The 81,704-nt window shown below is 43.2% G+C and carries 73 protein-coding genes; 56 read left to right on the plus strand and 17 right to left on the minus strand.

What is annotated here, in order from left to right; translation table 11 throughout:
- The first annotated feature begins 229 nt into the window (after positions 1–229).
- The 7 genes from L1070_RS15605 to L1070_RS15635 all read left to right on the plus strand — a co-directional run bounded on the left by L1070_RS15605 (position 230) and on the right by L1070_RS15635 (position 4,843).
- Complete coding sequence (locus L1070_RS15605) at positions 230–565, plus strand: zinc ribbon domain-containing protein YjdM (RefSeq protein WP_237126246.1); 336 nt, start codon at positions 230–232, stop codon at positions 563–565.
- A 220-nt stretch (positions 566–785) separates the two neighbouring features.
- Positions 786–1,079 (plus strand): antibiotic biosynthesis monooxygenase, encoded by a 294-nt coding sequence (locus L1070_RS15610; protein ID WP_237126247.1) that lies wholly within the window; start codon positions 786–788, stop codon positions 1,077–1,079.
- 306 nt (positions 1,080–1,385) lie between these two features.
- Complete coding sequence (locus tag L1070_RS15615) at positions 1,386–2,732, plus strand: S8 family serine peptidase (RefSeq protein WP_237126248.1); 1,347 nt, start codon at positions 1,386–1,388, stop codon at positions 2,730–2,732.
- Between the two features lie 216 nt (positions 2,733–2,948).
- Positions 2,949–3,488 (plus strand): manganese efflux pump MntP family protein, encoded by a 540-nt coding sequence (locus L1070_RS15620; protein ID WP_237126249.1) that lies wholly within the window; start codon positions 2,949–2,951, stop codon positions 3,486–3,488.
- 120 nt (positions 3,489–3,608) lie between these two features.
- Positions 3,609–3,788 (plus strand): hypothetical protein, encoded by a 180-nt coding sequence (locus L1070_RS15625; RefSeq protein WP_237126250.1) that lies wholly within the window; start codon positions 3,609–3,611, stop codon positions 3,786–3,788.
- A 207-nt stretch (positions 3,789–3,995) separates the two neighbouring features.
- Positions 3,996–4,379, plus strand: a complete 384-nt coding sequence (locus L1070_RS15630; RefSeq protein ID WP_237126251.1) for a rhodanese-like domain-containing protein — start codon at positions 3,996–3,998, stop codon at positions 4,377–4,379.
- Positions 4,380–4,588: 209 nt separating this feature from the next.
- Positions 4,589–4,843: a hypothetical protein gene (locus L1070_RS15635; protein ID WP_070985563.1), complete on the plus strand. Its 255-nt coding sequence runs from the start codon at positions 4,589–4,591 to the stop codon at positions 4,841–4,843.
- Positions 4,844–4,947: 104 nt separating this feature from the next.
- Here L1070_RS15635 and L1070_RS15640 read toward each other — a convergent pair whose 3' ends face one another.
- The 6 genes from L1070_RS15640 to L1070_RS15665 are packed head-to-tail and all read right to left on the minus strand — an operon-like array spanning position 4,948 to position 12,148.
- Positions 4,948–5,196, minus strand: a complete 249-nt coding sequence (locus L1070_RS15640; RefSeq protein WP_070985562.1) for a DUF3862 domain-containing protein — start codon at positions 5,194–5,196, stop codon at positions 4,948–4,950.
- 14 nt (positions 5,197–5,210) lie between these two features.
- The gene (locus L1070_RS15645) at positions 5,211–6,053 is read right to left on the minus strand and encodes a CsiV family protein (protein WP_237126252.1); all 843 of its coding nucleotides are present in this window, start codon (positions 6,051–6,053) and stop codon (positions 5,211–5,213) included.
- Positions 6,050–9,532 carry a transcription-repair coupling factor gene (gene mfd, locus L1070_RS15650; protein WP_237126253.1) on the minus strand — a complete coding sequence of 1,161 codons (3,483 nt, stop codon included), beginning with the start codon at positions 9,530–9,532 and terminating at the stop codon, positions 6,050–6,052. The genes L1070_RS15645 and mfd overlap by 4 nt, the downstream gene beginning before the upstream one ends.
- A gap of 24 nt (positions 9,533–9,556) precedes the next feature.
- On the minus strand, positions 9,557–10,447 hold the full coding sequence (locus tag L1070_RS15655) for a carbon-nitrogen hydrolase (protein WP_237126254.1): 891 nt from the start codon (positions 10,445–10,447) through the stop codon (positions 9,557–9,559).
- 9 nt (positions 10,448–10,456) lie between these two features.
- Positions 10,457–11,494 carry an agmatine deiminase family protein gene (locus L1070_RS15660; RefSeq protein ID WP_237126255.1) on the minus strand — a complete coding sequence of 346 codons (1,038 nt, stop codon included), beginning with the start codon at positions 11,492–11,494 and terminating at the stop codon, positions 10,457–10,459.
- Positions 11,495–11,548: 54 nt separating this feature from the next.
- Positions 11,549–12,148 carry a PilZ domain-containing protein gene (locus L1070_RS15665; protein WP_237126256.1) on the minus strand — a complete coding sequence of 200 codons (600 nt, stop codon included), beginning with the start codon at positions 12,146–12,148 and terminating at the stop codon, positions 11,549–11,551.
- Between the two features lie 179 nt (positions 12,149–12,327).
- Here L1070_RS15665 and L1070_RS15670 point away from each other — a divergent pair, with 179 nt between their 5' ends.
- Positions 12,328–12,936 (plus strand): GNAT family N-acetyltransferase, encoded by a 609-nt coding sequence (locus L1070_RS15670; RefSeq protein ID WP_237126257.1) that lies wholly within the window; start codon positions 12,328–12,330, stop codon positions 12,934–12,936.
- Between the two features lie 267 nt (positions 12,937–13,203).
- Here L1070_RS15670 and L1070_RS15675 read toward each other — a convergent pair whose 3' ends face one another.
- Positions 13,204–16,377 (minus strand): multidrug efflux RND transporter permease subunit, encoded by a 3,174-nt coding sequence (locus tag L1070_RS15675; protein WP_237126258.1) that lies wholly within the window; start codon positions 16,375–16,377, stop codon positions 13,204–13,206.
- A 3-nt stretch (positions 16,378–16,380) separates the two neighbouring features.
- Complete coding sequence (locus tag L1070_RS15680) at positions 16,381–17,556, minus strand: efflux RND transporter periplasmic adaptor subunit (RefSeq protein ID WP_237126259.1); 1,176 nt, start codon at positions 17,554–17,556, stop codon at positions 16,381–16,383.
- 291 nt (positions 17,557–17,847) lie between these two features.
- Between L1070_RS15680 and L1070_RS15685 the strand changes: the two genes are divergently transcribed.
- Positions 17,848–18,450, plus strand: a complete 603-nt coding sequence (locus L1070_RS15685; RefSeq protein ID WP_070985553.1) for a TetR/AcrR family transcriptional regulator — start codon at positions 17,848–17,850, stop codon at positions 18,448–18,450.
- On the opposite strand, the gene L1070_RS15690 is transcribed toward L1070_RS15685, so the two are convergent.
- The 6 genes from L1070_RS15690 to L1070_RS15715 form a co-directional block, all read right to left on the minus strand.
- Positions 18,434–20,278: an ABC transporter ATP-binding protein gene (locus tag L1070_RS15690; RefSeq protein ID WP_237126260.1), complete on the minus strand. Its 1,845-nt coding sequence runs from the start codon at positions 20,276–20,278 to the stop codon at positions 18,434–18,436. The genes L1070_RS15685 and L1070_RS15690 overlap by 17 nt on opposite strands.
- A gap of 150 nt (positions 20,279–20,428) precedes the next feature.
- Positions 20,429–20,875, minus strand: a complete 447-nt coding sequence (fur, locus tag L1070_RS15695; RefSeq protein ID WP_070985551.1) for a ferric iron uptake transcriptional regulator — start codon at positions 20,873–20,875, stop codon at positions 20,429–20,431.
- 110 nt (positions 20,876–20,985) lie between these two features.
- The gene (fldA, locus tag L1070_RS15700) at positions 20,986–21,513 is read right to left on the minus strand and encodes a flavodoxin FldA (RefSeq protein WP_070985550.1); all 528 of its coding nucleotides are present in this window, start codon (positions 21,511–21,513) and stop codon (positions 20,986–20,988) included.
- A gap of 14 nt (positions 21,514–21,527) precedes the next feature.
- Positions 21,528–21,806 (minus strand): LexA regulated protein, encoded by a 279-nt coding sequence (ybfE, locus tag L1070_RS15705; protein WP_070985549.1) that lies wholly within the window; start codon positions 21,804–21,806, stop codon positions 21,528–21,530.
- 2 nt (positions 21,807–21,808) lie between these two features.
- Positions 21,809–22,030 carry a DUF2788 domain-containing protein gene (locus L1070_RS15710; RefSeq protein ID WP_070985548.1) on the minus strand — a complete coding sequence of 74 codons (222 nt, stop codon included), beginning with the start codon at positions 22,028–22,030 and terminating at the stop codon, positions 21,809–21,811.
- An 82-nt stretch (positions 22,031–22,112) separates the two neighbouring features.
- Positions 22,113–22,889: an alpha/beta fold hydrolase gene (locus L1070_RS15715; protein ID WP_237126261.1), complete on the minus strand. Its 777-nt coding sequence runs from the start codon at positions 22,887–22,889 to the stop codon at positions 22,113–22,115.
- A 127-nt stretch (positions 22,890–23,016) separates the two neighbouring features.
- Here L1070_RS15715 and seqA point away from each other — a divergent pair, with 127 nt between their 5' ends.
- From seqA to L1070_RS15750, 7 genes are all read left to right on the plus strand, one after another.
- Positions 23,017–23,565, plus strand: coding sequence for a replication initiation negative regulator SeqA (gene seqA / locus L1070_RS15720; RefSeq protein ID WP_070985546.1), 549 nt, complete (start codon positions 23,017–23,019; stop codon positions 23,563–23,565).
- A gap of 9 nt (positions 23,566–23,574) precedes the next feature.
- Complete coding sequence (gene pgm, locus L1070_RS15725; protein WP_237126262.1) at positions 23,575–25,212, plus strand: phosphoglucomutase (alpha-D-glucose-1,6-bisphosphate-dependent); 1,638 nt, start codon at positions 23,575–23,577, stop codon at positions 25,210–25,212.
- Positions 25,213–25,308: 96 nt separating this feature from the next.
- Complete coding sequence (gene astE, locus L1070_RS15730) at positions 25,309–26,343, plus strand: succinylglutamate desuccinylase (protein WP_237126263.1); 1,035 nt, start codon at positions 25,309–25,311, stop codon at positions 26,341–26,343.
- A gap of 287 nt (positions 26,344–26,630) precedes the next feature.
- Positions 26,631–27,848, plus strand: a complete 1,218-nt coding sequence (locus tag L1070_RS15735) for a thiamine pyrophosphate-dependent dehydrogenase E1 component subunit alpha (protein ID WP_070985543.1) — start codon at positions 26,631–26,633, stop codon at positions 27,846–27,848.
- Complete coding sequence (locus L1070_RS15740; protein WP_070985542.1) at positions 27,848–28,825, plus strand: transketolase C-terminal domain-containing protein; 978 nt, start codon at positions 27,848–27,850, stop codon at positions 28,823–28,825. Before L1070_RS15735 ends, L1070_RS15740 begins: the two co-directional genes overlap by 1 nt.
- Before the next feature lie 9 nt (positions 28,826–28,834).
- On the plus strand, positions 28,835–30,388 hold the full coding sequence (locus tag L1070_RS15745; protein ID WP_237126264.1) for a dihydrolipoyllysine-residue acetyltransferase: 1,554 nt from the start codon (positions 28,835–28,837) through the stop codon (positions 30,386–30,388).
- Between the two features lie 680 nt (positions 30,389–31,068).
- Entirely contained in the window at positions 31,069–31,719 is a 651-nt protein-coding gene (locus L1070_RS15750) for a sigma-70 family RNA polymerase sigma factor (protein ID WP_237126265.1), read from the plus strand.
- 6 nt (positions 31,720–31,725) lie between these two features.
- Here L1070_RS15750 and L1070_RS15755 read toward each other — a convergent pair whose 3' ends face one another.
- Positions 31,726–32,034, minus strand: coding sequence for a hypothetical protein (locus L1070_RS15755; RefSeq protein ID WP_237126266.1), 309 nt, complete (start codon positions 32,032–32,034; stop codon positions 31,726–31,728).
- Positions 32,035–32,129: 95 nt separating this feature from the next.
- Here L1070_RS15755 and L1070_RS15760 point away from each other — a divergent pair, with 95 nt between their 5' ends.
- From L1070_RS15760 to fliP, 26 genes are all read left to right on the plus strand, one after another.
- The gene (locus L1070_RS15760; protein ID WP_237126267.1) at positions 32,130–32,618 is read left to right on the plus strand and encodes a hypothetical protein; all 489 of its coding nucleotides are present in this window, start codon (positions 32,130–32,132) and stop codon (positions 32,616–32,618) included.
- Positions 32,619–32,741: 123 nt separating this feature from the next.
- Entirely contained in the window at positions 32,742–33,884 is a 1,143-nt protein-coding gene (locus L1070_RS15765; RefSeq protein WP_237126268.1) for a tetratricopeptide repeat protein, read from the plus strand.
- Positions 33,874–34,137, plus strand: coding sequence for a flagellar biosynthetic protein FliQ (locus tag L1070_RS15770; protein ID WP_343221760.1), 264 nt, complete (start codon positions 33,874–33,876; stop codon positions 34,135–34,137). The genes L1070_RS15765 and L1070_RS15770 overlap by 11 nt, the downstream gene beginning before the upstream one ends.
- A 27-nt stretch (positions 34,138–34,164) precedes the next feature.
- A complete protein-coding gene (locus L1070_RS15775; RefSeq protein ID WP_237126269.1) occupies positions 34,165–34,911 on the plus strand; it encodes a flagellar biosynthetic protein FliR in 747 nt (248 codons plus the stop codon).
- Positions 34,853–35,965: an EscU/YscU/HrcU family type III secretion system export apparatus switch protein gene (locus L1070_RS15780; RefSeq protein WP_237126270.1), complete on the plus strand. Its 1,113-nt coding sequence runs from the start codon at positions 34,853–34,855 to the stop codon at positions 35,963–35,965. The genes L1070_RS15775 and L1070_RS15780 overlap by 59 nt, the downstream gene beginning before the upstream one ends.
- Complete coding sequence (gene flhA, locus L1070_RS15785) at positions 35,966–38,044, plus strand: flagellar biosynthesis protein FlhA (RefSeq protein WP_237126271.1); 2,079 nt, start codon at positions 35,966–35,968, stop codon at positions 38,042–38,044. It begins immediately after the preceding gene.
- 2 nt (positions 38,045–38,046) lie between these two features.
- The gene (locus tag L1070_RS15790) at positions 38,047–38,718 is read left to right on the plus strand and encodes a flagellar basal body rod C-terminal domain-containing protein (RefSeq protein WP_237126272.1); all 672 of its coding nucleotides are present in this window, start codon (positions 38,047–38,049) and stop codon (positions 38,716–38,718) included.
- A gap of 2 nt (positions 38,719–38,720) precedes the next feature.
- Entirely contained in the window at positions 38,721–39,488 is a 768-nt protein-coding gene (flgG, locus tag L1070_RS15795) for a flagellar basal-body rod protein FlgG (protein ID WP_237126273.1), read from the plus strand.
- A gap of 52 nt (positions 39,489–39,540) precedes the next feature.
- Complete coding sequence (gene flgA / locus L1070_RS15800; protein ID WP_237126274.1) at positions 39,541–40,446, plus strand: flagellar basal body P-ring formation chaperone FlgA; 906 nt, start codon at positions 39,541–39,543, stop codon at positions 40,444–40,446.
- A complete protein-coding gene (locus L1070_RS15805; RefSeq protein WP_237126275.1) occupies positions 40,433–40,999 on the plus strand; it encodes a flagellar basal body L-ring protein FlgH in 567 nt (188 codons plus the stop codon). Before flgA ends, L1070_RS15805 begins: the two co-directional genes overlap by 14 nt.
- Before the next feature lie 2 nt (positions 41,000–41,001).
- Positions 41,002–42,123 carry a flagellar basal body P-ring protein FlgI gene (locus L1070_RS15810; protein WP_237126276.1) on the plus strand — a complete coding sequence of 374 codons (1,122 nt, stop codon included), beginning with the start codon at positions 41,002–41,004 and terminating at the stop codon, positions 42,121–42,123.
- A 9-nt stretch (positions 42,124–42,132) separates the two neighbouring features.
- The gene (locus L1070_RS15815) at positions 42,133–42,504 is read left to right on the plus strand and encodes a hypothetical protein (RefSeq protein WP_237126277.1); all 372 of its coding nucleotides are present in this window, start codon (positions 42,133–42,135) and stop codon (positions 42,502–42,504) included.
- Entirely contained in the window at positions 42,504–42,905 is a 402-nt protein-coding gene (locus L1070_RS15820) for a flagellar basal body rod C-terminal domain-containing protein (protein ID WP_237126278.1), read from the plus strand. The genes L1070_RS15815 and L1070_RS15820 overlap by 1 nt, the downstream gene beginning before the upstream one ends.
- 1 nt (position 42,906) lies before the next feature.
- Complete coding sequence (gene fliE / locus L1070_RS15825) at positions 42,907–43,206, plus strand: flagellar hook-basal body complex protein FliE (RefSeq protein ID WP_237126279.1); 300 nt, start codon at positions 42,907–42,909, stop codon at positions 43,204–43,206.
- A gap of 13 nt (positions 43,207–43,219) precedes the next feature.
- Positions 43,220–44,590: a flagellar M-ring protein FliF C-terminal domain-containing protein gene (locus L1070_RS15830; RefSeq protein WP_237126280.1), complete on the plus strand. Its 1,371-nt coding sequence runs from the start codon at positions 43,220–43,222 to the stop codon at positions 44,588–44,590.
- Positions 44,580–44,942 (plus strand): hypothetical protein, encoded by a 363-nt coding sequence (locus tag L1070_RS15835; RefSeq protein WP_237126281.1) that lies wholly within the window; start codon positions 44,580–44,582, stop codon positions 44,940–44,942. The genes L1070_RS15830 and L1070_RS15835 overlap by 11 nt, the downstream gene beginning before the upstream one ends.
- On the plus strand, positions 44,939–45,664 hold the full coding sequence (locus tag L1070_RS15840) for a FliH/SctL family protein (RefSeq protein ID WP_237126282.1): 726 nt from the start codon (positions 44,939–44,941) through the stop codon (positions 45,662–45,664). The genes L1070_RS15835 and L1070_RS15840 overlap by 4 nt, the downstream gene beginning before the upstream one ends.
- Complete coding sequence (locus tag L1070_RS15845) at positions 45,654–46,982, plus strand: FliI/YscN family ATPase (RefSeq protein ID WP_343221761.1); 1,329 nt, start codon at positions 45,654–45,656, stop codon at positions 46,980–46,982. The genes L1070_RS15840 and L1070_RS15845 overlap by 11 nt, the downstream gene beginning before the upstream one ends.
- Positions 46,972–47,421 (plus strand): hypothetical protein, encoded by a 450-nt coding sequence (locus L1070_RS15850; RefSeq protein ID WP_237126284.1) that lies wholly within the window; start codon positions 46,972–46,974, stop codon positions 47,419–47,421. The genes L1070_RS15845 and L1070_RS15850 overlap by 11 nt, the downstream gene beginning before the upstream one ends.
- Positions 47,414–48,346 carry a hypothetical protein gene (locus L1070_RS15855; protein WP_237126285.1) on the plus strand — a complete coding sequence of 311 codons (933 nt, stop codon included), beginning with the start codon at positions 47,414–47,416 and terminating at the stop codon, positions 48,344–48,346. The genes L1070_RS15850 and L1070_RS15855 overlap by 8 nt, the downstream gene beginning before the upstream one ends.
- The gene (locus L1070_RS15860) at positions 48,347–48,763 is read left to right on the plus strand and encodes a flagellar hook capping FlgD N-terminal domain-containing protein (protein ID WP_237126286.1); all 417 of its coding nucleotides are present in this window, start codon (positions 48,347–48,349) and stop codon (positions 48,761–48,763) included.
- A 12-nt stretch (positions 48,764–48,775) separates the two neighbouring features.
- A complete protein-coding gene (gene flgF / locus L1070_RS15865; RefSeq protein WP_237126287.1) occupies positions 48,776–49,954 on the plus strand; it encodes a flagellar basal-body rod protein FlgF in 1,179 nt (392 codons plus the stop codon).
- Entirely contained in the window at positions 49,954–50,679 is a 726-nt protein-coding gene (locus L1070_RS15870) for a FliM/FliN family flagellar motor switch protein (RefSeq protein ID WP_237126288.1), read from the plus strand. The genes flgF and L1070_RS15870 overlap by 1 nt, the downstream gene beginning before the upstream one ends.
- Positions 50,680–50,997 (plus strand): FliM/FliN family flagellar motor switch protein, encoded by a 318-nt coding sequence (locus tag L1070_RS15875; RefSeq protein ID WP_237126289.1) that lies wholly within the window; start codon positions 50,680–50,682, stop codon positions 50,995–50,997.
- Positions 50,990–51,283, plus strand: a complete 294-nt coding sequence (locus tag L1070_RS15880) for a hypothetical protein (RefSeq protein WP_237126290.1) — start codon at positions 50,990–50,992, stop codon at positions 51,281–51,283. The genes L1070_RS15875 and L1070_RS15880 overlap by 8 nt, the downstream gene beginning before the upstream one ends.
- A complete protein-coding gene (gene fliP, locus L1070_RS15885) occupies positions 51,276–52,019 on the plus strand; it encodes a flagellar type III secretion system pore protein FliP (RefSeq protein ID WP_237126291.1) in 744 nt (247 codons plus the stop codon). The genes L1070_RS15880 and fliP overlap by 8 nt, the downstream gene beginning before the upstream one ends.
- A 50-nt stretch (positions 52,020–52,069) precedes the next feature.
- On the opposite strand, the gene L1070_RS15890 is transcribed toward fliP, so the two are convergent.
- Positions 52,070–52,648, minus strand: coding sequence for a hypothetical protein (locus L1070_RS15890; protein WP_237126292.1), 579 nt, complete (start codon positions 52,646–52,648; stop codon positions 52,070–52,072).
- 241 nt (positions 52,649–52,889) lie between these two features.
- Here L1070_RS15890 and L1070_RS15895 point away from each other — a divergent pair, with 241 nt between their 5' ends.
- The gene (locus L1070_RS15895) at positions 52,890–70,262 is read left to right on the plus strand and encodes a putative Ig domain-containing protein (RefSeq protein WP_237126293.1); all 17,373 of its coding nucleotides are present in this window, start codon (positions 52,890–52,892) and stop codon (positions 70,260–70,262) included.
- 11 nt (positions 70,263–70,273) lie between these two features.
- On the plus strand, positions 70,274–70,582 hold the full coding sequence (locus tag L1070_RS15900) for a hypothetical protein (RefSeq protein ID WP_237126294.1): 309 nt from the start codon (positions 70,274–70,276) through the stop codon (positions 70,580–70,582).
- Between the two features lie 76 nt (positions 70,583–70,658).
- Here L1070_RS15900 and L1070_RS15905 read toward each other — a convergent pair whose 3' ends face one another.
- On the minus strand, positions 70,659–71,057 hold the full coding sequence (locus tag L1070_RS15905; protein WP_237126295.1) for a helix-turn-helix transcriptional regulator: 399 nt from the start codon (positions 71,055–71,057) through the stop codon (positions 70,659–70,661).
- 311 nt (positions 71,058–71,368) lie between these two features.
- Here L1070_RS15905 and L1070_RS15910 point away from each other — a divergent pair, with 311 nt between their 5' ends.
- The 12 genes from L1070_RS15910 to L1070_RS15965 all read left to right on the plus strand — a co-directional run bounded on the left by L1070_RS15910 (position 71,369) and on the right by L1070_RS15965 (position 81,327).
- Positions 71,369–72,343, plus strand: coding sequence for a transposase (locus tag L1070_RS15910; protein ID WP_237126296.1), 975 nt, complete (start codon positions 71,369–71,371; stop codon positions 72,341–72,343).
- Between the two features lie 233 nt (positions 72,344–72,576).
- The gene (locus tag L1070_RS20365) at positions 72,577–72,897 is read left to right on the plus strand and encodes a tyrosine-type recombinase/integrase (RefSeq protein ID WP_343221762.1); all 321 of its coding nucleotides are present in this window, start codon (positions 72,577–72,579) and stop codon (positions 72,895–72,897) included.
- A 75-nt stretch (positions 72,898–72,972) separates the two neighbouring features.
- Positions 72,973–73,236, plus strand: a complete 264-nt coding sequence (locus L1070_RS15920) for a ribbon-helix-helix protein, CopG family (RefSeq protein ID WP_237126297.1) — start codon at positions 72,973–72,975, stop codon at positions 73,234–73,236.
- Positions 73,221–73,511 (plus strand): type II toxin-antitoxin system RelE/ParE family toxin, encoded by a 291-nt coding sequence (locus tag L1070_RS15925; protein ID WP_237126298.1) that lies wholly within the window; start codon positions 73,221–73,223, stop codon positions 73,509–73,511. The genes L1070_RS15920 and L1070_RS15925 overlap by 16 nt, the downstream gene beginning before the upstream one ends.
- Positions 73,512–73,952: 441 nt before the next feature.
- The gene (locus L1070_RS15930) at positions 73,953–74,120 is read left to right on the plus strand and encodes a hypothetical protein (RefSeq protein WP_237126299.1); all 168 of its coding nucleotides are present in this window, start codon (positions 73,953–73,955) and stop codon (positions 74,118–74,120) included.
- 252 nt (positions 74,121–74,372) lie between these two features.
- The gene (locus L1070_RS15935) at positions 74,373–75,749 is read left to right on the plus strand and encodes a hypothetical protein (protein ID WP_237126300.1); all 1,377 of its coding nucleotides are present in this window, start codon (positions 74,373–74,375) and stop codon (positions 75,747–75,749) included.
- Positions 75,743–76,177, plus strand: coding sequence for a hypothetical protein (locus L1070_RS15940; protein ID WP_237126301.1), 435 nt, complete (start codon positions 75,743–75,745; stop codon positions 76,175–76,177). The genes L1070_RS15935 and L1070_RS15940 overlap by 7 nt, the downstream gene beginning before the upstream one ends.
- Positions 76,178–76,253: 76 nt before the next feature.
- Positions 76,254–77,411, plus strand: a complete 1,158-nt coding sequence (locus L1070_RS15945) for a hypothetical protein (protein WP_237126302.1) — start codon at positions 76,254–76,256, stop codon at positions 77,409–77,411.
- A 47-nt stretch (positions 77,412–77,458) separates the two neighbouring features.
- Positions 77,459–77,884: a hypothetical protein gene (locus tag L1070_RS15950; protein WP_237126303.1), complete on the plus strand. Its 426-nt coding sequence runs from the start codon at positions 77,459–77,461 to the stop codon at positions 77,882–77,884.
- 58 nt (positions 77,885–77,942) lie between these two features.
- Complete coding sequence (locus L1070_RS15955; RefSeq protein WP_237126304.1) at positions 77,943–79,376, plus strand: hypothetical protein; 1,434 nt, start codon at positions 77,943–77,945, stop codon at positions 79,374–79,376.
- Between the two features lie 44 nt (positions 79,377–79,420).
- Positions 79,421–80,020, plus strand: a complete 600-nt coding sequence (locus tag L1070_RS15960) for a hypothetical protein (RefSeq protein ID WP_237126305.1) — start codon at positions 79,421–79,423, stop codon at positions 80,018–80,020.
- Between the two features lie 20 nt (positions 80,021–80,040).
- A complete protein-coding gene (locus L1070_RS15965) occupies positions 80,041–81,327 on the plus strand; it encodes a hypothetical protein (RefSeq protein ID WP_237126306.1) in 1,287 nt (428 codons plus the stop codon).
- The last annotated feature ends 377 nt before the right edge of the window (positions 81,328–81,704 follow it).

An 81,704-nucleotide genomic window follows, 5' to 3' on the forward strand; every position in this document is an offset into this window, starting at 1 on the left:
ATTGTTGTTACAAGCGCAGCAGTTTATCACAAAAAACAGGGGGCCAAAGGAGTTTATGAGAAAGTTGTGGTTTTTAGCATTATGATTGCGTGTTTGAATAATTGAGTGCTAATAACTCATGATGGACGCGCTATTAGTTAGGTATGGATAAAGTTACCCTAATTATTGGTACCAACAGCAAGTGCGCGGTATTATATGTTGATAATTAACAATATAAAGAAGTAGAAATATGTCATTTCCACCTTGTCCAAAATGTCAATCCGAGTTTGTATACCAAGATCAAAGTAACCTTGTTTGTCCAGAGTGTGCTTATGAATGGAACCCAAATGAAATCGATGAACAGAGCATCATCAAGGTAAAAGATGCAAACGGCGCTTTGCTTAATGATGGTGATAAAGTTACAGTGATCAAGGATTTAAAGATAAAAGGAAGCTCACAAGTTATTAAAATCGGCACCAAAGCTTTGGTAAGACGCGTGTTAGATAAGAAAGATCATGAACTCGATTGCAAAGTTGATGGGGTGGGGGAGATGATGGTAACAGCTAAGTTTGTCAAAAAAGCTTAGTTTCTTTCAGTGCCAATGGACTCAACCCATAAATTTACAGCGACACAACTAAGCGGCACATAAGTGCTGCTATTGTTGCTCAGCTGCTATTTAACGCTAGCCTGATGAGCACTAGTGTGAGGTTATTGGGCTTAAAACCATTTAAATAAACTCAATAGAGTGGGCTTATTTAAATGGTCTGATTATCTTTTTTGATAAAAGAAATATAAAGGAGTGATTGATGTTTGCGGTAATCTTTAAGGCAAAAACTGGGCGTCAAGATGAGCATTATTCTCAGACAGTTGAATTAATGCGCACCCTAGCGTTTGAAAAATATAACTGTCAGGATTTTATTGCCGTGACAGAAGGCCAACAGGAAGTCACAATATCTTATTGGCTATCACAAGAAGATATAAAAAACTGGCATGCGGACAGCCAACATCGTGTTGCTCAGCAGCTGGGGCGTGATACATGGTACGACTCTTACGTGGTAGAAGTGGTTGAGATCCTAAGAAAGTATAGTTTTGGTGAGTAGTAATTTAACTCGATAGCAGCTCACTAAAAAAACATATAATGTATGGTGCTTTTGGTTCTTCCAAAAAAGGAATGTAATATCGAAAGCACTTATCCATTCAATATAGTACCGTTAAGGGGCTATTCAGTATGAAACTCATTGATATTATGGCAGTATTGCTGTCCGCATAAACCGTGCCTACCGTTTATACATCTTGGTTATACGCATGTAACAATTCAGCCTAGCAATATTCCATCCTTTATTTGTACATTGTGATTTTCTAAATAATACTAAAGTTGATGTACGTAAAATGTTAAGTAGTCAATTATGAAAACCTCAACATTGTCGATGATGCTGGTGGGTGTGGGTTTGCCACTTGTAGCTGCTGCCAATGTCCAATATAGATCCTCAGAAATTGTTGTAGCAGGACCTGTGACAGATTCAAGCCTAAATGTACTTAGTTATTACCCTAAATCCAACCTGAGTATAGTGTCGGTTGCTAAAGGGAAAGAGCTGGATAAAGCGAAGAAGATGCGTTTAAAGGGAAGTCGTGCTCATGTGAATGTGCTCGTTAATAAGTTCGCTATGCCAAATGACCCCTATTTAAGCTATCAGTGGAACTGGCAAAATATTGGAGCCTATGGTGGATGGGATATCAGCACTGGCGGAACGAGTACAGTTGCTGTTTTAGATACTGGGTTAGCCAGTGGTGGTTCAGATGGAGTTGGCTGCGTTGTTGCGCCTTACAATGTGTATGACCCAATGAATTACCCAGAAGATGGTGATGGCCATGGCACGCATGTATCGGGCACCATTGCGCAAAGTACCAATAATGGTATTGGTGTGGCCGGTTTGGCGTATGGCGCATGTATTATGCCGGTGAAAGTACTGGATGACAGTGGTAGCGGCAGTATGGCGGCAATTGCAGAAGGGATATATCACGCAGTAGACAGCGGTGCTGATGTGATAAACCTTAGTTTAGGTGTGAGTGCAAGGTATCGTATTACTTCAGATCCAATTTTAGACCCAGCACTTGAATATGCTGCGTCAAATAACGTTATCGTGATTGGCGCATCAGGTAATGATGGTAGTCGCAAAAATATTAGTTATCCTGCAAGCCACAGTAGTGTGATTGCAGTAGGTGCAACAGATGCTAATGATCAGGTAACACGTTACTCGAACCGAGGTGATATGCTTGATTTGGTCGCTCCCGGTGGGGATACCAGCGTTGATAGTAATGGTGATGGATATGCCGATGGTATTTTGCAAGAAACAAAGATTGGCGGAAGTTGGGGTTATTATTTCTTTCAAGGTACTTCGATGGCGACTCCACACGTAGCGGCTTTGTCTGCAATGCTGATAAGTAATGGTACTGCCAGTACGCCTGTTGATGTTAAAGCTGCTATGCAGCAAACCGCTGTTGATTTATATGACACAGGTTGGGATAAGACATCTGGAGCGGGACTGATAAATGTGCCTGCAGCTCTCAATTGGCAACCGGGTATTGTGAATCCCCCTCCTATGTGTACCGATGCTGATAATGACGGTGTGTGTGTTGAGGAGGGAGATTGTGATGATAACAATGCCTCCGTATACCCCGATGCAAACGATACGCGAGGTAAAAAGGGTAGAGACGGAATTGATAATGACTGCAATGGTATTATTGATGGTTAATTGGTCATTTAAATCGCATACATTATAAGGTGAGATGCGCGATTGTTGAGTGTAACGTTATACTCGAAACTCCAACAATCGCGCGTTAATCGCTTCCACTTATCGCATATTTCATTGTGTCGTTCGCAATATGTTATAGCGCCTTTATTGGCTTCTGATAAGCTTCCACTTAAGAATCTTGGCTCTTTTTAGCCGCTTTTGAATAGTGAGTGATAGATGTTTGAAGTGATGGTGCTGGCAATTGCATTAAGTATGGACGCATTTGCAGTATCAATTGGCTTGGGCGCAAAAAAGGCTATGCAGACATCCGCCCTGGCATTTAAGTCTGCAATGTATTTTGGTGTATTTCAGGCGCTAATGCCGATGGCAGGATACCTAGGAGGTAAGGGAGTGCTCGGGTGGGTGCAAAACTATGCACACTGGGTCGCTTTTGTGTTGTTGTTACTTATTGGCATAAAAATGCTCTATGAAGCGATGTCAGAAGGAATAGAAGAGGATATTGCTCAGATCACGCATAGAGTCATGCTGATGCTGGCGCTAGCCACCAGTATAGATGCCATGGCAGCCGGTTTTACCTTAACATTATTGCAAGTGGAACCCTTTTTTGCGTGCGCGCTAATAGGTATCACCACATTTATATTTAGCTGGATAGGGGTTGTCGTCGGTAAACGTAGCGGTACATGGTTGGAAAGTAAAGCGGAGTGTTTGGGAGGGGTGATACTTATTTTAATGGCATTTAAAACACTCTTGTTTTGATATAGGTGAAATCGTTATTTTATAAATAGTTACGATATAAATAGAGGCATGATTAAGCTTATGTAAACCCATCAGCTAGTACTATTAAAAGCAATGGTTTAAAGAACAAAGGCTTAAGAAATGAAAATCACTATCGGTTTATTGTGTGTAATGATTTTTCTCGGTGGTTGCAAACTCACTCGTGTTGAAGGTGAAGTAGAAGACGTTGAAGTGAAAATAGGCAATAAATACAGTCACAGTACGTCTAGCAACAAACATTGTCCTCCTGGTCTTGCTAAACAAGGGAGATGCAAAAATTAAAATTTATGTGTACATAAATGTAAAAGGTAAATGAATCTGCGAGCGTGAAAATGCTCGCAGATTCATTTCAACAATACAAAAATGCGATATAAATTCGTATCTTTCACCAGCTTAAGCGCGGGAAATGACGAGTATTCTAGTCTACTATTTATGTTCCTAATGTATTCTGATCACTCAAGTTAACCCTATAAACTAGGAGGCATAGATATGATTGAGTTTATCAAAACAATAACAGTACTGTTATCGCTCTATTCCTGCCAAATATTCGCGCAATCGGATATCACGCAAAACCAACTACTTATTAACCAGATGTCTGATAAATCCCATGTCATTATTGACGTTCGTAGCGCGGAAGAATATGAGCAGGGACATATTAAAGGCGCGATTAATATTCCATTCAATCAGATTGAGCGACATATGAGTTTGCTGGAGCAACATAAGCAATCACACTTAGTTGTTTATTGCCGCTCAGGAAGAAGGGCGACTATTTTTATCGATGCACTGACACCCGAAGGATTTAACCTTTTGCACCTAGAAGGTGATATGAATGCATGGCTCAAAGCAAAGTTACCTGTAGTGACCAAACAGTAGTTTAATATCGTTCCGTAAAGTCTAGATCCTAAGAACGATATTCTTACTCATACTGAATTTCGTTTTTTATATATAAATAAATTATATATATATGAAAGTATATGTTTGCGGGACAGCCACTTTATGTGCTTTGATGTATTTGTTGTTCATAATATAGAAATATAACAACAAGTGAAGATGAAGTAATAACGCATAAAAAGGAAAGGAAGATGAAAATATCAGTAATAATGGCGGTGCTTAGTGTATTGTTTTTGGCTGGGTGTAAATCTAATGATGCGTCTGATGGTGCTACAGCGCAGACAAAGAAAAAGGCGTATCACTGCGAACAGGCTACCAAACTGGGTTCTATGATATCAAGAACGCGTTGTATCACACACGCTGACAAAGAACGTGAAGAGCAAAAGAGTAAAGAAGCATTTAGAGATTCAAGAGCTAAGGCTCCGAGAATCCATAGTGGTGGTTGAATAACGGATTAACTGAATTAGTTCAGATTAAAGATGCATTACATACTTGCTTTTAGCGTAGCAAGTATGGAAAAGGGAAAGTGTAATACTTTCCCTTTTGGTGATTATTCCAAACCTTTTTTGGTGTAAAGCGTGACCTTATCAGAAACTAGCGTAATTTTGATGTGCTTATCTTCACCGCCCCAAGTACAGTTGGTATGCAGGGTTTTTTCTTCACATTCATCGGCAGAGCCTAAAATCGCTTCAACTTCAGCCTTATCCATGCCTACTTTTACTTTATTATAGTTTTCTAAATTAACTTTAGAACATCCAACTAAAGTTAAAATAGCGGCGCTGATCAATAGTTTTTTCATAGATTTACCCGTTCTTAGTGTTTGTATTTTCTTATTTGAAAGATAATCCCCAATTTGGGATGATCTAAATAATGTATGTCTCCGCTGTATACACGTGTAAACTGCGACATTCGAGCTTTCTGTGTGTCTCCATCATCCATCAAATAACGTATATCAAGATTGCTGGTGACATAAAGATAATGCTTTACATGGATCTTTATTAAGCCTTCTAGTTGCCAGTGATCCTCATCAGCTTCGGTTTGAATGTTAAAGCGTTTATCTAGCAGACCAAGGTAGCCGTTTTGCTCGATGGTATCGAGAAGTCTTTGGCTGACAGGCGACTTAAATCTTTTCCCTGCAAAGATTTTCATGAATGGTGCTTTCCGTTGGCTTTGTTCAGGAAAGCGCCAGCCAGTGTGAAGAATTGGTTTTAAACCTCGGCGTTGCAACTTTTTAAGCACATCTTCAAACTTTAGCTGCTGCTTAGACAAAAGGTAGATATTATCCATATGCTCTTGCGAGTCCGCGTAGGGAGACACAGGGAGCGTATCGTATCGCGCGATGTAGTCATGGCTGGCATCGCACCCCCAAGAGTTACCTGCGTTACTCATTTGTTGAATAAACGGGCGAGGGTCGAAATCTGGATCACCTTCTAAACACCGTTGTTGACCTTGTGTATTAAATCCTTCACTTAGCAGGTCCAATTGCCTTTTCCCTTCAATAGGTGGGTGAACTAGACTAAAGTCTTCTCTGAGTGAATCGGTAGGCTGTTGTTCAAAAGCTATCATTTCAACTTCAAACCAGCGCTCTGCATTCGCGTTTAGAGAGAGTGTTGATAGCCAAAATGTCAGCGTCAGATTTGTTATTAACTGCTTCATGCAACTGCCTTTTTGTGAAAGTCTTCAATCATAGCATTGATTAATTTCAAACGCTCTTGACCATTTTTTTCTTCTATCGCAAAGCGTAATTTATTTGCGCCTTCCATTTTGTAGACACGCGGATTGCTTTGTATCAAAGCAATGATGAACGTTGGGTTAACTTTGGTTGTTGCGTTGAACTCAAAATAGCCACCTTTGGCATTTGCTTCTATCTTGCTGACCCCAATTTCGCTTGCTTGGACTTTAAGCTCCTGTACTTTGAATAGGTTTTTCGCAGCGTCGGGTAGTAGCCCAAATCGGTCAATAAGCTCTACCTGTAGCTCGTCCAATTCTTGATTGCTTTTGGTACTGGCAATGCGTTTATACATGCTCAAGCGCATATTCACATCAGGAATATAATCATCGGGTAATAATGCCGGAATTTTTAGATCAACGTCGGTATGTTGCTGCAATAGATTGTCTAATGTGGGTTCTTTGCCATCTTTGAGTGCCTGTACAGCCTGTTCAAGCATTTCCATGTACAAAGTAAAACCAACCGTTTGTATTTGCCCGCTTTGATCATCACCAAGCAATTCCCCAGCGCCTCGAATTTCAAGGTCGTGTGTTGCAAGCGCAAAACCCGCGCCGAGATCTTCAAGAGATTCGATAGCCTGTAGACGTTTAACAGCATCCTTGGTCAAAGTTTGGCTGTTCCTAGTGAGCAAGTATGCATACGCTTGGTGGTGGCTGCGACCAACACGTCCTCGCAGTTGGTGCATTTGCGCAAGCCCCAATTTGTCAGCTCTATCCATAATGATGGTATTGGCAGTGGGAATATCTATGCCGGTCTCAATGATAGTGGTACATACTAAAACATTATATTTTTGATGGTAAAACTCACTCATCAAATGTTCTAGTTCACGTTCTCGCATTTGTCCATGAGCAATGGCAACACCGGCTTCAGGTACAAGTGCTGCAATATCGCTGGCGGTTTTGTCTATGGTTTCTACATTGTTATGTAAAAAATATACCTGACCACCGCGCTTGATTTCACGTAATATCGCTTCGCGGATCAGCTCATCATTTCGCTCTTTCACAAAAGTTTTCACTGCCAAACGTTTTGCTGGGGGCGTTGCAATAATAGATAGGTCGCGCATACCGCTCATGGCCATGTTAAGCGTACGTGGTATGGGCGTTGCCGTCAGGGTTAAGATATCTACATCAGCGCGAAGCTGTTTGATTTTTTCTTTTTGGCGAACACCAAAACGATGTTCCTCATCCACAATTAACAGGCCTAAATCTTTAAACTTAATGTTTTCTTGAATAAGCTTGTGGGTGCCAATAACAATGTCTATCTGGCCACTTTCAAGTTTATCTAGCGTATCCTTTTGTTCTTTAGCGCTGTTAAAACGTGATAGAACACCGACTTGGACAGGTAAATCTGCAAAGCGATCTTTGAAGTTTTCGTAATGTTGCTGGGCGAGCAACGTGGTCGGCACCAACACGGCAACTTGTTTATTATCGTTAATGGCTGCAAATGCACCACGCATAGCCACTTCAGTTTTACCAAATCCAACATCACCACATACTAGACGGTCCATTGCTTGGTTTGACTGCATATCAGCTAACACGGCCTCGATGGCGTTGCGTTGATCGTCAGTTTCTTCAAACGGAAAACTATTTGCGAAGTCACGATATAGGGCCCCATCTAGCTTAAACGCGTAGCCTGGTTTACTTTGACGCTTTGCATAAATATCAAGTAATTCAGCGGCAACATCTCTGACTTTTTCGGCAGCTCTACGCTTGGCTTTTTCCCATACATCGGAGCCAAGCTTATGCAGCGGGGCTGTGGCTTCTTCACCACCAGAATAACGACTGAGCATGTGTAGGGCTGAAACTGGCACGTAGAGCTTGGCATCATTGGCGTAAGTAATCGTAACGAACTCTGTTGTAACACCAGCTGCATCAATAGTTTGCAAACCTAAGTAGCGACCAACACCATGATCCAGATGAACAATCGGTTGACCTTCTTTTAGTTCGGCAAGATTGCGTATCAGCGCATCTTGGCCTTGCTCGTATTTGTGTTTTCTGCGTCGGCGCTGAGATACCTTAACGCCCAACAGCTCTTGCTCAGTGATAATGCTCAGCGCAGGCTTGCTATCTTTACCTGAGAGAAACACGCTCTGTTCGAGTGGGCTTACGATTAGACCCACGTCTGTATTGCTTGTCATGAAGTCAGCAAAGCTCTCAAACTCTTTGAGTTTAAGGGCGGTCGGTTTGAGGAGGGTCAGTAGAGACTCTCGACGACCATCTGACTCTACACTAAAAATGATGCGTGCTTTTTGCTTTTTTTGCTCGGCAACATAACTAAGAATTTTGCTGTAAGGGTCGCTCTGCTTATGATCGATACGAATATCGAGCAACTCATTTGCTGATAGGTTGGTGTGGCCCGCTTTGGTACCTAATTTAGCTTGGCTCAGTCGAATGCGACCATAGCGATTAAACTGACTATATAATTCTTCAATAGGTTGATAGAGTTTTACTGGCTCCAACAGCGGCCTTAAAGGGTCGACACGTCTATTTTCATAACGCTTTTCAACGTCTTGCCAAAAGCTTTGTGCAGCGTGTTCGATATCTCCAAGATGCATTATCGTGGTGTTATCTGGAAGGTAGTCGAAGATGGTTGCCAATTGCTCGTAAAATAGCGGTAAGTAATACTCGATACCAGCGGGCCAATTGCCTTTGGTCACTTGCATGTAAATAGAGTCTTTTTCGGCACTGGCGCCAAATGCCTCTCTATAACCCACGCGAAACCGTTCTATATCCGCGTCATTGGTTGGAAATTCATGCGCGGGAAGCAAGTCAATTTCATCAACTTTATCACTAGAGCGTTGTGTTTCAATATCAAACAAACGAATGCTGTCGAGCTCATCGTCAAAAAAGTCAAATCGATAGGGGTGTTCGCTGCCCATGGGGTATAAATCAACAATAGACCCCCTTACTGCAAATTCACCGTGCTCCATCACTTGTTGTACATGTCGATAGCCAGATTCGCTCAAAGCAGACTTGAGTTGTTGTGCATCTATCACATCACCGACTTTGTACTTTAAGGCACTTCCATAGATGAATGCTGGCGGTGCTGTGCGAAGCATCAACGTGGATACGGGCACTATCAAGACACTGTTATTCTGTTGTTTTAGTGCATTGAGTGTCGCCAGACGCTGGGAAATAATGTCTTGGTGTGGTGAGAAGTGATCATATGGTAATGTTTCCCAATCGGGAAAAATCATCACAGAGCGCTTGGGTAGTAAATACCCAAGCTCAGTTTCTAAGCGCAGTGCACAAGGGGTATCTGGAGTAACGATCACAACCAGCTCTGGGTGCTTTGAAATGCCTTCGCTAAGCGCGACGCTCAAACCACTGCCGCTAAGCTGGCCCCAATGGATTTTATCTGTGGTGTTTTTTACCCAAGGTAATTCGCTCCAATGCGCAAACGACATTGATCACTCCTGTTTCGTTATTATTTAGTCTCGATAGATTTTGCAAAGGTCTTGATACTGGTCAATACGGCGATCTCTTAGATACGGCCAAATACGACGAACCGATTCACTGCGGCCCTGATCAATCTCAACTACCAGTGTTTGTTCCTGTGTTTCACTACCATGAACCAGCATTTCACCTTGTGGGCCTGCAACGAATGAGTTGCCCCAAAATTGAATGCCTTCGCTTTGTGTGCTCGGGTCTTGTTCATGACCTACGCGGTTTACACTAATGACAGGTACTCCATTGGCGACAGCGTGGGCGCGTTGAGAAATGATCCAAGCGTCGAGCTGGCGAATTTGTTCGTCCTGTTCATCTCTAGGATCCCAACCGATTGCGGTAGGGTAGATAAGTAGCTCAGCACCTGCCATGGCCATCAGTCTTGCAGCTTCAGGGAACCATTGATCCCAACATACTAAAACACCTAATTTACCGACCGAAGTTTGAATGGGCGTAAAGCCTAAGTCACCTGGCGTAAAATAGAACTTTTCGTAAAATCCAGGATCGTCCGGAATATGCATCTTTCGGTATTTACCTGCAATTGTTCCATCACGCTCTAACACCACTGCGGTGTTGTGATACAAGCCAGTTGCGCGCTTTTCAAACAATGAAGTGACGATAACAATATCGAGCTCTTTGGCCAGTGCGCCATACATATCTGTACTCGGGCCAGGGACTGTTTCGGCCAAGTCAAATAAGTCGGTGTCTTCGGTTTGGCAAAAGTACAAGCTACGATGCAGCTCTTGTAGCACTACCAGTTTTGCGCCTTGTTTAGCTGCGTCGCGAATGCCTTGCACGGTTTTATCGGTGTTTTGCTCTAGGCTATTGCTGTTGGCGTGTTGTACCAAACCAACTTTAAGTAATTGTGAACTCATGGCTTCGTCCTATTTTAAAAAACCACGTGGTAACTGCATTGTAATGCAATGCAAGCTGCCGAATTGATGAATAATAGGCAAACAATTAATGCCAATAACGGTGTGCTGTGGATAGGCCTTTTGTATCTGAGCCAAGGCTAACGCATCGTGAGCATCATCATACACAGGTACTAACACTGTTGAATTAATGATCAGGTAATTCGCATAAGTTGCTGGTAACCTGTCGCCATCGTCGTCAAACACGGCTTTTGGCCATGGTAAAGCTATCAACTTGTATGCGTCACCCTCAGGTGTTCTAAAACTTTGTAACTGCTTTTCCATCAAATCAAGCGACTTACAATGCTCGTCATTCTGGTCGTCACATTTTACGTAGACTAAAGTATTGTTCGGTGCAAAACGAACCAAGGTATCGATATGGCTATCGGTATCGTCACCGGCTAGGTAGCCATGATCAACCCATAAAAAATCACGTGCGCCAAGTTGCTCCATGAGTAGCGACTCAATGCTTTGTTTATCGTGTTGTGGGTTTCGGTTTGGGTTTAGAAGGCACTCAGACGTTGTTAGCAAAGTGCCGTGCTCGTTAATTTCAACGCCACCACCTTCTAGTACAAAGTCAATTGCTTGGTATTGATTACTAGAGTCTGCCAATTCGTTGACCAACTTGGCATTGATAGCGTTATCTAGCTGCGCCTCAAACTTATTGCCCCAGCCATTAAAGATAAAGTCATTAATACACAATCGCCCTAGTTCATCGGAGCAGGTGAGGGGGCCGTGATCTCTTGCCCATGTGTCGTTACATGGGGTAACAACAAATCGTACTTTGGATAACTCGACATCCGCTTCGCTCAGTAGCGAGCTAATGTGTGTTTTTAACTGCTCATCGTGGGCAACGATCACAACATATTGTAACTGAGTAATGTGTTGACAAAGAGTAACATACACAGGTTCAACATCTGCGAGTATGCTCGCCCAGTCGGTATCTTTGTGTGGCCAAGTGAGCATCACAGCATCTTGTGGGGCCCATTCAGGTAGAAGTCTAAAGCTCATGATTAAACACTAATAAATAACTAAGCCGTTAGTTTATCATTGTGTCGTGAGCTGTCAGCTATTTTGTTCTTTATTCTGCTCTGATTGACGCTTTTTTAGCTGTCGAGTTTGGGCATGCAGACTTGCGCGTACCAGCAACTCCTGATCTTCTTCACGGATTTTGGTAAACGCTATGGTGTGCTGGTGCTTGTCATCTTTGCTACTTTTTACATCGATAACTTCACAATAACAGTAGATAGCTGCGGCTTCTTGTCGTAAAAACAGTTTTGTTCTTAGTGCTGTGCCAACGGGGTATGTAACTTGAGATGTAAAGCGCAGCCCGCCGCCGCCATATGAATCACAGTAGATATTATCTTCATCGGGTTGTTCTGTGGCGAGAATATGACTCATTATGAGGTCAATTTTGCGAGATTGGGCCTGTAAAAACGCTGCCAGATCGGTCGCAATATCGCCTAAATTACGAAGTGGGCTGAGCATTTTGTGGTCAAGCTCTTTCATCTCGTTGGCAAGTTTAAACAATGCAGGAATTTTTGCCTCAAGTTCACCTAAGGTGCTGGGTACTTCATCAAGGTTTACCTCTTTGAGATTGACCTGATTGGCATCGTCTACCTGAAAGTACTGTTCAAAGTTTTCGAGAAGTTGTTGCTTATTCATAACACGACCATAGTGGTGTTTTATTTAATATTAACGGCTTAGCGCTAAAAACACCATAGTATCGGCATGACAAGACTAAAAAGTGCTTCTAAAACTGCAAAAATATTTGTATAAATACAGGTTTGTAATAATAATGTATTAAATTGTTGCTTAATGATTAATTTTTATAGGTGAGTTATATGGACATAATAGAAACAGATCCGAAGGCACTGACTGCCGCCTTATCCTTACCAGAGAACCTAAAAATAAGAAATGCCACGGTCGCAGATGTAGCAGAAATGGCTCGGGTCACTCAAGCCAGTTGGCAGCTAGCGTTTAAGCCATTTTTACCTCAGGATGTGCTAGACAGAGGTACGCAGGAATTCTTTCAGAAAATCTGGACATCCATTGTGAACAAGCCAAAAGATAATACCGCGCTGGTGATAAGCAACGGGCGTCATATAGTTGCTTGTGGTGCAAGTGGTAAGTATCGCACCGCTCATAACCCTGTTAGTAGGCGCGTGTGTAAATTAAAGGCTGGTGAGCTTTATCGTGGTTATGTGCTACCCGATCATCAAAATAAAGGCTTGGGTCAAGCATTGCTCAAAGCGCGTCTTCTTAAACTATATGAACAAGGGTATCAGCGAGCTTATACATGGATTTACGCCAAGAACACTCAAGCTCGCGCTTTTTATGAAAAGCACGGCGCGGTTAGCTTAGACAGTGCGTTAGGTTTGACGATGAATCGGTATCCATTTGAAGAAGTGTGTTATGGAATTGAAGTGAATAGTGTTTTTAATGACCTGTAATGAGGCGTGAGAAGAGCGGGGTGGAACGTCAATGTGAAGTTTATTTGTGTTGTGTTAGGAGTAAGATACTTCTTAGCGTAAGGAAGGAGTTTCGATAATTACGCTAAAACTGATGAAGTAGTATATAAGCTTCCATAGTATATAAAGGTACTGAGTGTCTTGGTACGGTCAACTGGGACCCATATCTCACAGTATTAGAACAATAAGATAGAACAAACATAGTTTGCATATTAAGGCGGCCATTGTGAAGTGGCCGCCTTTTTAGTTTTACGCTAATCCTTCTTTAGTATCTACTTGCTCTTTTTTGTGTTGTTCAGCGATTTCATCAGCCAGCTCCTGCCTAGAGCGTTTTTCTGTCAGTTGACGGTTAGTCAGCCAGAAAAAGAATAAAGGCACGAAGAACACTGCAAGGAATGTGGCAGCCATCATACCACCCATAACACCTGTGCCTACGCTATGTCTCGCGCCAGCGCCAGCGCCTGAACTGAGCACAAGTGGTACAACGCCAAGGATAAATGCCAGTGAAGTCATAATAATAGGTCTGAACCTTAGTCGTGCCGCTTCTAATGCAGCTGCGCTGGTGCTCCAGCCTTGCTGATGTTTCATGAGCGCATATTCGACAATCAAAATGGCATTTTTACTGGCAAGTCCTAACAGGGTCACCAAACCAATTTGGAAATACACGTCGTTCGTTAATCCGGCAATCCATACCGATATTAATGCGCCAAATGTACCAAAGGGTAGGGCAAGTAACACTGAAAATGGTAATGACCAGCGTTCATAAAGTGCCGCTAGAATTAAAAAGACCATAATCACAGCCAGCCCCAAAGCAAGCCCCGTTGTGCCCGAGCTTTGCTTTTCCTGATAAGCAGAACCTGTCCAGTCATAACTCATGTCAGGCGGTAATACGCTACGAGCGATCCGCTCCATCTCCGCAATTGCTTGGCCAGAGCTGTATCCTGGTGCTGCTTCACCAAGCAGTTTAACTGCTGACAAGTTATTGTAACGTTCGAGGCTTTCGGGACCGCGACTGTATTCAATGTCAGTAAACGCTGAGATAGGTACCATATCGCCTTGATTGTTCTTCACATAGATACGGCCTACGTCCTCAGGTGTCATTCTAAATTCAGCTTCAGCGGAAAGTAGTACCTGCCAAGCTCGGCCAAATTTATTGAAGTCATTTACGTAATAAGTACCTAGGTTGGCAGCCAATGCATTGAAAGCACTGTTGATGTTGACACCCATTGCTCTTGCTTGCTCTCGGTCCATATGAACTTTTAGCTGTGGTGCATCGGGGCGCCATAGCGTTTGTAAACTGGCAAGCACGGGGCTTTTTTGTGCTTCGTTCATCAACAACTGCATACCTTGTTTTAGCTTTTCAGGCCCGCCGGCTCCTTTATTTTGTAGGTAAACCTCAAAACCACCCGTGTTTCCGAGGCCAAAAATTGGAGGTGGGTTGAATGCAAGTACCAGTGCTTCGTTGATATGCGCGGTTTTCATGTAAAGCTCACCAACTAAAGATTTTGCCTCTACTTCACGCTCATCCCAATGTTTTTGCGTAACAAACAACGTAGCAGCACTGTTTTTGTAGCCATTACCAATGAAGTCGAAACCAGTGAAAGCAACAACGTTCTCATTGGCAGGGTTTGACTGAATTGCGGTGATGACTTCATCAACCACTTCAGCGGTGCGCTCTAAAGATGAACCATCGGGTAAGAAGATAGCCGAAATATAGAAGCCCTGATCTTCATCTGGAACCAAGGAGCTCGGGGTGCTTTTCCACAAGATGCCAGTGACGCTTATCATGGTTGCAACAAGAATAAAGCCGAGCAAACCGCGTCTAACCATAAAACTAACCGCACTGACATAGCGACCTGTGATCTTGGCAAAGAACTCGTTGAACCAGACAAAGAATCCTGCGGTTTGTTTGTGTTCATGCTTTAAAATGAGAACACACAGTGCAGGGGTCATAGTGAGTGCGACTACACCCGACAAGCTCACTGAAATAGAAATGGTGATTGCAAATTGTCTAAATAGCTCGCCAGTGAGGCCACCCAGAAAGGCAATCGGTACAAACACCGAGCAAAGTACTAGAACGATCGCAACTACAGGGCCGCTGACTTCTTGCATCGCTTGAATGGCCGCTTCACGCGCACTGACATGTTTTTCATGCATGATACGTTCGACATTTTCCAAGACAACAATTGCATCATCGACCACGATACCGATTGATAATACCATTCCAAACAAGGTCAGAGTATTAATAGAGTAACCTAGCATATACATACCAGCGAACGTGCCGAGTAAGGATACAGGAACCGCCAAGGTTGGGATCAAAGTGGCGCGCCAGTTTTGCAAAAATAGATAAACGACTAAAAACACCAAAACCATTGCTTCGACAAGAGTTATCAGTACCTCTCGGATGGAAACCTCAACAAAGCGAGTGGTGTCATAGGCATTTAGGTGCGATAGCCCAATTGGAAACTGGGTTTTGAGTTCTTCAATGGTTTGGTTAACTTGTGCGGCGACATCCAGCGCGTTAGCACCTGGCTGTAAAAAGATACCGAGTAACACCGCTTGCTTACCGTTGATGGTACCAGCAAAGTTGTAATCTTTAGAGCCTAGTTCTACACGGGCGATGTCTTTCAAACGTAGATTAGAACCATCAGGGTTTACGCGGATCAAGATATCTTCAAACTCTTCAGCACTCGATAAGCGCCCTTGTGCGGTGACACTGTATACTAATTCCTGTGCATGCTTTGAGGTAGGCGTTGCACCTATTTGGCCCGCTGCATATTGAGAGTTTTGTTCCCTTATTGCGCCACTCACTTCTTCAACGGTAACGCCCAACTGGCTCATAATATCTGGACGTAGCCAGATACGCATAGCATAGTCTTTGGCACCAAAAATTTGCACGTTTGTTGTGCCTGGGATGCGCTTTATTTTATCCAATACGTTCATGGTGACATAGTTAGAAGTCCATAAACTGGTCCGCGAGTTGTCAGGCGAGTAAAAGGCATGTACTTGTAAAAAGCTAGAAGAACCTTTGGCTACAACCACGCCTTGTCTGCGAGTCTCTTCTGGCAATCTTGCTTCAACTTGCTTAACGCGATTATTAACGTTAACAGCGGCTTGGTCCACATCTGTGCCAATCTCAAATGTTACCATGATGGTGGTAACGCCTGAACTGGTACTGGTGGAACTCATGTACATCATACCTTCAACGCCTGTGATGGCGTTTTCGATAGGTGCAGCTACCGTTTGTTCTAATACCTCAGCAGATGCCCCCGGATAGACGGCGGTCACTTGTACAACAGGAGGGGCGATTTCAGGATATTGAGCGACAGGTAGGCTTCGCATCGCCGCCAAACCCGCCAAAACAATGACGATAGATATGACAAAGGCAAAGATTGGCCTGTCTATAAAAAAGCGAGAAAACATACGTTATTTTTCTCCCTGTTCTACGACTTGTACTGGCATTCCAGGGAAGAAAATACGCGCCATACCTTCAACGATTACCGATTGTTGTGGTTGAAGACCGCTGCGAATTATCCAATAGTTATTTTCATCTATTCTGACCCATTCACCTACTTCAACAGGAGCGGGTAAGGCAACCAGTGTGCCTTGCTCGTTTTTTGTTGCAACGTAAACGAACTTACCAGTACCGTTATCAAGTACCGCGCGTTGAGGTAGTAATACAACATTGTGACGTACCGCACCTTTTAGTCTTACTCGTACAAATTGGCCGGGTCTAAGCTGTGATTGTGGATTGGCTACTTTGGCTTGTAATTCACTTGTGCCAGTGTAGCGGTTGACTCTTACGTCGGAGAAGTTTACTTTGCCTGTTTGCTCATAGATACTGCTATCTTGTAGCACAATTTCAACGTCGAATTCATTGTTCTCTGGTAATGTTAATCCGCCTGTTTCAACATCTTGACGCATCTTCAATTGTTCGCGCTCAGAAAAGCCAAAGCGCACGCGCATAGTGTGAGTGTCAGTAAGTTCTGTTAATAACACTTCAGGGCCTGAGACATAACTGCCTTCAGAAACAAGCTCACGTCCAATAATACCTGAGACGGGGGCTTTTACTTGCGCGTAATTCAAATTGAGCTTGGCTTCATTAAGGGCCACTCTCGCTGACTCCAAATTTGCTAGAGCGATGTCGTAGCTGGATGCCGCGTTATCAAAGTCACGTTTGGACAATGAACGCTCATTGGTAAGTGTTTCAAAGCGATCGCGTTCTCGTTTCGTCTGGATAACCGCAGCCTCTGCTGCATGAAGTTTCGCTTTGGCTGTTTCAAGCTCAAGTTTAAATGGTTCAAGATCGAGCGTAAAAAGTGATTGGCCCTCTGTTACGGTTTGGCCTTCTTCAAAATTTCTTGATTCAACAATGCCAGACACACGGGCGCGTATTTCTACTTCCTTGTTACCTGCCAGTGTAGCGGGTAGTTCAATGGTAATTGGTACATTGGTTTTTGTAACAGGGAGTATGCTAACCGCAGCAGGCGGCATGGCGTGAGGCGCTGATTGTGAATTATCTTCTTGGCAGGCAGTAAGTAATAAAAGCGTGCTTGCCATAAGTACGACTGATTTTACACAGCTAGTGAAGTGTGGATACATGTTTACTCCAATTCCTGTAGATGCATTGTAACTCTAACGTTGCAGATAATAATGCTTACTATCTCTGAACTGGCTGTGTTGTGAGTCCACTAGACATGCTCAGAGAAGCGACCTTGCTTTTGCCCACTGACTATACAATATATACCCATAGTAAAGATAAGTGAACGAACTTTTAGAAAGTAAACGATAGTGTATACTTTCTTGATTTGTAGGTAAACGGTTTAGTTTACTTTTTATTTGCCCAGTTTTTCATTAAAATACAGTTAACAGCTCTTATAACAAGAATATTAGATGACGCAATATTCAGCAAAACAGCAAGATATTCTGAGCGCGGCAATTCAGTTGTTTGCTCAACAAGGTTTATCGGCGACTACAATGGAGCAAGTTTGTAACTCTGCTCAAGTTTCAAAACGTACGTTATACAAACACTTTGCTAACAAAGACGCGCTTTTTGACGCCGTTGTTGACTTATTGATAAAACGCATCGTACCGCTCACTTCAATTCAGTTTATCCCAAACTATGACTTTGCCACGCAACTTAAGCATTTAGCGAGAAGTGCGGTGTCGCTACTTAGCGATGACGATTACCTTACTTTGTCACGTATTGTTATCATTGAATCCATGCGCTCAAAAGAACAGGCTCACAACCTAAATATGCGTTTGATGGATTGTGAAAAAGCCATGTTAATATGGTTCGAAGATGCAGCTAATGCACACTGTTTAGGTAACTTTAACGCTGAATTTGCTGCCGCCTTTTTCTGGGGCGGGTTAAAAAAACTGACGTTTTGGGAGCAAGTGATCAAATGGCAAGCGCCACTAGATGAGGCAGCGCTTGACAAGTTGATTGAGCAGGTGTGCTTGTTATTTTGCTCAGGTGTTACTCCACGCCAATAAACCCACCTGTTTGGTGGGCCCACAGCTTGGCATAAATACCGCCCAGTGCAAGTAGTTCACTATGGGTGCCGTGCTCAACGATCTGCCCTTGTTCCATCACGATAAGTTTGTCCATTTGGGCAATCGTTGACAATCTGTGTGCAATAGCAATAACAGTCTTGCCAGCCATGAGTGTATCTAGGCTATCTTGAATGGCAGCCTCAACCTCAGAATCGAGAGCGGAAGTCGCTTCATCCAAAATCAGGATAGGGGCATTTTTTAGCAACACTCGCGCAATCGCAATACGTTGACGCTGGCCACCAGAGAGTTTAACGCCTCGCTCACCCACCTGAGCATCAAAGCCTTTGTGACCTTTACTGTCTTCTAGGTCCTGAATAAAGTCATAGGCTTGTGCCTGCTTCGCGGCACTAATTAGCTCTTCTTCAGTAGCACTGGGACGTCCATACAAAATATTGTCACGCACGCTTCTATGTAGCAACGAAGTATCTTGAGTGACCATAGCAATATATTGGCGAAGGCTTTCTTGCTTTACTTTAGAAATATCCTGTCCATCAATACATATACAGCCGCTGTCAATATCGTAAAATCTTAGCAGCAAGTTCACTAATGTTGACTTGCCAGCGCCTGAACGCCCAACCACGCCAACCTTTTCTCCGGGCTTAATTGATAAGGAGAGGTTATCAATCACATTGGCTTGGGTATTTTTATCAAGGCGTTTGTAGGCAAAGCAGATATCTTTAAACTCTATCGCACCGGCGCTAAATTCCAAAGTACGTGCCTGTGGCTCATCTTGTATATCAATTGGTTTAGACAACGTGGTAATGCCATCAGACACAGTGCCGATATTTTCGAATAATCCACTTATCTCCCACATTATCCATTGTGACATTCCATTTAGTCGCAAAGCTAAGCTTACGGTAATGGCAATGGCACCTACTGTAATCGCACTAAGTGACCATAAATATAAAGATAAAGCAGCAACGGAGAATACCAATAGGTAATTTAGCGTTTGCACGCTCACATTGAGACCAGTGGCTAATCTCATTTGCTTGTATACAGGCTGAATAAATACATCCATGCTGTCTTTGGCGTATTGTTCTTCACGTTGTGTATATGAAAAAAGTTTAACGGTAGAAATATTGGCATAACTGTCAACAATACGGCCAGTCATCTCGGAGCGAGCATCAGCTTGAGCGCTAGACACGCGTTTGAGTTTTGGCACAAAGTAAACCTGTACGCCAATATATAAAGCAAACCATACCAGCATGGGTAGCATGAGCCTAATATCCGCCTGTGCAACCAGCGCCATCATCGCAGTAAAGTAGACCATCACATAGACTAGGACATCTAGCAGCTTCATTACACTTTCGCGAACTGCAAGTGCGGTCTGCATAACCTTGGTCGCTATGCGGCCTGCAAATTCATCTTGGTAGAAGCTCATACTTTGCTTTAACAAGTAGCGGTGAGCTTGCCAACGTATTGACATAGGATAGTTACCCAGCAGGCTTTGGTGCAGAATTGCTGAGTGAAAGAGCACTAAAAGCGGTAACGCAACCACTGTGACTAGCGTCATACTCAAAAGCTCTGAGCTTTTTTGTGCAAACAACTCTGTTGGCGTGTAATTTGATAGCCAATCGACCAAGTCACCCATAAACCCAAATAACATAACCTCAAGAACTGCCAATAAAGCCGCACTCAATGACATTAATACAAGTGGCCACTCCATGCCTTTGGTATAAAAACGGCAAAAAGCATACAGTGAATTAGGAGGCTGGCTGACAAGTGTTTCAGGAAATGGGTTGGTGAAGCGTTCAAAAATCTTGTACATCTGTTCTATCCCTCGTATGTAAGATCCTCATTCTACCAATTACTGGGTAAATATCCAGTATCTATATTTCTTTTTAATCAACGTCCATTCAAGTCAAGGTTTTAGCCATAAAAAAACCGGCCTAGGCCGGTTACAAACAAATACGAATAATTAGTTGCCGTTTTCTTCAGCGTACTTCTTACAAGCTTCTTTGTCTTCACATTCACCGTATAAATAAAGTGAATGGTTTGTCAGCTTAATGCCATTTTGCTTTGCAATCTCATCTTGACGAGTTTCAATGACATCATCTTCAAACTCAACCACTTTGCCACATTTTAAGCAAACAAGGTGGTCATGGTGTGTGGAGCCAGACAGTTCAAATACAGACTTGCCACCTTCGAAATGGTGACGGGTTACTATGCCCGCGTCATCAAACTGGTTTAATACACGGTAAACCGTCGCCAGACCAATTTCTTCTCCTAAATCCAACAGGATTTTGTAAACATCCTCAGCGCTGATATGTTGATTGTCTGGTGATTGTAAGATCTCAAGGATTTTGATCCTCGGAAGGGTTACCTTTAAACCGGCTTTTTTTAACTCTAAGTTGTGATCAGTCATTAAATCTGTCTCAATCTATTTATGTGTATTTATCTTAAGTCATTCGCACGACGCCGCTTAAACTTAAGAATAACTTGCTATGCACCTAAGTGCAAAGCTTGCAATAATTATTAGTCCTCAAGCTCAGCCAAGCACATTTCATCATATACTTGAGCGCACCAAGCTTTAACACGTTGTTCAGTTAACTCTGGCTGGCGGTCTTCATCAATACCTAAACCCACAAAGTGAGAGTCATCTACTAGTGCTTTTGATGCTTCAAATTCATAACTTTCAGTAGACCAGTGACCCACAACAATAGCACCTCTTTGTGTAACGATATCGTTAATCATACCCATCGCATCTAAAAAGTACTCTGCATAATCTTCTTGGTCACCACAACCGAAAATAGCTACCAGTTTGCCTTCGAAGTCAACTTCTTCAAGTTCAGGGAAGAAGTCATCCCAGTCACATTGAGCTTCACCGTAATACCATGTAGGAATGCCGAATAAGATCAGATCAAATTCTGCGATTTCTTCTTTACTACTTTTTGCAATGTCTTTGACGTCTACAAGCTTTTTACCTAGCTCTTTTTGTATCATCTTAGCAACATGTTCAGTGTTGCCTGTGTCACTGCCAAAAAATATACCTACGCTTGCCATTTAATGCTTACCTTCTATCTGTTATTCGCTAATTTCTCTTGCAAGATGGTTTCTATTAACGCGCTACGGCTGATATTTTGTTCATCTGCCATGTCACTCAAAGCTTGGTAAAGCTCTGATGAAACTTTAAATTCTACGCGTTTTAATCCTCTTGCACGATCACGTTTAATCTGATTACGCTTGTTGACCTTTAATTGCACTTCTCTTGGAAGTGGGTTGGTTTTAGGCCTGCCGGGGCGTTTTTCATTATCAAATAAGTCAATCGTGGTTCTATCTGTTTCAGATTTTGCCATGTCTAACCAACACCTGCACCTTGCCAAAATACCTGAATTAAGCCTTTAGCAATAAAACCTGAACAGCCCAGAAACAACACTAACCAAACGGTGTATCTACCAAACTTTGGCACATCACCTTTTTTTAGAACATCTTGGATAGCCATTCCTATAAAAAAGAAGATACCCGCTAACGCGAAATACAGCCCTAAGGTTTCAAATTCGTTTATAAACTGACTGACCATGTGCGCTCTACTAAAATCTCAAACGGCGCGTACTATAACATAATCATTTGAGATAAATTAAGTTCGCAACGTAAAAACAACATTATAATTGAAGAAAATCAATTATAGATCTATTTACTGATTGCGGTTTTTCTGCATGGAGCCAGTGACCAGCACCATGGATAACCTTTGCTTTGGCGTTGCTAAAGCTTTGGGTAATGGCATCTTTATGCTCCGGCAGTATATAGTCTGAGTTGTTTCCTTTGATAAATAGAGTATCACACAAACAAGAATGAGTTGCATTTATATTTGCGGTTACTTTGCTGTAATTTTTACAGATCGACGCTAAATTAAAACGCCACGCAAGCTTGGAATGTTCATTTTTAGCTAAGCTTTTTAGTAAGAACTGTCTAACACCTAATTCTTCAATGTATTGTGCCATGATTTTATCGGCCTCGCTGCGGCTTTGTATTTTGGCATGTGTAAGGGCGTCTTCAACCGCTTGTAAGCCGGCAATGATACTATCATGTCTTGAATGATAGGCTACGGGCGCAATATCTAGAATGGCTAAACGTTCAACACGTCGTTGGTCTATCATGGCTACTTGCATTGCGACTTTTCCACCCATTGAATGGCCAACTAGGTGAGCTTTTTCAATTTGTAGGTGATCCATCAAAGCAATCACATCACTGGCCATTGTCGGATAATCCATCACTTCATGGTGAAATGATAGCCCGTGGTTTCTTAAATCTACATTCGTTACTGTAAAATGTTCAGCTAAGGCTTTAGCAACAATGTTTAGGTTATCTAATGAACCAAATAGACCATGCATAAGGATAACATGGGGCCCTGAGCCTGTTTGGGTGTAGTTAAGTAGCATGTATTCTCCTAAATTTGAGGCATAATTGTGCCAGCGTTAGGCAAAAATGCAAAGCCGTAGAGTAATGAGTGAAATCAGGATATAATCACGCACAGATGCACTAAATTTCAGTAATGACAGGAAAAGCATGAAGAAAATAGAAATAGATGACGAACTTTATCAATACATCGCAAGCAATACCCAAAGTATTGGCGAAAGTGCCTCTCAAATTTTGCGTCGTTTATTAAATCTCTCTGTTGATAGCACTGAGCCTTCAACGCCTATGCCAAGCAGCGAACCTGCCACACAACTAGAACAAAGCGAACAACTACCAGAGGCCGAAGAGCCTGCTCAATCACATGAAAATGTGTTTAATATTTTAAATAAAGAAGAACTTGCGATGCAAAAAGGTGTTGTAGGTCGATTTTTATTTATTCTTTGTGCGCTGCATCGCACTCATAAGAAAAGCTTTCATAAAGTGCTCGACATAAAAGGGCGTGACCGTATTTATTTTGCAAAAAGCAAAGAAGCGTTACTTGAAAGTGGTAGTAGTATGAACCCAAAAAATATTCTCGATAGCGAATATTGGGTGATGACCAACTCAAATACGACTCGTAAGAAAATGATGCTTCATGAAGTGGCGTTGAGCTTAGGCTACACTGAAGCGCAAGCTGAAACTATCCGAGACTACCTATAAGGACATCGTATGGCAATCCACCCAGGCGCTGGCAAACCCGCAGCGCAGTCGCAATTAGCTGATATTCCTAAACTGGTATCCGCTTATTATTTAAATGAGCCTGATTTAGAGCAACACCCAGAGCAATGCGTAGCTTTTGGCACCTCAGGGCATCGAGGCTGTTCATACAACGTGAAGTTTAACGAATCTCATATTTTGGCAATTACTCAAGCGATTTGTGATTATCGTAAAGCTAATGACATTTTCGGTCCGCTGTTTTTAGGTAAAGATACGCACGCATTATCGGAAGCTGCCTTTAACTCTGCAATAGAGGTGTTGGTTGCCAATGAAGTACAAGTCATCACACAAGAAAATGATGACTACACGCCAACGCCAGTAATTAGCCACGCAATAGTATGTCATAACAAAAATAATCCTAATGAATTAGCGGATGGTATTGTTGTTACGCCATCACACAATCCGCCTGAAGATGGTGGTTTTAAATATAATCCGCCCAATGGTGGGCCTGCTGACACCGACGTAACGAATTGGATTGAGAATCGAGCAAATCAGTTGCTGCTTGAAGATCTTGTAGAGGTTGAGCTATTTCCGTTTGCTAAAGCAAGACGTTCGGGTTTTATTAAATATCAAGATCTGATCACCCCTTATGTAGATGACTTAGCAAATATTGTTGATATGCAAGCGATCGCAAAAGCGGGTGTTAAAATAGGTGTCGATCCGCTAGGCGGGTCCGGCATTAACTTTTGGCCTGTGATTAGTCAAAAGTATCAGTTAGATCTCACGGTTGTTAACAACCAAGTTGACCCGCGCTTTGCGTTTATGCCGTTAGATAAAGATGGCAAAATTCGCATGGATTGTTCGTCACCGTACGCGATGGCTAATTTGATCGCGCTAAAGGATGACTATGACATTGGTATTGGTAATGACCCTGATTATGACCGCCATGGCATAGTGACCAAAGATGGTTTGATGAACCCGAACCACTTCTTAGCCGTAGCGATAGATTATTTGCTGAATCATAGAAGTTGGCCAAACGATGTAAAAATCGGTAAGACATTAGTCTCGTCAGCCATGATTGATAAAGTTGTTGCTGCAAACAATCATGCAGTTTATGAGGTACCAGTAGGCTTTAAATGGTTTGTTAAAGGTTTGAATAAACAATGGTTAGCGTTTGGTGGTGAAGAAAGCGCAGGGGCGTCATTTTTACGCATGAATGGTGATGTATGGAACACAGACAAAGACGGCTTCATTCTTGGATTACTGGCCGCTGAAATTTTGGCCGTAACTGGCAAAACACCATCTGAGCGATATCAGGAACTCGAGCAACAGTTTGGCTCGCCTTTATACAAGCGCATTGATGCGCCAGCATCGGTTGAGCAAAAAGACCGCTTAAAAGCGCTAAGTCCCGCGGATGTAACCGCTGATCAGCTCGCTGGCGACAAAATTACTCAGATATTAACAAATGCACCGGGTAATGATGCCGCAATAGGTGGCTTAAAAGTTGTTACCGAAAATGGCTGGTTTGCAGCGCGCCCATCTGGCACAGAAGATATTTACAAAATATATCTTGAGTCATTCAAAGGAGAAGCCCACTTGCAGCAGCTGGAACAAGAGGCTAAAGCACTTGTTGACTCAGTAATTCGTTAAGTTTTACATCATTAAAAGCCATGCTATTGCATGGCTTTTTTGTACCTTTTGAGCAAAGATAATCACTCTCACATAATAACCAGATCAGGTGACCGTATGTACCTAGAAGAATTAAAACGCACCGGGGACTTTTTAACCCTAACAAGAAACAATGAATTTCATTTGCCAGCACAGCAATTTACGTTGTCCAATGGCACCCAAGTGGATGTGATAGATACAGGTGTGATCCAATTTACACCCGCTCAATATGGTCTTAAGGATATCGTGTTATCTAGCGCGATTCATGGTAATGAAACTGCACCAATTGAGATTTGTGATGAGTTAATCCAGAGCATCATCAAAGAGCAGCTAACGCTTAAACATAGAGTGCTGTTTATATTTGGTAATCCGAAGTCTATCAACATCGGTGAGCGCTTCGTTGAAGAGAACTTAAACAGGTTGTTTAATGGCACGCATGCACAAGGTGACATTGAGAATGAAGAACGTAAGCGCGCTGCGAATTTAGAGCGTTATGTTACGGCCTTTTTTACATCCGTCGAAGCGGGGCGTTATCGCTGTCACTATGACTTACACACAGCTATCCGTGGGTCTAAAAATGAGAAGTTTGCAGTTTATCCGTTTTTACACGGGGAACCTTGGAAAAAGTCGCAACTGCAGTTTTTATTAGCCTGTGGTGTAAACACCGTACTGATGATGCGCTCAGCTGCAACTACATTTAGCTATTTCTCATCTCGACAGTTTGGCGCTGATGCATTTACTGTGGAATTAGGTCAAGTTAAACCATTTGGCCAAAACGATATGAGCCGATTTGCCAAAACCAAAGAAACTTTAACTGCATTAATTAGTCAGAATGATATCAACTTCGGAAAATTTAATTCTGGCGATTATGAACTGTTCCAAGTCCATAGAACGATCAATAGAACGCAAGAAGACTTTACGTTTCCGTTTGCTGATAGTGCCGAAAACTTCACGGGTTTTGCCAAAGGTGAACTACTGGCTACTGACGGAGAAACTAGGTATCTTGCGGAAGTTGAAGGTGAAGCCATTATTTTCCCAAATGCTAACGTAGCACTAGGACAGCGCGCTTTATTAACGGTAATTCCTATGGAAGTAGATGAGAGGTTTGTTTAATTAGTTGTTTTCAATGTAGTTATCCTTCCGTATCAAAATCTTTCCAAGCATAATTATGCAAATTATGGGTTATTCATCTAGGATTAGTTGAATAACCCTTTACGTTAACGTAAAGTGACACTAGTTTTTATTTAATCGATTTGCAAAAGTTGAACGGATTATTCATACAAAATAAAGCCAATCTATAATTAAAAAATTCATTGTGATTGGTGCCGTTCAGAGTCCGCCTGTGCTTGCACATGCCGCTTTACTTGCAAATGTGTTATGACAACAAGAGAAGGTAGGTTATGACTAACCCCAATAACATATCGTTAAATATCAGCCATGAGTTGAAGTTTATTGATAGCCATGCCCTGGATATTCCAACTTTATCCATATTAGGTGATGACGGTGAAGTACTTCCTGGTGCAACAGCGCCAGATATCGACAAAGAAACTGCGCAACGCCTTTACTCTACAATGCGTTTTATTCGCTTGTTGGATGAGCGTATGCAAGCGGCACAGCGTCAAGGGCGTGTTAGTTTTTACATGCAGTGTTTGGGCGAAGAAGCAGCGATTACAGCCAGTACTGCGGCGCTGAAGCAAGATGATATGATCATGGCTCAGTATCGTGAGCAAGCAGCAATTGCATATCGCGGATTTACCCTTGAGCAGTTCATGAACCAATTGTTCTCAAATGAAAAAGACTTAGGCAAGGGACGTCAAATGCCTGTGCACTACGGGTCTAAAGAGTTGCACTACCTAACGATTTCATCGCCACTAGGCACTCAGATCCCACAAGCGACAGGTTACGCGTACGGTCAGAAACTAAAGCATATCGACAAAGAGACCGGTAAGCTGGCATCAGAAATCGACAACATTACCATTTGTTACTTTGGCGAAGGTGCTGCTTCGGAAGGTGACTTCCACGCTGGCTTAAACATGGCTGCGGTGCACGAAGCCCCCGTTATTTTCTTTGCCCGTAACAATGGTTACGCAATTTCGACACCCGCTGATGAGCAGTTTAAAGGGGATGGTATTGCATCTCGTGGTGTGGGTTATGGCATGAAAACCATCCGTGTTGATGGTGCCGATGCTCTAGCTGTTTACGCGGCTACGCAAGAAGCTCGTAGAATAGCTGTACAGCAAGGTGAACCGGTTTTAGTTGAGTCAATCGCATATCGTTTAGGCGCACACTCAACGTCAGATGACCCGTCGGGCTATCGTAGTAAAGAAGAAGAAGCAGCGTTCAAAGCCAATTGCCCAATCGAACGTTTTAAAAAGTGGCTGTTAAAACAAGGCTGGCTTGACGAAAAAGAAGACGAAGCACAGAAAGAAAAAATCCGTGAAGATATTTTAGCCGCGGTTAAGGTTGCAGAAAAAGTACAAAAACCCGCGCTTGAAGAACTTGTTTCGGATGTTTACGACACGCCAATTCCTTCACTACAAAAGCAGTATGAAGAATTGAAAGAACATATAAAACAGCACCCAGATGCCTATCCAGTGACAGCAGGGAGAATTAAATAATGGCTAAAATGAACATGTTACACGCCATTAACTCGGCGCTTGATATCACCATGAATGAGCACCCGCAAGCGTGTATTTTTGGTGAAGATGTAGGTTATTTTGGTGGTGTATTTCGTGCAACATCAGGCTTGCAAGAAAAATATGGTAAGCATCGTGTATTTAATACGCCACTAACGGAGCAGGGCATCTTAGGTTTCGCCAATGGCTTGGCAGCGTTTGGTGCGCCAGCACTAGCAGAAATCCAATTTGCTGATTATATCTTCCCTGCGTTTGACCAAATCGTGAACGAGTCAGCAAAATTCCGTTATCGCAGTGGTAACGAGTTTAATGTTGGCAACTTAACAATTCGTACCCCATACGGTGGTGGTATTGCAGGTGGTTTGTATCATTCTCAATCACCTGAAGCATATTTTGCTCACACCCCAGGTTTGAAGCTGGTTGTACCGCGTAACCCATATCAGGCTAAAGGTTTGTTGCGCGCGTGTATTAAAGACGATAACCCAGTTATCTTCTTCGAGCCCAAGCGTTTATACCGTGCCTCTGTAGGTGAAGTGCCTGAAGAAGATTACACCATCGAAATCGGCAAAGCCGAAGTGGTTAAAGAAGGTAGCGATGTAACCTTACTTGCGTGGGGTGCGCAAATGGAGATCATTGAACAGGCTGCTGGAAAAGCCGAAGAAGCGGGAATTAGCTGTGAAATCATAGATTTACGCAGTATTTTACCGTGGGATGTTGAAACGATTGCAAAATCAGTGGTTAAAACGGGTCGTCTGATCATCAGCCACGAAGCGCCTATCACAAATGGTTTTGGTGCTGAAATAGCAGCGACAATTCAACAAGAATGTTTCTTACACTTAGAGTCGCCAATTGCGCGTGTGTGTGGCCTAGATACGCCTTATCCACTTGCGCTAGAAAAAGAATACGTACCAGATGCACTGAAAGTATTCGCTGCGATTAAAAAGTCTGTAGAGTTTTAAGGATTAGTCATGGCTAAAGAATTTATCTTACCAGATATTGGCGAAGGCATTGTTGAGTGTGAAATTGTCGAGTGGTTAGTTGCAGTAGGCGATGAAGTAAAAGAAGATCAGCCGATTTGTGATGTAATGACCGATAAAGCATTAGTGCAAATTCCTGCGGTACATGATGGTGTGATCACCACATTGCATTATGAAAAAGGTGAAATCGCCAAAGTGCATGAGCCTTTGTTTGCAATGGAAGTTGCGGGCGCTGTGCCTGCTAACGACAGCAACGAAAGTGATAGCAAGGTTGAGCCTGCACAGACTGGTTCATCACAACTTGATGACTTCATTTTGCCTGATATAGGTGAAGGTATTGTTGAGTGTGAAATTGTTGAGTGGCTAGTTGCAGAAGGTGACGAAATTAAAGAAGACCAAGCTGTTTGTGATGTGATGACAGACAAAGCTTTGGTTCAGATCCCAGCAAAACACGATGGCATAGTTGAAAAACTTTACTATCAAAAAGGTGAAATAGCGAAAGTACACAGTCCGTTATTCCAAATGCGTTTAGCGGGTATGAATGACGCGCCTGTTGAGGCAAAAGTAGAAGTGAAAGCGGCGGCACAAACCGTAAAAGCAACACAACAAAAAAGTGCACCGAAAACACAATTGCCAGCCAATGGAAAAGCGATAGCTTCACCTGCTGTGCGTCGTATGGCTCGTGAACAAGACGTTGATATTAACCAAGTACCAGGGTCAGGTAAAAATGGCCGAGTTTACAAAGAAGATATCAAACGCTTTGTGGAAGGCGGTGCTCAAATCGAAGCGCCATCGTCACAAGCTACAACAGCCACACGCCCAGCACAAGTGGCAAGTGGTGGTACGCGTGTTGAGCCAATCCGTGGCATGAAAGCCGCGATGGCAAAGCAAATGGTGGCGTCTGTTTCTACCATCCCGCACTTTACATTTAGTGATGAGATTGATCTGACTGAGATCATCGCACTGCGTAAAGAGCTTAAGGAGCAATACGCAAAAGAGGGCATTAAACTAACGATGATGCCTTTCTTTATCAAAGCACTGTCTTTAGCTATCAAAGAGTTCCCAATTGTGAACTCTCAGGTCAATGATGAGTGTACAGAAATCACTTACTTTGATGATCACAATATTGGTATGGCGGTTGACTCAAAACTAGGTTTGCTTGTACCAAACATCAAGAGTTGCCAAGCTAAGTCAATTGTAGAAGTCGCTCAAGAGGTTACCCGTTTAACTGATGCAGCAAGGGAAGGGCGTGTATCACCAGATGACTTAAAGGGTGGCACAATCTCAATCTCTAACATTGGTGCAATAGGTGGTACAACTGCAACACCTATCATTAATAAGCCAGAGGTTGCTATTGTTGCACTTGGCAAGCTTCAGCATTTACCGCGTTTTGATGATAAAGGCAATGTGGTTTCACGTGCCATTATGCAAGTAAGCTGGTCAGGCGATCACCGAGTGATTGATGGTGGCACCATAGCTAGATTTAACAATCTATGGAAAGCCTACCTTGAGAATCCAGCAAAAATGATGATGGCGATGAGCTAACCTCGTACGGTTTACCATCCAAGCATTTATAAACAAAGGGAGCTATTTTTAGCTCCCTTAGTTGTTTAAAGTTGATATAAAAAATTACCAGCCAAATGATAGCCATCGCTAAGTTATTTTCGGACCTTTACCCCAAGCTCATAAGGTTACTTACATCGGTCACGAGAGTATTTTTACAAACTTAAATAAAAGCGATGAAGCTGTATATTCTTTGCAAGTGGAATGCTTGATATTATTGCTATTATATTAATTTATCACACTTGTGTGTCTAATGTTGCTGTCTTATTGCATACCACCATATCAACCCTATTCTTGGTTGTTGTGTCACTTACTTGTTGTACTTAAACAAAGTTAGGCTGGTGTGCTAGCGAATATTCTCAGTACTAAAAATGTTCATAGGATAAAAATATTATTCATATAAATCATAGATATGCCTTTAAATTTATTGTGCTTGTGTCAATTGTTTGTTTCCACTTTGGTGCATTTGTGTTACTTTTGGATACGCGTTGACGAAGGCTTGGGCAAAAGGTGACGTAAAGTAAAAGTCATAAAAGTAGAAGTCATAGAAAGTTGCCGTAATCGGGAAATTCAACTCGTTTATCGGTTTAATCAGTTTACAAGTTTTCTTAAATACAAAACCTAATTGTTATATAAATCTAATGGACGAACAAGAAGTTACAATGTGGTCACAGTGGAAAGCTGATCGATGCGAGAGTGCTAAGCACTTTTTGTATGAAAAGTATCAGCAATGGGCTGAGGTTGAAGCGTCCTGTTGGCAAAAACGTTTGTGCAATGTGAGTGCAGATAGAGAAGACTTTTATCAGTATGCTCAGGTCGGCTTATTAGAAGCGATGAACAGTTTCGAGCTAGATAAAGGCGTAATGTTTAAAAGTTATGCTCAATATAGAATTAGAGGATCAATTTTCAACAATGTCTTTAGGTTCTCGGATAACTGTGCCTATAAAAATAAGCTTTACTATAAATCTAATGAAGGCATGGATATTGATAGCTTAATTGACTCTAAAGGGTTGGTTGGGGCAATTGAAGAATTGGCGCTTGAGTATTTATTGGAAAGTGACTTGGAAGAGGCTAGGCAACATAGTCTGTCTGGTTGTTATTACTCATCAGATGAAATGTTTAGGCTGAAGCGCAGTTGTATGTCTGCCTTATCACGTCTTGAAGAACCACAAGGTACAATATTATCTTTACACTATCGATTTGAGAAAAACCTAACGGAAATCGCAGAAATTCTAGGGTTGTCATTGGGACGCGTTAGTCAATTGCGAAAACTTGCAATTAATGAGTTAACACAAATGTTAGAGCAAAAATAATTGCTGCTACTTCTTATTTTCAATAAGTCGATTAAGCATTTCTTGAAGCTGGGTGGAATCTGTAATTGAAGGCTCAAGTTGATTGCAAATTGTGTCGACCATTTTTATAAATTCCGGCTCAGACTCCATGTGGTTTCCAAACTTACGCTTGAGCGTACTAAAAACGAGTTGTCTAATTTTACCTTTTAAAGGCTTTGAATCATTGCTTGGTAAATCAGATGAGGATGATTTTTGGACATCGCGAGTCGTTTTAACTTTCGATGGCTTTGTGATTCGCCCCAAATTGCTTTTGTTATGATTGATAGGTGGAAGCATATGGTTACCTCAATTCGTATGCTAAGTCATTATACGGTTAAGTGGCGTGTATTGCACGGAATTACAGATATTGAACCACATTGTGGAGGACATGTATGCTTGTGGTAAAGGATTTTGATAAACAAAATGTCGTAACGGATGAGCAGATAAAAGCGGCTATTGCAAAGGTACCCGTTCTCCATTTACAAGGTTTAGAATACATTGTTTACGACCCATCACGTTTTTTTCAGCGCAGCTATGTTGCCCCCAAACCAATAAATTATAAGGTTGTTGGTCAATACAATCAGATCCCGAAAAAATTTATCTGTATCCATAGAATTTCCCATGTAAATGAGTTTAATCATGTGCTGTATCATGAAATTGGGCACCACGTTTTTAATCAAATTTTACCGAGTCAGCTGCGTGTGGCTTGGGTAAATGACATATACCCTCATAGTAGCCATTTTGTTTCAGAATATGCATCCAAAAATGCGCAAGAGGATTTTTGTGAAAGCTACTCGTGTTTTTATACCAAGTTCAATGAACTCGCAAAGGACAGCAGAAAACTTGCTTTTATACGTAATTGCATGAGATGTCAGATCTAGGAACATATAGTTTACATTTATTCACTAATTTGTAGTGAAATTTAGGCTTTTTCTATTGATATCAGCCCTAAATCTGGTACATTTCGCACCCTTGCTCACTAAATACAAAAACTCAGGTAAAGCATGAGTACATCTAAGACAGAAAAGTTAATATCATTTTGGCGTTATGATAAAACTAATAAAACACTTCTTGGCGATATGCTATCAAGTCTTTTACATCAAAAAGAGTACCCGCTGTTTGCTGAGATCTATCCTGATATCCCATTTTCGAGCATCGATGCCAGTGCTCTCCATGCTCAAACTGTTGAGCTCTTAATCGCTGGCGGACAAAAAGATTTAGCAACAAAACACTTATCTGAGTACCAAATTGAGTTGGGCGTTTGGCATGACTATTTCAATGCGTTGCTAAAGTTTAAAGAAGCTGATTACGCGCAATGCATCGAGATTTTTAAAAACAGTAAGACCGAGCTATCCGCGATGAGCTACCCACTTTTTGCAAGGGCTTATTACATCAGCGGTCAAGTGGAACGAGCAATTCAAGTTTTAGAAAAGCATTTGTCAGCGCAAGCAACGCCAGAAGGACTGGGGTTGTATGCCATGTGTTTGCTAGATACAGGTGACAGAGATAAGGCAGAGCATTTTGCTGTGTTAGTGTTGCAACAATCTCCAGCTCAACTAGATGCGTTATTGGCTCTGACGTCGTGTCAAGTTGCCAAACATGACTTTGCTAATGCACATAACAGTGTCAGAAAATGTTTGGAAATAAACCCCCAGATTGGCAGAACTTGGTCCTTAGCAGGTCAAATAGAGTTATATAACGGCCAATATGAACAAGCGGTTGATGCATTTCAAAAGGCGGTGACGTTAATGCCTGATCATATTGGTACGCATCACCTGTTCGCTTGGACGTATCTCATACTCAATGAGGTAGATAAGGCGTCAGAGCAATTCGAGTGCGCGTTGGCGCTGAACCCGAACTTTGCAGACTCACACGCAGGTCTAGCCATCATTGCTCTAAACAAAGAGCAGTTAGAGCTTGCACAAACTCTGACTAAAAAGGCACTGAGATTAGACCCAAATAGTTTCACAGCAAATTATGCGCAATCACTATTAGCTGCACATGCAGGGGATGAAGCGGCTGCGTCGCAACAGATTGTAAAAATCCTTGATACACAGAGCGATGTAGGTGAAATGACTTATAAGCAGCTGGTTGAGCAAGCCATGGCTGCAATGAATGCTCAAATAGGTAATCCACGTGAGCACTGATATTGTTGTTGGCTACTTGGGGGGAATGTTTCAAATTGCGTTGCAAATTGCAATGCCCTTACTGGTAGCTACTTTAGCGGTTGGTCTGTTAATCAGTGTGTTTCAAGTCGTGACTCAAATCCAAGAAATGACTTTGACGTTTGTACCAAAGATTGTTGTGTCAATTGCGGTGCTCGCAATAGCAGGGCCTTGGATGCTGAATGTGTTGGTTGAGTTTGCGATTCAAACAATTTCCTCAATTAAACATTTTTAATGCTGTGAAGTTAGAGGATCTAAACCCATGGAGCTGATGAGCATTGCCACAGAATTTGTGCTGGTAATGTCTAGGTTGATGCCGTTCTTTGTTTCGAGCGGTTATGGTCCATTGCAAAGGGTACCAGGTTTTGTGCGGGTAGTTTTACTTATTGCTTTTTCAGTGTGCTGCAGCTTGCTAATTAACCAGCAGCTAAATGCAGAAGAAGTGCAGTGGGTCAGCTTTATCGTCGGGGAGTTTTTGATAGGACTTGCCTTGTTTTTTGCATTACAGCTCGCGTTTATCACGATTACGTTCTGGGGCAGAGTATTAGATATGCAAATTGGTTTTGGTGCAGCAGGTGTTATTGACCCAACGAATAAAAATCAAGACCCGCTACTAGGTAGCATATTTTTGACTGCCGCAATTTGTATTTTTTACGTATCAGGCATGCATTATAAATTAATTGAAGGTGTGGTATTTAGCTTTGAAGTGCTGCCAATAGGCTCAGGCCTTTTTGATATGCAGCTCCCGAACTTTGCGTCTTTAATGACCTTGATGTTTAGTGTCGGACTATTTATGTTCGCACCCGTTATTATTTTAATGTGGTGTCTGGATGTGTTTATTGGTTTGTTATCGAGAACAATGCCTCAGATGAATATTTATTTTGTTATGCTGCCTTTGAAGATATTCTCAGGAATATTTTTACTAGGTTTGTTTAGCATGCACAGTAAATTTGTATTTGAGCGCTTATTCGATCAGGTGTTTATTTTTTGGAGCAGGATGTTGTCGTAGTATGGCACAAGATCAAGATAAATCTGAAAAACCAACACCGCAGAAGCTCAAAGAAGCAAAGGACAGGGCGCAAGTAAGTAAGAGTCAAGAGTTAAACTTACTGGTGACGGGTATTGTATTTTTTGCCGTTCTATTGATGTTGTTTAGTACTATTTCTGAACAATTTATATCTTTGCTAAAGCGTATATTTATACTGTCTTCTGATTTCTCTTTTACAACGGAGTCGTTGGTAAGTTTATTTCGTTTTATTGGGCTGGAAATGCTGTATATATTCTTTCCACTGCTTGGTTTTGTATTACTTTTTGGAGTGATGTCGAATGTTTTTCAGACGGGGTTTGTATTAAGCGCCTTTCCTATAAAACCAGATTTTAAAAAGATTAATCCAGCATCTGGACTGAAGAAGATATTCTCCAAAAAAACCTTATTTGAATTTATAAAAAGCGTTTGTAAATTACTGGCTTTTACACTGGTTATATATTCAGTCTCTCCATCTTTAATTGAGCAGGCCTATGAGCTAATGGTTTCACCCGTTAGCGTATTACCTTCTTTGTGGGTCGCCATGCTACTAAAAGTGGGTATCTACTTTATTTTGTTGTCTGTGCCCTTTGTGTTGTTTGATGTGTTGTTTACCCGCTGGGACTTCATGAAAAACATGATGATGAGTCGCAAAGAAGTTAAAGATGATCACAAAAAGCGAGAAGGTGATCCAGAAGTTAAATCAAAGCAAAAGCAGATTCAAAAAGAATTGCTACAAAAAAGTGCTGCGCTAAGTCAGGTGAAAGACTCTGATATTGTGATTGTTAATCCCACACATATCGCAATTGCACTGAAATACGACAAGTTAACCATGATAGCACCGGTTGTTGTGGCCTGCGGAAAAGGTGAGCTTGCGGGGAAAATTCGTTCTCAAGCGCGTAAATATTCGATACCAACCATACAAAACAAGCCATTAGCGAGAAAGCTATATGCAGAAACTCGGTTAAATAAACCAGTTCCGGCGCATTGTTTTGATGATCTGGCACCAATATTTCGTTGGTTACTAGGAATTAAGTAAATGAAGAAAATTGCATCCATATTAGCTGCAAACAAAGATTTACTGTTGGTCGTGGCGGTAGTTGTCATTTTAATGATGCTATTTTTACCTGTACCACCGCTACTACTCGATATTTTACTCATTACAAACTTTTCTTTAGCACTGCTTATCCTGCTATTGACGTTTTATACCGACAAGCCATTAAGTTTCTCGACCTTTCCTTCGCTGTTGTTGATAGCGACGCTATTTCGTTTAGGGCTAAATATTTCTGCAACCAGATTAATCCTCAATGAAGGGGATGCGGGTGAAGTGATTTCGTCCATTGGTAGTTTTGTTGTTGGTGGTAACTATATCATTGGTTTAGTTGTATTTTTCATTCTTATCGTAGTGCAATATGTGGTTGTAACCAATGGTGCCCAACGGGTAGCCGAAGTGGCGGCAAGGTTCACCCTTGACTCGATGCCAGGTAAGCAAATGAGTATTGACGCTGACCTAAATATGGGCTTGATAGATGAACACACAGCAAAGCGCAGACGCGAAAATATAGAAAAAGAAGCGAACTTTTATGGTGCAATGGATGGTGCGAGTAAGTTTGTAAAGGGTGATGCCATTGCAGGTATCATCATAATTCTGATTGATATTATCGGTGGTTTAACAATCGGCGTTGCTCAACGTGGGTTGAGTTGGGAAGAGGCACTTCATACCTACACATTGCTTACTGTTGGTGATGGTATTGTTACTCAAATCCCCTCGCTTATCATTGCAACTGCCACAGGTATCATTATTACACGTGCGGCTACCGATGCCCATTTGAGTGACGAGTTAGGACGACAAATTACTTCCTCTCCAAAAACCTTGTTTATTGTTGCCAGCGCGTTATTTGGTGCCATGTTGCTGCCGGGGTTACCCATAGCGCCTTTGTTTTCTATTGCTATGATTTTTCTAGCCCTTGGTGTTTTGGCCTATCGACGTTCCAACATGAAAGCCGCGGAAGATAACCAAGATGAGCAAAGCAATGATCCACAAGAAGAGCAAGGCGCAAATGACAGCATTGAATCTATGCTCATTATTCGCCCATTAGAGCTTGGCGTGTCTGCGGAGATAGCCAACGCGATTCATGAGCAGGGAGATGTGCTGTTTGATCGCTTCGCAACCTTCAGAAAACAACTCACTCGAGATCTTGGCATTATCGCGCCAAAGCTATTTTTATTGAACGACCCGAGTTTAAGCGAAGGAAGTTACGAGCTTAGGATCCTAGGGTCACGTGCAGGTAGAGGCAGTCTGTATTTTGATAAGTATCTAGCGATAGACCCAAAAGGCAAACTAGACGCTGTTGAAGGTATTAAAGCCAAAGAGCCAACATATGGCTTACCCGCTTGTTGGGTGAGCGAAGAACAATCCGCAAATGCGCGTCGAGCGGGGTACACGGTTGTTGATGCGGAAACGACCTTATTAACACACCTAACCGAAATAATTAAATCTCATGCATGGGAGCTACTTACGCGTTCAGAGACTGAGAAGCTGGTGTCGAGATTAGAGAACTCACAAGCGAGTCTACTAAACGAGCTTATTCCCAATGTGATGAGTTATTCAGAAATTCAAAACGTATTGCAACAGCTATTAAAAGAAAAAGTATCGATTCGCAACTTGGAAATGATTCTGGAGTGCTTGGTCGATAAGGGCAAGGTATCTAAAGATGTGCACTTTTTAGTTGAGCAAGTAAGAGAAAAACTCAAAGCACAAATAGTACAAACGTTATTGGATAAAGATGATGTATTGCACGTCATCACTTTTGAACCTTTGGTGGAACAGCAACTCATTTCCGGGGTTCAGAATGAACATGGACAAAGCTCATTGGCAATTGAGCCCGAATTGACGGAAGTGATTATCAAACAACTAGCAGGTTACACCGAACTTGCTATCTCGAAGCGACTGAAGCCTGTATTGGTCTGCCATTCACCAATCCGCTTGGCAACACGTCGCTTGCTTGAGCGCGTTATTCCGCAGTTGCATGTATTGGCAATCTCAGAGATCCCTTCAACAGTGTCTGTGAGTAATTTAGGGGTTGTACGCAAAAATAAAGGTATGGAGGCAGCATAACTATGGCAGTGATTGACGCGATTGCATTGGGAATAGAACGTGATCTACAGCATCTTAAAGCGCTGAGTCAAAATGTAGCTAACGTCAATACGCCAGGGTATCAGGCTGTACAGTCCTTCGACGTAGTGGTCGGTAATGACAATACTGTTGCGCAACAACAAATTGCCCCTCAGTTTGGCGCAGTTAAAGATAGCGATCGCAGCCTTGACTGGGCAATTGCCTCTAGTGGCTACTTTGTCATAGAAAAAAATGACCAACTATTCGTGAGTCGTTATGGACGTTTTCATGTGTCACAAGACGGTTGGCTCACCCATGTATCTGGTGGTCGGTTAGTTGGAGAGTCAGGTGCAATAAACGTAGGACAGGGACAAGTCAGTGTCTCTCATGATGGCCAAGTACTTGTTAACGGACAGCATTATGAACAGCTAAAGGTTGTTGATGTAAGCCAAGTTCAAGCAGGTCAATCTGGCGGTTTGTATTCGTTTTCAGGCAATGTTTCTGATGTACAAGCAGTAAATATAAAAAGCAATGCAATCAATGTTTCCAATGTTGATTCCGCGGAGCAAATGACAAATATGATCAATTTGAATCGACACGTACAAAGTTTACAAAAAGCAGCGCTGGCGTATGACCAAATGATGAATGCTGGAATAAATGAATTAGGAAGAAGATAACCATGATAGAAGCTTTATATATTGCTGAGACTGGGATGAACTCACAGCAAGAGTTAATAGAAGTCATTTCTAATAACATCGCCAACGTATCGACACCTGGCTTTAAAAGTGTGGATGTAAACTTTGTTGATTTAGTCTATCAAACCCAGCCTGCTGCACAGTCGCAAACACAACCTCAATCTCATGGGATTGGCGTGGCGACCACTGAACAAATGGTGAATTTCGAGCGAGGCGATCTAAAACAAACCGGTAATCCATTTGATATCGCTATTAATGGCAATGGCTTTCTTGCGGTTGAAACGGCTAACGGAGAATTAGCTTACACTCGCGCGGGTAGACTTAGAGTGGATGACGACGGGTATTTAGTATCTTCTCAAGGCCAGCGTTTGAGCGCAAACATTCAATTACCGCCAGATGTAACCAATGTGACTTTTACCTCCAGCGGCTCTGTGCTTGTGCGTGTAGATAGTTCTCCACAACTGGTTGAGATAGGGCAACTTGAGTTAGTTAACTTTAACAATCCGCAAGGCCTGAAAAGGTTGGGGAACAACCTTTATGGTGCGACTGAACAAGCTGGTCAGCCAAACTTTAGCTCGCCAGGAGAAAATGGTGTAGGGCAAATAGTTCAAGGCTTTACTGAGCTATCAAACGTTTCTATGAATGAAGAAATGGTTAATCTGATGCTGGCGCAACGTGGTTATCAGTTAAACGCCAGAATCATTCAGGTATCGGATCAGGTGCTTGAAACAATCAATAACTTGAGACGCTAAGACCTTGAAATTTAATTTCATTAGTTTGCTTTTTTTAATAACAGGACTGTCGTTGGCATCAGCCAACGATGAGGTTATGGCAGGCGCATTGAAAGTGTCTGTAAGCCGTATGAACTACTTAGGCCACGATGCTGTGAAGCTTGCGGATATTGCTGATATTTCCGGAAGTAACCAAGCACTAGTTGAGCAACTAATAGCAATGGAATTGAGCTGGCCTCAACAAGGTAATCGTTTAACCTCAAAGCAAATTACGCAGCAAATTACAGCGCAGTTCCCGCAGTTACCAAAGAACTGGCAAGTAACAGGGCTCAATCAGGTATTTTTGAAGCAGTGCTGGCAGTTGAGTGAACAGGTGCTAGAAGAACAAGTGGCTAAGCACCTTGAGGGGTGGATAAACCCAAACCGTGTAAGGCTTAAGTCTGTGCAATTTATTGACGACACGAAAACGCTCTGTGTACCAGAGAATACGCATACTTTTAAAGTAGTGAATCATGCACCGAGCACATTGTTTAGCAAGCATAGAATGACGTTTCGACTAAACAGCGGGTATGAGTTTAGTGCGGTTATGGGCTTACAGCTTGAGCAATTAAGGCCAGTTCTGCAAAGAGAAAAAAGAAAAGATGAACCTGTACATCACTTAGACATTGAATGGCGTTGGCAGCGTGTTTCTCATATAAAGCTTGAACAGCGCGCGTTGCCGCTAGACAACCTCATTGTTCAGAGAAACTTGCAAGCCGGTCAGGTACTCGATGAAAACAACACCAGAATTAAGCCTGTAGTTGAGCAGGGTGAGCAACTGCAATTTAAGATGCAACAAGGTGCATTGTTTATTACAGGCAAAGCAAAAGCATTGGGAGAAGGACAAGTGGGAGATGAAATAAACATCATGCTTGAGTCAAGTAATCAGGCTATTAAAGCCAAAATTGTGCAAAAAGGAGTAGTCATTGTTTCACAGTAAAGCTACCTATTTTGCGTTGTTGCTAAGTGCCATTTTCAGTATGAACCTGCACGCAACGTCGTTGTTTAATGAGCACTCATTCAGCGCATTGACCGCGGATAAACGCGCTATGTCACTTGGTGACACAGTAACGGTTGTGGTGCTTGAAAACGCACAAGCAAAAAGCCGTTCAGGTTCATCTAATGCCAACGACATTTCAATTTCTGCTGCTGGAAGCTCCCCGCAAGGAAGCTGGCCATATGCCTTGGGCATAGGTGCTGACTATAGCGGTGATGCCGTGATCAGCAGAAATGGATACATCAAAGCACAGATCACCGCCGTGGTCTCTGAAATTGATCAATTCGGCAATTTGGTCATCAATGGTACGCAGAACATCACCATAGACGGAGAGCTGCAAAGTATTGAATTGTCAGGTCGTGTCAGACCTGTCGATATCATGGCAAACAACACCTTACTGTCTTCACGTATCATGGATGCAAAAATTACCTTTACTGGCGAAGAGCAAGAGTCTGAAGGTGTGTTATCAAGTTTGTTTAGCTGGTTAGGGTTTTAATCATGATGCGCTTAGTAAGTTTAATAATTACTTTTTCTGCAGTGCTTATCTGTGTAGCCAGTTTTGCCAGCACACAAGGAGCAGTAAGGGTAAAAGATCTTGCGCGCGTGGAAGGTGTGCGTGATAACGCCTTAGTTGGCTATGGTATAGTTGTGGGACTTGCAGGCTCAGGTGATTCGTCTCGGAGTTTGGCAACACTACAATCGGTAAAAAATACCTTAGAAAGTTTTGGCTTGATTTTGTCAACCGACGACATCAAGAGTAAAAACGCCGCAGCAGTTATAGTTACGGCGGACCTACCCGCATTCGCTCAACCAGGTGATAAGCTGGATGTGCATGTTTCTTCTATTGGTGATGCGCGCAGTCTAACGGGTGGAACACTATACATGACCCCGTTGAAGGGCGCCGATAACAAAGTATATGCACTCGCTCAAGGCAATTTAGCGGTCGGCGGATTTAAACTTGAAGCCAATCAAAGCATGTTGCAGCGAAATCATCCAACCGTTGGGTTTATCCCACAAGGTGGCACAGTTGAGCGTGAGATAAAAAACCAGTTTGTTGGTGAAGATGGCAGCTTGAGCTTGATCCTCAAACAACCTGACTTTGTGACCGCAGATAGAATTGTGCAAGCGTTGAGCCGCACGACAGGTTTCGATGTTAAGGCGGTACATGCTGGTAAAGTGGTCGTTACCCCTGATGAAGGTTTATCTGCCATTTCCGCAATTGCGACGATTCAGCAGGCCTGGGTTGTGCCTGAAGTGGCTTCAAAGGTGGTCATCAATGAGCGTACCGGCACCTTGGTATCGGGCGCGGATATTCATATTAGTGGTGTTGTAATTTCACATGGCTCTATAGAGCTTAAGATAGACACTGACTTTTACACATCACAGCCAAATGGCGTTTTTATCGATTCTAATGAAGGGATCCGAACCGTTGTTACACCAACCAGTGAGTTAGCTGCAAATCAAGAGTCTGAAGCACTTTACCAAAATGAGAAGGGAACCAACATTGCTGAGCTGGTCAGTGCACTTAAAAAACTAAAACTGTCCACTAGAGACATTATTTCAATTTTGCAGGCGCTGAAGAAAAGTGGCGCGCTACACGCAGAGCTAGTTGTACAGTAGGAGATCGAAATGTCAGATTTATTATCAATTGAAGCATTGCGACTGTCATTAAACATGGCAGCTACAGAGCAGCGTTTAGCGCTAGAAAACTTAGCATCACATAGCATCTCTGGCGCGCACTCTCAGCGAGCTGATTTCTCCTCGCTGTTGGCTGATATTAATAGTATGCCTAGTGAGCAAAAATCACAGGCTATGTCACAACTGTCTGATCAATGGCAAGACATTGAAACTTACTACGTAAATCAGGGCAACAAAAAAGCATCACTTGATGAAGAAGTAGCGTTGTCGATGCAAGCATCGGGCAAATATCAAAAGCTCGTTGAAGTGCTCAACCGCAAGATAGGACTGATGAATATGGCTGTATCAGGAGGTAAACGATAATGGCCCATGATATTTACGCAATTAGTATGTCAGGTATGGCAATAGAGCGTGCAAAATTAGAAGCGGCATCTTTGAATATTGCTAACGCAAACTCAGTATCTTCAACTGCTGAGGGTGCTTATAAAGTTAGGCAAGTATCGGGCGCTGTTAATAGCCTGTCATTTGCCGAGCGCGTAGCCCTGTCGAGTGAGCAGATGTTAACTCAAGCTACGCTTGTGCAAGCGCAATACAAACCTGAACATGCTTTGGCCAATGATCAAGGTTATATCTTTACGCCAAAAATCAACTTAGCGACAGAAATGCTTAATCTCAATAGTGCAACACGCGCGTACGAGGCCAATGTAAAAGCATTCAATGCTTATAAGAGTATGAGTTCAAAAGCACTGGAGATAGGAAAGTAGTATGGAAATCACAGCAATTGACGCATCAGCTGAATTAGCAAAAGTGCAAGAAATGCCAGAGCTTACGTCTGTGCAAGACAGCAGCGCATTTATGGATGTTGTACTCTCTCACGTGGGTGAACTCAATGCCAGTTTGGTTGAAGCACAAAACATGGCTGACAAAGTAGCGATGGGAGAGAACATCCCCTCTCATGAAATCATGATCGCGATGGAAAAAGCCCGCATGGAGCTTAACATGGCTGTTCAAGTTCGAAATAAATTACTTGATGCTTATCAAGAAATTACGAAAATGCAGATTTAAGTGAGAAGTTAGAATGGGTCATTTATTTTCGACATTAACAGTCGCACAAAAACGCTCTTTGGCTGTGTTATCTGTCGCAATTGTAGCGTTCACGGTAGGTGCGGTTGTCTGGGTTGTTAAAGCCAGCTATCAACCTGTGCAGTTAAACGCACTGCAGAACTCCGCTGCGCTAATAGAAAAGTTTGAACAGAACAACCTTGATTACAAGTACACAGCCAATGGTGAGTTACTGGTTAATCAAGAGCAGTTAGGAAAAAGTCAGTTGTTATTAGAGCAAGCTCAAGGGAGTAACTTTTCTTCTCATGGGTTAGAGCTGTTTGATAAAACCGACTACGGTATGACGGAGCAGGCGCAAAAAGTCACTTTTCAAAGAGCGATGCAGGGTGAGCTGGAAAGAACACTTTCTTCTTTATCTTACATTAAATATGCACGCGTTCATTTAACCATGGCAGACAAGCGACTGTTTTCAGCGGATAGCTCGCCTGCTAAAGCGTCTGTGACACTGTTTACAGAGCCGGGTTATGAAATGACGACACGCAACATTACGGGTATTCAATCATTAGTCGCTGCTGCCGTAGAAGGATTAAATGCGCAACAGGTTACGGTTTTTTCTCAACATGGAAAGCAATTATCAAGCGGCTCAGCAGTATCAGATGAACAGGAAATACAAGCTGGCGGTAGTGTTAAAGAAGCTGAGCTGATTAGAAAAATCGAGAAGTTGCTAGCACTTTATATGACGCCTTCTCAGTTTGCGGTATCGGCAAGCGTTGAGTTAAGCCACAAAAAAATGAGTTCTGTAGAAAAGTCTCTGCTTGTCGGCCCGGATGGTGAAGGGGTGGTGATTCGTAAAAAAACATCCAGTCGTGATGTACCCAACGAAGACGGTGCGACCAGTACGCTACACAATAATGAAGAGCTTGAGTACTCAGTGGGTAGCAAAACCGAGCAAAGCACACAACTTGCTGGTGATGTAGAGAAAATCAGCATTGCAGTTGCTTTGAGCGTTGCAATGGACGGCCAACAAATAGAAAAGTTGAAAACGTTACTGTCTTCGGCTGCAGGGCTAGATGATACGCGTGGTGATACGGTGGCAATTGAGTACTTTGAACCGTTGAGCATACATCAACCAGAGCCAGAGGTAGCACCAGAAATCGTGCGTTTACCAGTTAGAGAAGATGAAAAACAGGTTGTGGCAAACCCAGTTCTTGCATTTTTAACGGCAAGCCCATTGGCTTTGTTGCTACTAGTATTGACTCCTGTTGGCATGGTGTTGCTCGGTGCGTTTGCCATGACACGTAATCGCTTACCTAAAAAAGAACGTCAGGCGATGCTTAACGAGGTTTCACAGTGGCTCGAAAAGCAGGAGTCAGGTCATGCACGTTAAGCAGGATCCCATCAAAATGGTGGCACTTAAGCTCACCACATTGAATTGGATGGACAGAGTTTGGCTATTGCGTAGACTCGATCCGGCTGTGCGTAAACAGGTGCAAGGTGCGTACAGTGCAATAAAGCAGCTGGGCATTGAAAATCCGTCTGAGCTATTGGCTCAATTAACAGGTGATGTTCATCAACTAGAGTATAAAAATTCAGCGCTGCCTAAAGCGGTACAAGCCTATTTGGCTCGCGTTGAGGCAGGTGATGTGGCGCTAACGGCCAATGTTAAAAACCTGTTAAGTAAGCATCTAGTGAACAAAGGCTCCAACAATGTTGTTGGTTTTGGAGAGCATGAACAATGATCACGCGTGTAAAAACTTACCATGGACCAAAAACTGCAACTGTACCAAAGCATGAACCAGTTGAAGCAGTTCAGCCAGTGCAAACACCAGATGTAAGTACGCCAGACTTAAAAGCGCAGCTTATGGAAATGGGGGCTGAGCAACGTCAACAGTTGCTAGCTGGACTATTCCAAAGTGATATTGAGGTTATTGTTAAAAAAGAGTCGGAACGTGGTTATAAGCAAGGTTTTGAGCTAGGGAAGAAAGACGCTCAGAGCGAAACTGACGCGCACCTTGAAAAAATGGCAGAGGCTTTTAATGAACAACAGCTTCAACTTGAAGCACTGTTAAAAAACCTCAAAGCACTGACTCCTGAAGTACAACTTAAAGACGAAGAGGTGTACGAGAGTGTCACTTTGGCCGTGTTTAAACTCTTAGCCGAGCGTTTAGAGCGCGGAGAGTATTTGCAGAGCGTGCTTGATAGGGCTGTCGAAGAAACCTTGGTCTGTAAAGACGTGGTGTTGTGCTTAAGTTCAGAAGATTACCTGTTTGTTCAGTCACACATGAGTAACTACTCGGAGTCGATGAAAGACAAGATAGCGATTCAAGAGGATGCGCGTTTATCTATCGGTGACACGCGCCTTGAACTGGCCAACGGTTGTATTGAGTCGAGCTTTAGCGAAAAGCTACAGGTATGGTGCAAAAATTTAATGCAGCTACATAGAGGCACCCGTGTTGGCTAACTTACAACTGTTCAAGCAATCACTCGACAACATAGAGTGTCACCTAAGCAAAGGTTTTGTGATAACAACAATAGGCGTGGTTGTTGAAGCGAGCTGTCCTGGAGCTTGCATTGGAGAACTATGCAAAATCTATCCTAAATCTGGGATGCCAGAAATCCTTTGCCAAGTTGTTGGGTTTCGTGAACAAAGTGTATTGCTACTGCCTTTTGAAAGTCTTAGGGGCGTAACATATGGAAGTAAAGTTGTGTCTCTTGGGCATAACGTTACAGTGCCAGTGGGAGACAAATACTTAGGTAGAGTGGTTGATGCGTTTGGTAAACCCATTGACGGGGCGCAAGCGATACAAGAAGTCGTCAATGTCGAAATTCATACTCAACCAATCAATCCGTTAGAACGAGCGCCGATTCAAGAAACATTCGATACAGGTATTACCGCAATAGATACTTTTCTCACGTTAGGGGTAGGTCAAAGAGTTGGCTTGTTTGCCGGAAGTGGTGTTGGTAAAAGTAGCTTGCTAAGCGATATTTGTAAAAATCGTATCAGTGATGACAAAGTCAACATCGTAGTTTTGGTTGGCGAACGAGGCCGAGAAGTAGAAGAGTTTGTAAGGCAAACACTGGGCACTGAAGGTATCAAAAACTCAGTAGTGATCGCCGCAACCGCAGAAGAGTCGCCTCTGGTTCGCGTACAGTCTGTGCATTATGCGCTGGCACTTTCAGAGTACTTTTCCTATCAAGGTAAAGACGTGTTGTTGACCATAGATTCCATGACTCGTTTTGCGATGGCGTTGCGCGAAATAGGTTTAGCCATAGGTGAGCCGCCGACGCTAAAAGGCTATACCACATCGGTATTTTCTGCGATCCCTAAAATAGTAGAGCGATGTGGCAAATTTGAAAGTCGTGGAGCGATAACCGCCATATTTACCGTGCTGGTTGAAAATGATGATTTCAATGATCCTGTTGTCGATACTTTGCGTGCAATTTTGGATGGACATATCGTTCTAACGCGGCAATTGGCTGAGCGTTATCACTTTCCTGCAATCGATATTCTTAAATCAGTAAGCCGTTTGTTTGGTGACCTATCAACGACAGAGCAAAGAGCATCGTTAATCAAGGTGCGTAAAGCTTGGCTGAACTATGAGGACAATAAAGAGCTGCTCGAGTTGGGTATGGTTGAGGGCGAGAATAACAATGTAGCTAAGATAAAGCAGCGCTATAAGACGATATGTGATTTTCTACAGCAAGCAAAAGGTGAGCATATTGATAGAAAAGCTATGCTAGAGCGATTACATGCGCTGGAGATAGACGATGAGCAGTAATCTCAAGAATGCGCGTTTTTGTACTCAGTATTCACAGCTTTTTGAGCATAAAGTACAGGCTAAGCAGGCTCAGTTGAACGATATAGCCTCGCAACTGACACAGGCAAAAACTCAGCTACAGGATTGCTACAACAAGCTCAATAGCGCGAATGAGCATTATTTTTTAGCGATTGCCATGCCGGAAGTACATCGTGCAACGCTCAATCATGTTGCGCATTTATCAAATAACATTAATGAATTAATTAGTCATATTGACGAGCTTGAAGCGCAACAAAAAGCAGTTGAGCAGGATTTAAAGCTACTTAAATTAAAACAGCGAGTTACTGATAACAAATCAGATAAATTCAAGTCACTAGAAAATATGCGCCTAAAGCAGATACGAGAAAAACAATTAGAGCAATTGTGGGTTATCAATAAAGGAAACAGTCATCATGCTTGAACTGGATCAATTATTACTTACAGGTAACAACAAGCAGGGCCTTGGAAACGATTCTGATAAAATGGCTAAGCTGCGAATAACAGGCGCTGATTCCGCCTTTTTAGAGCTGCTCAACATGCCACAAAGCTTTTCAGCTGGCGGTGAAGTACTCAAATACGATATATCGGCAAATCTTACTAAGCAGGATACGCTTTCGCGCGGCAAGGTTAGCAAAGACGTTGCACAGACAACACCATCTAATGAGTTGGTATGTAAATTACAAAACAGCCAAACATTACTGTTTGCAACTGACGCTGAAGTCGATGATGTTGAAATGCTTGAACACCCTAGCAGCCAGGCCCTATTTTCGAACCAATCACATAGCGTGATTAACTTATCAATACCCACGCAACTTAACAGCGCTAATACGTCGGCTGTCCAAGTCAAAGTAACCGTAACGTGGGGAAAAATAGCCTCTGGCTACTTGTCGCAACTAAATACATCCACAAGTGGTACACAAGGGCCTCAGGCAAACCTGAATAATATGATAACCGCAGCGTTAATTGAGTCTAGCGGATATGTCGGTAGAAATGAGGTTGACATTAAGCACAAAAGCCACGATGCAAGGCAAGCGAACGTGCTAAATCAGCACACTAGATTTGAATCAGTGTCCAACCGAGCGTTTGAACAGTTCAAAAGACAAGCCGTTATTGATGGCGCTAAGCAATTTACAGAGTCTCGATATCAAGCATATCCAGCTCAGGCATTGTTTGTTCTTTCATCATCAGACAAAGAGCTCAAAGTATCAGCCAGAGATTTCTTTAATCGCCATGATCACAGCAAATCGATATTGTCTTGGTTAAACAACTTTGTAAGTGACGAAATGTTATCGCAGTTATCTGAATATAGTTTCAATGGTGTCACCGTTTGGCAAAGGGAGAAATAAATGGCGATTGAGAGTATTGGGCAGGTGAGTAACACCTCATCTACTGCGAACGAGAACAGTAATGTATCTCAAGATGAGTTCATTAAATTATTCTTGGCTCAGCTGAACTCGCAAGACCCACTTGAACCGCTAAACAACAGAGAGTTTTTAGCACAGTTAGCGCAGTTTTCTGCACTTGAACAAACACGTCAATCAAATGACAAATTGCAAAGTCTATTATCGATGAATTCGTCGAATCAGGCGCTCAGCTTACTTGGCAAATCAGTGCAGGTTAACCTGCAATCTGGCTCTGAGTTTAATGGCACCATTGAAGCGGTTCACTACGATGCCAATGGACCAACATTAACAATTAAAAGTACTGAAGGTAGCTTTGTCGATAAAATATCGCTAAGCCAAGTAACCGTAGTCAAGCAATAACAGGAGTTAATTATGTTTCAAGCCTTCTTTAATGGGCTTTCGGGGATGCTTTCTTTCTCGAAGAACTTAGACACAGTGAGTAACAACATCTCGAACATGAATACCCCGGGGTTTCGAGCGGCGGATACATTTTATGACAGCCTAAGCGGCGGACCGGGCGATAGCGGTATTGGTACGCAAATATCGGGCTTAGGTTATCGTTTTACCAGCGGTGATATCAAGCAAACCGGCAATGCAACCGATGTGGCGATTAATGGTCAGGGCTTTTTCACTTTACTACAAGACGGGAACCAGTACCTAACGAGAGCTGGTCAGTTTACGTTTAATAGCGAAGGCCTATTGGTAGACAAAAACAGTGGAGCCAGTGTTGCAAGCCTCAGTGATACTGGCACTTTGTCAGAGTTTGACATTAGTGATTTGAGAATGTTGGCACCTGTGGCAACTACTTCGGTAGAGCTAAGTGGCAACTTATCAAGTGGTGCATCAGAACATGAAATTACTGGAGTTAGTGTATTCAATGATTTAGGTGAGGAAGTCGAGCTCACTTTGAAATTCACCAGAAGTGAGACAGTCTCTGGTGAATGGAGCGTTGCAGTGAGTAAATCATCAGACCCAGATGTGGTGTTGTCAACTTCGATAATAGCGTTTGGACCTGATGGTACACCTGAAGATGGACGAAGCACCTTTGCTGTAGATGTTGCGGACTCTATGGGTGGCAGCACATCCGTGTCTTTCTCGTTGGGAAGTCCTGCAAACTTTTCGCAGTCAACCTCAATGGATACGGGGGAAACGTCTACATTGAAAGCGAGCGTAACGGATGGCTCTGCGATAGCTTCTTTAACAAGTATTGAATTTTCTTCAGATGGCTCACTGTCATTGAAGTACAGCAATGGCGAAACCAAACAAGGCCCATCTTTGGCGCTGGCACAGGTTAAAGATGAAAGCTCATTGCAACTGGTAAACGGTAACATGTTTACTGCGCAGGGCAATTCAGGCGTAACTTTTGCTAAAGCCGGCACGTCAGGCCTAGGCAGCATTGCAGGTAAAAGCATTGAACTGTCAAATGTTGACCTGTCTCGTGAATTTGCAGATATGCTGGTTATTCAGCGCGGGTATCAGGCAAGCTCTAGGCTGCTTAACGTTTCAAACCAATTGCTTGAGCAGTTATACGAGAATACTAGAGGTCGATAATGTCAGTAACAAGTACTGGTGTGTTTGACAATGAAATGAAGCATTCTGTTACAGGCTTACTAACCAACGCGGTCAGCCAATGGCAGAGCGCTTGGTTTAGTGAGTGTAACTTTAGTGTTGATATCAGGTTTAATGAAACGTTGTTTGCGACGTTGGACGTTGAAGCGCTCGCAAATCAAGCGTTACATGAATCTGGGGTGAGCCTGTTTGCCAGCACTGAAAATGCATTATTACAGGCGATGTTTAACTGTGATGAAAGTACGTTAAATGCACTTCAAGGTGAGTTGAATGTGGATCCCCTTGATGTTGTGTATCAAGATTTCCGCAGTCATATATTAGCAAGCCTAGAAAGCGACACATCAGTCGCTAAAGTGCGTGAGCAAGTTGTTGTTGAAGTTAAACTATCTTGGCAAGGTGGTGAGCTCAGCGCATGTTTGGATGTTGCTTTATTCAATAATTTGTTTAAGCAAAAACAAACCTCATCACAACAATTGACGCCACTTGTTCAAGCGGCACAACATAGTCACATCCCACTGCGTGTTTCACTGTGTAGTGAAGCGCTTAACTTTGTGGATGTTATGTGTTTGAAAAAAGGGGATGTTGTGATGTTAAAACAGGAAGTTGAAGAGCCAATTTCTATTGATGTTAATCATGCAAATAATGCGCTAAAAGGCTACTTGGTAGAGCGCGAAAGTCATAAAGCAATTATATTTTCGGAGTCGTAAATGAAAGATGTTCAGAGCGTTGAATTCACAGAAGTAGCACAAAGCAACACGTCTGGTGAAAAAATGTTTACAGGCTTAGATAAACGGATGCTCGAAGGCGTTAAGGTTGAATTAGAGTGTGTTGTTGGAGGAACAGAGATCACTTTGGATCAGCTGTACTCACTTGAGGCTGGAGAGGTTGTAAAATTGCAGCAAGCCACACAGGATCCAATCAAGCTATACCTTAACGGAAATGTTGTCGCAATGGGGCGCTTAGTCGCTGCTGATGGCAAGTTTGGTGTTGAAATAACAGATGTTCCGGTGTTAACCGATGAATGATCTTCAGTTTCGACAAACTGAAGCGATTAGTGACTTTCAGATGTTATCGCTGGTGGTCATTTCTGTGTTACTGGTCGCTATTTATCTGTACTTAAAGCTCGTTTATACAAAAAAGCATAAAACAAGTGATGGTGTAAAAGTGCTGAGCAAGACTAGGTTGAGCCAACATAGTGTGGTTTATGAATTATGCACGGAACATAAAAAGTACGTCGTATTTGAGTCCAAAGCAGGTGTGATTGAATTAAAGGGGGAAGCGCTTCCTCTAGATGGAGACTCGGATGAATAAATTTGTGCTGTTTGTGCTGTTACTGAGTTGCCTACCATCTGCTTTTGGTGCGCAACAGATAGAACAAACAAGTTTACTAACTGAAGTGGCAAACTCAGGACTAGTTGATGGCTTAACACCTGAGGTAAAAACGGTATTTACCTTAACCATGCTGTCTTTTATCCCAGTTTTGCTTATTGCGATGACAGCATTTACTCGGATCGTGATTGTACTGTCTATGCTCAGACATGCGCTTGGATTACAGCAAACGCCGCCTAACATTATCATTATCACGCTGAGTTTGTTTTTAACGTTTTATACAATGTTACCAGTGTGGGAAAAAGTAGAGAATGATGCCGTAAGACCTTATCTTAGCAATGCTATCACGCTGGAAACTGCGCTGGATAAAGGTGGCGAATACATGAAAGATTTCATGGTCAGTCAAACTCGAGAAGAAGACTTTGCGGCAATCTTGAAAATGGCGAATAAAACACCGCCACAAAGTGTTGATCAGGTTTCCTTTAGCTACCTAGTACCTGCATTTTTACTGAGCGAATTGACAACTGCTTTCAAGATAGCATTTGTGATCTTCATTCCATTTTTACTCATTGACTTGGTCGTAGCCAGTGTTTTGATGTCACTGGGGATGATCATGCTGCCACCTATTTCTATAGCACTACCGATTAAAGTGATGCTATTTGTTTTGATAGATGGTTGGTCATTGGTGTCTCAATCGCTGGTCAGTAGTTTTAGTTAGTGCGATTTACAGCTAAACACAGACCTTGAAGTGCTGTGTTTAGCTTTGCCCTAATTAAACTTATTCTTGTAAATATCAAGCAACACAGAATTAGTGGAGTTTGTTAACTCATCGTCATCTGCTTCGTTGACTTGCTCGGGCTGTGCGTCTTTATCGTCACCTATCATCATTAACACCTTACGCATGTTTTCATTGAGTGCGAGGTTTTCGTTGTTAAGCATGATGCCTTCACTGAGTGCTTGTGTTGCTTGCTCAACCTGATCATTAAGAATATAAACGAGTGCTTGAGCAAATAGCGCCAGATAGCCTTGTTCAGGCTGTGTTAGTAGTGGGCTAATGTAGCTGTTGAATGTCTCTGCGTCTGAATTAAGTACGGCTAGAAAACACAATTGGAACCGAGCAATTCCATAATCAGGGTTAGCCTCTAAACAGCGCTCAAAAGCCTCTTTTGCCTGAATGTAACTGCCTTTCTCAGCTTGATAGGAACCATCTAAAAAATGTAGTTCAAAGCTTTGTGGGTATTGCGCCAATAAATCCGTGATTCTTTCGTGCTGCTCGTTATCTAATACTTCCTGAAAGTCATCAATAAGTTGTTGTAAATCTGATGAATACTGTAGTTGAGATGACATCTCTTTGGCCTGTGTTTGTTACTACTTTAGTAACATTATAATAAATGAAACGAGCGCGCTTAGCTATGCCCATTGTCGATAAATAGCACACAGAGGGTTAAGCGTTTTCTATCTCGGCTGCAAGCGACATCAATAGGTGTCGATCTTTATTTCATTTATTTTGCAATTTTTATTAAAGGTTTTGAGAAAATCGTGGAAGAGGGGGGTAGTAGAACTTTATATAAAATAATATTGGAACATCATGGGCGCTATCATTTCAGGCGAAGGACTCGGTCTTTTTAACACCTCTACCTCTTTATTAAACCAACAAGGCAAATCTCAATTGGGACAGGCCTCAGAAAACGTGTTCGTCAATGCGGCGACGGGTAATCTAGTACTGCAACACCAAGATGAGCAGGTAAAGGGCCTAGGTTTAGGCTTAGGCGTGTTGAGAACCTATAACAGCTTGGGCCATTTTGATGGTGACAATGATGACCAATGGCGCTTAGGGTTTTTAAAATCCATCTCAGTTGAAGGCACGCGTAACCAAGCGGGCAGTGTGGTGACACGGGTCACGGCGGATGGCTTTGCTCAGCGCTTTAACTATGATGCGGCCAAAGGTGAATATGTAAGCCACCAAGGCAGTGGCGCCCATGACAGTTTGACGCTCAATAGCGATGGTAGCGCCACGCTTAACATTGATGGCCAAAATATCAAAGAGCGCTACGACAGCGCGGGCCGTTTAACGGCGATGATAAGCACCCAAGGCCATGAGACCACAATTAGCTACAGCTCGGGCCGAGTGAGTCAAATCACCACCAAAACAGACAGTGGAACAGAGACCACTAAACTGAACTACAACGCTCAGAGCTTACTTGAAAGCATTCAAACCCAAGCAGGTACAGGAGATGCCCATACTCGCGTGTACTATGGCTATGATGCGAACAAGCGCCTGAACTCAGTGAAAGTTGATTTAACCCCTGATGATAATTCCATCGCGGATGGTAAGGTGTATGAAACCAAATACACCTACCATGGTGATAGCAACCGTGTACACACGCTCAGCCAATCGGATGGCACCAAACTGACCATAGGCTACGAAGCTCACAATGGTGACTACCGAGTGAAGACCTTGCAAGATGGTGAAGGCAATACCACCACTTACCGTTACCTATCAGATACACATACCCGCGTCACATTAGGCCAATCACAGGTTGATTACCACTTTGATAACAACAAACGTTTAACTGCGGTTGAGCGCGTGGTAGATGGTCAACACGTTCGTGAAGAATATGACTACAACAGCGCAGGGCAAATCACCGAGGTTCGTAACGGCCTTGGACAAGCCAAAACCTTTGCCTACGACAGCGCAGGTAACCTGACGAGTCAAACCGACGGGGATGGGGTGACGGTAACACGCACTTATAACGGTGCCAACCAGCTACTCAGTGAAACACTGGGGGATAACACCACGCACTATGTGTACGATAGCAACCAACGTCTGCGCTTTACTTTAGGAGCAGACAACGCGGTGGTGGAGTATCGCTACAACACATTAGGGCAACGTGTTAGCCAGCACACCTATACCCAAGCCAACTACACCAGCACCAATCGTAGCCTTAGTGCGCTTCAAAGCTTTATCAATAGCCAAGATAAAACCCAACAACAGCTTAGCGAATACAGCTATGACTTTAGAGGGCAGCTGAGCACAGTGACCCGCTACAGCAGTGTTAACAGTCAAGGCCAAGGGGTGGATGGCAGCACCACTCGCTATGTGTATGACAGCCACGGCAAACTCCTACAAGAAACCACGCCAAGAGGCGTGCAAACTACTGGCACCGACAACGACTACAGCACCACGTATAGCTATGATGGCTTAGGGCGCGTGCTCTCAAAAACCGACGCCAATCAAGCACAAACCCTGTACACCTATGATGATGCCAATCAACGTATCGGTACGCAATACGCCAATGGCTTATGGCACACCCAAGTGTTTGATAAAACGGGAGCACTGATTTCCAATGCCAAAGGTACATCATCTTTGGGTAACAACAGCTTTGGGCTTGAACGCATTTACCGTGATGAACACGGCCGCGCGATAGCCAAAAAAGACGCACAAAACAGCCTCAGCTACACCTTGTATGACAAGTCGGGCAACACCGCGGCGACGGTGAGTAACACCGGTACAGTAACGCGCCTGCACTACGACCGAGCAGGGCGTGTTACCCAAACCGTTCAGTACGCACAAAAAATCAGTACAGCGGGCTGGTTGAGCGCCTCTGGCACACTGACCAAAACCTTGAGTGATTTAGATAATATTCTGAGCGCGCAAGCAAACAACGAAGATAACCGTACTACCCGTACCCTCTACACCTTAGGGGGTCGTAAACAATACGAGATAGACCCGAAAGGCTATGTCACCGAGTACATCTACAACGATAAAGGTCAGCTTACAGAGCAAAAGCAATACACCGAGCCAATGGGCGATATGATTTACCGAAGCCATAACAGCCCAGCTAGCATAGATGCTTGGAGTATGTATGACAACGACCCTGTAGGTGCAACGATAACTCAGGCCTTTGATGTTGAATATGGCCAAAAGGTGGCGGTTCTAACCGGAAGTGGGCGCGGTAATGGCTACCGTTTAAGAGAAAACACATCAACGTACTGGGATTCAGATAACCGTGTTATTTCGTGGGATATGAATTTCAACCAAAGCCACACGGTATACATAAAAGTAAACACGACTGCTGGAGATAGATATTTAACTTATAATCCAGGCTCACTCGCTCCATTTACTAATGGTGGTGATAGATATGTTGTTTATTCCATCGGTGATACACAAAAAGGTGAATGGCAAACGATAACGCGTGATTTACAGGCTGATTTGCACGCATTTCAACCAGATGTAGACATAGTGAACATCAGCGCCTTCCTTGTACGAGGCTCAGGTAAAATCGGTGAAGTGCGCTTATCGGGCTTAAACGAGCAAGCTTCACAAGCAGATGCGCGCAGCACCACCATGACCTACAACGCGGCGGGCCAGCTGGAAACCCAAACCGATGGTGAAGGCTATGTGACCCGTTATTACTACGATAAAGCAGGCAATGAAATTGCAAAGCGTCGTTATGCAAACAAAGGGGATACAGCGTCCACCGATGACCGTATCAGTCACACTTACTACGATGCACAAGGCCGTGTAGCGGGTACGCTGTCTGCCGATGGGGCACTGACCACCTTCACGTACAACAAAGATGGTCAAAAGCAATCGCAAAGCACTTATCACACTCAAATACGCAATCAAGCCATTGGCGCTCCTTTGGTTATTCCAACAGGAGATAAAACCACCACGCACTGGAGTTACACCGCAAACGGGCAAGTTGAGCGAGAAATTCGCGCCGATAAATCAATGACTCATTATAGCTATGACGCCATGGGGAATCTGGTTGAAAAGCGTGAGTATGAAAATGTGATTGCGCATGAAGAGTTTACTGATGGCGAATATCACAATGTAAAAATAGTTGACGCTGAAGGTGGATATATAGTTCCAGAAGATGGGCGAGTTGCGTTTAATATGGTCAATAATACCAGCGCGACTTGGCCTTATGTCAGCAGTAACGATACGTTTTATTTAAGTGATAACATAACCGCAACAATTGAATTGACAACAGAATCTGATGTCACAAAGGCGTATTTTAATGGTGGGCTAAACAACAGCCTCAGCCCAACTAATCGCCATTCGGTTTATCTAAAACAAGGCCAGTTCATAGCGCAAGTTATTGGAGACTCAGCGAGTAAAACATTTGAGAACCTACTGCGTGCTCAACCAAATACAACCTATGTTATTACCTGGACTACGTCGCAGGCGAGTTCCACATTAACAATCTATCCAAAAGGTCACCCTGAGCAGGCGGTGACTCACACCAGAGCGACACATGAGTGGACTGGTCAGGCGATGATGGTTTTATACGGGTATCGCTATGCATCGGACAATAATGGCGTTATTTACCTAGACAACTATCTCTTAGCCAAAACCCCAGTAAGCACAGAGCGCTTCCAGTATGACCAACAGGGTCGTTTGGTGGCCGCGTTAGATGGCAATCAAAATGCAGAGCTGGGCGCAGATGCCACACAAGGTGAGATCACCGCAAAAGTAGTGAGTGAAGCTGCGCGCACCGAATATGACGTGCTGGGCAATATTCGCCTAACCACAGACAGAGAGGGCGCACAAACCCGTTACTACTATGATGCGCAAGGTAATATGCGCTATCAGATTGATGGAGAAGGTCAGGTAACGGAATATCGCTACAACGCCTTTAATCAACGTACCGATGTACTGCGCTATAAAACTCCGTTAACCGCGGCAAATATCAGTGACAATGGTCTGATTGGGGGGCTGGTTACCAATCAAATCAGTAATGGTACAAAAAGTGTTGCGGCGTACTTACAATCAGCGGTTGGCAGTGGTGAGTCATTCCATGAAAAGCTGGACTACGATGTACGCGGCTTACTGGCCAGTAAAACTGATGCTGAAGATTACCAAACTACCTTTGAGTATAACGCGTTTGCACAGTTGGTTAAGCAGTCACAACAAAGCCACCTAAGCATTTTAGACAAACAAAGTGGCGTTAAAACACTGACCCATACCGAGTTTGCGTACGATAACCGTGGCTTACTAGAAACGACTACACTCAGTGGTGGCAATATCAGCCAAACCAGCAGTAAAAGCTATGATGCCTTTGGTCGCGTTGTAAGTACCACTGATGGTAATAATCACACCAAAAATATCAGCTACACCGTCAATGGTGATAACGATAAAGTAGGCCGTGTGGTCACAAGCACGCAGACGGTCGATGGGGCACAGCGTGAGATTATCACCCAATACGATATGCTTGGTCGTGTGTTGTCAGTTAAAAATGCATCGGGCCATATCACGCGCTACAGCTATGATGACAACACCCACACGACCACGGTGACTCAGCCAAACGGCACACAGGTTAAAACCACCCGTAATGGCCAAGGGCTAGTTGCGTCTATGACCCAACTGGATGCACAAGGCAATGAACTGAGCACCAGTGCGTTTGAATATGACGCCAATGGTAATGTGCTTAAAACCTTGCTCAACGGCGAACTGCAAAAACACACACAATACGACAAAAACAACCGGGTGCGTTTTGTGACCGATGCCTATGGCAATCAGGTTGAAACCCAGTACGACAAGGTTGGGCGCGTCACGGCCAGTATTGTAGACCCAGATGGACTAAAACTGACCACCACGTTTGAGCACAACCAACACGGCAGTGAAGTCATACAAAGTGAGCAAATTGATACAGTTGTCAATGGCGGCAATCAAAGTGCAGGGCTGATTAACCGCACTACCACCACGTTTGATAGTCAAGGCCGAGCCACAGATGTCAAGGTAGAACAAGGTAACCAACAACAATCACTAACACGTTATCAATATGATGGATTAGGTAATAAGTTAGAAGTTATACAAGGCAGTGGTAACAACACCGTTACCACCCAATACGAATATGATGCATTAGGTCGCTTGGCAAAAACCATCAAAGGCGCACAAGTCTCTAGTTATCACTATGACGAGCATAATAATCTGGTTAAGAAAGTTTCCATGATTGATGAGCGCGGTAAAGTAGAGCTGTTCACCTATAACGAAGCGAACCAATTAACCGCAACGCTTGTGTCGGCCAAACACCCATCTGTGGGGAGTACGGCTTACGAGGTTACACGCTTTGAGTATGATGTAAACGGTCAGCGTATTGCTAAGCACCGCTATGACCAATTTATGGTTGACCCCAATGAAGCCACACTCAAGAAGGCCGTGGATGACTTTGCCGATGCAAACACCAGCAGCGCGGTGTCAACCTATACCAGCTATGATGAAAACGGCCGTAAGTCGTTACATATCAATGCGGATGGCGGCGTAACGCAATGGCACTATGATACACAAAGCCGTGTGTTTGAAGTCACGCGCTGGGGCCAACGAGCCAAGCTAGATAGCACCGCAAAAACCCACTTATCCGCAGGCACACTGACAGCGTCTCATTTGACAAAGTATGGTGATATCACCTCAGATAGCCGTGTTAGAACGCTATACAACGATAAAGGTCAAGCACGCTTTACCATCACCTTGTTGGAGGGGGCAAACGCCAGCGTTAAAGAAAGCCGCTATGATGCGGCGGGTCAGTTAATTGGTACTATCGCTTATGCAGATACCGTGGCCTTTAGTGCCAGCAGCAGTATCACAAACCTGAGCAGCCAGCTCACCAACTCAGCGAATAATCGTGAGTCTCACCTGTTTTACGATACGGCGGGGCGCTTACGCTTTACCATTGATGCACTGGGGTATGTGACCGAGCAGCGTTATAACGAAGTCAACGATGTGGTCAGTACCATAGCGTATGGTAATTCACTGACCAATCACGACACGCTCAACGATAAACTTAACGCCGGTACACTGAGCTATAGCGATTTACATACACACTTTGTCAATAGCTTATTTAGCAACGCCCGTGTCAGCCACTCAGAATTTAATGCCCAAGGGCAACTGACATGGCAGCGTCATGCTGATGGCACCCTTGAGCGCTACAGCTACCATGACAATGGCCTTAAAGCCAGTTACACCAACCAAAAAGGGGCCACTTGGACATACCGCTACAATGTGGCAGGAAAACTTGAGCAAGAAATAGGGCCAAGCCACACGGTTAAGCTGTGGAATGGCAGTACGCTCGGCGAAAAGACCAATGTACAAACCATCAAAACCTTTAGCTACGATGGCTTAGGGAATGTCAGAAGTATCAGCGAAGGGGCGATACAAAACGGCCAACCACTCAGTGGCGCACCGAGCGCAACCACCACGTTTGAGTACAACCTAGCAGGGCGTCAAACCATCGTCCGACAGGCGGCGACCGACCATGCACCAGCCACCGCGACTTACTCAGTGTATGATGCGTTAGGTCGCGTCGTAAGCTCGATTCAAGGGCAAATTAAGCAACACAAGGTTTACGATAGCGCGGGCAATGTGCGCTTTAACATTGATGGTGAAGGCAATGTCACGGAGCTGCGTTATAACGCCTTAGGCCAACAAGTTAAGCTGATAAAGTATGCGGCCGAAACGCCGAGCTCACCGGGCTTTGCACCATCGTTAGACGATATGGTCGATAGCAGCGGTGCACTGGACCCCACAAACCCAATCAGACTGACCGCCAATAGCGACTATGACCGCACGATTGAGACGCAATATGATAAAGCGGGCCGTAAGCGACAGGTTGATATCGGCATGCAAAGCACCCGCTTTGCATACAACGCCTTTGGTCAAGAAATCAAAAGAAGAGTATTAGTTAGTGGCACTTGGGCGACCAACACGCAAGCATTGGTGTCATTTAATTACTACAACGAGCTGGGGCAAAAAACAGCGTCAGTCGATGCGGGCAACTTCCTAACCACACACAGTTACAACGGCTATGGTGAGCTGGCATCGAGCATAGAATATGCGGTTGCAGTCACTGGGACAATCAACCCACACACGCCACCCACAGGCTCACAAGGCAACGACACTGATGGGCAAAACCGTCAAACAGACTATTACTACGACGACATGGGCCGCGTAACCCATACCGTCTATCAGAATGTAAAAGTGGCTCAAGAGACGGGCACACACTTTACGTATGCCACCAAAGAGCAGGTAATTGATTATCGTCAGTACGATGAACTGGGTAATGTGCGTGCCATGTTAACCACACCAACCGACAATTTAAGTAACCCGCAGGACTATCGCGCGGAAAACTCCAGCGATATTGATAACGCCACGGTGTTTGAATACGATGCGTTGGGGCGCTTAGTGAACAAAGCGAGTGCCAGAAAAGAGTATATCGGTGTTGATGTGATCAGCTCTATCAACATTGCCAAGGCAACTGGAGAAGGGCGTCAGGTTACATCATACAACTATGACATCTTCGGCAACATGGTTGAGCAACGTGAGCATTCAAACCAGTTGTTGAATTATAATCGTAGCACTGGCGTGTTTAGTATGCCTACGAATGATACGAGCGACAGAGTCACGCGCCATGAGTACAATAATCGTGGGCAATTGATCAATGAATATAACGCGCTGAACTACAAGACTGAACACCATTATAATAACCAAGGGTTACTTCAAACCAGTATTGCTCAGTTCAATGAACACGATGGTACGAACAAAACACTTACAACCAGTTATTTATACAACAACAATGGACGTGTGACGAAAAAGTCATTGGAGATGACGGGCCCCAATGCCAATCGTTTTGAATTTGAAACATATTACAACGCGTTTTCAGAGGTGAAAAAAGATAACCAAGGTGTGTATGTGTACAACAAAGAAGGCCTGCTTTGGAAAACCAGCAAAGGCGATGGGGTACTCAAAACTTATGAATACGATAAGGCGGGCCGTTTAGAAAAGACCTACCATGCACTTAATGGCTTAACACGCTTTGAGCGTGACGACTTGGGCAATGTTGAAAAGATACATCAGCCGTCGTTTATTCAAAACGGTACGCTTATCGCGCCAGTTGTCTTACAACAGCACGATCGCTGGGGTAATGTCATTGAGCTGACCGATGCCGCTACACATAAAACGAAGATGGAATATAACTATCAAAATAAGGTAGTTAAAGAACTTTTACCGAAGGTGAATGTAACTTACATAAATGGTACGACAGCTGAGGAAGATAAGTTAAAGAATATCTACACTTACGATGTGTTCGGTAATTTGGTTAGTAAGCAAGATGCCAATGAACATGTTCATACCTTTAGATATGACGCTGTCGGTAATCAGCTCAAGTATAGAGATGCAGAGGGTAACGAGCGCCGTAATATTTACGACATTTACGGCCAGAATGTATTTAGCGTGGATGCAACAGAGCGCGGTACTGCAAGTCGTTTTAACAAGTTGGGTCAGGTTGTTCAAACGGGCATACACGGTATGGACGGAACGAGTAGGTTATACAGACGTAGCCACAGTTATGATTATGATCAGCTTGGAAATCGTATTCAAACAACCAATGCTGTAGGTGGCATTGCTAAATATAAATACGATGCGCTTGGTAATGTTGTACATAGTATTGATGAGATGCAGCGCGCAAAAACCTTTGGGTTTAATGACCAAGGCATACAAGTTTTAGAGCGCTACGACTCGTTACGCAGCTCTACAACGACGCAAAATCATGAGCTTTCTAAGCAAACCAATGACTATGGCTTTGTGACAAGTATTAATGACTTAGGTGGTAACGTCCATACGCTGCATTATGGTCGAAAGTGGGATGACCAATATCAGCACCCTAACAGCCAACCAGACACAAACAAGGTTGCTACATCACTGGTATATGAAGATGGGCAAATTATCGAGCGCGAGGAAAATGTTGGCCGACTTATTCGCAGAGTGAACACCTTGGGTCAGGATTTAACCTATGACTACTATGATAATGGCTGGCTTAAATCAGTTATTGATCATAACACCGGTGCTGAATCTTACTTTGAATATGATGAAGTTGGGCGACGCACTAAAGAAACCAAAGCTTCATGGGACGATTTGGGGCGCTTAATTCGCCACGATACCATAACAGAATACGATAGCCATGGCCGAATCACCTCAGTCACAACCAGAGGTCATCGAAATACGGCTGAATCTGGAGATCCACAGTGGCAGGCAGAATATGATATTGCATCAATCATATACAAATATGATGCTGTTGGTAACCGTCGTAGCATAGACGTTTCTAATAAGATTGTTGAAGTCACTAATGGTGTATCTATCAACGATATCCCTGAGAAAAAAGCCGTTGAAGGTGAGGCGTTCACCATGAACCTACTAGAGCACATCGTCAAAAGTGTGGTGGTCGATCAGGTTGATATTGAAGTTGAAGGCTTGCCGGAGGGCCTATCATTCAACTCTATTACGGGCAAAATAGAGGGAGTACCAAAGTTCAAAGTTGTTGATGGTGCATTGAAATCATCCGAGTCATTTCCCATCACCGTGACGGCTACAGATAAGTCGCCTGTACACGGATACCCTGTTTACTCGGATTCCACCACTTTTGTGCTTGTTGTACATAATGTTGACCCGATTGAAATTGCGCCAGCACAGACGCTAAATCAATACACCGAATGGGATGTGATTGAGCCTTTTGATGTAACGGATAAATTTAACCTGACGGTGCCGAGTTTATCTATCGCTCGCTATGAAGCGGAAAACTTACCTGCTGGCCTTGTCATTAGCGAACAAGGGGTTGTGTCTGGCCAAATCGGCTTTGGTGCGGTCAGAGAAGATGGCTTGGTAGAGAGCCAAATTATTGCGATAGCAATAGATGAAGAAGGTAATGAATATCCATTTGATTGGTCTTTGTCTTTCGATATCAAGAACAATCAACCGTTGAGTGTTAAAGAAACAGGTTGGTACGAAACAACATTAGCACAAGGTAATGCAATACGCCCTGAGGTTGGTAACATCGCGCAACTTTTTAATGTCAATGTGCAAGGCCTTGAATTTGAATATGGTCTTGAACCGTATCAAGACACGACAATACCTTCATGGTTAAGCCTAAGTAATGGTCATTTGGTAGGTACGCCAGAGAGTCCCTTAGAAGATTTCTATCAATTTAATGTGTATATGCAGGTTAAAGGTGAGCCGAGCACTCGCGTCAATAAACGTGTTGAATTTGAAATCATTCATATTCATACAGTGGTTATGAACGAAAGGGAAAGAAGAACTGTTTGGTTGAACAATTATGTTGAAGGCTTTGACAGCTTTTCATTTCCAGAGGGCACATCGTGGGCAACGCAGATTGAAGGGGGTGGACTGGTACTTCGTCCTGGTTACTTAGATGGAGGTGCCGAGCCGTATTTGTTACAGGTGCATAAGAATGCACAAATAGACCCAGACGGGACCGTGATGAAAAAGGCGGTTAGGCACGATGTGTGGATCACTGTGAATGATATTAATGACATCAATAATGCACCAGTAGCAAGTCCACTGAACGAGTTCGAGGACGCAACAGAAAATGAAGTGTTCACGTTTGATGCCTCGCAGTATTTCTCTGACCCAGATGGTGATGCACTGACCTATAGCTATAAATTTTATGATACTTTGGATAAGCAAATCGGCAGACCTAGCTGGTTACATATAAAAGATAAAAAGGATTCAGACTCTACGTTAACCGATGAAGACTACCTACATGATAATAGTATATTAACTGGCACACCTAATTTTAAAGATGCTATGAGTTTCAGAGTTGAAGTAACAGCTACTGAGCTAAGTGGCTCAAAATTATCAGCTAGTGCTGATTTTACACTGGCGGTCAATAATTCGGGTAAAAAAATACCTTATATTATTGAACCAGACAAGATACTCGAAGCCAACGTAAACAGAAACGAAGAGTTGATTATAGAGCTAAAGGGTTATGACCCAGATACAGGTGGTAGAGTTACAAAGTTTACGCTTAGAGGCAGTAGTGATGGAGTGCTGTTTAAAAAGGGTAACAACTATGTTTCGAGTATAGAAATAGCGCCTTCACATCGTCAGCTCGATAATAACAATAGATACATTGACTATGCACACCCAACGGTCAAGTTTGTAAAAAGTGGTGAGCAGACAATCTATATAGATGTAACGGACGAGCGTGGCAATGTTAATACAGTGCCTTTTGAAGCATCAACCGAGGTCACTTCCTACCCCTTGAAGTTTACCGGTTTAGATGACATCACAGCTAAAGAGTATGAAGTGCTAAACCTCCCTGTTGCTAGCGCGTTTGCAAGTGATGACCCTGATTTGAATCTTGAGTATCAAATTACCGGACTACCCGATGGCATAAGCTATATTAGCAGCGGCCCCGGTGCAGGTCGAATTACAGGTGAGCTACTAAATCGTACTGCGGGTGAATATGAAGTTAATATTACTGCTACAGATAAGAACGACCCCGCTGTTGAGGCGAAGGGGTCGTTCAAGCTGACCGTGGAAGATGTGGTGTTAATTACCATGGATGAAGGGCAAGATCTCGAGTCATCTATTTCAAGCCTTGGGTTTGATGGTGCTAAAGACAGCGAGTATCAACGTCGTTTAGCGAACACAGAGGATTGGATTAAATTAAGTGCTGACCACCAGACAATCACATTTGAACCAGGGCGGTTTGTTGGTCGTGAACAGCGTTATGCACTCACAGTAGAGGCATTTAGTACAGCGACCGGCTCTAAAAGGATCTTAGCGCGTAAGTATTACTTCATAACCGTAGTTGATAAAGGGGACGCAAACGACGCACCAACGGGCACCATCACAGATGAGTATGTGCCTCAGGGGGAGAGCTTTACGCATGATGTGTCACGGTATTTTGACGATCCAAACAATGATCCAGTGCGTTACGCTGCCACTTATTATAAAAAACAACGCAAAGGAATAATTGACCCTCACAATGGTGATGCCACCTCAACAAGCTTAACAAGCGGCGATAATGTTATGGCAGAGTGGGAGTGGGTACATGTTACTCACATTCCCAATCTGTATTTTGATGGTACCACGGGGCTGCTTGGAGGGCGTGCCACACTTGACAACGCGGGTGATTACCAAATTGAAGTGGTTGCGACTGAAACAACACCTGAGCCGCTCAGTGGTTTTACTAACTTCTTTTTGTATTTAGGTGAAGATACACCTACAAATCGTCAGCCTGTGATTACATCGATTACTGGTGAACAAAATGTTGTTCAAGGCAAAACATATAGTTTTGAGGCGAAGGGTATTGATGACGGTGTGATAGACAGATACGAGTGGAAAAGCTCTGAGGGACTGGAGAAGGTCACTTGGTCAAGTAACCAGCGTAATGTTGAATTTAAGGTCAACGGTGTAGGTAGTCAATGGATTGAAGTCCGCGCGATAGATGAAAAAGGTTTGGCCAGTGAATGGACACGAATAGCCATCAAAGCGGATATTCCAATGTCTATATCATCAGCAATCCCATTTCTGTATGTTGATGATAGTACGACGGCACGCGTCAGCGCGAATGACCCAGATGATTTAATCTCGCATTATGAATGGAAGACATCATATGGTTTATCGCATAGTAATGTTACAGGGCCAAAAAACAGCCAAGTGACGATCACCGGAACAGCTTCGGGAAGCCGTTATGTATCTGTGCGAGCGCACTATCGCAATGGTGAGACAAGTGAATGGGTATCCAAATATGTGAAGGTAGTACAACTAGCTCCTATGCCAACACTAGGTATCTCGGTTACTAAAGAGTCTCATTATGTTTACAAGGCAACTGCCAGTGACTTTGATGGTGCTATTAAATATGAATGGAAAGCAACGGATGGATTAGCGATCAGTGGTTCTGGTAGAACGGTGTCGTTAACAGCTAGTACCCATGGTAAATATACTGTATGGGTAAGAGGACAAAATGATAGTGCTCGCTGGACCGATTGGTTTTCTAAAACCATCACCATTGATGAGCTCAACCCTGCGCCAAATGTGTCATTAGCGCTGTCAGCCAACTCTGTAAGTCAAAATACGCCTATCACTGCAACGGTGTCTTCAGGTAATGATGCAGATATTGCACAGTACAAATGGGAATCGTCAAATGGGCTCGCGGTGAGTGGCAGTGGTAAACAAGTTACGCTGACGCCGACTGCAACGGGTCAACAATGGGTTCGAGTCAGTGCAAAAAGTCACGCAGGGGTGTGGAGTGAGCCGGTTACACGGTATATAGACGTGTCACCATCGCAAATCCAGTACAGAACCTCAATTTCCGGTGCTGGTAGTTTTAGCCTGTATTCAAGAAGTGGCTCTGGGCAGATAACTGTCACTGATGCTAACGGAATAAGTGCCAGTAATGTGACATTGGGTAACGTGCCAAGTTGGATGTCTACATTCCGTACACAAGTGGATGAAAATACAGTCAAGTTCTCATTAAGCTTTAACAGGCTCTCACCTGATATGTCATTCCCTCATAGCAGCGGGATTTACACTGTAACACTCGATGTGTTCACGAAAGATAATTTAGGCGCGACAACCACGGGTAGTGTAAATGTTGATGTATCGAATGATTCCGGTTCTTCAACATTTGGCAGTGGCGGGAGTGTGAGTTTAAGTAGTTTAGACTCGGCTGGTTTTTATAGCGCCTTATCGTTGTCACAGCCAGTTATGCTCAGAAGTGCGCCAATGATGATGGCAATGAGTGAACCTGAGCCAGAACCTGTGATGATGACAAGTTCAACAACCCTTGTTGAAGATAGAAGCAGTGTTGAACAACAAAAGACTAAGCCGCTAGAGAAGTCTTACTGGTTTACGTACGACGATAATAACCGTGTAGAAATTGACGGTGGTAGCTTTATCAACAATCGAATTACCATCCAAGAAAAGGGCAATTGGATACGTTACGATAATGCAGGACGTAAGAAATACCTAATAGATAGAGGAGGCGTTGAGGCCAAACATTACACCTATGATGTGTGGGGGCAAACGTCATATATTTATCAAGCTTATAACGCAGACAAAGATTTATTCTTTAACAACGAGCCTGAATTGGATGAGACGAGCTGGCGTAATTCAAGCCACTTTACCTACAACGCAGCGGGTCAGGTTAAGCAACACTACGAGTATTTTAGCCCGTATGTGGACTATAAGTATGACTTTATAAAGGGAATGGATGGTGACAATATTGACCTAGATGGTATTGGAGAGGATGAGCCTGATACCCGAGAGCGATACCGAGTGACGGTGAACTACGGCGGGTCATTAAAGAGTGTCAGTGATACCAATTACAATGCGGCAGGTGAGGTTGGGTATCAACGCCACCGAAATATAGGTTTTAGTGTTTCAGAGCAACTTAGGGCGACAGCAGAGCAGGATAACGGTACCTATGAACCGCGCACCTACTTCCAACGCGGTGCGTGGCAAGAAGACGACCTAACGGTTGAGTCCACCTCTCGTAACTATCAGTATGACGCGGCAGGTCGATTGGATGGCTATGACTTTATTAGTAACTCACTTACTCGTCACTTCGACATCAGTTACACAGGAAGAGAAAGTTACCTTGAGACGGCACATGATGGGGTTGCGGGTGAAGATGATGAAAATCTTAAAGATGCGACAACGGTCTCAAGTTACGATGTAAACGGCAACAGAACCCGAGTTGAAGAATGGGTCACAGATGATGACTATGAAGCGCCAGACCCAATGAAAGATACCAAAGCCACCTATATGCGTTACGACGCAGAAGGTAAGCTGATGACAAAGGTATCTGGTAAGCAATCACGCGCGCTTAGAGAGGGAGACTTTACAGAAACAGCAAACTATCGACTTGACCCTAGAACGGGCGAGCTAATGGACTGGATAACCCCGCTTGCCGAAGATGTGAAGTTTGAAGAAAACAAGGTCAATGGCGCTGTGACAGGTGATTACCACTTATACAGTGGCGAGCACTATTTAGGGAACGTGAGCAAATCTGGGAATATGACGGTTAAGCAAAACCATTTTGCGACAACCGAGCAAACCAGCTCAACCAGTGCAATGCACCCAGTGCGTTCTGGGGATACCTTACGAAGCCTTGCTAAAGCATATTATGGCAGTGAAGACTTGTGGTATGTGATAGCGGACGCCAATGGCTTAGGGTTTGGGTCGGAGCTTCAACCTGGTACAACGCTGGAAATTCCAGGAAGAGCCAGTGAGTTCAACGGTCATGACGCTTTCTCGCCAATTAATTTAAGTGAAGCAATAGGTGATACTACCCCAGAGATGCCATATGTGCCACCGCCGCCACAGGCGGGGTGTAATGCACTGGCGTCAGTTGTGATGATAGCAGTGGCGGTGGTTTCGACGATTTATACAGCTGGTGCGGCAGCGAACTTGATGGTAGGAACAGGCAGTTCAGGGCTAGGGTTTAGTGCAGCGATGACATCGGGCATGACTACGTTAGCCGGTGGTACAGTAACGGGCGCGGCGGTGGCAGGCGGCACGCTTGCAACCACGACTATTGGCACAATGGTTGCGGCGGGTATAGGTGGATTTGCGGGCTCTGTTGCATCGCAACTAGCGGGTAAAGCAATGGGTGCGGTTGATAGCTTCTCGTTGAAAAATGCTTTATCTTCGGGCTTAACGACCGTAGCTACCGCAGGTATGGGCAGTTATCTACAAGGCGTTAACGGCGCGACAACCAATACAATCAACAGTATAACGAAACTTAAGAACTTATCAGCAGCAGGAAAAGCGGTGATGGGTGCGACCACAGCGATAAGCTCAGTGGCAGCCAATAAATTGGTAGGCAATCAAGCGAGCTTTAGATGGGGCAATGTAGCGGCCTCAGCACTGGCATCATATGCTGGGGCAAAGGTAGGACTTGGAGACCCCAATACGCTAGCGGGCGGAATGACATCGGGTGATATCATACTTGATACATTTGGTGGTGTTGCTAATAGTGGGTTACACTACGGCGCAGATAAGCTCTTTGGTAATGAGGCAAGCTGGAATTTTGGTAGTGTAGCGGCAGATGCGTTTGGCAATGCATTGGGTAACTCTATCGTTAGTGGTTTAGCGAGTAAGCCGACTAGTACGAATAGCGCTCAAGCAAAAGGCAAGCAAAATGGAGCGAGTTCTCTGACACCAAGCTCTGCAAACTCAGATGTTGAAGTTTTTGCGTATTCGGAACTGAAAAAAGAGCGTGAACTTTACGCCAAATGGGATGAAGAAGGAGAACTTCAAGCTGCTGAGCTTGCTAAGCAGAAGTTTGAATATAGAGAAGCTGGACTTGAGGCACATTTCACAGAACTTCACGCGCAGCGTGAAGCGGTTGCGCAAGAGTTTCTAGCTGGTTTAAATGACCCTTACAGAGATGCAATTAAGCCAATCTCAATTTTCCCGGTTGAGTGGGGAATTGATGAAGCTATATCTGTTGGTCAAGAAGCCTATAATTTCAGTCAAAAGCCTTCATGGCAAAGTGCAGCTTTATTAGGCGCTTCGTTAATACCGGGTAAGTTTATTGACGATGCAGCAGGTAAAGTCACAAATAAGCTATTTGGTAGTAATGGGCAGCTATATTCAGAGTTGGATACTAACTATGTGTCTTATTCTGAGCAGCTTGAAAAAGCTACTACGTTTAAAACTAATGGTATAAATAGTGGTACTGCTTCAGCATATTTAGACACTTCTGACGGACAAAATTATCTTGATGCCTTATGGGCTGCTGATCCGACTGCTGATGCAGATATGATATATGCGAGGGCTATGGATCAATTGTCTACAGGATCTGATTTACCAACTACTCATATTATGAACTCCTCACTGGTTAAAATTGTACCTGAAGGTAGTTCAGTATCCCCTTATTCACCATTCTTTACGACACAAGATGAATTATTTAAAGCTTCTGCTTCAAATCATACATTGGCAGATTATTTTGGTTTACCTTTAGTAAGCGAAGCCCCTAGCTACTCAATATTTGAAATTAAGCCATTACAACCGGCTGGTGTATTTTCTAGTACTGTGGCTCCAACAGTAGAGTTTGGAGGGTTAATTCATAGGAATGGTAATGGTATACAATACCTTGTTCCGAATCGAAACTTATGGTCTGAACCTCAGCTGATTGGTACAACAAATAATTGATGGATATGAAAATGAATAAAGAGGCACTTAAGCACAGAGCTGTTGAGTTGGAGCGAATTTTAAATGATTACTCATTGACTGAACCAGAAGCTGCTTTATTACTTAAGGTATTAGCTCCAATAATAGAAAATGCAAAAGCTAACAAGATTGATCATAATGTAGAGTGGAATGATATAGCTGGTAGTCGATTTTTTACAGAAGGAAGTCTTAGGCAGTTTCCCGACTTAGAAAAAGCATTTGCAGACTTCAGAATTGAAGCGACAGGAGGGGAAAGCCCAGCTTTGAAAAAGCTTAGAGCTAGACATAGTAAAAACAAGTAACTTGAATTGAGAGTTGCTTATATGAGCTTCTAAAATAATGAATCATCAACGCCCTAGCTAACTATCTGGGGCGTTGTTATATCTGCTTTCCCACAAGCTTTTTAAGCTGATCCTGTTTTACAGCCATATCTAAGAAGTGGCAAACCACGTCTTGATCTTCAGGTCTTAAGCTATCTATCTGGCGGCATAATTCCTTCAGCTTTTTGTTCTTAATATCAAACTGATCTTGATCTTCAAGATTCTGTCCTTGTAGTAGCCTGTCAAAACTAACCTCAAGCACTTCAGACAACCTGATAATATAGTCGAATTGTGGCTTACCTTGTCCGCGTTCCCAACGGCCTATTAACCTTGGTTGAACTTCCAGCATATTAGCCAATTCTAACTGAGTAAGTTGTCTTAATTTACGTAATTCAGCAAGGTTCTTCCCAAAGTCGGTCATTACCCAATGCTCCAACAAATAATCTGTGTAGCGCATAGTAACCCTGTAAAAATTATCCAACCTTGAAAAGGATAATAATAAATTTAAGTGGACACCCACCCCAACTTGGAATGTTGGGGTGGTTTGTCTAAGCTAAGAGGTGAATTTAAGTGGACACCCACCCCAGCTTGAAAGTTCGGGTGGTTTGTCTAAGCTTTAGTTTCTTCAAAATTCAAATCAAATTCTAAGTTCAAGGAGCGAACGATGAATTTAAGTGGACACCCACCCCAGCTTGAAAGTTCGGGTGGCTTGTCTAAGCTTTAGTTTCTTCAAAATCATTTCAAAATTCTAAGTTCAAGGAGTGAACGATGGGATTAGCAAGGAAGCGACAAATCAGTTTGTCGGATACTAAATACTATCATTGTGTTTCACGGTGTGTTCGCCGGGCATTTTTATGTGGTGAAGATAAGTTTACGGGTAAATCATATGAGCATCGAAGGGGGTGGGTAGAAGAACGCTTACTGTTTTTAACGGAAGTATTTTGTATTGATGTGTGTGCGTATGCAGTGATGAGTAACCATACCCATGTTGTATTGTATGTGGATGATAAAAAAGCTCAAAGGCTGAGTGATAGAGCGGTACTTATACGTTGGCATAAGCTGTTTAAAGGCTCGATTCTTAGTCATAAATATCTGCAAGGAGAGCGTTTAGACGAAGGGCAACGGTTCTTCTTGAACAAAGAGGTAACAGAATATCGCAATCGTTTATCGAGTATTAGCTGGTTTATGCGGGTGTTGAATGAAGGCATAGCACGCCAGGCAAATCGAGAAGATAATTGTACAGGTAGATTTTGGGAAGGGCGCTTTAAATCACAGGCTTTACTCGATGAAGCAGCTTTGATGACCTGTATGGCCTATGTGGACTTAAATCCGATTCGAGCGAAGATAGCTAAAACACCAGAAGAATCAAACCATACTAGTATTAAACAACGCTGTGAACATGCCAAAGTGGGTAAACAGCCCAAACAACTGGCGCGATTTGCGGGCAGCCCAAGAAAACACATGCCAAAGGGTTTACCTTTTGAGCTTAAAAGCTACCTTGAACTTGTTGAACTCACAGGGAAATGTATTCGTACAGACAAGCGAGGTTACATAGCACAACATCAAGAGCCAATCTTAGAGAGATTAAACATCAAAGCAGAGAATTGGCTAAAACTGACCACCCAATTTGAACAGGTGTTTAAAGGTGCTGTAGGTAAAGAAAGAGCACTGGATATGTATTGTGAACGAGCAGCATTGAAACGACGACGAAATATCAAAAATAGCAAAGCGTTACTGACCTAATCGACAATTACTTCACTAAATAATATGCTCAGATGCAAAAAAGAAAGGGTAGGGAAAGTAGTGTGGAAACGACAGACAAAACGGCTAAAAAGTCCATAGGTGCATCATAAATTCGCTACTAAAGGTACAAGGTTTGATAATATAAGTGATAAAATACTGGCAAGTCACTTCGTTGAATTGTGATAACATCTTTTTAAAGTGGCTGTCCGCGTATTGGTAGGCTAAGTCGCACCGTGGCTCAATACGTGGAAAAGTCCGGGGTGAACAAACAAGGCAGTTGCCACTTGTTTAGGCACTCAATGGCCACGCTGATGCTGGAAAATGGCGCAGACATCCGCTTTATCCAAGCCATGCTTGGCCATGCTGAACTCAGTACCACGGAAATCTACACCCAAGTGAGTATCAAAGCACTTAAAGAAGTGCACAGCCGTTGTCATCCTGGCAAGCTGACCAAAGCCTCTGAAGATAGTGATATGGCTGAGTTGATGGCGATGTTAGCGCAAGAGAGTGAAGAAGAGTTGCAAGGTAAAAGCACATGCTCATCGACAAAATAAACGGTTATGCGTTGACATAAAGAGTAGGTTGTTTAACACTGTTAAACAACGTTAAACATGAATGTTGAGGTGCCTATGTTAGGGGTAAGATTAGATACAGACTTAGAGCAGAGGTTGGCAGCGTTGGCAGAGCGTACCCATCGTTCAAAAAGTCATCATGCAAAAGAAGCACTTAAGCGCTATATCGAACAAGAAGAAGCGCGAGAGCAGGCAGACAGAGAAACACTGACACGCTGGGAAGCTTATAAAGAAAACGGTGAGTCAGTGAATAATCAGGCTATGATGGATTGGCTAGATGACTGGGGCACGGAGCAGGAGCGCGCATGTCCCGAGAAGTGATCTGGTTACCCGATGCAGTAAAAGATGTTATGCGGTTACGCGAATTTATAAGAGAGAAAAACCCCAGTGCAGCACAGCGAGCCGCCAGTAGGATAAAAGAAGGCGTGATGCTGTTGATGGACAATCCAGAGTCAGGGCGACCAGTGGCTGGCTTAAGTGCCTTCCGTGAAGTGATGATGCCGTTCGGCGCGGGTAACTATGTATTAAGATACCGAGAAGATGGCAATAAAGTGGTTATCGTTAGAGTCTGGCACAGCAAAGAGGCACGTAGATAAAGCCGCCTCAAATACAACTTCCTATGCCTTGGCCCTTGCCATAAAGCTAAAAAAGGCTCACACCTGACGCATTTAACAATGCAAATGAATAGTGAGGCACCACAAGGCATAGAATGTAAAACAACACAAAGGCGCGTTGTAAAACAAGCACACAAACCCCACCGCCAACCCGCGTCATAAAGCAAATCAAGTGTTAAACAGCGCAGCAATCCCCAACCCTGACAAAATTCTACATGTAGAAAGATGCGCGCTAACCACATCGAGCAACCAACGGCAAATCTGTCAACATAAAACGTCAAGCAAAAACGGCTTAAGCCCTGTTATGGTGCATACTCTAGGTGAGTATGAGAGGCTCACCTAGAGCATGCACAGGCAAGTTACTTGTGATGTAAAGGTTCAACATAACAGGGCGGTGTTAACCAACGGCAGGATACGCATGCTGTGCTACAAATAGTAAAAACACAGACAAAACATCCAGCAATGCAAGATAAAGCGCTCCCCGTTATGCGCAGTGTAAAGCCAACAAACACAGACAAAACAGCAACGGTAAAAGGCAGCTTAAAACCGTTAAAACAACGGGCGATTACCACACCAAAAAGACCTATCTGACAAACCAAATCACAATCAAAAAAAGCGTTCATCCAAGGCGCGATTAAATTGCGTGTGCGATTAAGCTCAAGCGTAAGCACAATCCCCCCTCTAGGTTGTTCAAAGAGTACAACCTAGAGGGGGGAGAGGGTTAAAAGTGACCATCAAAACGCTGGTGATGCACGGATAAAGTGAACGCATGCGCATGAACGCCAAAATGCGACGCTAAGCTCAAAAGTGCATCTAGGCGTTTTACAGTGTAGAATCAACGATATGCAAATGATGACCACGCCACAGCGCCCGGTATATAAGGGCAACCCGCACCTACGTGTACGACCGCACGTCGGGGTCATTGCGCTTGGCAATGCGATTGGTAACTCTATTGTGAGTGGAATGCAGAAGAAGCAAACCCAAGCCAATGTTGATAAAGCTACTCAAGTTGGTAACGAAGTTTACGAGCGAGAAATCTCACTAGGTAAGTCACCTAAACAAGCAAAATTTGCGGCAGCGCAAGCGATTGCCAAATCAAGCGGCGGTGCTGTTTCATTAAATGAAACTTCAGATAGTGCTTTACTGCCTAGTCATGGCACGAGTAACCCAGATGCGACTTCTGGCTTCTACTTATCGAGTGGCTCAGAGCAAGGTTTTATCCATTATGATGCATCAATGAATGATGTTGCTGAGTTTTTAGCTGGCAGCTCAGCATATGATTTAGGGATGAGTCACGCTTCACAGATGTTTGGAATAAAACAAAGCGCTGACATTGCGTTTAAAAATGGTGTGGCTGAAGGAATACATAATGTTAGAGCAGCTACAGCCAACCGAATAGCCAATGCAAAAGGTTTTAATGCGAACCATATGACGGCTAACCAGTGGCAAGGTATTGTGAACAACAAAACACGTCAATGGGGAAGTGAACTGCAAAGTGATGTTATGGATATTGTTGCTGCTCCATTAGCATTGACTGGATTTGGTTATGCTGGAATGAGGTTGATAGGTTCTGGAGCCTTAAAACTAGCACAGGGTGCTTTTAGAGGGAATATGATACATGGCTCTTCTAAACTTGCCGTAGCGAAGACAATGGTTTACGGCGGTGCTCAAATTGGGGCTGGTAAGTTCCTAATTGACTCAGGCGTTAACTTTGCCGAAAACTCCTTAACGGGTAGTAATAATGCTATCAACGATATTCATAGAACTGGTCAGCATATTTACCACGAAGCTAAGCGAAATGGCGGGATAACGCAGGCGGTAGGATTTACTATTGGAGGTGAGGCCTTTGGTGTTAAGGCTGATGTAGCTTTTGGTGGTTACTACTCAAATGATTTTAACAGGAATGAGGTCAAAGCAGGTCCGTACATTAGTGGTGAGTTTGGTGGTAATTTGACTCTTCCAATGGGAATGCCTTCATGGGGAGCTGGCTTCGAAGCTACAACTTTTACAACAGATAATTGGAGAGCTGCGATGCGAGATTCTTACGGTATATTCGGTGGGGATATAGGCAAAGGCAATAAAGCGATTAACGTTAACTATGTACGTCCCATAGGCACTGGTATAAATGGCTATCAAAGTACTTTGCAGCTTTGGGGGAGTTCTACCGATGGCTACAGTGCAAACGGTATGTCCAAATACGGGTGGGGTTGGGCATGGTAAGTCGTTTTAAATCAATCTATTTGTTGTATATATTTGGTGCGGTTTGGTTAATAGGTATGTCAATAGCGCTATTCCGCCCTGACCCAATAATTGACCAAGTGTTTAATGAATTGACTATTGAAAGCGAGTATGAACTCCATAGATTTTCTTCTGTAAAGTATAAATTTGATCAACAAGGTAATTTGGGAGAAATGTATCTTTGTTTAAGTAAATATAGAGGTTCTAGTAAGCGAAAACCCAAATCACCTAATGATGTGGCACTAGGTAAATTTGTAGAAATTAAATCTAAAAATTATGTTTTTAGGTTGGAAATTAGTGCAGGTGAAGCATATAAAATGGAGATTACAGAGCTTGATGAACAAGAAGAGGTAATTAATAGTTCTAATAGTTACGCCGTGAATTGTGAACTAGCTTTACTAAATAGTTAGCAATCTTGGGTACGGCTAGCTCTAGTAGCTAGCCGATGCCTTTGGCAATGCAATTGGTAACTCTATAGTTGCCGGAATGCAGCAACCATCAAAAGCAGATCTTGAGCGTCAGGCGAAGCTTGATGCGATGGGACAAAAACTCTCTGCGGATACAGCACGTAAAATTGATGGGCAACTTGCAACCGACTTAAACAACTCACTTAACACTACGATGCAGGGGATTGATGCTTCAGTTGACCGCATGTTGTGGGCGAGTAGTGGTAACCAACAAATTGATGTCAATGCACAGTTTGCGGCACATGAGGCGAGAAGAGCTTCGAGGCAGCAAGGGGGGGGTGATAGGGCTAATAGCTTAAGTGCTTCATTGTCATCACAAGCAAGCGCATTAGAAAGTAGACATCGAAATCAGAACGCGGGCATTCAAGCAATTGCGGATGCTGCTTTTGCTAAAGGTGTAGTGCGTGGTGAAGCTATGTATGCTGCGGGTGTAAGAAACCGCGAGCAAATCGGTGTTGATTTGCTAGCAGGTGTTGATGTTGAGGGGAATATTGCTTGGGGTCAGCAGCAACGAAGTAAATTTAATGCGATTAGAAGTAAAGCTAGCGATATTGTTTTTGGGCCAACAGGTGCACCTAATGCAATTGAAACGGAGTTGAATATTACTGGTAATATTCCAATGTTTGAAGGAGGTTTTGGTCTGAGTGTCACTGTTGATAGTTTTGGGCGTTTTACATTTACTGGAGGAGCTACAGCTACTTTAACTAGTGATATCTCAGCAAACGTAAGTGCAGCTCTTGGGCAGGTTAAAGGTTATGGAGCTGACAGTTTTGCACTTGGTACTGGTGAAGCTGTTTCTACAACGGCAGATGTTTCAATTGTAGATGTTTTTGTCGATAAAAATTCAAAACTTGGAACCTTTCTAAAGGCGAGACCTGTAGATATCTTTGGTGGTTACGAGAGTGGTTATACTCAGAAAGGAACATACTGGGATCTTGGTAATAATCCAAGTGTAACGCCAGCAGAAAATCTTTACCACTTCAAAGGTGGGTATGTTGGCGGTTCTGTTGGTTGGAAGGACCTGTACGAATTTAACGCGTCACCATTGTATAAAGCACTTGGACTAGAGAAGTTGGCTATCGGAAAAACCTATGAATACGCGGCTTCTGGGTACACAACACAGCCAAATTTAATAGGCCGTGTTACATATAATCTGTTAGATATTTTCCATGATTAATGTTGTTGGGGCCAAATAGTGCCCCTATATTTTTTTGGTTTCTTTTAATGATATATGAAATTAGTTTACTTGATTTATCTTGGCCTTTAGTACTGATACCAAGCACGTTTTTATTTTTGCTTTCTAAATATATTTGGTCTCATGAGTTACTTGTTAAGAAACAAAAGATAAAATATTTAGCTATAGCTTTCTTTGTACTAGGAACTTTTCCATTGTGCGTGTTTGTATATCACCTGACGGCAAATATTATGCATTTAACAGGAAGTCATTCTAGTGCTGAAGGGAGCTACCAATCTATAAGTGATGATGGGCGTATTGCAACTTTAAATATTACAGGCCATAGGTTTAAATTTCATTTATACAGTACTAGTTGTTTATCTCATAAGCCAAATTTAACGAAAGGAGATTACATCAAGGTTAAGTATTTAGGTGAGAAAAATGATGTGTGTATTTTAGAAATACAGAAGATCTAACCTAAGCCTTTTAGCCGATGCTTTTGGCAATGCGCTCGGTAACTCTATTGTTAGTGGAATGCAGAAGAAGCAAACCCAAGCCAATGTTGATAAAGCTACTCAGGTTGGTAACGAAGTTTACGAGCGAGAAATCTCGCTAGGTAAATCGGAAAGAGAAGCAAAATTTGCAGCAGCACAAGCAATGGCGCAGTCGAATGGTGGTGCGGTTTCATTAAGCGAACCTTCGGATAGCGGTTTACTGCCTAGCTATGGCACGAGTAACCCAGACGCAACTTCTGGCTTCTACTTATCGAGTGGCTCAGAGCAAGGCTTTATCCATTACGATGCATCAATGAATGATGTTGCTGAGTTTTTAGCAGGCAGCTCAGTATATGATTTAGGGATGAGCCATGCTTCACAAATGTTTGGAATAAAACAAAGTGCAGACATTGCGTTTAAAAATGATGTGGCTGAAGGAATACATAATGTTAGAGCAGCTACAGCCAGCCGAATAGCCAATACTAAAGGCTTCAATGCAAATCATATGACAGCTAATCAGTGGCAAGGAATTGTGAACAACAAAACACGTCAATGGTCAAGCGAGCTGCAAAGTGATGTTATGGGTTTAGTTGTTAACATCGCGGCAGCTCCATCTATGATAATAGGCGCAGGTCAGTTGGCTAACTGGGGAGTTAGAGGGCTCATTGGTCTAAGCCGTGCTGCAGGAAGTGGCTACGCACAAATTGGACGCTCGATAGGTGCTTATGGTTGGCAACAAAGTGCATTAAACGTTATGGCGCGGGCAAACCCAGTTATGAATCCAGTGCACAGCATTGGCAGCTTTGCTACCCGTACAGGCCTTGCTCGTAACAGCTTTAACTTTGCACCTACAGCACTACAAAACACTATAAACCAAGGTGCAGCAGTATTAGCAAGTCGCGCATCAATGATGTCAAGTCAATATGGTAATGTGTTGAAAGCAGGTTTTAACAGTAACCGATTTGGCGTCACCACAGCAGACATTGGAGCAGGTTTAGTCTCTGGGACTATTAACACAACATTTGCATATTCGATGAACCCAAATAAAGGTTTACTGGATTACAGTGTTGACTTTGCCTCAGGTTTTGTTGGCGGTGTAGGTGGTAATATGGTCGCGGGTAGAGTGAAAAATGCAATGATGAGTGGTCAAGTTGGACTTTCGTCAAGTCTAGGAGCAACTATTTACAGTGAAGGGATTGGTGGTGCTGTTTCTGGCTTTGCGAGTAATAGCTTTTCACAGGTGTATGCTTTTGCTAAAAATCCCACAAGCTTTAGTTTCGACTCTCAAGGGATGGGATATTCGATTTTGAGTTCGGCTCTCATAGGTTCCTCAATTGCAAAATACAATCCTGATGGTGCACCAACTACACAAGTAGGATTAAACGCTTCAGTAGGAAGTTCTGTCAATGCTAATTGGCATGACTTTATTAACCATTGGTTTGCGACTGGTGCGAGCAACCCTCTTAAAAACTAACATAGGAGGTGTGCTCATAATGTGAGCACACTGATAACTTGACGATGAATAAAGGCAACCTAATCAATCATTATAGAGGTATAAAACAACCTTTATCTAAATATGTGTATAGACTTTGGAGCTTCATTCTAGGTTTAGGGTTTATGCTTAGCTGTCAAATTCCAGCCTATTTGGAAGGTCGATACTTTAATACTGAACTATTGATTTGTACTGGTATATTAGCAGCTATTGCAATGTGGTGTGGTATATCAATTTACCGCTCTACCACTAAATTAGCTGCAACTGCATATGAAAATGGTCTAGAAGTTCCGGGAAAAGGCTTTTTCCGATGGGAAGAATTAAAAGTAACGAGAGAGCGCTATGTAAAAAGGGCCCCCTCGGTAAACTTTATTCCTTGTTACTATATTCGTCTTGGCTATGACCAAAGCACAGCTATATTTCAATACCTAGAGGATTATACGGGACTGTATCATCTGCTTTATAAAAAAGGTGTTGAAGGCGCTGATAAAGAGTTATTGATTTACAATACAAATATCGAAGGTATAAAGATGGAATGGAAGCCAGTCTATAAAGCTATTTTTAACCCCAAAACTGGGGAATTAACTGAAGAGGAAGGTAACCCTTTAGAGCGACAAAGGAGCTAGCCGATGCGCTTGGCAATGCGTTGGGGAATTCCATAGTAAGCCACCATGTTGAATCAGCAGCACGTCAGAAGTATCTCAAAGAAATGGATGGTCACTTTGCACAAGTAAATGAGCAAAGAGCAAAGAATCTTGACAGCAACAGTCAGCTTGGTGGTTTTGAACTTGAAATAACTGGGCCAATTGGTGCAAATTCTTCGTTTGCAGCTGACGAAGCCTACCGCAACTTGAGGCGACAAGGGGTTGCGGATAATTACTTTGACGCTGGGCAAGGGGCCTATAATCAAACTGTTAGTGCCATTAATGCAGGTGTTGCAGCGGGTGATGGGGTTAGAAGTCAACTAGCGCCGTTGAGTGCAGCACATACTGCACGTTATGCGAGTGGGGATGCGCTAGCTGCTTATGAAATGGATAGGTTTAATTATTTGGCTAATACGGGTAGCTTCAATTCAAATCATATCACTTCAGAACAATGGCAAGGCATAGTTAATAATCGAACACGACAATGGGCTAGTGAGCTGCAAAGGGACGTTATTTCAGCTGTTGGTGGGATAGCGTCTGCTCCACTACTAGTATCTGGAGGCTTAGGGCTCGCAGCTTGGGGTGTCCGAGGCCTTCAAATGGGCAGTCGTTCTTTAGCCGGAACATACACTGCATTAGGTCAGGAAGTAGGTGCCTATGGTCTGATGAATACAGCTAGAAGTGTTGCTGCTAGAAATGCTCATCGTCTAGGTACGGTTGGGATGGAAGGTTTAACTATTACAACCGATATTATAGCGCCGGGTGCAGCTTATGCGTTGCCAGTAGGTGGTGGGCTTAGTTTAGCATACCAAAATGCTGATGAACTTAAACATGCTGCGTTTAGGTTAAGGGGGAGTGAAAACTATGGAGTACATTCTACTTTAATTGATAATTATGTGACTGGAATGCAGAAAGCTCCTCTTCCATCATGGATAGAAGAAAGCTTTTTAGATGATACTTTCAGAACAGTACGAGCTGATACTGACCTAACACTTTACAGAGTCTTCGGAGGACATGCAGAAGCTGGAGGTGGTTTTGTTAGTACATTACCAGCTGGGAGCCGGATCCAGTCTAAGATCGATGCTGCTTTGTTACCAGAATGGAAAAACAGTCGTATGTATGAAGCAGAAATAATAGTTCCCAAGGGGTCAGTATTGAGTATTGGGAAGGTCAAACCTCAAACAATCCAAGAGTCAAGTTATGTTCTTGATGGTATGGCAGATCAAGTACTGTTGCCTCAAGATTGGCCTCTCGAATGGATTAATGGCTTTAGATACCTAGGACAATAATTAAAATGACGGAATTGAATTCGAACGAAATAATATTGCTAGAAAATCAGATATCGGACGCAATTGATACAATGCGAGCAGCTGTCTCAGTTCAATATGAGCCCGAAATCGAGAATTATGAAAAGTTGTATTCAAAGCATCTTAATGGTTTGAGATCAGGGGACTTAAAATCCATTGAATGCTTTTATAAGTTGATTGGGCTTGCTAGAGCTTACCTTGAAACTTCGAGTAAGTGGGATCAACCGTTTCTTCAAAAAATGGGAGAAACAGAAAAGATCATTAAAAAGATTAAAGCTAATTCTGAATAATGGTGTCATCAATTACCATTCGGCTAGTGATTTACGCTAGCCGATGCGTTTGGCAATGCGCTGGGGAAC

The sequence above is a fragment of the Pseudoalteromonas sp. MMG022 genome, assembly GCF_021654245.1.
Classification (GTDB): domain Bacteria; phylum Pseudomonadota; class Gammaproteobacteria; order Enterobacterales; family Alteromonadaceae; genus Pseudoalteromonas; species Pseudoalteromonas amylolytica.

Bases quoted from the DNA above. Each gene is read 5' to 3' on its own strand.
- L1070_RS15935 (WP_237126300.1), top strand. From the start codon at position 74,373: ATGCAAATGATGACCACGCCACAGCGCCCGGTATATAAGGGCAACCCG.
- L1070_RS15735 (WP_070985543.1), top strand. From the start codon at position 26,631: ATGACTAACCCCAATAACATATCGTTAAATATCAGCCATGAGTTGAAG.
- L1070_RS15755 (WP_237126266.1), bottom strand. From the start codon at position 32,034: ATGCTTCCACCTATCAATCATAACAAAAGCAATTTGGGGCGAATCACA.
- L1070_RS15905 (WP_237126295.1), bottom strand. From the start codon at position 71,057: ATGCGCTACACAGATTATTTGTTGGAGCATTGGGTAATGACCGACTTT.
- L1070_RS15750 (WP_237126265.1), top strand. From the start codon at position 31,069: ATGTGGTCACAGTGGAAAGCTGATCGATGCGAGAGTGCTAAGCACTTT.
- L1070_RS15820 (WP_237126278.1), top strand. From the start codon at position 42,504: ATGGCCCATGATATTTACGCAATTAGTATGTCAGGTATGGCAATAGAG.
- L1070_RS15880 (WP_237126290.1), top strand. From the start codon at position 50,990: ATGAATGATCTTCAGTTTCGACAAACTGAAGCGATTAGTGACTTTCAG.
- pgm (WP_237126262.1), top strand. From the start codon at position 23,575: ATGGCAATCCACCCAGGCGCTGGCAAACCCGCAGCGCAGTCGCAATTA.
- L1070_RS15790 (WP_237126272.1), top strand. From the start codon at position 38,047: ATGGCAGTGATTGACGCGATTGCATTGGGAATAGAACGTGATCTACAG.
- L1070_RS15655 (WP_237126254.1), bottom strand. From the start codon at position 10,447: ATGAGTTCACAATTACTTAAAGTTGGTTTGGTACAACACGCCAACAGC.
- fur (WP_070985551.1), bottom strand. From the start codon at position 20,875: ATGACTGATCACAACTTAGAGTTAAAAAAAGCCGGTTTAAAGGTAACC.
- L1070_RS15830 (WP_237126280.1), top strand. From the start codon at position 43,220: ATGGGTCATTTATTTTCGACATTAACAGTCGCACAAAAACGCTCTTTG.
- L1070_RS15710 (WP_070985548.1), bottom strand. From the start codon at position 22,030: ATGGTCAGTCAGTTTATAAACGAATTTGAAACCTTAGGGCTGTATTTC.
- L1070_RS15840 (WP_237126282.1), top strand. From the start codon at position 44,939: ATGATCACGCGTGTAAAAACTTACCATGGACCAAAAACTGCAACTGTA.
- L1070_RS15940 (WP_237126301.1), top strand. From the start codon at position 75,743: ATGGTAAGTCGTTTTAAATCAATCTATTTGTTGTATATATTTGGTGCG.
- L1070_RS15775 (WP_237126269.1), top strand. From the start codon at position 34,165: ATGGAGCTGATGAGCATTGCCACAGAATTTGTGCTGGTAATGTCTAGG.
- L1070_RS15680 (WP_237126259.1), bottom strand. From the start codon at position 17,556: ATGTATCCACACTTCACTAGCTGTGTAAAATCAGTCGTACTTATGGCA.
- flgG (WP_237126273.1), top strand. From the start codon at position 38,721: ATGATAGAAGCTTTATATATTGCTGAGACTGGGATGAACTCACAGCAA.
- L1070_RS15740 (WP_070985542.1), top strand. From the start codon at position 27,848: ATGGCTAAAATGAACATGTTACACGCCATTAACTCGGCGCTTGATATC.
- L1070_RS15955 (WP_237126304.1), top strand. From the start codon at position 77,943: ATGCAGAAGAAGCAAACCCAAGCCAATGTTGATAAAGCTACTCAGGTT.
- flhA (WP_237126271.1), top strand. From the start codon at position 35,966: ATGAAGAAAATTGCATCCATATTAGCTGCAAACAAAGATTTACTGTTG.
- L1070_RS15855 (WP_237126285.1), top strand. From the start codon at position 47,414: ATGCTTGAACTGGATCAATTATTACTTACAGGTAACAACAAGCAGGGC.
- fldA (WP_070985550.1), bottom strand. From the start codon at position 21,513: ATGGCAAGCGTAGGTATATTTTTTGGCAGTGACACAGGCAACACTGAA.
- astE (WP_237126263.1), top strand. From the start codon at position 25,309: ATGTACCTAGAAGAATTAAAACGCACCGGGGACTTTTTAACCCTAACA.
- flgF (WP_237126287.1), top strand. From the start codon at position 48,776: ATGTTTCAAGCCTTCTTTAATGGGCTTTCGGGGATGCTTTCTTTCTCG.
- L1070_RS15945 (WP_237126302.1), top strand. From the start codon at position 76,254: ATGCAGCAACCATCAAAAGCAGATCTTGAGCGTCAGGCGAAGCTTGAT.
- L1070_RS15620 (WP_237126249.1), top strand. From the start codon at position 2,949: ATGTTTGAAGTGATGGTGCTGGCAATTGCATTAAGTATGGACGCATTT.
- seqA (WP_070985546.1), top strand. From the start codon at position 23,017: ATGAAGAAAATAGAAATAGATGACGAACTTTATCAATACATCGCAAGC.
- fliP (WP_237126291.1), top strand. From the start codon at position 51,276: ATGAATAAATTTGTGCTGTTTGTGCTGTTACTGAGTTGCCTACCATCT.
- L1070_RS15630 (WP_237126251.1), top strand. From the start codon at position 3,996: ATGATTGAGTTTATCAAAACAATAACAGTACTGTTATCGCTCTATTCC.
- L1070_RS15685 (WP_070985553.1), top strand. From the start codon at position 17,848: ATGACGCAATATTCAGCAAAACAGCAAGATATTCTGAGCGCGGCAATT.
- L1070_RS15860 (WP_237126286.1), top strand. From the start codon at position 48,347: ATGGCGATTGAGAGTATTGGGCAGGTGAGTAACACCTCATCTACTGCG.
- L1070_RS15615 (WP_237126248.1), top strand. From the start codon at position 1,386: ATGAAAACCTCAACATTGTCGATGATGCTGGTGGGTGTGGGTTTGCCA.
- L1070_RS15850 (WP_237126284.1), top strand. From the start codon at position 46,972: ATGAGCAGTAATCTCAAGAATGCGCGTTTTTGTACTCAGTATTCACAG.
- L1070_RS15910 (WP_237126296.1), top strand. From the start codon at position 71,369: ATGGGATTAGCAAGGAAGCGACAAATCAGTTTGTCGGATACTAAATAC.
- L1070_RS15960 (WP_237126305.1), top strand. From the start codon at position 79,421: ATGAATAAAGGCAACCTAATCAATCATTATAGAGGTATAAAACAACCT.
- L1070_RS15640 (WP_070985562.1), bottom strand. From the start codon at position 5,196: ATGAAAAAACTATTGATCAGCGCCGCTATTTTAACTTTAGTTGGATGT.
- L1070_RS15760 (WP_237126267.1), top strand. From the start codon at position 32,130: ATGCTTGTGGTAAAGGATTTTGATAAACAAAATGTCGTAACGGATGAG.
- L1070_RS15890 (WP_237126292.1), bottom strand. From the start codon at position 52,648: ATGTCATCTCAACTACAGTATTCATCAGATTTACAACAACTTATTGAT.
- L1070_RS15870 (WP_237126288.1), top strand. From the start codon at position 49,954: ATGTCAGTAACAAGTACTGGTGTGTTTGACAATGAAATGAAGCATTCT.
- L1070_RS15670 (WP_237126257.1), top strand. From the start codon at position 12,328: ATGGACATAATAGAAACAGATCCGAAGGCACTGACTGCCGCCTTATCC.
- mfd (WP_237126253.1), bottom strand. From the start codon at position 9,532: ATGTCGTTTGCGCATTGGAGCGAATTACCTTGGGTAAAAAACACCACA.
- L1070_RS15835 (WP_237126281.1), top strand. From the start codon at position 44,580: ATGCACGTTAAGCAGGATCCCATCAAAATGGTGGCACTTAAGCTCACC.
- L1070_RS15660 (WP_237126255.1), bottom strand. From the start codon at position 11,494: ATGAGCTTTAGACTTCTACCTGAATGGGCCCCACAAGATGCTGTGATG.
- L1070_RS15925 (WP_237126298.1), top strand. From the start codon at position 73,221: ATGTCCCGAGAAGTGATCTGGTTACCCGATGCAGTAAAAGATGTTATG.
- L1070_RS15950 (WP_237126303.1), top strand. From the start codon at position 77,459: ATGATATATGAAATTAGTTTACTTGATTTATCTTGGCCTTTAGTACTG.
- ybfE (WP_070985549.1), bottom strand. From the start codon at position 21,806: ATGGCAAAATCTGAAACAGATAGAACCACGATTGACTTATTTGATAAT.
- L1070_RS15745 (WP_237126264.1), top strand. From the start codon at position 28,835: ATGGCTAAAGAATTTATCTTACCAGATATTGGCGAAGGCATTGTTGAG.
- L1070_RS15895 (WP_237126293.1), top strand. From the start codon at position 52,890: ATGGGCGCTATCATTTCAGGCGAAGGACTCGGTCTTTTTAACACCTCT.
- L1070_RS15810 (WP_237126276.1), top strand. From the start codon at position 41,002: ATGATGCGCTTAGTAAGTTTAATAATTACTTTTTCTGCAGTGCTTATC.
- L1070_RS15605 (WP_237126246.1), top strand. From the start codon at position 230: ATGTCATTTCCACCTTGTCCAAAATGTCAATCCGAGTTTGTATACCAA.
- L1070_RS15875 (WP_237126289.1), top strand. From the start codon at position 50,680: ATGAAAGATGTTCAGAGCGTTGAATTCACAGAAGTAGCACAAAGCAAC.
- L1070_RS15645 (WP_237126252.1), bottom strand. From the start codon at position 6,053: ATGAAGCAGTTAATAACAAATCTGACGCTGACATTTTGGCTATCAACA.
- L1070_RS15765 (WP_237126268.1), top strand. From the start codon at position 32,742: ATGAGTACATCTAAGACAGAAAAGTTAATATCATTTTGGCGTTATGAT.
- L1070_RS15625 (WP_237126250.1), top strand. From the start codon at position 3,609: ATGAAAATCACTATCGGTTTATTGTGTGTAATGATTTTTCTCGGTGGT.
- L1070_RS15815 (WP_237126277.1), top strand. From the start codon at position 42,133: ATGTCAGATTTATTATCAATTGAAGCATTGCGACTGTCATTAAACATG.
- L1070_RS15920 (WP_237126297.1), top strand. From the start codon at position 72,973: ATGTTAGGGGTAAGATTAGATACAGACTTAGAGCAGAGGTTGGCAGCG.
- L1070_RS15715 (WP_237126261.1), bottom strand. From the start codon at position 22,889: ATGCTACTTAACTACACCCAAACAGGCTCAGGGCCCCATGTTATCCTT.
- L1070_RS15900 (WP_237126294.1), top strand. From the start codon at position 70,274: ATGAATAAAGAGGCACTTAAGCACAGAGCTGTTGAGTTGGAGCGAATT.
- L1070_RS15675 (WP_237126258.1), bottom strand. From the start codon at position 16,377: ATGTTTTCTCGCTTTTTTATAGACAGGCCAATCTTTGCCTTTGTCATA.
- fliE (WP_237126279.1), top strand. From the start codon at position 42,907: ATGGAAATCACAGCAATTGACGCATCAGCTGAATTAGCAAAAGTGCAA.
- L1070_RS15635 (WP_070985563.1), top strand. From the start codon at position 4,589: ATGAAAATATCAGTAATAATGGCGGTGCTTAGTGTATTGTTTTTGGCT.
- L1070_RS15610 (WP_237126247.1), top strand. From the start codon at position 786: ATGTTTGCGGTAATCTTTAAGGCAAAAACTGGGCGTCAAGATGAGCAT.
- L1070_RS15690 (WP_237126260.1), bottom strand. From the start codon at position 20,278: ATGTACAAGATTTTTGAACGCTTCACCAACCCATTTCCTGAAACACTT.
- L1070_RS15665 (WP_237126256.1), bottom strand. From the start codon at position 12,148: ATGAATAAGCAACAACTTCTCGAAAACTTTGAACAGTACTTTCAGGTA.